Raw genomic sequence first — 115,343 nt, 5'->3', positions numbered from 1 at the left:
GGCCGCTTTGAGCCATTTTGATGGTCCAGATTAGTGTCAATCATAACCTCACTCCCTTCTTATACTCCTGCGATGACGGACGGTGTTGCGATCGTGTGCCACAAATTCGCACTTATCGCCCTTGGGCCGTCATCGTCAACGAGACCGTCGAACGTCAGTAGCTCCTCTTCTAATTCAGCTATCTGTTCCACTTTCCCTTCGACATAACTATTGATTCGATGGATAGCCGTCCTAATCCTCTGAAGCATACCTCCCATACGAAGATCAAAAACATCAAGACCAAACACCTTATTTTCCAGCTCCCATTGCACCCGATAGTCATCCATAAATCGAACGGCTAAATCTGATAGTTCTGGCAAAGTCACCTTGGTAAAATGAGCCAATTCCTCAACATTCCCTCGATGATAAGCATCACGTATGGAAATCCCAATTTCGCTCTTTATCGCAAGCAAGCGACACAAGCTGGCTTGTACAGAGAATAAGGATTGCCAAGGCGAATTCCGAGTAATCGCCTGTTCAAGCATTTTCGCACTTTGCTGATAATGCTTCGAATACACGCTAGGAATAACATGTCGATCGAACAAACCACACAAAATATCTTGATAAAGCAAGTATTTAGCCGGATTGATGGAACATCCCCCCGGTGCCGAATTACCTGGAACCAGGTTAGCCGCATCGAGTGCCATAAAGTCATCATAATGGCCTTTCACGCAGCTACTGAATCTTTCTTTGACATGATTCTCCACGAAACATCCCGTGTAGCACAGCTCCGCCCAAAGTTGAAGGGTAGGAAGAACCGAGAAGACGGAAGCTTCAGCACCATTATCTCCCCATGCGGTAATCAGCACTTCTTGAATTCCATGCTTAACACAGCTATCATGAGCCAGCAGACTGACTTTGCGGCTGAATTCATTGTTTGGAGCGAAGCCCATCCATTTCCAAGCACCACCTGCAAATCCAATATGATCATTCAGCTGCTTATGTTTGCGTAACATTCCGTCGTATTTCTCCTGCGTTTCCGAATAGTAATCCCAATAGATCAAGGTAACATCTTCAGGAATCAGCTTAACAATATCGGGGCTGATTGGACTTTCAGCATCGTAATATTCTCCGGAACTGGCCAGACGGAAAAACATGTCGCTCCACATCATCGTACGGAAACCATATTTCCTGGCGATTTCCATAACAGTACTAAAGTGTTTTAACATCAAGGAGGATCGATCTTGATACCCATGCTTGTCTAGATATTTACCAAGTCCCATCATATGCGCTTCGTCCATCCCAATATTTATGCGGCGACTGCTTACATGGGTCGCCATGAAAGCGAACATTCGATCAATTAACTCGTAAGTTCTCGGATCATCAATGAGGAGAATGTCTTGGAAATCCACTAGCGGTGCATGTGCTTGCCATTTCAATGCTTGACCCAGATGAGCCAGCGTCTGGATACAAGGAACTAATTCTATACCAAATAACGCGGCATACTGGTCCATCTCCCGAATTTGCTCCCCTGTATATCGACCTCTTAAATAACCGAAATAAGGATACCCCTCAAGTTCGTAGGTGTCTTCCGTATACAGTTGAACCGTTGAATATCCCATAAGCGCTAAGCGCCGAATCAATTCCTTATATCCTTCATGATTAAGAACAGCATTTCTTGAGCAGTCTACCATGAAACCTAGCTGTTCATAAACCGGCATTTCATTAATTTCAACTCTCTCACCACGACGTAAATTCTCTAGCAATCGGCTGAGTGCCCGGATCAACTGATGTTCCTGTTCATACTCAATAGTGGCCTGAATCTCATCGTAAGATATTCGAATGCCCTTCCCTTGTTTCTTACAATTTACTGGAATCCCTGACCGTTCTATTCGAATACTCAATATTCCCGCTACTTCTGAAACAGCTGCTAACTGTTTCTCGGTTAACCCTGTCAAGTGAATGCTATGTATCATAGACTTTACCCTCTTAATCTTATTATAAGTATGCGCTCAGTAGCGCCGCACATTCTTGGTTCTTCTTCAAATCATTAAACGGAAGATCCGGGCTGCTTCAGCCCGGATCTTCTCTATCATCGATTATTCAATACCTTGTTCTTTGGCCTTCGCATTTACTTCTTCTATCATTTTATCAAGACCTTTAGCCTTATAATCGTTCACAATGTTATTCCAATAACTCTCCACGGGTTCTTTGGAAAGCATGATCTTAAGCAGATCATCATGGTCCAGCACAGTAAATTTATCCTTTGTTGGGGTGGACAAATATGTTAACCGAATGTCGTATTCTGGAACCTTCGTATTGTTCTGAATCCAATCGATATAATCGACAGCTTCTTTGCGGATCCCTTCGTTAGCGATCGTCGGGTTATCCATGTTATAGCTATCGGAAGTTTCATAAGCCACCAAATTTTTTAGAAATCTACTAGCTGGATACTTCTCATTTAATGAACCCTTTTCAATGACAACCTTCTGCCCATTTTCGATCTTGTAATCGACACCTTCAATGCCATAAGTCAACAGGTCCTTACCTTCAGGAGACAACACATAATCATAGAGTGCCATGATGCGATCCATCTTTTTATCGTCAACCTTATTGCTGAAATAACTTTCCGACCAGTACGTTTTAAAAATAGCATGTGAGCGTTCACCATCAGGTCCAATAAGTGGCTTGAGTGCCTTTACGCTCTCCATGATATCTTTATCCGGATAAGCTGATTTCCAGCGTTTTTCATACATATCGCTATTTAAATTTATAAAACCGCCACCGCTTAGAAGAGCAGCTGCTTTACCTGCTACGAAATTGTCATAAGACTCTGCAGGCTTTACAAGCGCGATGTCTGGATCGATCAAACCTTTTTCGTACATATTCTTCATGTTTTGTAACGCCGGAAGCGCATTTTTCGAAAATACAGCAGGTATAAACTTACCGTCCTCTTTGATCCATTTAAAGTCACTGCCGCTTCCATCACTCGTGGCAACCGGGTTACCGTACAACCAGAAGAATCCGCCCAGCATCTTGGTAGTTGTCGTCGTAAGACCGGTAATATGCTTTCCTTCCGGATCCGACTTCACGATTGCATCAAGCATAGCTTCAAACTCTTCCCAGGTCTCGGGTTCTTTAGTGATTCCAGCTTTTTGAGCAAGATCCCATCGATAGAACACCATACGATCGAGTGCGCTCCAATCGACACTCGGGAACATCCGGCGAGGAACGGTATAATACTTTCCGTCTACACCTAAACCTTTAATGTCCGGCGATTCGAAGTATTTTGCAAGGTTAGGATACTTGGAAAGATCCGGAAGTGCTTTGACAACACCTTGTTCAACCCATTTACGCTGATATTGCGTACCGACAGCGTCGATCGCGAAAATATCAGGCAATTGACCGGAAGCAGCCCACATTTGAATCTTCTGGGTATAGTCATCCCAGGTCATATTGACAGGTTTTAATGTAATGTTGAATTTTTCTAATACTTGTTTGGCGATCGGGTCTTTTTCGATGTTAGCAATTTCAGCATCCGCGTCCCAGAAACCAAGAGAAATGGTCATTGGATCCTTGTAAGGGTTGTCCGTGGAATTAGAAGAATCCGGAGATACTTCACCGTTTGATGCCGCCTGCCCTTTGTCGTTATTGCCTCCACCACAAGCCGTGAGCACCGAAGCCAATAAAGTTATGCATAATGCCAGTGTCATCATTTTCTTTCTAAGCATGCTTGAAACCTCCCTTTATACTATTTTAGGATAGAATCAATCTATTTAAAATCTTTCTTATCCTTTTATCGAACCAACCATAATGCCTTTATTAAAATGCTTCTGCAGGAACGGATAAACAACAATAATCGGAATACTCGAAACTACAATTGCTGCCATTTGAAGTGCAGGTGTGTAGACCTTCCCCGTCTGCTCCTGCTCGGCCATCGTCTGTGCCATTTGACTTAGCAAGGAATTCGAAGTAATGAGTGTCTCACGTAAATAAATCTGAAGCGGGGCCTTTGAAGCGTCATTGATAAAGATCAACGCGTACCACCATTCATTCCATCTTTCCACAGCATAGAACAAAGCAAAGGTCGCCATGAATGGGGCAGAGATCGGAATAATGATTTTGTAAAGGATGTACAGATCATTTGCCCCATCCAGCTTAGCTGACTCTTCCAGACTTTCTGGAATCGTGTTGAAATAGTTTTTCATAATGATCAGGTAAAACGTATTGAGACCGGCGGGTATGATCATGACGAGTATATTGTTTACGAATCCTAGATCTTTAACGACTAGATAAAAGGGAATTAAACCGCCATTGAAAAACATAGTGAACAAGATCAAACTAAGCATTATGTTTCTTCCCGGCATGCCCCGCTTGGATAATGCGTATGCTCCCGCTACAGAGATCGCCATGCTGAACAACACGCCAACCGCCGTTACGATGACAGAATTTAAAATCGAAGTCCAAAACTTCATATCCTGAAGCAACAGCTTGTATGCCGACAGGTCAAACGAAAGCGGAAAAATATAAAAGTCGCTTTTACTAATCGCTTCGAACTTTGCAACTGAGATAATAAGAACATTATAGAAGGGAAAAAATGTTATTAGTGCTAGAAGCCCCAGAACCACGAATGCGACGATATCGAAGACACTCCATTTTTTTCTCTTTTTAACCGTTGTGTCGGTCACTTGCTTCTCCCCTTTTCCTGCAAATTAATACAGTCCTTCCTCGCCCATCTTCTTAGCGAACGTATTGGCCGCCCATAAAAGGATTAGGCTTATAATGGACTTGACGACACCCACGGCGGTCATATATCCAAAGTCGCCTCCAATCGTGAATGAAGTCCGATAAATGTATGTATCGATCGTGTCGGCAACCGAATATACCGGTGAACTATACAGATTGAATATTTGCTCGAAGCTCGAACCTTGCGTCAATAATTGTCCAACTTGAAGAATTAACAAAACTGCGACGGTACTCTTCAAGCCCGGCCATGCGATGTTTAACAGACGGCGAAACCGGTTCGCTCCGTCCACTTCCGCCGCTTCAAACAGCTCAGGATTGATCCCTGCAAGCGCCGCTAAGTAAATGATTGAATCCCAACCGAACTCTCGCCACACATGAGTGATATATAGAACAGGTCTGAATGCACTTTCATCTACAAGCGGAGAATTTGGATCCCCGCCAAACAACATGATGATCTGGTTATAAATCCCGTCCTTGCTTAAAATATTGATGATAATCCCTGACAGCACTACCCACGAAATAAAATGTGGAAACGTCAGGATCGTCTGAAAAAACCGCTTCATTTTTGTCCTGGAAAACTCATATAAAACAATCGCCAGGATAATGGGCATCGGAAAATGAGTGATCAGCTTCATCAAGCTGATAATGACCGTATTCCAAAATGCCCTGCGAAAATCGGGATCGGTCAACAGCGTTTGAAAATTCTCTAAGCCAATCCAGGGACTTCCCAGGATCCCCTTACTGTAATCAAATGATTTGAATGCTAACGTTACACCGTACATGGGAGCATAGCTAAAGAGGGCGTACCAGATTAACACCGGTAGAACCATGAGGTAAAAATACTTGTACTGTAAAATCGTTTTTCCTAAGCTTTGCTTAGGAGCACGAGTCTTTAAGCTTCGCTTAGGCGTACGAGCGGTTACAGAATCAGCCAATCTTCTCCCCACCTTTCTGTATGAGATTGTTTATGCTTGTAAGCGATTTATATGGTAAATTATATCGGGAGTGTAAATTATCTTGTATAGAGGATACAACTCCGGTCATGTGGATTTTTCACACCTTTGTGGGTGACCTTCCTGTGACACGTAATATCGGACATAGTGAGCGTAAGATAGTCCATACCCCCCTTGATCCACAATCGCTAGGATAAATCTAAGAGCTCCATATAGAAAGGGGGATTCACTTATGCGTTCAGTGATTATTGCAGATGATGAGAAGTGGATTGTAGAGGGAATTAAAGCAGGAGTGAATTGGAAGAAATACGGCTTTGAAGTGATCGACGATGCCGAAAACGGGCAAGAAGCCCTGCAATTAATTCAATCGCTTCGCCCCACCCTTGTTCTAACAGATATTAAAATGCCTGTAATGAATGGGCTAGAGCTCATTCAACGTGGTAAAGCCATCGCACCTGATACAATTTTCATCGTACTCAGCGGACATGCAGAGTTCGCTTATGCACAAAAAGCGATGAATTATGGCACGTTCGGATACTGCCTGAAACCTTTTGAAATCGAAGAAATCGAAGGAATGCTTAACCGAATAGCCCAGCAACACGAATCGAAGGTGGTTAAAGAAAGCCCTGTCCATGACTTCGAACTATATGAAGCGGTTTGTTCCGGAGATCTTGAACGAATCAGCTTACGGTTGGACGAGAAGCGAATACCCTTGTCGGAAGATCGCCCTCATATCCCCATTGTTATCCAAGGGTTAAGTTCGCCCGCAGATGTCGGGCAATTCTCTTCCTTGGTCTTCCCGATGAGTCGCCGACGTCATGGTTACTTATTGGAAGAGTGCCAATACGAAGTCTTCCTTCGGGGTCTTGAACATACAGAGGTTGTGCAAGAATGCGGGGTCGGGATCGGTCCTCCTATTTCGGATATACATCAACTGGATGCGGCTTTAGAATCCGCTTCTCATGCTGCTTTCAGTATGTTTGCAACGGGGATGCCTGGATGTTATCGCGTGAATCCACAACAGGAAATACCGATCGACGAAAAGCTCAAAGAGATCTCCCGGATTCTTCATAATAAAGACCGGCTCGGTTTTATAGCAGCCATGGAATCGATAAAGAAATTATTCAAAGAGGGAACGTTCACCATTAAAGAAGCCTATTTGCTCTACACATCGATCCTCTACTTATTTCCTCGGGAAGGGACTCGGGTTAACGGCCGTTTTTTTGAAGGATATGAACAGCTCTATTATCGATACGGTACGGCTGAAGCTATGATCGATGATTTGATTCTTATGACGCTTGATATTTTTATGAACAGAAACGAAACTGATATTTCACGAATTTCAAACCACAAAGTCAAAGAAATCATGTTGTACATCCGCAACCACTTCAATCAAGAAATCTCGATTCAACATTTAGCCAATCAGTTTTTCTTAAGTCCAAATTACTTATGCCAATTATTCAAGAAAGAAGTCGGCGAGACCATCATCGAACATATCAGTCGATTAAGAATTGAATACGCTTGTAAAATGCTGGTCGAGACCGACCTTTCCATTTACCAAATCGGTGAGAAATGCGGTTTTCAGGATTATTTCTACTTCACACGAATTTTTAAACGGCATCTCAAAATGACACCTACGCAATATAGGGAACAAAGCAATGAAGACATTTAAGAGATTATCCATCCGTACTCAGGTTCTGTTATTTGGTTTATTTATTGTTGCCATTATCCCAATCATCGTTTCACGAGTCTACCAACTATCAAGCGAGACCATCATTAATCAAAATACGCAATACAATACGGAGCTGGTCTCCCTTCTCAAGCAACGGATTTCTAACAACTATGCCAACGTTTCTTCCATGATGATGAATGTAGGATACGATTCGACCGTCCAAAAGTTCCTAGTCGAGAATGATAAGCTTCGAGGCTACGACCTATCCCAAAAGGTAGAGGGGCTATTGAGTATCGCGCGAAATATGAATACGGACATTTTAGATATTATTGTTATCGGTAGCTCTAACACTCGTATTTCCTTAGCGGGAAGAACCAAATATGCTGTCGATCTTATGAAGACGGCTGGGGATGATGGAATCGTTCATTATCGCGGATACAGTCCTCCAGACAAGGTCATCGACAAGAGAAAATTACTGTTCGGGATGAACATCTTTGCTTCAGGTGACACGTCCCTATATGGCGAAAAAATTGGCTACATCGCAGTTATTGTGGATATGAAGGCTATTCAAACTGAAATTTCAGAGTACCCTCGATTAGTCGGAACCAGCTTTTTTATGATGGATGATAAAGGGCTGATCTACTCAAATAGTGATGAGCTGGAGGACATGCTCCAGCAGTTTCAAACTCGGGCAACTGGAAGGGATGGAGAGTCAATCGTCGAAACAGTTAACGGAAAGAAATATGCAATTCAGTCCTTTATCTTACCGGAGATCTCTGGAAAAATTATAACCGCTGTTCCTGTCCATAATTTAATGAAAGAACTGGAGAAATTAAAGAAGGTCAGCTATGCTCTTCTAGCATTAATCTTATTGGTCGTCTCTATTCCCTACTCTGTACTCATGATGAATCTCTTAAGACCGTTGTCTAGGCTTATGCGCTATATGAATCAATTAAAAGGCGGAAGTCTAGGAATATTGAACAACAAGGTCGATTTAAAAGGCTATGCTGAAATTGAAATCATCTCTCGACAGTTCAATGATATGACAACGCGGATTCACCATTTGACGGACCAATTAATCGATGCAAACACCCAGCTTTACCAGACAGATCTGGAAAAGCAACGTGCCGAATACTCGTATTTGCAAAGTCAAATTAATCCCCATTTCTTAAGCAATACTTTAGATACAATCAAAGGCGTTGCGATCGTAAAAGGAAATCGGGAAATCTACGAAATGACTACCGCCTTAAGCACAATGCTCAAGTACAGCATCAAAGGCAAGGAGGAGGTAACTCTTGGGGAAGAGCTGAAAATCGCAGAATCTTGTGTGAGGATTTACCAAGGCCGTTTCCCTGACAAATTCAGTTACAAGCTGTTCTGTCCACAGGAATGGTTACACATTCCCGTACCTAAAATGATCCTTCAACCTATTGTCGAAAATGCGCTTGGTCATGGACTTGAGGCTCAAGGTCAGGGAGTCTTGCTGATCACAGTAGAGAAAAGCGAAGCGGGACTGCTTGAAATCGCTGTAGAAGATAATGGTGTAGGCATCGTTGCTGCGAGACTGGAACAGCTAACCGAGCTGCTGGCTGGTAAGAACATAGAATCCGGTGATCATATCGGGCTCCTAAACGTCAACAACCGTCTAAATCTTAAGTACGGTGATCCCTGCGGCGTTCTGCTGTACAGTAAGGAAGGTAGCGGGACGAAAACCGTTTTGAGGCTTCCCGGGGCTTTAATTGATCAGCAAGAAGCCAGAAAATAAAAAAGGAGGTTGCCCTTTCAGGGGCAGCCTCCTTCTCAGTTGTCTTTCTTTCCTCATTCAAAGGGACAACGCTAAGCATCCTGTGAGGATGAGCTCGCATACTCTTTCGCATGATAGGGTCCACCTTCCATAAGTACCGTCCATAATGGATCGATATCACAGTCCATGGAGCTCATCATGTTGTCATGCCATTCATTCAACAGATAGACAGCCTTCATACAAATGTCTTTACGCACTTCGGCGAGATTATGTTGTTCGTAAGGATCATGCTTCAAATCAAACAACATTTCTTTCGGAAATCCATGGTGTCCGTCATGATAGGTGCGTATATATAACCAATCCTCAAATCGGATGCTGCGTTGACACACATGCGCGCATTGTGAGATTACGAGATACTCACGCCCTCCTGATTGTCCCTCCAGAATGGTATCAGCATAACTTTCACCATCCCAAGAAGGAGCCCCTTTCAAATTCAGAAGGCTTGCTAATGTCGGTCCGAGATCAAGGTGATAATGTAGCCCATCCTCCACTATTCCCTTCTTGCCGCCTGGCCAGCGAATAATCATCGGAATGTGGCAAGTCGCCTCGTCTGCCGTGCCGTGCTCGGAGTAAATCCCTAGCTCGCCCAGGCTCTCTCCGTGATCCGCTGAGATCAAGATAGCCGTATCTTCCATCACGCCAAGTTCTCTGAGCTTAGAAAATACTTTCCCGAGATGCTCGTCCAGATACTTAACTCCAGCATCATAGTTGTCAAAGATAACTCGCAGGTCATCACGATTCTCTATCTCCAGATGATGCCTAAAATGCTGATGATAATGCGATTTCGCGAGTGCATTCATATCTTCAATACTATGCTGCCCCTTTTTACTCCGGTGAAGCTCAAACACGTCTTCCGTGATCCAATCAGGTAAAGGCTCCTTCTCGAACGGATTACCGTAGCTCTCGGGTGTACGATAAGGCGTATGCGGATCCCAGAAATTCAGGTGCAGAAACCAATTTTCGGACTCCCCATTATCCTCAAGCCATTTAAGTGCCACAGGAAGTACCTGCTCTGCCGTCTCATGCCCCCTTCCACCAACATTGAACACTTCTTGAAAACCGGCATTAAAGGTCCAGGCCGAGTGCCGTTCGGCGAAGGTGCTAATCGACGCGGTTTTCATGGCTGCTTGCCTTAATATAGCGGGAAGACTCTCCATTCCCAGCCGGTCATTAAATTCGCGTTTCGCCCCTTCTCTACGCATATCAGCAGCGGTCCCGCCATGTCCTACAATCCCATTATGAATGCCAAATCGTCCCGACATTAAAGCAGAACGGGACGGTAGACACGGCGCATCTGAACAATAGTAGTTGGTAAAGGTGACACCTTCTTTAGCGATTGAATCGATATTCGGGGAGGTATTCCGATGATAGCCATAACATCCCAGATGGTCCGGGCGAAGCGAATCCAAATCCAAATACAAGATTCTCATGAGTTATAACCTGCCTTTCCTTTTAATCGAAATGGTTACGCATCGATTCGGGCAGTTCAGAATGATCTGCTCATGCTTATAGAGTAAATGAATATGGAAAGCTCCGCTATGGAGTAGCGATGTTTGTTTTTGTATATTCGATACTTTTTCGGTACTCTGCCGGACCCCTGCCGTATTCGCCACGAAATACCTTACTGAAATGCGAAGCATCATAATAACCACATCTCTGGGAGATATGCTCGATGGTATAATCCGTATACTCCAACATTTGTTTAGCTTGCTGCAGCCGTAATTTTCGTAACATTTGCATAGGTGTCAATTTATATATTTTCTGAAACGCCCGGCTAAAATAAACAGGATTCATATGATATAGCTTGGAAAGCTCTTCTCTACTAATCTCCTGATCAAGTCTCTCCTCCATATATTTCAACGCCTCGTTAAAGCGGTCCGTGACATAGGGATCTCGTGATGAGCGGCGCCCGCCAAGCTTGGTGCTCTCCATAATTTCATAAAGGAGAAAAAATGCCAATGAACCGACCTGAACATTTCTGAAATCTTCCTCCTCCTGCAACCACAGGCTTCGCAGCTCGTCAAACCTTCGCTCATATTCGCTTTGATCCCGAATCCGAATCACCTTGCCTAGCGGGAATAACTTGAAGAAGTCATCTCCGTCTCGCACCTTTGCGTTAATATTAAACAGATAATGTACGCCTTCCATTTTGGAGATCACATTAAAAGGCTCGTTAGGACGGTGGATCATCACGTCTCCGGCAGAAGCAACATATTCTCCCTCGGAGGATGTCGTCAATACCTCACCTTTTTGGATATAAGAGACGGTATAACAAGACTGGACGTAATCGAATAAGACCCGCTTCTGATATTGAATTTTTATGACGTCCAGCACGGTGATATCAAACTGACTATGAATGATAGAGGACAAAGAAGTTCCTCCTTCTAATGTAGTAGTCTTTATGTATTCTCAACCGGTATAATCCGCCGCACATCGAAAGCCAATATTTCCTGCAGAGCTGTCTGGTGTATTTTTGCTCCTGGCCGCCACCCGATAACGGTTACAATAAGATTTATGGCACAAATACGATCCTCCGCGCATCGACCTTGCTACACCACGTACCAGGCCTCTCGGATTCTCGGATTCGGAAGTTAAATGATAAGCCTTAGTAAACCAATCCTCGCACCATTCCCACACGTTTCCTGACATATTATAAAGACCATATCCGTTAGGGAGATAGGATTTCACAGGTGCCGTACCTGCATAACCGTCGCTGGCATGATTTTTATCAGGGAACTTTCCTTGCCAAATATTGCAGCGATGCTCACCGCCCGGTTTTAATTCGTCCCCCCAAGGATATCGTTTCTGAACTAGACCCCCTCGTGCGGCATACTCCCACTCTGCTTCCGTAGGCAGACGTTTGCCGGCCCAGCTGCAATATGCATCAGCATCATGCCAAGATATGTGGATCACCGGATGATCAAGGCGTTCGTCTATATGAGAATCCTGACCTTCCGGATGACACCAATTCGCGCCCTCTACTACCCACCACCAGGGAGTTTGAGTAGCTACTTGGATCACCTTTTTCCCTGTCTCCATGGAAACAAAAGAATGAAACACATAAGACCAACCGAAACGCTCCGCATCTGTAACGTAGTTTGTTTCCTTGATAAAAGCAGCAAACTGCTTATTCGTAACTGCCGTTGCATCAATCAAAAAGGGAGATAAGGTAACATTCCTAGCGGGACCTTCTCCGTCTGCGGGGAACCCTTCTTTGTCATCCGTCCCCATAAGAAAAGTGCCTCCAGGAATAAGGATCATGTCCGAGAAATCCTTATCCCCTTCTGGTCTTTGGATAGTTGTGTTCTCCTTACAAACATCGATGGAACCTTGTTTCTCGACTTGATTTCGACTAGCTGAACAGCAAGCCCGTATATTCTCTGACATGTACTTACCTCCAATCTGGGATCGTCCCGGCTCTGTCTAAAAAAAGGCTACACCAAGAATGCCCGAGGCAACGATAATGGTGAGTGGATGCAGCTTATATTTCATTAAACCATAAAGTGCAGCGAATACAATGATCAACGTGCCAATGGTCTGCCAACTAATGAAAGCGTGTTCCATGCTATTTAATCCAAATCGAATCGCAGCATAGGCAATCAAGCCTGTAATCACTGGTCGCAAACCATAAAATAACGTTTTAATCCATTGACTGTCCCTCACCCGATAAAAAAAGATGGAAATAACAATGATGATGATTAATGAAGGCAGAACCATGCCTAATGTGGACACAATCGCTCCTTCTATTCCGGCTACACGATATCCAATCAAGGTTGCACTGTTCGTTGCAACAGGGCCCGGTGACATCCCTGCGATGGAAACTACCTCTTGAAATTCCCTTTCAAATAACCAACCACCAGCCATAGCTTCATGCTGAATCATCGGAATGATGGCGTACCCTCCTCCAAAGGAGAGCAGTCCAATTTTTATAAAGATAAAAAATAAATTCCAAATCACATCGCTTCCCCCTAGATGTAATACTCCGGATAGTTCGATTCTTCATCAGAAGCTTTCAAGGAATCCTTCTCTGTCCGAACTTGGAGCCCTAAGAGCTGTTTGATTGGCATATATACAAAACCGATAATCAATCCAACTGCGATCACGTAAATGGGATTGATTCCGGAAACTAATAAAACAATCGGTATAAGCAACACCGTAACAGCCGTAGTCTTGTCAAATATAGCGTTCTTGGCCATTCGATATGCTGCTACTAGGATCAAGGCAATAACAGCACCATGAATCCCCTTCATGGCGGCAATAACTTTTGGTTGGTCGGCCAGTTGTGAGTAAACGGCGCTAAGCAAACAAACAATGATAAAGGTTGGAATCGTAATCCCAGCGATTGCAGCAATCGCACCCTTCACTCCAGCAAGACGATAACCAATGAATGCCGCCGCATTTACACCTACCCCACCTGGTGCTGCGCCAGCTAAAGATAGAATTTCATCCATCTCCTCTTCAGCCAGCCATTTCCGTTTAGTGGAAATTTCCCGTTCGATCATAGGGATCATCGCATAACCTCCCCCGAAAGTTACGGGACCGATTCGAACAAATACCCAAAACAACTGGAACAATAGACTTATCCTTAGGTCTGTATTCGTCGTCGCATTTGTTTTCATAGTTGTTCTCATGGATTCCACCCTTATATTTTCTGTCGTAATTTCATTATATCACTTTTTCCCAAAATGGAATTAAGTTTTTTGAACGGTAAAATACAATCTATGGTTTATGCGTTATACTATATTAATGTTAATAAATACAAACTTTATAAAAAACGATCTTACTAGTTCATCCTATATATAGCTTGGAGGTTTATCGTGGAAAAGCGCTCGACACACATTCCATCCCCAAAGAAACTCCTATACGACCGAATCGCCGAACAAGGCACAGTTTCCAAGTTAGATCTTCTACAAACATTTTCACTTACCAAAAGCACAATGACCCGAATATTAGATGAAATGACGGAAGAAGGCTTGCTGATAGAATGCGGATTCGGGGAATCTAGCGGAGGCAGAAGACCTATTTTATACCAGATCAATCCTTCCTACGGCTACATCATCGGTTTAGAAATTTCCAGGCTGTATTCTTCCCTTGGTTTATTTGATATGCAAATGAACCCAAAATCAATTGTTCACTGGCGAATGGATCAGGCATTCACACCTGAAAGATTTATGGATCACATAAGTAATCAAATACGCGCTTTCCTTAGAGACCATCAGCTGAAGGACAGTCAAATTATCGGGATAGGAATAGGAGCCGTGGGACCGCTTGACCGGGAAAATGGTTTAATCTTAAAACCGCTACACTTCCCTGCTTCAGGCTGGAACAATCTCCCTATTTGCAAACTGGTGGAGGAACGAACGGGCTTCAAAGCTTTACTCGACAACGGTGCCAATTCCGCACTCCTTGGAGAACGATGGTCCATCCGTCACGCTAACATTCAACATATGCTCTATGTTCATGCTGGAGCAGGACTCCGCTATGCGATGATGTCGCATGGAAGTATTGTTCATGGCACGATGGATATGGAAGATGCCATTGGTCAAATGATTATCCAGACAGATGGACCCCGATTAAATAATGAAGGGAACTACGGAGCTCTGGAAGCATTCGTATCTGTGCAGGCGCTAGAACAAAGTGCGCGCTCAGAGGCGAAAATAGACAACGATCTGATCTTCCAAAGATATAAAGTGGCGCCTGAGAAACTAACTTATGATGTATTGGTACAAGCCTTTAGAGACGGTAATCCACATGCGCGTGAATTATTTACTCAAGCCGCCATTCACTTCGGTATTGGCCTCGCCAACGTTATCAACCTGTTTCATCCTGGGACCATCATTCTAGGTGGTGCGCTCATCCACTCTCACGAGTTGTTTTTCCAAACGGCGGTTGAAGTGGCACAGCGAAACACTTACCGTTATCCTGAATACCAACCTCACTTCTCCCTAGGTACATTAAAAGAAGAAGCTGTGGTGACTGGTGCGGCTATTATGGTGAGAAATCAAATGGTTCTTTAACATAATAAAAAGGTTGTCCCACAACCATTTGCATGATTGTTGGGACAGCCTTTTTTTAATTTGAGCTATAGTGGTTGACAGCAACTCTTAAATTTTTTCCCGCTTCCGCAGAGACATGGATCATTTCTACCTGGAAGTGGTTTGGCACTTTTCCTGAACTCCAGCATCTGCTCCGATTTAAGTCGGTTTGCTAGCAGTATCATCCGTTCATAGGCATATGAGTAGAACATTTTATAACTACGGCAGAAATAATCAACCTCAGTACGATCATGAACATCAAGCCAATTCCGGTTGCGCGGACATCCCCCATTGCAAAAGCTAAGGTACTCACACTTATAGCATGATTCATTCATATTGGGTTTCATTAACAAAAAGTCATCATATATGGGGCTGGTTAGCAGTGTTTCCAGGTCAGTTTGGCCGATATTTCCTAGCCTATGCTCTTCATCAATAAAGAAATCGCAAGGGTAGGCATCCCCGTTCGTTTCAAGCACCATCATCTTCGGGCAACATGAGTTGTGAACGCATAACTCTGCCTCACGATGCATGAATACAAGAAGCATATTCTCAAAAATACGAATAGGAAGCTCTGGATACCCACCGTTGTACCAAAGGTCAAATGTACGGCATAAAAAGACTCCGTATTGTTCAGGTGTAATTCGGAAACGTCCCGCTACATCACTTTTCTGAGAAACAAAATCCATGCAGGGGATAAACTGAATATTCGGAAAGGTATGTTCTAGATAAAATGCCATCAACTCATCTGGTTTCGTCACGTTATCTTCATGAATCACCGTCAGAATACTATAGTCCACACCCTCATTCTGTAAATGACGAATCCCACGCATAACTAGATCATAACTACCTTTCCCCGAACCCGTTATACGATGTGCATCATGAATAGTCTCAGGACCGTCCACACTAATCCCAACCAAATAGTTGTACCGTTTAAAAAATTTCGCCCATTTCTCATGAATTAGCGTTCCGTTGGTCTGCAGCGCATTACTGATCATCGTATGAGGTGGAGCGTACTTAGCTTGGAGTGAAATCACGCGTTCAAAATATGGAAGTCCGGCTAATAGCGGCTCCCCTCCCTGCCAAGAGAAAGTCGCTATACCAGATGATCTTTTCATGTACTGAGCGATAAACCGCTCCAGAAGAACCGTATCCATCACTCGGATCGGATGATGAGGATGTCCCCCGGCAGTACTGTAATAGCAATAATCACAGGCTAGATTACAATCCTCTGAGACGGTTTTCCACATGACATGAAGAGTCTCAGGCCTCGAGGTCTGTATGCAAGTTGTCATACGATTCTGCCCCTCCTATATAAATACAACCTTTATGAAACCTAATTCCTATTTCTTCAATTAAATCATAGGTATGTGCATCAACGATGAGTAAAACATCATAGTTAATCGAATTTCTGGAGATAAAAAAATACACTCCCCATTGTCTGTTAAAACAATGGGGAGTGTATTTTCTTTGAAGATAAATAGAGCATTACCAGACACTTTTTTTTAATTACGGACGTATTCCTTATTCGCTGTTTCCAACATTGATTTCCAATCCGCAAATTTAGTTTCTCTAACTACATGACGATCAAAAAGTTCATCAGGTATGTCAGCAACATCTTCTTCTGTCTTTACTTGAAAGTTTCCTTTGGTTACAAACTCATCGAAACTTTTGTAATTGGAATACTTACTCATAAACGCTTCATTAAACAATTTCTCGAAAGAGATGTGATTGGGATCTTCTTGATACGTTTTCTGTCCTTGTAACTCATTCATCAATTCTTCCATGGTCATTGGTTTTTGTCTTCTCAAATTACCACTCCTAATTTTCTGTTATAGTTGTAGAATATCATGTTAATCCATAAATCACACGAATCCTAAGCTTACCATAATTTTCGCTATTTCACCTTTCAAATTTCACTTAATATGCAAATGATCCGCCTCTATACTTAAAATACAACAAAAAACCTCCCTTATTCATAAGGAAGGCTCTTATTTTTAAGACAATTTCACCAAGCTGTAGTTTTTCTTACCCTTACGGATAATGATAAACCGGCCGCCGATAGCTTCGCTAGCTGTAACTTCCAGTGCTACGTCGCTAACTTTCTCACCATTCATGGAGATTGCTCCTTTGGTGATATCCTCACGTGCTTGACGCTTAGACGGCTCGATACCGAGATCAACCAACCACTCTACGATATTTTTAGATTCCAGTGTAGTTTCGTAGGTCGGCATTTCCTTGAAGCCTTGCTCGATCTCATCAGCAGTTAGGGATTTGATATCTCCACTGAACAGAGCAGCAGTAATACGTTTAGCCTGCTCCAGCAATTCTTCACCATGCACGAATCTGGTCATTTCTTCAGCAAGTGTTTTTTGTGCTTCGCGTTTATGCGGTTCAGTCTGTACTTTTTCCGCAAGTGCATCAATTTGCTCTTTTGATAGGAATGTAAAGTACTTCAAGTATTTCACAACATCACGGTCATCAGTGTTCGCCCAGAACTGGTAGAACTCAAACGCAGTCGTTTTGTTTGGATCGAGCCAGATTGCTCCTCCAGCTGATTTACCGAATTTTGTTCCATCAGCTTTCAACATAAGCGGGATCGTTAGACCGAATGCTTTTGCTTCAGGTCCTTCTTTTCTACGGATCAGATCCAGACCGCTTGTAATGTTGCCCCATTGATCGGAGCCACCAATTTGCAGCTGCACATCTTCATGCTGGTACAGATGCAGGTAATCTAGGGATTGCAGGATTTGGTAGGAGAATTCTGTAAAGGAAATTCCGCTGTCCAATCTGCTCGCTACAACATCTTTGGCAAGCATCGAATTGATGCTGAAGTTCTTACCATAGTCACGCAAAAATTCGATCACATTGATTTTATGCGTCCAATCGTAGTTATTCACCATACGAATTTGATTGTCGCCATCAGTAACGAACAGTTTTTTCATTTGTGCGGTAAGGGCATCTACGTTAGCTTGGATTTGCTCCAGCGTCTGCAATGAACGCTCGGATTGACGTCCACTTGGATCACCGATCGTACCTGTAGCACCGCCAATTAGCATAACCGGACGATGTCCTGCAAGCTGGAATCTTTTGAGTACCATGAACGGAATCAAGTGACCAATATGCATACTGTCACCCGTCGGGTCTACACCGCAGTACACCGAAACGGATTTCTGGTTGGTCAATTCTCTAAGCCCTTCGGCATCGGTTTGTTGATTGATGGCATCGCGCCATTCTAGTTCATCGATAATATTCATTGCCTAACACCCCTTAAATTAGTAGATATCCTATAACGAATCATCAGTCCGCCAAGCGAATATAAGGATAGTTGATGAAGAGAAACTTATAAATCCTTATATTTAAAACAAAAAAATCGTCCCCTTGTCTATTGTAGACATAGGGACGATTGAATAACCGTGTTACCACCCAGATTGCACCAATGAAACGCTAATGCTAAAACACAGCATTGATGCCACTCGTGACGAGATATCGTTCGCCATTCCGCTCGGTGTTAGCCGAGATACTCCAAAGTGTAATTCGTACTCTTAGTGTGTACCGGGTTTCATCAACCCCCGGCTTTCTGAAACAGGGACTAAGCTACTACTGGGCTTCTTCAACGTATATCGTATATAAGATTACAGCCAGTATAGTGAAATAATTCTTCAATGTCAACATCTTAAGCTAAGAATGCTGAGACACACTCCTGCTGTGACGCACTACTAGGCATTGCCTATTTTTTTCTGTTACAATTACAAAAAAAGAGGTGAACGACTCCGTATGCTTGATCCAATCGATAATCATATTTTAGAACGCCTAACTCAAAACAGCAGAATTTCCTACACCGATCTAGCTAAAGAAGTTAATTTATCAAGTGTCGCGGTTAAGGATCGTATTGATCGGCTCGTCAATCAAGGAATTATTGAACAATTCTCAATCGTCATCAACGCAGAAAAATTAGGAAAGAAAATTTCGGCGTATCTAGAGCTTGAAGTGGAGCCTGCCCATTTAAATCATATTGTTAGAGTCCTAAAAGAAAATGAATGCGTAGCCGTACTTTATGAAATGACAGGGCCGTGCATTCTTCACATTCACATTCTAGTTGAGAACCTTGAAGAGATGGAACGGTTTATGCATGAATCCATCTACTGTCTGGATGGTCTAGTCCGTGTAGAAAACCAAATCTTATTAAAACGCCACAAAAATCAGGATGGTCTAAATATATAAAAAAAAGAACCGACTTTAAGACGGTTCTTCGCTGGTTTGGATCTTATTATGTTTATGAAATGATTGCTAATTCGACCTACTCTGTTTTAGATAACTTAGCTTTATAAAATTTCGCGAAATATTCGCTGACCTGAACCTTCTCTTTTACAACTTCTATTGGAGCAACGAGCTTAACGATCTCTCCATTGTACATTCCTCTCGTCGCCCCGACTTTCATCTCTAGAACATTATTATTGTAGCTTATAGTTACTGTCTGAGTAGTCGGCTTCCAGCTCACCTTCGCACCAAAGCTTTCAAAGCTGCTACGTAATCCCACTGCCTTGCGCTCCGAATCACCGAATTGGCCTTTATCGATCAAAGCATGCACACCCCAGTTTCCATCCACTACCTGTGTAATTCCAAAATCCGCGGACACAGACATCAGTGAGTACGCTTCATCCTCGCTCAATTCCATTCCAGCCATTAAAAAATCTTTTGTTTTGTGAGCGGCATCCTTCATTGCTTTGTCGATGGACGAGTTTTTGAAAATATCCGTCTGAGCACTAGCCCCCAGCTCCTCCAAATAATTGGCGTAGCTGAAGCCATGCACAACCCATTCGTATTCATTTTCAAGTAAAGGGAAACTTAACCCACTCAGTTTTTGGTTAAGCGTTCCTTTTTTATGAAGAATGACTTGTATATCACCAGTAACTGATGTCTCGATCGCAGTTCCGTTAATCTCGGAATCCCCTTGGCCGGCATGCGGGTCACCAATTGACAGTAGCGCACCCGGTACGGATACAGGATAATACATCGTTGCACCTTCAGTAATCCGCCAATCATCAACGTTGCCACCATTGTATGAAGGAGGTACTGAATCTACAATATCCGCTTCTTTAGGCGCCACACCCATCGTGCCGAAGTGGAGACGTACTGGAATCTTTATACCTTTCAATACATCAAAGTTCTTATCAATCGTATTATGGTCTACAATTACACCTGGGTAGTCGATTGTCGGGTGCACTTGACCATCCGGATCGGTTTGCACTGTCCATTTGTAGTTATAAACAGCTGTTGCATAATCCGTCCCACCTTCAGTATCCATCTCATAGATGGTGACCACTTCACGTTTTTTCGGCTCCTCCACCATATCTCCGTATAGATAACCCCAGTTCGCCGCGGCATTCACGCCATAGGTTTTGCCTGCATATTTGTCATTTCCATTAGGTCTCAGCTTCATGTCCAGAATCTTCACTTCCAGAACATCCCCTGGCTCAGCGCCTTCTACTGCGATAGGTCCCGTCAAAATATGTACGCCTGGTCCACGAAGCGCTTCGTTCTTCTCCCCTTCTATCCAGTGAAAAATATCTTCAACACCCGCATCCCCTTTAATCATCCGATCGTAATCATCACCGGAATGATGCGTAATGGCCTCGACCGTCACAATATCTCCCGATTGTACTGTTAAAGCTGGATCACCTTTACCAATATTCCCCCAGCGAACGGTCTCCGAATTCGCTTTTAGAACATGCGTTTTCGGTTTATACGCGCTTTCCATCGTGTCAGTAAAAATAACATCTGTTGACGATCCCGCTAGCAAAACCGCTGATAAAATGACACCAACCTTCAGAAACGTTTGTCTTTTCATAGTCAAATCCTCCTCAACTCAATTCAATGTTAGATTTTATAACATTTTGTGTTTTTGAGTATAACAGATGGATTCCAGATTAACAATATAAACATTTATACGCTTCTAGGTTTAAATAATAAATCAGAACTATTAGATATCTTTAATTATCCAAGCCTCCTTCTTCGGTACAATAAAAAAACGCCAACACTTATTAGCTAATTAGCCATAGTGTTTGACGTTTATCATCCATTCTAAAACGATACTTCATTTTCAACGTAGATCAGTAATACTCCTTGTTGCCCGTTTTACAATCCGTTTCGTTTCCTTGGAATCCGAAGAAATTAACCACTTCTCACTAAGCTGTTGCACCCAGTCTGGATTGCTTTTACTCGCATCGTTCAACCAATTACTTACAGAATCCTGAACGTATTTTGCCGGATCTGACTTAAGTGGTTCTAATAATGGAAGTGCTATTGCTGGGTTTTCTTTTAGCGCAGTAATATGCTTCGCCCATACCCCATGTGGCCGCGTCAATTCGATTGCATATCTCCTTATGTTCGTATCTTGATCATGAACCCAGCTCTCTAAGAACTTAATGGATTCATCCAATTCTGCAATGACCGATTCCCTTAAAGCCATCCATGAAATCTCACGTACCCCAAAATGATCATCCGCTGCAAAGGGACGGATATCCATTAGCTTTTGCGATAGACTTAAAGATTGATTTAGACCGATCATATAGGCAGCCCAACAGCGGACACTATCGGAACGATGCTGTGCTAATGCTGAGAATACTCGGACTTGTTCCACCTCTGATTTGCACTCCAATACCTGTTGCCACTCCCGCGCGATAGCCGGTATGAGTTTCATGATTTTCTTTTCCGATGAATCGCGAAGCCTTTGTAAAATTGGTTCGGATTCCTGTCCAAAACCTAGCTCGTCCAGTACATTTTCTATCAAGACCATATGGTCCACAGCAAGCCATTCCGTTAGATTTACAGTCTGTAATTGTCCTTTATGCAATAGTCCAACAACATCAGCAGGAATATCGCTAACTTTTCGAGCTCCCTTCCTATGCTCCATATAAATCTTCCCTTCACCTATGATTTTAAAGGCTTGGATAACCTTCTTCTTATATCTAGGATACGGGTATTTCTAACCATAAAGATGTAATCTCATTTACAACTCATAATCTTTATAAATTTCTTTCCAAAATCTTATCATGATGGATACGTATAGTTTTGAACCCAGTCTGAAGCACCTCAGCTTTTACCAATTCTTGCAATGCCACAGTAACCGCTTCTCTGCTCGCACCAATCAAATTGGCGATTTCTTGATGTGACAGTGGAACATTGATTTTATAATAATTATCCTCACTTTTAACGCCTAGTTGATCCGATAGCTTTAAAAGAACGCACAATATTTTATCATGCAGATTTCCGATGGCTAGGTTTTGAGTTAACTGACTCATACTTTTTATACGATCACTCAATACTTGCATTAATGACATCAAAAATCTAGGTCGAGTAGCTACGAATTCTTCAAATCTTACAGGATCAATTGTACAGATATGACACTCTTCCATGGCTTCAATGTAATGATCTTTGGTTCCAAACGAAATCACGTTCATTTCACCAAAAACATTACCCTCACTCAGAATATCCGAAGTAAACTGCTTCCCATCCGCATTCAATCGGTATAAACGCACCTTTCCTTTTTTCACAAAAAATAATCCTTCAGAGAAGGTTGTCGGTGTCTGGATATATGTATTTTTCGGAACTACTGTTATTCGAGTTAACTCTTCCATTTCCATTAGATCTTCCAACGCTAACGATTGAAGCAAATTGAATTGAGATAAATAATGAATAGTCTCCATTGCCCCTCCCTTATATAACGTTATTCGTTATTTTAGTATACCGCACAAAAAAAGCCACGTCCTAAGGACGCAGCTTATTCGTTAACGATTACTTGCTTCCCAGCGCGCTACTTCTTCACGAACACGAGGAGCTACTTCCGTTCCCAGCAGTCTAATCGCCTGCATAACATCCTCATGAGGCATTGTACCGTGGGGCATATGTAAAAAGAATCGCGTAATTCCCACATGCTTGCGAAGATGAATGATTTTGTTCGCAACGGTTTCTGGATCACCTACGTACAGAGCGCCATCAAAGCTGCATGCTGCATCGTAATCGGAACGATGGTATGGGGGTGTCCCTTTTTCCTTCGCCCGCACATTGGTCCGAGCATGCGTTGAAGGGAAAAATTTCTCCAGTGCTAACTCATTAGTCTCAGCAATAAACCCGTGTGAGTGCGAGGCAATAGGCAGGCTTGAAAGATCATATCCGGCTTCAGCCGCTGCTTTTTTGTAGAGCTGCACATGCTTCGCATAATCAAGCGGTTGAACATTTCCAATAATAGCTAATACAAAAGGTAAACCTAATGCTCCAGTGCGGATCGCAGACTCTGGACTACCTGCACTCCCAATCCAAATCGGTAACGGATCTTGAACCGGACGCGGGTAAATCCCCAGATTGTTTATGGCTGCTCGATGTTTGCCACTCCAGGTTACTTTTTCTGACTTTTGGATGGCTAATAACAATTCCAGCTTCTCATTAAAGAGTTCCTCATAATCTTTCAGATCATAGCCGAATAATGGAAAAGACTCTGTAAACGAGCCGCGGCCGATCATAATTTCTGCACGCCCATTCGAAATGCCATCTAGCGTTGCAAAATCTTGAAATACACGTACGGGATCTGCTGAAGACAGGATCATTACGGCACTGGTCAAACGAATTTTTGAAGTCAACGATGCAGCTGCCGCTAACACAACCGCAGGTGATGAAGCCGCATAATCATTACGATGATGCTCGCCCACTCCGTATACATCTAGTCCCACCTCTTCGGCAAGTACAATTTCCTCCACTACTTCACGTAGTCGTTCCGCATGACTTATTGTCTCACCCGTTTGGACATCGGGCGTTGTCTCGACAAAGGTACTTATTCCAAGTTCCACTCTCGTTTCCTCCTAAAGTTCTGCACGATGCATTATTCTCTGGATGTAAATGTTTGAATATTCATAATTACATTTAATCAAGAAACCCATTATAATAGGATTCACCGATAATTCCAACTATTTCAGATCCCCTCGATTATTGATCGGTCTGAGGAGCCCTTATTTTAATGGTTTTGGCCATTTTGTGAGATTATCGGACTCAGATGCTGCTTTTTGCCCAAACCCACTACCAAAATGTGTGTTTTTATGGAAATAAGAACTATACGGTCCGAAACTAGTGCGATGTAAGAGCCAAGACAATATTAAAAGACCACTAATCACATGAAAAACGGAAGTTTAGTGGTCAATTTCTAGCTAGTTCATGTTCCCTATACTAGAGTTTATGGGCTTATCCAGCGGTTTCGGGGGTTTTCTCTGATTGATTCCAATCCCCACTCGACCGAACACAAAGGCTCCGCCTGGAATACGATTCGCTATGTTCATGATGATCGCCGATCCAACCACACATCCGACAAATTGGAGAAGCACACTGAATAGTCCAAGGTTTTGCAACCCGAACGAAGAAGGAAGTTTGACGAATAAAGCCAACAACAACGGGTGAAGCAAATATATGCCGAAGGAGTATCTACTGCTCCACTCCAGCACACGCGGCACTTTTTTCAATGAGGAAGCCACTGTGAAGAGTAGTAGAATCATGCTCATGGCGAAAAGTAACATATCAATTCTCTTGGAACTATGTGCCGTAATCCAGCCTTGCCCATTCACGAATAGCACAAACGCGCCTGTTACAACTGGAAGCACGTAGACAGCTAAACGGAACTGTTTTAATTTTTCCCGGAACCAAGCCTCATTTCGCCCCAAGTAATAAGCCACAGTAAAGTAGAAAATCCACCCCGGAGAGAAAACCCAATACAATTTATCCCAAATATATTGAGCAGCTACCGTATCTACGGGTTTGGTGAAATTGAAAAAACCTAAGTAAGCCACATTAATAACGAATGTCGCAATCAGTATAGAGCGTGGAGTGAATTTTTTGGCATGCTTTTGAAATAAGAGGAACAAGGCATAAAACTGAAAGATAATTAGGATAAAGTAGCCATGAAAATCGCCAAGTAACCAATGACGCCAGAGAAAGTACCAAAAAGCTTGAAGAAGCGGAATCCCCTCACTGCCCGCCATATCCAATCCTTTTAACCCTGCGTACAAAGCTCCGAAAAAAAAGTAAGGAAGCAAAATATACTTGATCCGTTTCTCCCAAAATTTCGCGGGAATTCCGCCCGGGTATGCAAAAGACAATACGAATTGCGAGATAAATACGAATACCGGTGTGCCAAATGTAAGCAGTAGACCCACTGACTCTACCCAAGGCGTGTTCCCATCGTCATAGACTCGATATAAAGCATGTAACAGCGCTATACTTAAGCAGGCAATACTTCGTAGAACAAACATTTCCGAATTTAATTTTCGTTCCATGGGGATAACCCCTTTCGATATTTGCGATTAATGGTCCACAGCACTGCCTACAGTCAATCGGGCTGCAATTGTCTTCTTGAGTCCCTGGTGAAGATCATGGTGAGGTGACCAGGACATCAACTCGTTTGCTTTACTATTGTTTAAGTAGCTGTGAAGAATATCTCCCGGTCGAGCCTGTTCATAGGTTGTCTGGGATTCCCGACCTGTAATACCGCCTATCATCTCTACAATCGTATTAATGGAGGTCGCCACCCCGCAGCTAATATTTATGATCTGATTATCCGCATTCTCATCTGTACAAGCCGCATTTACAAACGCCTGTGCAACATCCTCAACATAGACAAAATCCCTGGTCTGTTCTCCATCCCCATAAATCACAAGCTCCTTGCCTTGCTTTATGCGATCCAGAAAAATCGAAACGACACCAGCTTCACCATGCGAGCTTTGTCGAGGTCCATATACATTCGCAAGACGAAGAATGGTGTACTTCAGCCCATGCATGCTGGCAAACATCCGAATATAAGACTCAGGAACACTTTTTGATACCCCATAACAAGATTCAGGATTTAAGGGATGTTTCTCGTCAATGCTCAAATATTCAGGATTACCGTATACAGCGGCCGACGAGGCGTACACGATCTTTTCAACCTGATGGGCCTCACACATCCGCAGGACGTTAAGTGTGCCAACAATATTCACATTCGCATCAAACAATGGATTGCGCTGAGATTCTCTTACGTCAATCTGTGCAGCCAGATGAATGACCACATCCGGTTTCTCACGGATAAAGACTTCACCCAGAGTCTCGTCCCGAATGTCGTACGGATATAAAACAGCGGAAGGATTTCTATAGAATGAGCCGGAAGCACCCGATACATTATCTACAATTACAGTTTCGATCCCCTCTCTTATAAGCCGGTCAACAACATGTGACCCAATAAAACCAAGCCCCCCAGTTACTAATACCTTCAAATAAAAAACTCCTTTCGCCCTGTAAAGTGCTCTTTGTACCATGCATCTGTAGAAAAGTTCACATAAAATACTTAAGAAGAAACGATGTTGTCATTCTTTATGGACGACAACCGTTACTCGTAGAAATATAAGGATGATTTATAACGTGAAACTTAGCCTTATATTTCAAATCAAAAAATAAAGGAGTGAAGTATATGGCAACTGCACCTATTCCAGATAATTCTGTAACAACGTCCGTTATTGCGGACGGAGCAGTCACTTCTATTAAATTAGATCCTGAAACTAACGGTTACGTGAATGTTCGATCTTATGGAGCTACAGGGAATGGTACCAAAGATGACACCGTCGCGATTCAAAATGCAATTAATGCTGGAAATGCCAAACGCAAGGTTGTTATTTTTCCGCCTGGTGTATATAAAGTCTCTTCCGGCCACATGCGTAACCCTTCAGTCCTAGATTGGTGGTGTCTTCGTATTCCAACCGGAACTAACCTAAGCTTTGAAGCCGGCTCAAAATTGGTGCTTGCCCCTAACCCACCATCGGATACTCGAGTTCTTGTTATGTTAAATGCCGCAAACATCACGATATCCGGCAGCCTCGAAATAGACGGAAGTGCTTCGACTGTTAAAACAGCCGTCAACGATCAACTTCATGGCTTGTTCATTTCTTCTTCGCAAAATATAACGATCGAATCGGTGTACTCTCATGATTGTTATGGTGATAATATTTTCATTGGAGGGACAGAAGATATCCCATCCGTTAATGTGCATATCGGATATGCGTACTGTGAAACGGCTGGTCGAAAGAACTTTGTAGTTCATTTTGTAGACCAGCTTCATGTCAACAGAGCGGTATTAAATAACAGTCGAGGTGGTGCACCTGGGTTTAATGGCGCCAATTCACTCGACGTAGAACCCGACATCTTCAAGGGAACGCGTAGCTTTTATCAACGATTCGACTCTTTGACAACAACTGGTTTCGGCAATGATATGACAACTGGACTTTCAGATGAGATAACGAGACTCTGGACTCTCGACATCGGTTCACTAGATATGCGTGTAAGTGGATCAATAAGTCCAGCATTGCTGTCCTATGGATTGACGCTAAAAATCAACCATTTGTCTATTCGCTCGACGGATCATAAAGCTAATTACGGTCTACAAACGATCTATTCACAATTTATTGATATCGGAAGCGCAAAGTTCGATGGAATTGGCGGCCCTGCGATCTACGCTGCGTTTAATGCTGCTGGAGGAAAACCAAGATTGCATATCGGCTCGTTAGGGATGTACGGCTCGGGTTCCACCTTAGCAAGCGGAGTCCGAATCGACGGAGGAGATCTTTATGTGGGGACGATAGATGCACAGGACTTAACGGGCAGTACCTTACAATTATTCACAACAGAGTCTGACGCGATGGTTACTGTCGACAATATGATTGTCCGTAACAGCGGGACCAATCAAGTCGTGCTAGCGTCATCTTATGGTGCAGCTAAGTCCTTCCTGCACCTGAACAATGTAGCAGTGTTTGATACCCGTTCTGTAAAGGTAAAACGCATTCTAGAATTCGAAACATTGGTTGCCATGCAGGGTACTTCTCTTGGTACCTTGTATAATCCGTATGCTTTAACTGAATGGTTCTCTACCTATGGCAACTTCAAACGGGCAGTCCGACTCGTTGGTGGAACATTACTTCCTGCAGTATTTATTGTGGAAGGATCGCCTGAGGGAACGATTACCGCTCCGATTGGCAGTCTGGCTATGCGAACAGATGGTGTAGCGAAAGCCACTTTTTATGTGAAGGAAAGCGGCACTGGTGCTAACGGATGGATTGCTAAGTAATTTTTCAGCGGTTCTGAATACAAGACTCTATCGCATCCATTACGCGTACCAGATCATCATCCGATAAAGAGCTACCAGAAGGTAGACATACACCTTTTGTGAACAATTGATCAGATACACTATGTCCCTCCATGTATGGATAATAGAAGGCGTTCTCGAACAGAGGTTGCAAATGTAGTGGTTTCCATACAGGTCTAGCTTCTATATTGTTGAATTCCAGGCACTTTAAGAGTTGATTAGCGGAGAAGCCTGCGATTTCTTCATCAATCGTTAGCGCACTTAACCAGCGTGTACTGCGACAATTTGGCGCTTCCGGCATGAAATGAAGACCCGGAATGTATCCCAATCGATCTGAGTACACTTGAGAAATATATCTACGTCGTTCGACCTTTTCCTCAAGTAGCTCCAGTTGCCCTCGTCCTATGGCTGCCAACAGGTTACTTAGCCGGTAGTTATAACCCATTTCGGAATGCTGATAGTGTGGAGCAGTGTCACGTGCTTGGGTAGACCAGAAACGGGCTTGATCTAATGCATCGGTATCATCCGATACAAGCATACCTCCACCTGAGGTTGTAATAATTTTATTCCCGTTGAAAGAATAGATTCCGAAGCGGCCCCAAGTACCACTGGCCTTTCCGTGATAAAAGGCACCGAGGGATTCCGCAGCATCTTCTATTAAAACAATACCGTAATGATTCGCGATTTCTACAATTGGCTCCATGTCTGCGCTCTGCCCGTACAAATTGACAATAACAGCTGCTTTAGGCAGTATCCCTCTATCATTCAAATCCTGGCAGGCCCGCTGAAAGGCTAGTGGACACATATTCCATGTTTCTGGTTCTGAGTCTACGAATACAGGTGTAGCCCCCAAATATAAAATAGGATTGGCACTAGCTACGAACGTAAGCGTCGAACAAATCACGTAATCTCCTTGAGAAACGCCAGCTAGACGTAGTGCAAGATGAATTGCTGCTGTTCCAGAGCTTAATGCAAGTGCACCCTTTGAACCTGTATAGTCGGCCATCTCCCGCTCGAAAGCATCGACTTGTGGTCCGATAGGAGCGATCCAGCCAGAATGAATTGCATCCTCCAAATAAGCCTGTTCACGTCCACTTACATGCGGTGGGGATAACAAGATTCGTGGTAGAATGCGTGGTTGACGAATACTCATGCCTTGCTCCTTTCTCCATTTGGATGCTTTAATCCAAATGGAATACATATCTTATTGACTTACTTCAGAGCGTGGTCCATGATATTTTGATTCAAAAGAGATGGATGCCGGTAGAGCGGAAAGTAATTCCCCGCAACTCCAGTGTCACAGAGTACAATCATTCGTTCATACACCTCGGGGAAAAATATTCGCTTACCTAAGCAATAGTCTAGTGGTTCTAGTTGAGTAGCGAATCTTAGCTTGAACTGAAACAACTCGTCATTCCCCTTATATCCCCCACCGAGATGGAATTTTTCATATCCATTCTCCATCCCCCATACGGCTGCTGCGTGGATGAGAAATTTGGTAGGTGACCACTGCAGATAAGCTCGGTCCCAACCGCATAAGTGATAATGCATCCATGGTCGATCAAGAAGTATAATACTTGCCCCTACACTCCTCTCCCCATCCATCGCCTCAAACAGCACTACCCGTCCGTCTGGCAAAAGGCTTGTATCTTCTATAAATTTTCGAGGGAAATAATAAAAGGGATCTGCTTGTAAATCATTTAACGTCCCGTAATATAACTCGATGAAAGGCTCGATCCGATCCTTAAGATCCGACTTTCGAATGGTGAATGGAGCTGACTTTAATTTACGGATATTTCTTTTATGATTGCTGCCATAGTTCTGAATTAGCACTGACTCTGAGCCAACTGTCAAATCCATGTAAGCTGTATTCCGATTGAGCTCCGTAGTAAGCCCTTTTTGGTATTCAGTGGCATTGCCTATAAAAGGATGGAATCTTACAAACTCGGTCATGATCTTTTTCTCTCTGCAGTAATCTGTGAACGTTTCACTGAATTTTCGGTACAACTCTGTTCGTTCCGCTCCTATTGGCACATTAGATATCGGCCCCCCGTATCCATAAGGTGTGCTGATGTCATACCATTCTCCTTCAAGTCCCAGCTGGATGACTGCTGGAAGATGGCTAATGGAGCGAAGTAAGTAAGGATAAATGATGAGCTTCTCACCCTGCTTAAAAACAAACAGTTCTGCCTGTTGATGATCATCATCCTCAAACAGCCGAAAAAAATCTGCAGAAAAATAGATATCCTTACAATCCATCTGATTCAAATAAGCATCCCATTCTTCAGAATGCGCGCTATTAAGCACAATGAAATCACTCATACGTCACCACCTAAAAGTTATGTTAACGACGCTTCCTTGAGGTACTTCGACAAAACTGACTTCGGAAGCATTCGCTGCTAATCCAATATCTTGATCATACGTATACTTTCAGTGCTTAAGCTTAGCGCTTGGTCTCTCTCTCGTAAGAATGCATCGGATGAAAGCAATAACAGCTTTCTCTCCCGGTCAAGGTCGAGTAACACATCGGTTAGTGGATACCCACCGTCCCACTCTCCACTTTGCAGTTGGATGCGAAAATACTGCTCGCCGAGCCGACCCACAACTGAAGTCTTCTGCTTCGTTCTAATCCTAAATGAAGAAAATCCGTATTTTAGATGATGTGCCTCTGCCATTGGGTAATCATCAATAATGTAATTCACTTCTTCATCATCTATATCCGCTCCAGCAGCAATAACATCTGCGCTAGCCGTTAATGAACGATCCAGATCCCTCACATACCAATAAGTACGTCCTTCTTCTACAAAGCCAAGGCGAAGGTACCAAGCATGAGCCTGTTCATTCCATGAGAACACATCCAGTACCAACTTCTTAATATCGTCCCTCTTGGCTAATTTCTCTCCATACGCCATGAGCATTCCGCCAATACCGTCCTTGCGAAACGCCGCATCCACGTTTAAATTATTCAGAACCAATATTTGTTCCATTCTTCGCCATTCTGCGAATCCAATGAGCACTTCTCCAAGATAGGCTCCAATCAACAACGTGGCCGAATGACCTCCACACTTACAAGCCGCTTGTAGATATGCTGGATAACCCGTACAAGCAAATATCGTTTGATTGTACACATGCTCCGGTAAATTGCTCTTCAAGAGCCGGCATGCATGATGTATATCGTCTTCATGCAGCGGTCTAAACTGCACACTCATGCCTGGCCCTCCTTTTTATTCAGCCTATACTCATCCAGAGGCAGGCTATGCCGACCTGGATTGGCTACAACATCATCTTGGCGAATCACCTTCAAGACGGTCTTGCATAATATCAGCGCATCAAGTCTGAAACTTAAACTCTCGACATAGGTGACATCATACGAAAGCCGGTCTTTCCACGACGAAGTATTGCGTCCTGAAACCTGTGCTAATCCCGTAATTCCTGGTCTTACTGAGAAACGCAACCTCTCCTGTTCGGAATAGTATGGGCTATAACGCATGAGTAAGGGTCTTGGACCAATCAGACTCATTTCTCCCTTCACAACATTCACCAATTGTGGTAGTTCATCCAGACTTAGCTTCCGGATGATTCCGCCAAATTTGATATATCGTCGCTCATCTGGTAACGGCTGACCCTGCGTGTCATACAGTTCAGCCATGGTCCGAAATTTGTAGATAAAGAAGGGTTTCTCTCCCCGCCCTGGTCGTTGCTGCTTGAACAAGATTGGGCTTCCAAGCTTCATTCGAATCAACAACGCCACCACAGCCATGACTGGACTAAATATACACAACATAACGATCGCTCCCACAAGATCGAAGCCTCGTTTCATATGGCGATACATGTTAGTACTCCTCCCGCCTTTCTCTTAATCCGTAAAAAGACGTTCCTTCAGTGAGTTCACCTGTTTTAAATCAGCACTCCAGTAGTACACCTTAGTTCTGACTAGCGGATCAGAACCAAAACTGTTGTTGCCTGGAATCTGCTCGTACTTAAAGTCCTCGGAAGTTATTCCCTTGAATAACCAAGCTAAGCTGAGCAAATCACTGTCACTGAAGCTTGTATCGATAATGTCTTTCTTTTCATGGAGCAATAATCCCGCCAGATCCGGAAGATGCTCAGTGCTCAACAGCTTATTCGCCACAGCTCTAACGATATTGAATTGCTCCTCTTGACGACTAAAGTCACCGTTCGGAGTAGAGTAACGCGCCCTAGCAAGGTAGAGAGCATGCACACCATCCAAATGCTGTTCGCCTTTTTTGATGGTAATCTCTGGGGTTATTGTGACATCCTGATCGATTACCATGTCGATCCCACCGATTGAATCGATGAAATCACGCACTCCAGAGAAATTCGTCTTGATGTAATGATGAATGGGAATATTCATAAAGTCGCTCACCGCTTGAATGAGCGTCAACGTTCCTTGCTCATTCCCACCTTTGGACTCACCAACAATATGAGCATGATTAATTTTGGTGTATCCAACATTTTGTACATACACCCTTGTATCGCGCGGTACAGAGACGATGTTCACCTTCCGCTGTTCCGGCATTACATGCACAACCATGATCGTGTCTGCACGCGAGATTTCCCCACCCCACGTATCTGTTCCAATTAATACAACATTAAAGGATGAAGTTTTTTTATCAGTTGCTTCTGGCGATGCTGCTGGTTCAGTCGATGGTAGTACCACGCCATCCGAATTTGCTGGACTTTTCGTAGTCCCATCCGACTGCGCCTTCCCCACAGGTACTGCAGAAATTTTAGAGTTAGGTATCGTCAATGGATTAAGGACAGCCTTTTGAAATCGCTGCTCAGCATTTAATACCCCTCTAATCCAAATGCCACCAATTACAATCACAATCAGAAAACCAATCAGGGCGAATCTTCCAATTCGCCGCATGACTATTTGCTTTCTTGTGAATTTCTTGTCACTCTTGCCACGCAAACGCAATTTCTTGTTCCATCTACTCATAAACGACTTCATCACTTAGATCCCCGCATGAACTTCGGATTTGATCCGTTCAAGCTCATGAGTAGCCACCTGTGGTTCTTCCTGAAAGCCCGAATAGCTTGGAATAAGCTGCTTTAATAATTTCTTAATCTGATAACTGCTTGGCACAAATTCGTACCGTTTGCACAAATTCTCCAGCACACCAAGGACCAAATTCAATTCGGATCTGGAAACACTTTGAGGCCGACTGATCATGATGCGATAGTTATTGGTGACCATCAATCCTTCCTCTTCTGTCAGGAGTTCCTCAAATAATTTCTCTCCAGGACGAATGCCCGTGACCACGATAGGGATATCTTTATCGGGTTCTAAGCCCGACAGACGTATTAAATCTCTTGCTAGATCGTATATCCGAACCGGCTTACCCATATCAAGCACGAACACCTCGCCACCTTGTGCCAGTACGCTCGCCTGGATAACCAATTGCACTGCTTCCGGGATCGTCATGAAATACCGCACCATATCCATATGGGTAACCGTAACCGGGCCACCACTCTCGATCTGTCTTTTGAATAACGGAATAACACTCCCCCGACTACCGAGAACATTACCGAAACGGACAGCAGCAAAAACCGTCTTGCTAGATGAATTCTGATCATTAATAATCATTTCTGCCGCTCGCTTTGTAGCTCCCATGACACTTGTTGGATTAACCGCTTTGTCCGAAGAGATCAGAATGAACCGCTTAGCACCATATTTGGCACTCGCTTCCGCTACATTCCTTGTTCCGATAACGTTGTTCTTTACCGCCTCCACCGGATTCATCTCCATAAGGGGCACATGTTTATGCGCAGCGGCGTGATACACAATCGTAGGTCGGAAATTCTGAAAAACACTATCGATCCGCGACACATCCTGAATATCAGCTATGATCGGTTGAATCTTCTGATCGGGATATAATTGGCGTAGCTCTTGTTCAATCAGGTAAATGCTGTTCTCACCATGACCAAGCAGCAACATTTCCTTCGGACGATACGCAGCTAGCTGACGGCACAGTTCTGAGCCAATGGAGCCTCCTGCACCCGTGATGAGAATACACTCACTCCCTAAATTCTCACGAATCTCTTCAGTATTAATCTCAACAGGAGTTCTACCCAGCAAATCATTTACGGACACTTCACGAATTCGATTGACTGCCATTTTCCCGTCCAAAATTTCTGTCATACTAGGCATTACCTTAATCTGTGCTTTTGTTGATTTGCAGATCTCAATAATCTCCATTAAGTCGTTATGTGGCGCTGTCGGGAGGGCAATAATAATGAACGCAATGTCCAGCTGTTTCACGGCCTCGGGAATGAAATTTCGGTTACCCACAATCGGCAGCCCCATTACTTCCAGCTTTTGTTTGGATGCATCATCATCAATGAAAGCGACCGGATGCATAAATTTGAACCTTGAATGCTTGATATCTTTCGTAACGAGGATTCCTGCTTTACCAGCCCCAACGATTAGAAGATTACCTTCGAAGGCATCCTTCACACCCGTTGTCTCAAATCCATCATTTAGAAGACGTTTAACCATTCGTAATCCAACTATGCCCAGAAACACATAACCCGCTGCAAAATAGATAGAAATCGGTAGTCGATAGGAAGGAATTACTGCATGGGTGGATAGGTTGACAGCAATCACTCCAACGAGGGTTAATACACTCACTTTTAGAAGCTGCAGTAACTCTCTCATTCCGGTGTATCGCCAGATATTGTTATACACTTTGAATCCAAATGAGAAGGCCGCATACACCGCAATGTGAATCAATATTGCCCACGGAAGCATCCACACGTACATCTCAGGGATTTGAAAATCAAACCGAAGTAAAAACACAAGCCACACTGAAGCCGCAATAATCCCTGCATCCAACATGACCAAACGGACGATCCGCATTTTCATCACTTCTTTCTCCCTAATTAACTAAAAATTCATTTACTCGCCTTTTAAGTGAGAGTGAATATTCAATCCCCCGATAGGCTGGCATGCATTTCAGACGGAACCCGCTTTCTTTCCTCCTTGTTTAGCGCTTCTATATAGATCGAGTCCATTTCACGGAGCACCGCAGGCAACCCGTAACGAATGATCCTCTCCTTGTTTGCTTCTCCCATTGCCGTAGTTAATGCTGGATCATCACGTAATTGAGTAAAAGCCTTAGCGGTAGCGGTAATATCACCAACAGGAACCAACATGCCTGTTGACTCATGTTCGATCAAATCATGAATCCCCCGAATATGCGTACCTATAACGGGTTTTCCTACTGCCATCGCCTCCATAATCGCCCGAGGTAGCCCCTCGCGATAAGACACAAGTGCAGCAACATCACATGCTCTGAGTAGATCCGGAATATCTCTACGGTACCCAAGCATATGCACCCGATCGCTGACACCCAGCCGATTAGCAAGTTCCAATAGAGTCTGCTCGAACGGTCCTGTACCCGCAAAAGCCAGATGGATGTTGCCTGCTTGAGACCCCAACTGACCCAGCGCTTCGATCAACTGCTTCTGGTTCTTGTTGGCGTTTAATTCAGCAACGCATAGGATGACGAAGGGAGGTTCATCATGCTCACGCTTCGGCAGATCAAACAGTTGGCGTCGCCTATCTGCCTTCTCCGACGCAGTTTCAGGCTGATCCTGTTCACTGCCGTAAACCTGGAGATCAAGTCCTACACCACTCACATAAGTCACCTTTTTCCGTATAGAAAATTTCTGGGCGCGTTCATAATCTTCTCTATTTATGGTGATTAGCACATCTGTCCAGCGGGCCATTAACCTCTCGAGCGGATAATATAGCATCCAGTTCAGAAAAGGAGCTCCCTTGAAAAAATGAAAACCATGCGCTGTATACAATGTGCAAGGTACACCTGCTTTATGGGCCGCAATCCGTCCGAGAATCGAAGCGACTGGCGTATGTACATGGATGAACTGGAACCCCTCCTCCTTGAAGCTTTCCGTTAATATCCCTAGCGCTGCCCAGTTCTGCATCTGTAAAGGGCTACGCTGAATGGGCACATCATGACACACGATCCCCTTCTCTTCTAACCGTAATCTCGCTTCCCCGGGCTGCGCGTAAGCATGCACTTCACAACCTTTTTGCTGCAATAACGCCATGTAAGGTAGATGAAAACTCTCAAAATGCCCAAAAATGGAGGCTACAAAAGCAACTCTTACCGGCCCACAGTCTTCAGCAGGTATGCTCCCTAACCTCTTGTTATTGCGCTTGTTGCGCTTGTTGCGCTTGTTCTGTTTGTTGTCGTAGGTTACGACCCGTTGACTTTTCAGTGCCCTTGGTTCGATATCGCTTCACTCCTTTCCATCCCGTATTCGTTAATCGGATGCAAGCTGCATTCATAGCCATCATGAACCACCAATACCGCTGAAATAAGGCTTCAATACCCATCGAAAGTCCAATCATCGCTGCGTGAGACAGCAATAATGCCATAATGATCGGTCTGTTCACCCTATCTGCCGCGCGATAAGAACGTATCCCAACGATGAAGAACCAGATCATGAATCCGCCGTACACAATCAAGCCCAACAAGCCAAATTCTGTCATAAACCAGATCGGAGTATTATGGATAATAATCCGCAGTTCATAGTTATAGCTACCGAGTCCAATCCCTAATAATGGACTTTGAGCGATCCACTCCACAGCCTTCCCAATGATGTCTAGACGCGACTGAATCTGCGAGGGTCTGCTGGCCATATTCCCAAGCACATCCAGATAAGCTGTACCTTTATACAACAGCAATGCTCCAAACGCGACGCTAAACCCCATGCCGATCTTGAGAAGTCGAGAAGGATTAGTCAGCAGTAATGTAAGTAGGACAAGGAACAAACCTATCCATGACGAACGCGAAAAAGTCATTATTATGCCCCCGGCTAAGGAGATCGTCGCTAGCGTGCTCACCCATCCCCTAAGCAGCTTGACCCCGTCCCCACTCGTCATGATATGAATAGCAAAAGCCGTAACTAGTAATCCGCCGTATGCATTCGGATCAATTAGCATCCCGGAGAGGCGACCGTCTTGCACCATAAACGGAACCTTCACTCCACTAAAAAAATCGAACAAAGCGACGCCATTGAAGATCAGCACACTGATCAAAAAAGCTCGTAGCATTTTATATAACCGATCCCAGCTGTCTACAGCCTGAACAAGCATGATGTAAGTCAGCAGTAGGAGTATAAACCCAAAATCTTTTTGCAATAGAGCGTATTGCGTAATGAATCCATTGCGCCATATGGATACAAATGAAGCGAGGACGAAAATAAACAACATCCCCCAATGCCATGAACTGAACTGCCTCGGGTCCAATTTGAGGTGTAAACCTGCTGCAAACAAACCAAGCATTAAGAAAAGGTCAGAGGGTGCGATTCGAAATGCGCCACCGAAATCAATTTGAGCCGGAAGGCAGATGATGTAACCCATAACCGCAAACAGAAATAAATTACGCATGGTGTAGGGTTTCCCTACAACGAGTACAGATGTCATACAAGCCCCTACTTTCCTATGAGAAATTGTCTCTATGCGGCCAATTCCCGTTGTACCTGTTTCCTTGCCTGACGGATTACCAAGAAAAGTACAATCACACTACCTATCATCTGAACGAATAAGGCCAAGCTAGCCCCCACCGCAGCACCTATCACCCCGAAAATAGGCACGAATATTAGACAAGAAAGCCCATTAGTGATCACGGAACACAGAAACAAGGGAATCTGCGCTTTGTACTTCCCGGTAGCCGTTATGGCATACCACAGGTAAGACGTTACAAATACCAATAGGGTAGAAACGAGCAACCAATGAAATAAACCTATCTCAGCAGCCACATCTGGACTGAATAGAAGAGTTAGTAGCTGATGACCAAAGATCCACCCGATCAAACAAGCGATCGCACTAATTCCTATACCCATTGCAATCATTCGACTGAGTAAAGAGATGAACTCCTTATGTCGTCCGCTAGCGTGCCAACGGGCAAGACGTGGTGTTATCGCTTCACCGAGTGCAGTCACAACAACATTGCAGGCAACGATCATGTATGAGAGCGTAGCGTATATGCCTAAGTCATGTTCTCCTTTAAAATATGAAATCGCGTATAGTGGGATATTTGTATTTAGTGACATCAACGCCAGCACCACGCCAAGGGGTGAGCTTACGAGCAGCAAGCCCCATAATCGTCTTTTGTTAAAAAGTGGTCTGAGCGACGTATGCACTCTCGCTTTGCGAGCATCATATCCAATGGTTATTGCTAACCATCCGATAATCATGACTAATAACGCTAGAATGAGACTCTGAGTAGGGATAAATACGAGGGCGAAGACAAGTATGGAGAACAATCCTTTAGCAGCTCTCGAGAAAGAGATTTGATCTAGCCTTTCCTGCTTCTGAACGATACCCAATAAAATATCGCTGACCGACTCAACAATTCTATACAATCCTATGAAAAATATGACTAAAGCTGTATTCCAATCAGCACCACTAAGGATGCAACAACCTGCTGTAACCGTGAATGCAACTGCGGTTGTCACGAGACGAAGGCCAAAAAAATCTCCAAAAAGATATTTTCCAGATGTATCAACGATCAAGACCGAACGCAGATGCAGATGCGACAGCATGAAGATGGGAGCAGTCACCGCAAGCCCTAACGAATATTGCCCAACGATTTCGGATGAGCCAAATTTATTAAGCAAAATTACAATCACGAATTGAGCGCCTGCGTATGTGATATTTCCGAATAAATAACGAAGAGAAGCAAGTGTCATAATGCGTTAGACCAACCCTGAAGTTGAGGCCCAATCGGCAAAATCTTCACCGCGAATCTTGTAACGTTTGCTACTTTTTCGATAATTCAAAACCGCCCCCAAAATATGTGCTCCTTGCTGCTCAAGAATCTGTTTTGCAGAGTTGGTATGCTTCAAGAGCACTTTCCCGGATTTTACGACTAACAGTACCCCCTCGGTCATCTTTGCCAAGATAAGGGCATCCGAAAAAGGCATTAACACCGAAGAAGAGTCGATGACAATCGTATCAAATCTCTCACTAAGCTCTGCAAATAACCTTTTCATTCCTGTTGATCCTAGTAAGTCAGCTGGATTGGGGGAGATCGGACCCGATGTCATTACAGAAAGTCCTTCTGATCCCTCAATAGGGAAAATACAATCATCCACACGGGTTTGATCCACTAGGATACTACTTAATCCGATCCAATTGGGTAGATCAAATGCCTTATGCACCGTTGGTGTACGCAAATCCCCATCGATCAGCAGCACAGTTCTTCCCGTTTCTGCCATCGCTATGGCCAAGTTCATCGCCACTGTTGATTTACCTTCATTCGGAAGTGAGCTTGTAACTAATAAAGATCGAATTTCTCCACCAACTCGGGTATAACGAATATTAGATCGTATCGTTCGGAATTGGTCACCATTAGATGATTTCGGTTGTTCCAGGCAATACAATCTTGGCGTTTTCTTCTTCATGTCTGCTGGCTCCTTCTACTGAATTGGATTTCGTCTTCTCCCGCCGTTTCCGCGGCTTCAATTTTCCCACCGTTCCCAGAAGAGGAAGCTGCAAATCCAACTGAATATTCTTGGCGCTTTTCACAGGTTTCTCCGCCAATTCCCGTAGAATGGAAAATGCGATCCCAGCAATCAATGCAAGTCCGAAAGCAACGACCATATTGAATACTGGCTTGGGTGAGATCGCCTCGAAAGGAACCTTGGCTCGGTCAAGAAGCACAACATTCTCTACCCCCATAATTGCTTGGATGTTCTCATTAAAGGCCTCACCAAAGCCATTCGCGATATTCGTTGCCCGCTGAGCATTAGAATCCGATACAATTACCGTCGTCACGAGTGACTCGCTACTTGTTCTTGTTTTCACTTTTTCTAATAGTTTTTCAGGGGTCATGTTTAATTGCAGTCTTCTAACGACCTCTTCAGCGATTCTACTGCTTCGGATAATTTCTCCGTAAGTGGTTACTAGTTTTTGCCCAGCCATAATGTCATTGATTGCTTTCTGTTGCCTATCCCCTTGAATAAGAATAGAAGCCGTCGCCTCGTATTTCGGTTTTAAGACATAGTAGCTAACGAAGCTAGCAATTCCGACCGCAACAATACATAATACAATGATGAACAGCAGCCTACGTTTCACTAGTTTCAAAATGCTGCCTAGTTCGAATTCCATCGTTCATTTCTCCTAACCGTTAATGTATTTTCCTCTTCTTCAACAAGTGTTTTATTGTATAGTTATATTCTCGTTAGCCCAATATATGTCCAAAAAAAGTTGGGAATTTATAAGTCTTCTTTTAAAAAAATCCACCCGACTCTCTATTAAATCCCAACAGAAATAGGCCGTTTACTAGTAAGATTCTACTGGTAGACAGCCTTATATATTCACTTTTTACTACTACCTAATAATACGTCGTGCTAGTTGGCGCGCTTATGTAGGGCGTTTATGTAGCACTTTGTTGATAACCTTTCTATAATCCAATTATATGGTTTATCTTCGTATTGAATCTTAATGAAATCTTAACGGATAAATGAGATTTATTATGCATTCAAATCCGCCATTGCTGGAATATGAATTTCTTTGACACAGGAAGCACTAGAGAGGTTAACGATACATTTCACAATGGAGACAATGTCCTGAACAGGAATTCTTGTGCCGCTATATTCTGCAATCGCTTTTTCCGCGCCATCCTCATAAGGAATTTCTGCTGCCAGCTCACCCGGATTCACACAAGTTACTGCAATGCCATCCTTACGTACATGCTCACGCAATGCATGTGTAATACCACGCAGACCGAACTTGGAAGCTACAAATGATACCTGGGCGTTATTGGTATGATCCAGTCCTGCTGTGGAGCCAATTAGAATAATTTTTCCTGCTTCCGATTGACGAAGATTAGGTAATACAGCCTGTATGCAGGTAATTGTTGAAGTTATATTCACATTTATAATGTTGGCAATGTCACTCGTCTCATCCTTGTCAAAAGTATAGTGATCCTCAAAACCTTCTTTCTCCCAAATACCCACGTTATAAACTAGAACATCAATCTTCTCCGTTTGAATTCCCTTTGATAAGACTTGTGCGGCATCTGGCTGCGATAGATCTACTGCAATCCATACCCGCTGTATTCCATCATTAAGATCCAGACTGCCCGGTCTGCTTCTGGAGACGATCCACACTCGATCACCATACTCAGGTAAACCTTTCACAAATGCATCTCCCAAACCTTTACTTGCCCCCAAAATTAGATAGTTTCTCATACTGTCGTCCTTTCTATATGCATCATTCTATTTTTATATCATAGTACCATCGAAGGACATGAAGAAGTAGGGTTAGAATTCGGAGTTAGGCAATTAACTTTTGAAAAAAGCCGCTATCATGGAGTAATCCATAGATAATGGCTCTTTATTTTACATCATCGAAGCAAAATGTTGACTTATTAATTTCTAGTACGGAGCATACGTCCTACAAAATAAAGCATTTGTTTACGTGTGAAAAAACGTGACATTTGAGCTGAAATATAGTTTGTTAATCCTGGGACAGCAAATACTTTTCTAGCTTGAAGCGACCGAAGAGCGACTTGAACCACATTTTCTGGAGTATCTCGCTTCCCTACAGAAGCTTCATCAGCTCCCACAACATTAAAAAATTCTGTTTCCGTAGACCCCGGACATAACGCAAGAAATTGTACGCCCCGTTTTCTATTTTCCTCCCATAGCGCTTGTGTAAATGATAATACAAAAGCTTTTGTCGCTCCATATACAGCCATATTGGGAAGAGGTTGAAATGCTGCTGTTGAAGCAACGTTTATAATCACACCACTTTTTCTTTTTAACATACCTGGCAAAAATAAATGGGTCAGATCTACAACCGCCAAAACATTTAGCATCACCTCTTCATGTTGTCTTGGACCAGACAGTTGTTCAAAAAGCCCATACGTAGCAAAACCTGCATTATTAATAAGAATATCAACGTTCAGACCACGTTCCATACATTGTTGATAGAGCCTGCTAGGAGAACCTTCTTGCGATAAATCAGCAACGATAACCTCCGCTTGAATATGAAATTCTCTTTGTAATTTTTCCGCTAAAGCAATCAATTTATCTTCGGATCGGGCGACTAATATCAAATGACTTCCTTTGGCTGCAAGTTCTCGAGCAAACGCTTCACCTATTCCTGAAGAAGCACCTGTAATCAACGTCCATTTATTTTGAATTGTAATCATTGCTATTATCTCTCCCTTTAATGACCATCTAGAAACAGTGTTTCAATATGAATCATTGTATCTGAGTGAGGTTACGTTGTCAAATAAAGTTCTACATTTAAATATTGGCTATTTCTCCTCTACATCAGTAAAATAAGGTTTAGAAATAACGGCTATTTGAAAAAGCTAAAGTAAAGTTCTAAGGAAGTGAAACTACATGCAAAAATCGTCCAAAATATCTTCTATAGATGCTCAATCCGTTACAACCTACCCAAAAGCAAAACTACAGCATGCAGAAATATTAAGACTGAATATTATCGAAGCCGCTGCGGCCATTATGCATGAATCCGGACCTGAAGGTGTAACCATTCGCAAGGTTGCTGAAAAAATGGAATGTCCCACAAAAATCATTTATAACTTGTTTGGAAACAAGGAAGGTTTAGCGAAGGAGCTTTTTCTGCAAGGGTGTAAATTGTTGGCCGCTGCCTTTCAAGCGGTTCCAAAACAAGACAATCTAAATTTATATCTTCGCGATCTTGGACAAGCTTATTGGGATTTCTCACGGAATCATACCAGCTATTATATGGTTATGTTTGGAGGGGCTTTTAGCGAGTTCAAACCGGAGGAAGAAAGTTTACATGCTATCTTCACGGCACTTCAACAAGTAATAGCCCTTATTACAGAAGCCATCGAACAAGGGTTTATTGAGGAGAAAGATCCCCTCCTTGTTGTGAATCTGGTGTGGGCATCGTTGCATGGCCTCATTCATCTGCATTTGGGGGGACATATTCAAAATGAGGAAGCTGCTAAAACATTGTATGATAGATCAGTATCCAATTTAATACATACGTTCTTTAGAAGCGATAATTAAAAAAGAAGCTTTTTTGCGGCTAATACAAAAAAACGGCATTTCTGCCGTTTTTTCTTTTCATATTATGTCCGGCGCATATAAGCACGAACTGTAATTGGTGCAAAAATCGCAACGATGACAGCTGCTCCGATCAGAGAGATTACGAAATCCCAGCCTACGGTACCATTGTTAGTAAGCTCCCGCACCGCGGTCACCAAATGTGAGATCGGATTGACTTTAACAAACCATTGAAGCCAGCTAGGCATTGTATCTACCGGTACGAATGCGTTAGACAGAAACGTAAGCGGGAACAGCACAATCATCGAGATCCCTTGTACACTTGAGGCTGTTCTTGCAATGACACCAAAGAAAGCAAAGATCCAGCTAATCGACCAAGCACAGACAATAACAAGAAGTGCCGCTATAGCAACATGCCCCAGCCCTCCCTCGGGCCGTAATCCCATAATATAACCCATGGTGAAAGTGAGCACAGTCGCTATCGTATACCGAATCGTATCTGCTAATAGAGCACCTGCTAACGGAGCTATCCTTGCAATTGGCAGTGATTTAAATCGGTCAAACACACCTTTATCCATATCCTCACGTAATTGAACTCCAGTAACGATCGAAGTAGTAATTACGGTCTGAACGAGAATACCAGGAATGATAACAGGCAAATAGCTAGCAATGTCACCAGAGATGGCTCCACCAAAAATATAGGTAAACATCAGAGTAAAAATAATAGGCTGAAGCGTAACATCGAATAATTGCTCAGGTGTTCGCCGTATTTTTAGTATACCTCTATACGCCATTGTGAATGAATTTCGTATACTCTGTCTGAGACTCGTATGGTTTTTCAATTGTCTTGTAGTTCCTGAGTTTATTGCAGAAGTTCTTGTACTCATACTCTTACTGCCTCCTTCTTGTTTGACTGCCCAGACGCATTTGAAGCGTTATCTGTTACACCCTGACCCGTGATTGTTAAGAATACTTCATCAAGTGTTGGTTTCTGCACACTCACCTCTGCAAGTGGAATGCCTGCTTCGCGAAGAGCAATAAGTAGATCAGTCACTAAATCCGCGTTCGCCATCGGTGCAGAAATCTGCCCTTCCTCTAACGAAGACACATTGGATTGGACATGCAGAACATGTTCTACAAGCTGACGAGCTTGTTTAAAATTCTTTAGCTCTCGGACCTTCAATAGTAAAGATGTGGTACCCACGGATGATTTCAGCTCATCCACAGTGCCCTCGGCGACGACTTGCCCACGGTCAATAACTGCCACCCGGTCTGCTAGTTGATCTGCTTCTTCAAGGTACTGCGTCGTTAAAAGAACTGTTGATCCTGTATTCACCAATCGGCGAATCGTATCCCACATCTGTGAGCGTGTACGCGGGTCAAGCCCTGTAGTTGGCTCATCCAAGAAAATCAACGGTGGCTGAGCAATTAGGCTTGCTGCCAGATCCAGACGACGACGCATACCACCAGAGAAATTTCTTAGTGGACGCTTAGCCGCCTCTGTCAAACCAAACTCTTCAAGCAGTTCAGCAGCTTTTTGTCGTGCCTCCGCGCGGCCAAGTCCTAACAAACGCGAGAAGATGATCAAATTTTCCGTAGCACTAAGTGACTCATCTACCGAGGCGTATTGTCCTGTCACACCAATTAATTGCCGCACTATCTGCGATTCCTTCACTACATCATGTCCGAAGATTCGCGCTGAACCTGCATCAGGGCGAAGTAAGGTCGCCAGCATCCGTATGACGGTAGTTTTTCCGGCTCCATTTGGACCAAGAACTCCATAGATCGTACCTGCTTTTACGTTTAAATTCACCCCATCCACAGCGCGATTGTCACCAAATGTTTTGACGAGTCCACGCGCCTCGACGGCCCAATCTCCAGGGTTGTGCTCAATTATTTTTTTGCGTTCATTAACCATTACAATTCCTCCAACGTTTTAGTTTGTATTGTGATGCTAACTCCCTTTTATAAACTGAATTTAAACGAAGGTTTAAACTGAGTTTATAAATGAGATATGCTTTCCGTTGAAAGCTATCCTGTAAATGCAGAAATAACGGTGTAGCTCAATGCTACGCCGTTTATTCTTTCAAAAATGCTTCTGCCTTGTCCTTATGTTCATCTGGAATGCTAACGGACTCCATGGAGCTTTATCGGACTGAAAGTACACAATATTGCCCCTGATAATGATGATTAACGTCTCTCTAGTCCGCAACTCGCCCCAAATGCCTCAAAATGAGCAAATAGCAGTTCATATGTATATACGAATCCATTATATCTGTTTCATTTAAATATTTTTGCACAATGCATCAAAAAAACCGAGAAGCGCGATCTCACGCCTCTCGGTTTATCATTAATTGTTATGATCTGCTTCAACATATTCTTTAAGCGCAAACAGTTTATTAGCCCAGTATTGTTCAAAAAAGGTAAGCCAATCTTGAAGCTCCAGTAGAGGCTCTGGCTGAAGCTTGTACCTAGTCTCCCGACCGACTTTCTGACTGCTAACAAGCTGTGCATCGGACAATACTTGTAAATGCTTATTAACAGCGGTTCGGCTGATCGGGTAGCAGTCCGAGATGGATGCTATGGACATTTCCTTATTAGCAAGCAGCTTTAGCAGACTGCGGCGGGTAGGATCTGCTATCGCTTGAAATACATCATGTCCAGATTCAGCGACTGGCATCTTAAGCCTCGATATAAGCAGGAAGTTTTTCTTGGACGATTTTCTCCCAGCCGCCGTTCATAAAGCCACGAACGATTGGATGCGGTTGACCAAATTCAGTTACCTTTTCAGGGTCCCATCCAGAATGAATCACGGTGAACTCCGTTTTCCCATTAATCTCTTTCAATTCAAAAGCAAGATGCCAATCCTTCCCCCAATTAAAACCGACACGATTCGGTTCATCAATCTCTGTAACTTTACATGGGGAATCCCCGAATTGTCCAGCATGTAGAATGAACTCATGACCTACCACTGGCTCGAATGTACTTGGCATCCACCAGGCAGCTATTCCTTCAGCAGTGGAAACAGCTTTCCATACTTTTTCAATGGGCGCATTGAGTGTAATTGTTTGACGAATATCTTGTAGTGGTCCTTGAGTTTGCATAAATTTCCTCCAAAATTCATTTTAATGTAACACCTTCTGGTTTCATTTTTATTATAACACCATTTGGTGTTATGTCAATTTGCAGAAACCTTAAGGGAATAGCGGAGGAAAGCCTTAACTAGATCCAAGTATCATTGGCTGCTGTTAATTCGGACTCAGTACCGCCAGTGTTTACTACGCTTCTAGGCTCCACCAACATGATATGGCATTCCTTTTCGGCGGAAGGCTTCATCTCGACTCCCTTTGGGAGAATAAACATCTCACCCTTGGAGATTTTAACCTGACCATCACGGAAATCAATGATCATCTCCCCTTCGAGCGTGAAAAATACCTTATCGGTATCTTGATGAACATGCCATTCAAAATCCCCAGTGATCTTAATAAGTTTAAATTGATAGTCATTCATTTCACCAATGACTTTCGGAGACCAAAGGTCGTTAAATTTAGATAACTTATCGTTCAGATTAATAGCTTGATAATGGATAGTAATCACTCCTTATTTTCCTCAACTTATTAGAGCTTAAGCAAGGCTGATAATATATTTTGTAAAGCGTAATCAATAGCTAATGGTCCACCAGTAATAGCGGAATTATCCATTAAATAGACATTGCCTTTCTTTACGGCATTCATAGCATTCCACACATTACTTTGTTTTAAGTTATTCATTAATTCCTCCTTTTTTGTAATGTCACCTATAAGGAAAATATGGTCTGCTTGAACAGTTGATATTCCTTCAAACGAAGTAAATTCATTATTATTACCTGCATATGTATCATCCGGTGTAAGCCCCAGTCCCTTTTTTTTATCAAAAGCAAGTTTATAGACCGGATTCCCTTCACCTAGAACATTAAAAGTTTTTCCATCCCAAGACAATATAAGCGATACTGTCTCTCTTTCCATCGACTTTAATGTTTCACGCCCAGTTGTAATATCTTTCATCATTTTATCAATTACTTTTTCCGCTTCGTCTTCTTTGCCAATAATCATGGCTACTGTACGGAGTCCATATTGCCAATCTTCATAGATGTCCTTGTATTTTAATGTAATGACTGGTGCAATTTTATCTAGTGAATCATACACTGCTTCATGATGCTCTGTTGCTAAAATATAATCAGGATTAATCGATAGAATTTTCTCAATGCTTGGAGACACTTTATCTCCTAGTTCTTCAGCTGAATCCAGCTTTCCTTTTAAATAAGATAAAGAAGATAGATAATCTTTTTCTGTAGATGCAACAGGTGGCTCACCTAATGCAACTAATATTTCAGGATAAAAATACCATAGCGAGGCTATTTTTTCCGGTTTTTTCTCGATAACAATTTCTTTACCTAAGGCATCCTTAAATGTTCTTGGCCAATCAGCTGCATCTACATTAACTGCTGTTGAAGATACGCCTTCTTTAGTTGATTCTTTATTTTCAGCAGGTGTTTCAGTACAACCCGCTAGTATACCTGCTAATAATAGTGTTGCGACTAGCAGTCCTCTAATCTTTTTCATTCGAAATTCCTCCAACATAATGGTTTCATTGCTTAACCATTATTATAGTAGAGCACTTTTTAGATAAGAATGGATGCAGGTTGAATTCACCATGGATTATTGATGAACTTCTCTCGATATTCGGTAGGTGAAATGCCACATTGTTTTTTGAAAACTCTACTAAAATAAAAGGGGTCAGCCATTCCAACGGTTTGCGCAATTTGTTGTACAGGCGCATCACTTGTAAATAGCATTTCTTGCGCTATATTTATACGATATTTTAATAAATATTCTGCTGGTCCCATACCGGCATGTGTTCTAAATACGTAAGAAAGTCGATTTCGATTAACATTATTTTGTTCTGCAAGCGAAGCTATTGTAAAACTTTGATAATAGTTTTGATGAATATAATTAGATACCCGTTCGAATAAAGTATGTGAGTCACAGCTATCTTCCCTATTAATAACGCATAATAAGGCCTCATTCAGCACTTCGCGAAACAGCATTTCAGTCTGAAACATCGAAATGCCTCCACGCTGATTATACACATGCCAAAGACGCATAATTAATTCAATAAGACGAGGAGATTGACCTGTTAATAATTCAAAATGCTGATGAGAAAAGCTTGACTCTTTTAGTTCTGAGTTACATATCCGATATTGAACAAGAATATATTCCCAATTGGTTCTACCTAACATTTTTTGATCTAGTTTCATTTTTGCACCCCCATGCACAACTTTTCCAGGCGAAAAGATATAAGGCGTGCCATTAAATTTAAATTTAATCTTTCCTGTAAGTGGAAACACAAATCCAGGAAAAGAATCTGTATAGTCAGCGTACGGCACACCTGGATTTTCAGCATATCGATATACTCCTTCTACTTGAAAAGGAGTGTGTGCAAAATGCTCTGCTAACTGATTAACGTCTATCTTCACAATGCATACCTCATTTCAATAGTAGTCTCTTATATGGATAATCATCAACAAAACTCAATCATAGTGCACCAGCTCAGAGGCATTGGCGTCAGTAAGGTGAGCATAAGGATTCACGCCTGTTTACACATTAATAATAATGATTATCATTGTCAATCAATATAGATAATAAAAATGTCGCACCTGGCTAATACTCAAGCCATCAGGTATCCATAAAAAAACGCTTGGAATCCCAAGCGTGTCAGTTTGTAAGCCAATTTTAAAGTCAATCCAATGCTCTAAACCTCAAAAGGTTTGGATCGCAATTTGAATAACATACTTATCCGGATCCCCTACAGCTAAATAACTAAGCAATTCATACTCATAAGCGTTTCCGGTTATGTGTAAATCATTTTCAGCAATATAAGACTTTAGCTTCTCATAGGACGCAGGTAAGGTTTCATAAGATCCCTTGTGATTCATGATCAAATATTTACCCTTTGGCTTAATATAAAGTAATTCACCGTTATGCTTTTCATTGATTTTATTACAATAATAATCCGGGTCATAGTCGCCTTCTTCCAAACTGCTTTTACAAATAATCGAACCTATCGGAAAGTCATATTCAAGATGATGTTCATCGCAATAATCGAAGATTCGATATACTTTTCGTACATGATCCTTCTCACCCTTCTCCTTCGAGAGTCTAACCGCAATAAAATACTCTTCATCACATTCCTCGACCCAGGGTTCTCCACAATTAACATGGAGCGCACGATTCGTATTATCTATAGCCCCTTGTAAAAGCCTCTGCATTCGCTCTAACTTTTTTTGTTCATCAACCAACTGCAGCTGTTTTTGCTTAAGCATGGATAAAAAATGCAATGTGTTTTGATCTTGTATATATTCTTTGATCTCATTCAACGGCGTTCCTGTCCCTTTTAGTACGGCAATAATATCGAAGGTATAAAACTGCTTATAGGAATAATAACGATATCCGTTTTCCTTCACGATCTCCGGTTTTAATATACCAATGTCATCATAATGGAATAACGTATGCTTTGTTACCCCACATACCTTTGCGAACTCGCTCGTCGTAAAGTATTGATCATAATCAATAGACATTCAAATCACTCCTCTTGACTATCGGGTTACCCTATACCTCAAAGTACAATAACGGAACACCATTACCTTGTCAAGGTAACGTTATTAGCTACTATCATCTTAGGAGGATTACCCATGTTTTCATCAAATCTATCTAAATTTCAACGCTGGATCGTGCTGGCGATTGTGTCCAGCGCACTCTTTATGATCGTCATCGACATGACCGTACTTTATTCGGTTCTACCACGACTTACGCATGATCTTGCTGCTTCTGCATCGGAAAAACTATGGATCGTAAATATTTATCCACTTGTAATGGCAGGATTATTACTCGGTCTTGGCACACTAGGCGATCGTCTTGGGCATAAAAAACTCTTCGTTATGGGACTTACTATCTTTGGGTTGGCTTCATTAATCGCTGCCTACGCGCCGACACCTCTCGTTCTTATTGCTGCGCGTACCCTACTAGCTATTGGTGCAGCCATGATGATGCCCGCAACACTCTCCATTATTCGAACTACCTTTTCGGATGAGCGTGAGCGTTCACTAGCCGTAGGTATTTGGGCATCTGTCTCCTCTGTGGGAGCAGGAATGGGTCCACTCGTTGGTGGTTTTTTACTGGAGCATTTCTGGTGGGGATCGGTGTTCCTCATCAATATTCCTATAGTTATTCTTGCACTGATCTTGGCCATCTTACTAATCCCAAATCTTAATGGGAATAAGAATAAGAAATGGGATTTCATTGGTTCCGTTCAAATTATGATTGGTCTGGTTGCCCTTGTTTATGCAGTTAAGGAGATCAGCAGACGTGAAGGTTCAATTTCCATCGCTGTGTTATCTGCCGTGATTGGTGTCGTAGCTATGATCATATTTATGCGCCATCAATGTAAGAGCCAGAATCCATTAATAGATTTTGCACTATTTAGAGACTCCCACTTTACTACTGGAGTGGCTACAGCTCTATTGTCTTGTTTTGCACTTATTGGAATGGAATTGATCGTGACTCAACGGCTCCAGCTTGTTCTTGGATATACACCGTTGGAAGCAGGCTTGTACGTTGTATTCACTTCGATAGCGTCCTTCATCTCAGGGATACTCATCGGACTTGTGTTGCATCGAGTGGACAAAGTAAAAGTACAGTGGGTCTGTCTGTTAGTGTCAGGTATAGGAATGGGCACCCTTCTACTCTTCCATGACGGAAATATATTGTTACAATTCGCAGCCTTAATGATTCTGGGTGCAGGTCTTGGGGGAGCCATGACTGCCGCCTCAAATTCAATCATGCTAAATGTCCCCGTCGAAAAAGCTGGCATGGCCGCATCTATAGAGGAAGTATCGTTCGAACTCGGCAGCGCCCTAAGTATTACACTTCTGGGCAGTCTTTCGTCATTCATCTATACAGCATCATTAGTTCTCCCTGATGAACTAACAGTCCCGCCGATCGTTCGCGACAGCCTTGACGAGGCTCTTCTAGCCGCAGAAAATATGCCTACTGCTGCTGGATCCGCGCTCGTTGAAGCCGCACAATCAGCTTTTGATAAGTCTTTTATTGTTGTCCTTGCCACTGCCACAATCCTTCTGTTAGCTTCTGCGTTTATTATCCGTGCTGCGTCAAAACGTAAATCCTCAATCATAGAACACTAATATTAGAAAAGATGAAGCTATTGCTTCACCAAACAAGGGTGTCTCAACAGCTATGCGATAGCTGCTGGGACACCCTCGTTTATACCAAGCCTATATTATGTTCCTTTTCGTTTCCTTGATGAATACTTCCTCACCCACACTGCCAATTCTAACCTGTGCGTATACACAAGGATCACAAAACTTCCAAACCATACCCACAAGATAGGAGCAGACCATTTACTAATGTACAAAAAAACGGAAAGAAGCAGCATTCCGCTAACCACTTGCACACCATCCGATACAGGTGAATTCCCTCTGCTTTTGAACCAACTGCTGAGCATTTTCAGCACTGCTAAAATGACTGCTAGCGCTAAAGAAGCTTTGAATCCTGTCAATGCACTCCATACCCCAAAGGTTACTGCAATTGCCTTCCCACCTTTTCCTTTAAGAAAGGGAGAGAAGGCATGACCCGCAATGGGAGCTAAGGCTAACGGAATAATGAAATACCCCTGACTATAATGACTTCCCATTACCCATAGAAGAGGTAGATACCCTTTTAAAAAATCCAATATAATCCCCAAAATGCCGAATTTATAGCCTGACGACTTCCATAGATTCAAAGCCCCCGGATTACCGTCGCCAATGTTTTTCAGGTTCTTTTTACGCGCTAGACCAAGCCAATAGGAAAACATAAGAGATCCCGACAAAAATAAACCCGCGACCCACAATATGATCATTAGTCCCTATGGCCTCCCACCTGGATATGCCTTCCTTTCCAGCTTACATGCCTCAGAAAAACAACCTGATAAATCGAATACAGCATGATCAAGATAAAGAAAACAGTTGCTACCACGTGAAATACAGGAATAACGATGCCAAATACACCTACATATTTTATAAAATAAAAGAGCTGGAACATATAAAGGAGATAACCGATCAATAAAGGCATAAACCATGAAGTATTCGCAAAAATAAACACGGTTTCTGAGATGATGAGTCCGATCACCCAAAGCGCGATTGGAATAATTGTTCGCGGACTTATCGTTGAAGTGCTTAAGACAGCCCCTTTACTGAACCCTTCAATTTCACTTTTGATTCCCTTCGGATACATGCGAAACGATACTAAGCCATACCCGATATAATTGGTGATCGGAACACCTGCCGCAATAAATTTTTCTCCTAAAGACAAATCATCCAGCACTTCAGATCTAATGCTTTGATGGCCATTAACTTTTTCATAATCCTGCCTTAATGCTAGAATACACGAGCCGTACAGCCCTTTTTTCGCGTTATTCCTTTCAAAGATCGAGGTGAACGTGAAGATCCCCAGCATATTCATGATTAGGGCGAGCTTCTCAAACAGCTTTTCTGTATGATGAAAAGGAACTACCGAAATGACGCCTTTCGATAGCTCCCTTGCTTTTAATAATGAAGCCAAGGCGTTAGGCTTTAATCGGATATCCGCATCCAAAAAAGCAAAAATATCGCCCGAGGCCTGTAAATATCCATTCCATACTGCCCAGCTCTTACCCGTCCACCCCTCAGGGAGACTGCTGTTCACAATAACCTTAACCCCATAGCTTTCGGCAATTTCTTTGGTCCGATCCTCTGAGAAGTCATCCACCACAATAATTTCATAGGGTGTAAGGGTCTGAGACTGAAGTGAATCGAGCAGATAACGCAAATTATATTCTTCATTCCTTGCAGGAATGATAATGGACAATTTCTCCGGTCCTTGATTAGGCTCGTGATAAGTGCTCAAGGTATTTTTTCTGAACAAAATAAAACCGGAGAGACATCCAACGCCTATAACCATTAACAACCACATTACGGTTCCCCCCCTTCTACATCTATATATATGAGGGGTTAGTCCGTAATATATTCATTTCAAATTTAACCTACATTTACTTTAGCTGAGTATTTATTAAGCTTTTCTGTACATAAAAGCATGACGATAGCGAAAAAAACGATCATCGCAGGAAAAATACCCAACGTAAAATTCGAGGCCAGTAAACCGATAAATGGCGGTACCAGCGTGGTACCGGTATAAGCTGTTGCCATCTGAAAGCCCATAATTGACTGAGCATGCTTCTTCCCGAATCGTACAGGGGTTTCATGTAGCATACATGGGAAAATAGGGGCTAAACCCAGACCGATAATCATAAACCCTACCAGCGAAACTATCGTTGGAAGCGGTAATACTAAGAGCACTGTACCGATTAAAGCAATGAGCTGGCCATATCGTATTAGCTGCTTATTACTCATTCTAAACGTAATGAAGCCCGTCACCATTCTGCCGAAGGTAATCCCTAGATAAAATACCGATACCCATGTCGCTGCAGTGGATGCATGGATGTCTTTGATATTTACTAGAAAGCTGCTCCCCCATAACCCCATACTCGTTTCGATGGCAGAATAAAATAAGAAGGTTAACATCGCAAGCTTAACCCCTCTTAGTTTCCAAGGTTTTGTGTTCTCAGCAGCTTGCTCTAGCTCCGGATGATTGAGCTCATGTTCGCTATCAGCGTTCAGGTTGCTATTGTTTCCAGCCACTCTATCCCATAAAGGCAGCGTAACGAAGAGAATTACAACTAAGCTCAATTGAATATAAGCAACCGTAAGATAACCTTCTCGCCAAAGACCTTCACCAGAGATAAAAGAACCCATAATAATCGGACCCAGCGTCGCGCCCACTCCCCAGAAACAATGTAACCAGCTCATATGATGGGCTTTATAGTGCGTAGCAACATAACTGTTTAATCCGGCATCTACAGATCCCGCACCTAAACCGAGTGGAATCGCAGCAACAATTAGCCATACTAACGAAGGTGACCATGCAAAACCAAATAAAGCTACAGCCGTCATAATACAGCTTACAAGGGTCACTTTCCCCGTACCAAAACGTTTAAGGATTGTACCACTCATCAAACTGGAGACAATTGTGCCTACTGCAATAACCATCGAAAGGATACCAGCAGTACCTAATGAGGCATTTAGATCTAATCTCATTACCGGCCATGCGGATCCAAGCAATGAATCTGGTAGTCCTAAACTAATAAATGCTAAATAAATAATAATAAGAAAAAAAGTAGCCATCGTTATCTCCTTAAGGGTTCTAATCTATTTGTTGTGAAACTAATAAACCTAATCCAAGACTTTGTAATCCATTCAGATAATCACGCTTCAAGTCACTTACCGCTAATTCCGGAAGATGTTCCTTAGGAACGTATGTAGCAGTTCGATCGGCGATTTGATTAAGCATAGCTGGAGCTAATTCATCCTCACAAAAAATAATATAATGCGGATTCAAAATAGAGGTCATAGTAGCCACTAACCGACTAATCGCATCTACTTTATGATCCGGCTGCATGCTTGATCCACCCTGATCTCCAGTTAATGCTTCTATGAAATTTCTATTGTCATACTGGGGCATGTATTGAACTTCCCCTGAAAAAAACGTCTTTCCCCGAACAATTTCACCATTAACGGCTATCCCAGCTCCCGGTCCGTTTTTCCCTAAATACAGATACATCAAAGAAATATTCTCCTTCAAATTTTTTTGCGCCATATAACCGATTACAGCGGCATTCATATCATTTTCCACGATTGTCGGGATAAAGAGCTGATCTTCTATACATCTTTTCAAATCTAGATTCTGATATTTCGCATAACCTGGGATCAGAAAAATCTTCCCCTGTTTCACCGCGCCTGGAACACCAATCGCTACAGATTGAATCTTAGGATTAGCCTTTTTTTCACCTTCGATAAGCGAGACCAGTGTACTAACGTCTTCCTCAAGAATACTAGGTAAATTCCCTTCTTTTACAACATCGCCAATGCAATTATAGATCGTATAGTTTGTTTCATTTTTTTCTAAAAAAATAGCCATCCCTAATCGGTAATTCGGATTATAGGCGTATCTTATTGCCCTTCTTCCGCCACTAGACTCATCAAGGCCAATGATCGTTACTTCCCCAGTCTCTTCCATCTGCATTAGAAATTTACTGATCGTTGGAAAACTGTATTGTAATCTTTGACTTAACTCCGCCTTCGTAGCCCTTCCTAATTCTAATAATGCTGTTCGAATATTTCGAATAATTTCAGATTTGAGTTGCTGTGAAGGAAGTCTTTTATCACTTGACATGGCTCTCCCACCTATAGTCATACTGACTTATTAAATGCATTTAATAAGTCAGTATGACTATAGCAGGAATACTTCTTAACGACAACATAATTTTTGGATGCGGCCCCTTCTGAAACTCCAGCATGAATAAAGGGGCATGAAGCCCCCCTAATTATCAACAAATTCAAAGCCTTTGCAGGATTCGTTCCCATCTTCCAGGATGGCTTTCATCCAAGTACACAGGCTGAAATCCTAATTTCAAATAAATGCGGATGGCAGGCAGTCTGAAATCATCGGTTTCTAAACATGCCGCCGTTCCCCCTGAATCTCTTATTTTGTGCAAGACAGCTAGACTCACAGCATATCCGAGACCTTTACCTGAATAATCTGGAAGCACTCCAACCATATGCAAGTACCAGTTCTTATTGTCCTCACTACCCGACTCCCAGGCCGTAGCAGTAGCTACAGGTTGATCCCCGCGGCAAATGAACAACAAGCGATCCGAATACAAGGGTACATGATCACTGATTTTATGAGCAAATTTAACTTCCCTTGTAAAAGAATGGCGTATAAGCTCTTCCCAGTTCCGTTCATCATCCGGCTCGAAATGACGAATTAGATACCCGGTAGGACAGTGAAAAACAGGCAAGTCGGACAGCATTTCTTTTTTCATCACAAGTTTGGAAAGGGCCTGATCCACCGTCAATTCCTCACTCTCGTTCTAAAATCAGGAAAGGCTATTGCTTTTCCACCATTCTCTACAGATTCCATAGACAATGTAAACACAGAGCTCCAAGTAACGGCATCATATACGTCCACCGAAGGGGTTCGATCCTCCTGAATGGCAGAAATAAATTCTTCAAGCACCATAAAATCGCCTCCGCCATGTTTCGTCCCAGCTGCATATTCGCCCCATTTCATCCATGTCGGGTGATCATAGAGTGGTTGATAACTGCTTAAAGGCTCCCACATTTCCTCTCCATCCGCTATATTTTTGGGCGAGAGATTCTTGAACCAGATCAAATCCTCTTCGTACTGATGGCGGCCCGTAATATACGCTCCCTCAGTTCCTTGCAGTAAATAATGAGTTTTATTATGCGGTCTAACGGAGGACCAGTCTACACGCAGTTCAATCAGTACACCCTTTTCCGTTTGAATGACCGCAACCGCGCTATCCCCTTGCCGCCAGAATCCCTCCCGTGCTGCTGGGTGATCTTTTCCATAATGCTCTACGAAATAATATTGTAAGGATCTAGATTTGGAAACAAAAGACGAGACGCTTTTTAATCGATCACCCTCAGGCTTATTGAGGTTAATCCATTGCGCAACTGGACCAATAGAATGTGTTGGATAATTGATCCCGTTATACTGCTGATGTAATTGCCCCCGCCAAGTCAGAGAACCATCCGGATGATGAGTCAAATGACGTAAATCATGGATATATCCGCCTTCCAGATAAGTAATTTCACCGAACATGCCTTGATCCGCCATATGTTTAATCGTCAGATTTGAGCGCGAGAAGCAGTAATTTTCAGACATCATATATTTAAGTCCAGTTTGTTCAACAGTTTCGATAAGCTCCCAAGCTTCCTCTAAAGATTGGATCGAAATCACTTCGCTTAGGACATGCTTACCCGCTTTTAAAGCATCAATAGATTGTCTGGCATGCAAATGCATGGGGCTTAAGATAAACACCGCATCTATCGCCGAATCTTTTAACATTTCATGATAATCCCGATACGTTCGGATTTCTGGGAATTTCTCTTTCCATTGGTTAAGCACCCACTCATTCAAGTCACAAGTGGCGGTCAGATGTATCCGATCCGATAGAGAGTACAGTGCATTCATAAAACTGGCTCCGCGATTTCCACCTACGATCGCTAATCTTACTGGCTGACGATTCATTGCTGGTCCACCTGCTTTCTATCCATCTGAAATCGATTGATGATTAGCTCCTGATCTCTTGTCTCCCCTTCAGCCTGCGGATATTTTTCATAATCAAAAATGCTGAAGGTAAATAATGAAGACCATTTACTCAATTGCTCGCTTGCCAGATTCACCATCTCTAACCTGATTTCATCTTCAAGCACAGTAAGGATTCGAGCAGCAGGAATATCCAGGATGGAGGCTGTTTGAATGAAATTCCAGTTTTCTTTTCTGACGATAGAATGCACATGATTATGCCCGTTGAAATAGAAACCCACACCTTGCCATTGCTTCAATATCGGCCAAATATCTAAGCTGGGATCCAGTGACATCATTGGCTCAGTTGATCTGGCCGTCGTATTATACAAGGGATGATGACCGAAGACGAATAAAGGCTTTTCCGATTTCCGCTTCATTTGTGCTTCGAGCCAAGTCAGCTGTTCATCATCAAGTGTTCCGCTCCAATCGTCACGATTTTCCCGTGCGGTATCCAGCAAAATAATGATTGCATTCGTCTCTTCAATCACACTGTATCGCTGCTGCCGGGTGACGGAAAGGATTTCTTCCTTAGGATAAGTGTACGTATCATGATTACCAAGTACATGTAGAAAACGTCTAGAATGCTTGCTGTCCTTAATCTTACCCATGATATAATTAAATTCGCTAAATTCTCCTGCATGCACCATATCTCCCACGGAAATATGATAATCGGCTGGGATGGACAAGAATAGATTCATAAATTGCTCGTAAAAAGCATCTCGTGCCTCTTTAATCAAAACCTTGTTGTTTAACAATTCGTCCGGATAATGTAAGTCCCCAATAATCGCCAGCCTCATAAATGCCTCCTCTTAACCTTTAATGCCAGAGCTCATAAAACTACCTATCACTTGCCGCTGGAACAATAAAAATCCAATCATTAAGGGTGCCGACACAATCAATGTAGCCGCACAAACATCGGACCATTGTGCACCCGACTCTGTGGCTTTTGCGAACATCGCCAAGCCTACAGTTAATAAGCGATTCTCCTCAGAATTGGTTACAATAAGGGGCCACAAGAAATCATTCCAATGAAAGCTGACCGACACGATCGCAAAGGACACATAAATCGGGCGTGACAGTGGGACATAGATTCTTGAAAGAATATGCAGGCGTGAGGCGCCTTCCACCCGGGCAGCTTCATCCAGCTCATAGGGTAATTGCTTGAAGGATTGCCTTAACAGAAACACTCCAAAGGAGGAGGCAAAGTAAGGTAGCATAATCCCCAGCTTGGTATCCAACAGACCCATTTCGTTCAACACCTGATAGTTGGAAAAGATAAGTACATCTGGCGGCACCATAATTTGCACCAAAAATAACATGAATAACAGATCTTTCAAGGCGAATCGTACCCGTGCAAACGCATAAGCAGCCATCGTCATTGTAACGAGTTGCACAGCAAGCACAACACCGCACACAAGCAATGTATTCATTAAAAATCGTCCAAAAGGCGCTCCATTCCAGACATGAATCAAATTCTCAAACGTGAACTCCCAAGACCATCCCGCATCAATAGCGACGTCTTTGGGTAGAAAAGCCGTTCTGACCACCCATAGGAAGGGAATGATCCAGGCCGCGGCAAACGTAAATCCAACCGCATGCCACAGTATTTGCTGGATTCGGCGCTTCGTTCTTTCGGAGTTCAGTATGCGCTCCTCTTCTAAAGCTTTGCGTGTATTCTGCCTTAATACTAAGGGTAGCTTTAGTGGATTATCCTCCATGGATTCCACCTCCTATTCATAATGGATTTTCCGATCCCAGCCAAAAAACTGCAAAGAGGAAATCAGGAGCAGCAGCACGATCATGACCACCGTCATCGATGCGGCCATCCCTTGATCGTAGAAATTAAAGGTGGACTCGTAGATATAATAAAGTAGCAGATTACTTGCATTATTCGGACCGCCCTTTGTCATAATCCAGAGATGGTCTACCAGCTTAAAAGAATTGGTTATCGCCACAACAGCCACGAACAACGTGGTCGGCATCGTGAGCGGAATTGTGATTCTGCGGATGGAAGTGAATGTACCGACTCCACTTACTGCAGCCGCTTCATATAAATCCTTGGGAATCTGCTGCATTCCTGCTAAATAAAAAATCATAAAATATCCGGCTTCTTTCCAAATCATCATGATGACTAATGCGCCCATCACCGTATCAGGTGTTCCCAGCAAATTCACAGGCTGATCCGCGATCCATGAAGCCAGTCTGGCAAAGAGCCCAAAATGAGGGGTATACAGAAACAACCAGATGTTCGCCACAGCGATCATCGGGATCATATTCGGATAGAAAAATGAAAGACGTGCCAGTCCCCGCCCTTTTATCGCCTTGTCGGCAAACAGTGCCATCAAGAAAGCCAAAGCTAATGAAGTGGGTACTGTGCCAATGGCGAACCATATATTGTTACTGAACACCTTCATAAAGACATTGTCGTGCAATAGATTAGCGTAATTGTCAAAACCGACGAACAGAGGCTCAGGAGTCGCCAAATTTTTCTCATAAAAGCTAAGCCAGAACGATTTAAACATAGGGTAATAAGTAAACAAGCAAAGAAAGAGCAGCGAAGGCAACACTAGTCCCCAGCCGAATCCGTTTCGTCTAAGCCTCTCACTCCATCCGGCATTCATACCATTCAATCCTTCCATGATTAAGGTTTCTACGATTAATGAATAAAGTAATGACGCCAGAACAAGCTATCGAGCCGTCCTGGCGTATTCCATACCTCAAAGCTTACTTATTGAAGGGAGCAAGTGCCTGTTCTGCTTCTGCTTGGGCCTTTTTAAGTGCACCTGCTGCATCGATCTCTCCTGCCAATGCCGCTTGAATCTGGTTCGTAATTGCCGTCGATACTTTACCATGATTATGAGTGGACAATTCCCGAAACGCATATTCCAATTGATCTCTCGCTACCAATGCTTGCGGGAAATCCGCCGTATACTTCTTCATAGCATCTGTATCGTATGCAGATTTTCTTACGCCAACATAACCGGATGAGCTGCTAAAGAGGGCAGCTTGTTCTGAAGCCGTCATGTATTTGGCAAATTCCCAAGCTGCAGCTTGTTTTTCAGGAGATGTGTCCTTGAAAATATACAGGTTACCTCCCCCAGTAGGTGATCCAAATTGCTTTTGTGCGGGTGGGAACGCCACGCCGAATTCGAACTTCGCGTTATTTTTTACATTGGTTAAGTTGCCGCTTGTATGCATCATCATGGCTGTTTTGCCTTGAATGAAATCTGTCGGAACGGTTGCCCAATCAATAACACCTTCCGGCATCGCCTTGTATTTATGGGACAAATCTAACCAGAATTGCAATGCCTCCACATTCTCCGGCGTATCGAACATCGCTTTTTTGCCATCGGAGGACATTATGTTTTGCTTCGGATCGGAAGCATTTTGCCGTGCAAGCATTTGAAACATCCAATACGAATCATCATTGCCCGGAATTTCCAGCCCCACGTGACCGTCTTTGTTCAGCTTCTTAGCATAGGTTACAAGCTCATCCCATGTAGTGGGTGGTTTCTCTGGATCAAGTCCTGCGGCTTTGAACATTTCTTTGTTGTAGTACATAACAATCGTGCTCCGCTGAAAAGGCAGGCTGTACGTTTTACCTTCAGACTGTGTATCCTCTACAAAGGCGGGATAAAAATCAGCCATCTGAATATCCGTGTCTTTCGCAATAAAATCATCAAGCGGAATGATTGCATTCATATCGAGCATACTGTACAGCTCTGTTGACATCATGACCGCGACATCCGGTGGCTGTTTGGCCTGTACACCCGCTTGAATTTTCACGGTATTGTCACCGTAATTACCTGTGTACACGGGATTAACCTTAATTTCCGGGTGCTGCTCCATGAATGCACTAGCCATCCCATCGATTACTTTTGTAAGAGGACCACCAACATTAACCGGATAATAAAATGTAATCTCCACCGGCTTAGTGACTGGAGTCTCTGTGGATTCCGGAGTTGCAGCGATTGCTGTGGGTTGAGCGGTATTTTCTTTGGCTTCAGCCGTACTGTTATTAGATTGTCCGCAGCCCGCTACTGCCAGCATTGAGACGGATAGCAGTGTTAGAATAGTTTTGGTTTGCTTTAGCATTTCTGTTAGCCCCTTTTTTCACTTGGATTTGAATTAAAATGCATAATGGCGAAAGTTCACACTAATGCGATTCGAGCCTACATCAAGAATATGGAGCTGTGCACCATCAGCGGTAGGCAATACAGCAATTCCTTGGGCTTCAGTACCACTATGCAGATTGCGATCAAAGGCAACAGATACGTTTCCAGTCTCCGGATCAATCTGATAAACCGTTTGGGTTGCGTTATCCGTAGAAGCATACAGAACACCGTTGTACATTTCGGCACCTTGAATTCGATCAATACTTTGGGAAAGTGGAATGGTTGTGATCACATGCATATCATCAAGACTTAGTACATTCAAGACGCTTGCATTACTCCACTGAGCTGTGTAGACCTGACCGCGAGCAGCATCAACGGCTACCCAAGGCACACCGCCAATATGCAGATTCAACGGTAAAGCATAGGATGTACCCGTATATTTCAAAGTGTTCACATCATAGAGGGCGATGTAAGGATGCTGATAGTTTTTGCCGTCTTCAATAGGAGCGTATATTTTACCGTTATAGTAGGAAATATCACCGATATGGTCTCCACCTTGGGAGGCTATCTCCAGTGGAATAGCCAATTCATTCCGTGCTTTTACGGATTTTCCATCAAGTCCAGTCCGTAAGAGCCCATACGAGGAATTAAAGATCCATGAATTCCCGTCTGTAGCCACCCCTTGTCCCCGTTCCAGGGCATCAAGTAACCAGAAGGTTTGCTTAGATACTTCATGCCAAGTTCCAGCAGTTGTAGCTGAAGTCGAAGTCGACTCTGCACTGATTTCTACCTCAGTGTTTACTAGGTTATCCGGTCCGACTGGTGTGGCAGATGCTACTAAAGATAAAGAACTGGTCGTAAGTACCCCCGCGCAAATCAGACTGAATAATCTCTTTAATCTCATGTTTTCTCTCCTCCTAATAAGGTTGTAGTTCGGCATTTGTGCGCCTTACTTCAACCTTATTATAGGAGCTGGCAACAGCTCTCTAATTGAACAAAACACTTCTTTCCTTGAACAAAACTCTCATTTGCAAAAATAAAATCAATAAATCATATGATTAGGTTTGGAGGAGCTTTGATTCGCATACAGCTTTGGGGTTAGGCCGGTTTCTCGTTTGAATAATCTAGTAAAATGACCTTGATCGGCAAAACCAACCTGAGATGCAATTTCCTTCAAACCAATTTTTCCGGAACGAATAAGAAATTTAGAACGTTCGATTCTCAGGCGAATTAAATAATTATGGGGAGTATATCCTGTCTGTTGTTTAAAAATCCGAATAAAATGCGACTGGCTCATATTAGCCATGCCAGCGAGATCAGTCAGTTGAATCTCATCTTCTAAACGCTCACGCATAAATTGAATGACCTGAAATATTTCTTGATTGGCTGGCGTTTTTCGGTTTGAATGCTGGGGAATCACTGAAGAATAGTGTTGTAACAAGTGAATAATTAACATGTTGGATAAAGAGTCGCTATATATTTTCCCTTTGGCACCGCCATTCTGTAATTCCTCCAGCATCCAAAGCCCTAATTGCAGTAGCTTGGAATCCTTGACATGAAATTTGCGGTCCAACTGGATATGGCCTTCCTTTAGATAACCAGATTCACGAGCAATCTCTTCGAGTACCGCTGGCGTAATTTCTATTTTCAAAAAATAGAGCGAGGTTCTGCCCCAAGGGCAAAGAAGGCTCTCATTACAGGGGGTAATATGAATGGTGTAGTAATTTTCGTAGTAGGCTGTGCAGTGAATTCCTATTAAATATTTAGACTCCGAGGATGGGGTGAAAGCTTGCTGCGGGCTATACCATTGCGAAACCTGAAGCTTATCCCAACCAAAAGTATCACTTGCAAGGACAGGCTGAGCAGCTGCAAAGGACGACTCTTCCATTTCTTTCATATTCATCCCCCTTTTCCCTTCAATATAGCAAGCCAGTATACGCTCCGCGTTAATGAGCTGTAAAAGCTATATTAATTTCCCCTTAGTATTCAAAAGGTTATTTACGTCAGAACAGCAAAAAAGAGGGGTTACTCCCCCTCTTTAATATTTTACATATTCTATTTCTGTAACTCTAAGTCTGAGTATCTATTCCAATTTAAACTGATTTACTAAAGCACGCATCTCATTTGAACCCTCTTGGAGCTTGCGAGCAGATGCGGCAATTTCCTCCATAGATGCAAGCTGCTCCAGAGTGGCAGCAGATACTGTCTGTGCAGCCGAAGCTGAGTGCAATGAAACCTGCTCGACCTCCATCACCGCAGCAGATATTTGTTCGGAGCCCGTGTACATCTGTTGTGCAGCGGTCGAGGATTGCTCCACCTGATCTACAATGGTCCGGGTGGCCTGCAAAATGCGTTCAAATGCTTTACCCGTATCATCAATCGCTTGAACTCCTGCTGCGACTTCATTTTGGCCTTTACTCATCGAATGATGGGCATGACCTATACTCGTAATAATTTCTTCAACCATGACTGAAACCCTTTCAGCTGCTTCACTTGTTTGTCCTGCCAGCTTACGGACTTCACTAGCTACCACTGCAAATCCCCTGCCTTGTTCTCCTGATCGAGCAGCTTCAATTGCCGCATTAAGCGCTAATAGATTCGTTTGCTCAGATATTCCTTTAATAGTACTGACGATGGTGCCTATTTGTTGAGACTGGTCATTTAAACTAGTAACGGTGATCCCTAAATCATCAACAGTATTACTTACTGCGTTCATTTGCTCGGAAGAGTTAATGATAAGGCTGTTTCCTTTATCAGCCTCTTCCAGTGTTTGCATCGACAGCTGATAGGCATGTGTAGAGGCTTCAGCTACTCGCTGAATCTCTTTTACCATCTCCTCCATCGATTGGGAAGTCTCCTGCGTTGAGGAAGCTTGTTTCTCACTATTGTTCGCCACTTCAGTCATTGAGGATGAAGTCTGAACAAGTGCCGCTGTGGTTTCACCTAACGTTGAAGACAACTGTTTGGAGGAAGAAGCTAATAACTCCGAGCTTATGGTTAAATTCCCAACCAATTGCCGAATATTACCCGATAATTGATTAAAGCTGATTCCGAGCTGTCCGATCTCATCCCGATTGCGCACAGTCAATGCTTTACCGCTTAGATCCCCTTGAGCGATCCGTTCAGCTTCACGTGCTATGCGTACAATCGGTCTTGAAATATGTTGTGCAAATATGTATATTACAGCGATTCCGATGACAACGCATACAATCAATGTAGTAATAATTCCCTTTAGAATGGTTTGTTGCCCGGTATTATAGTCTTGCATATAAGAGCCTGCTGCTACGACCCAGCCCCAAGAGGGCGATAGTTTAGCATAAGATATTTTCAACGCTTCTTCTCCTACAGCGTTTCCAGTACCATCCGATTTAGGTAGCGGCCATTTATAGTAAGTAGCTCCACCACCGTTCTGTGCTGCTTTAATCAAATCCTGTATGTAAAAAGTACCGTTTGAGGTTTGTTTATCCCAAATATTATCTCCCTCTAGTTTGGGATGAGCAAGCAGTTCCCCCTTGTTATCTAATATAAAGAAATAGCCGTTTGGTCCCAAATCAATTGATTGATTAATAGGCCGAGTACCATCCTCATTTTTGTTTCCAAGTAGTAAGGTCCGTACTTGCTCTTGGGCTTCCACTTCAGTCAACTGTCCCGATTGAACGGAATTTTCCAAATTCTCAATTAAGGCGACAGCCAGGTTTACGCTTGAACTCAGTTTACTCTCAATGAGCTGATTCGTTTCTTTGACTGAAATCTGATAAATAACTGCTCCTAATATTCCAATGGGAAGAATTAGTAGTGTGAGTGACATCATGAGCAGTTTTTTCCGAATTGTTAGTCGCAACCTTGTACGTGTATCTTTTACCATATACACCGCTCCGCATCCTATTAGAATTAATTACAAATTAATACTATAGTACTAGTTTTGGGAATATAAATCAAAAAAAGAAATTCATAATTTAACAAAAAAAGCAAACGCCCCCCTAATAAGAGGTCCGTTTGCCATTTATTCAATGAAACTCCAAATCCCTACTTCTCATCCAACCACAATATCGCTGTTACTCCACGAGGATAATATTTACTGCCTGTAATCTCCCCGGAAATAATTTGATCACTCCAGCTGAAGATCGATAATTCTGAATGGGTAAGCCATGCCACGTGAGCGCGATCTGCTGCCGCTCCTCGTTCATCCCATTCCAGTCCCAGAATGTTGCGGGCGATGAACTGCGAGAGATAGATTTTGCTAAGCCAGCTGTTATTGCTAGTGGATGAGATTTTCCAACCGCCGTCTTCAAATAAGCAAACGCCCGGCTTCAACACCGCATGAAGATGTTTGTCGAGTGCGCAGATATATGCGGCGAACCGTCCATTGCGATCAAGAGCTTCCTTACAACCCGTATAGTATGGGAATACAAGACCCTCGATAGCCGGAATGATCTTGGAGTCATTACCTTCTCCAATAACAGCCGGGATATATCCATCTGCTGTAACGCTTGCCACCATCGTTGCGGCGCATTTCTCTGCCCCTGCCCCTGCTGTTTTGGACAGCTCCGCACGCTCATACTCTGCAAATATTTTCTCCATAGCTAAGTAAGCCGCCCAGCATTTTCCTGCCAAGTAAATATTGTTGCGAGCCTGACCTAAAGAGACATCCAGGCTATCATAGGTAGTAATCTCTGCTCCACCCATCGTACGTGAGCTATCTAGTGCCATAACACCGTTTCTTTGCTCAGGATCTGGATGATCCCGATTTAACATACTATCCAAGCACTTCTCCAAGATACTCAGATTACGTTCCATCCAGCTCCGATCACCTGTGTGCTCAAAATAAGTTGCCGCACTCAGCACCCAGTTCACCAATTGTTCATGTGTCATATATGAGAAGCAACCATCAATGCCATATAACTCATAGGAGGAATAGCCCGGACGTGAAACTACGTTGGCTACACCCATATCATGTGTGAAGCTAATCCCACCTGGATACTCTGTATCATCCCCAGGGAAACGCACCGTATCTTCATAGCTGAATCTTTCTACGAACATATCCAGCTCATTACGAACCGTCCAAGGATTCAGACGCAGCTCGTAGAATAACTGATCGACGGTCAGATCAAAGGTATTCATCATCCGGTATTCGCCTTCGTTGACGATCCAGAATGGCTTATTCTTATTATCCAGTAATTGTGTGGAACCATAATAACTACGAATCGCATGCGCTAGCATAAAGGTTTGGTCTTCGGATAGGTTTGCATGATTAAACATCTCGTTAGCTTTCTCCGCTGCTTGTTTAAGAACATCGAATTTAGCTAATGCATATTCGGCTACTGTCTCAACATTGTTGAAATAGCGATTATAGTAATAGGAAGCATCCATACCAGAGGTAACATAACCCGAACGGTGAAAACAAATCGCAAACCGGTACGTTTCTTTTACTCCGGCTGGAACATCCATGATTAAAGCACCCACGCGACCCAGTCCAAAGGTCCAATTTTCCTGAAGCTCCTCACTTAGAATATCCTCCATCGTGAAATGAAGTGCGGACTTTGTAGTGCCTTTCTCGGCAGCAATCGCAATAAATCTTCCTTGTCCAACGCCTGTAATTTCAGATGACACATCATCCAGTCTTCTCATTCCGCTATACACATCTGTTCCCTGAAAACCAAAGAACGCGCGACGTGAGGTAGCTGATGAGGTGTTATCCACTTCGAGCTCAACCAGTACTGCTGGCAGCAACACTTCCTTCATTTCTTCCACAGACGCAGTTTCAGGATCTGGTACTGATCGAACTGGCGAGAGAATCCGGAAGGTCAGATCCCCCGCACTCCAGCTGTCTGTAGCTACTTGAAAATCTCTTGAAATCTCACGATCTTGAAAAGGGAATAGAATATTCTCCTTGTCTGGATTGGGGTCTGGATTCTCGATGTCATAGCGTTTGCTCTCGTCATCTCCGCCAATCTCGTGAAATGGTAGTGTGTCATACCCTTTCCCATCAGTGCGTTCTAATCCTATGAATATATTCTGTCTAGGAGGTTTGGCCATCTCCAAATCGAAACCACCACTAGCTCCTTTAAATCCTAAGGTAAAACTCGCAAATGCACCGATCGGTGAATGATGAGCATTAAAAAATTTATTATGTAACATAAATAAATGCACTCCCTCCAACATGATCCCGGATACCTCCGGGCTATATATACATGTTATCGATATTTCTGGAAGTGCAAAAGGGCTAAAGCCTTCTATTATTTGGGCAAATCAAACATCGATAACAACCTATGATATAATTAAGCCAAATTTTATTGTAAAAGAGGATTGAAATGATCTCGAATGATCCCGCCTTCCATAATTCTATTGACGGTCAGATGTCACCAGACATTCAAGCAGCCTTTCATATCTTCGCCGCACATTGGAGAAAAGTAAATTCGGATTGGCAATATCCTGTACACACTCATCCGATGTTTGAGATTAATATTGTCCTTCAAGGTGAGCAACAAATGACGGTAGGCAATAAGTCTTTTATACAGAAAAGCGGCGATATTTTATTCATTCGTCCCGGTGTTGAGCATAGTAGTATGGGTTCAAATGCTGACTGTGACATGACTTATTACTGCCTGCATTTTGATATTGATGACCTGATTTTGCGGCGTGCCTTACTTACAGCAGATGCTGTTAGTCTCAGCGGGAACACCCCCGAACTGCTGGCCATCCGTTCCGCGCTAGATGTAATCATTAACTCTTCCATCTTGTCAGAGTCTAAAGACACACATAGAAATCGCTTGGTCACACTGCATGCTTCACTGCAGCTTCTGACCGCGCTCAGCGGTTGGGTGCTTTCGGAAATGCCTCTCCCAGCAGCAGAAGCTACAGAAAATACAGTTGCCCTGGCTAACGCTATTGAAGGACTATTGCAGGAATCCGTCTCCACCGCTGCCAGCACAGGCGAAAGAGGTGACGGTATTGAGGACATTGCTGCCAAGCTCGGTTATAGCACTACTCACTGTAATCGTGCTTTTCATCAAATCTATGGGATGTCACCAAGGCAATATTTATCACGCTTAATCATTCGACACGCCAAACTGCTGCTGATGGATAATAGTCTATCTGTCGAATCGGTTGCTCAACGACTGGGGTACCGTGATGTGTCCCATTTCAGCAAACAATTCAAACGCTGGACAGGTCTCCCGCCAATGGGCTATCGCCGTTTAACTGCGAATCCAAGCACACTTTAAAGATCTTTACGCCTACGAAAAAAGGGGTGTATTCCGCTGTCCACTAAGTGGTTACAGGATACATCCCTCTTATGAATTACCCCTTCGTCGCTCCCGACGCAATTCCCTTCACAAAATACTTCTGCAAAGCGATAAACACAATCAACACAGGCACCACCGACATCGCTGTTCCCGCAAAAATCATATCCCAACGGGAAGAGAATTCTCCGATATAACGGTAAATTTCCACAACCATCGTCTTAGCCTGTCCTGAAGGTAATACCAGCATCGGCATCAGGAAATCATTCCAGATTCCAAGTCCGTTCAAGACAACCATACTTGCCGTAACAGGCCCTAATAGAGGGAAAACAATTCTCCAAAATATCCCGTACCGAGAACAGCCATCAATCTCTGCCGCTTCTTCAATTTCTCTAGGTATTCCTTTGACAAAACTGGTATACATTAGACATCCGAAACCTACCGCACCGGCTACATAAATAAGAATGGGTCCCGCAAGGCTACCGTACAATCCTAGCATTCTAAGCTCTTTAAACAAAGGAATCATATACGCCTGAAAAGGAATCATCATTCCGGCCAAAAAATATACGAACATAAATCGAGTCCATCTAGTATTTCTACGTTCAATGGCATACCCTGCCATGGGAATGATCAAGACCTGTGCGGAGATAGACACCGCTGTCAGAATCAGACTGTTCAAAATCGCTCGTGGAAACTCTGTTTCTGTTAACAGGTATTTAAAGCTGTCCAGATAAAGGGTTTTCGGAAAAGCAATGGCATCCTTCATGATCTCTGCATTACTCTTAAAGGCCGACATCAAATTAAAGAAAATAGGAAAGAAAAATAGAATAGCCACTACTAAGGTAACCAAAAAAAGTGCGATTTGCCCAATTGGAAGACTGTAATGATCAGTATGATTAAGAACAAGACCATGGCCAGCGCCGTACCAAAACCTTGTCTTAATTCACCAAACCCAACTTTATAAATAATATAAGTTAACAATATGGCATACAGACTCCTCCAAAATTGAGTTATTTATAATATTCTTACACTAAAGAAGAATCTACATTGCTTTATCAAGCAAACCAGATCTCCGTTTCCGTTTCGTTTTGATTTATACTAATATATTATATATATAAAGCACGTTTGTTCTCTATTCTTGTTTCCTGAGTTAAACTAACCTACCCGATCAATGAAGCATCTTCAGTCTACAACTTTATTTCCTTTTGACAGCATTTAGACTGAATGTCTTTATTCCACGAGGCTTTTCGAACTATCATACCATCAGAATCCATAAAAATAAGTTTTAGACTGACCCTAGAAATTGAAACAGCGACAGCAAAGGACGATAAAATCCTCGACTGTCGCTGGTTCATTTAACTAACGTTTCCCGTTAGTTGAAGAAGCGGCCTTTCTACGTAGGTTCTATAACCTCGTGACATTCATTCCATTTGAATCATCGAGGGTAACTTCACAGACATCAGTCTTTATTGTTAGTTTATATGGATACGATTCTTTGTCTGACATAAACCAGACCCTACCTTCCTTTACAACAATAAGCAACCCTTGCTCGTCACCGACAGCAGCAAATTTGCTATGATATTCCCGCCAAGGAAAGATCCTTGCATGTGATAGTTTGAGTACTGCATTTTCAACATTGGGTACAGGCAAACCGATTTCACTTACACATAATAAACTCGCTTGAGAAAATAATTGATCGGTTGAATTGTTCAAATTATGCCGTGCAATCAATTCTACAAGATTGCCTGCGGGATCACAGAAATAAATAGAATGGGCATTCCAGTCCTTGAAGTGCACTACTTGCTTGTCTTGATCGAGTATTATAGGGACCTTAGGAGTTATCCATCGCACCGCCTCGTCCATTTTGTTTTCAGGTATATTAAAAGCAAAATGATACATAGGTTTTACGCTTTGTTCAGACTCTTTAAAGGATAGGCTAGACTCCCCAACTTTTACACTAAATGAAGTTTGATTTTCTTTAATTAAAGTTAGCCCAAGAGAATCCACATAAAACTCCTTCAATTCTTTAATGGAATGAGCAAGCATCTCTACTTCTCTTATCATTCATTTTCACCTCAGCATTTCTAATAAATATTTCACTTCCAATAATTTACTTAGTTAGAAATTCGGGATCATCGCTACATCATCCTGTCAGTTAGCTGAACAGGCACTAGTGAACGATGTGACGATTTCTTCGATAAATATATCTTGCTTAACTCCACTTCAACTTCCCAAAGCTGGCCCATGATAGATTGCGTTATTTGTCTGTCGATTTTTCTCTCTCGTGCACCGAACAATCGAGTTTATCGATCCCATAAGTTAAGAGGGAAAGAATGAGTCCCGTTGAAAGACCTGCTATTACAGGTGCATGGAAGTTCGCTATCGGTGCTATCCACACCTGGGCCATGAGAAACTTTTCGATTACTTCCTCCAGCAAAATACCGCCCGATGTGACGAGGATAGACATCCCCAACTTCATACACTGGTGATGGACCTCTTCCGGTAACATCTCCTCCGGTGGATTAAGAAGGAAGCGAATCATAAGTACGGTTGGAATAGCCCCACCATCGAAAGACCTCACCATGTTAAGGGAAATCCCGAAGGGACCTATAAGACTTTGTAGCCCCACCTTTGGTTGGACTTTAACCAACTAGATAATGCTTGCCTCTGGGCACGCTATAATAGAAAAAGACAGCCGATCTACCGGCTGTCTCTATTGTTTTTTTATCTCGTGTCCTGTTCCGTGCTTATAAATCAAATCTTCTGCATCTTCGGTTCAGATATGTTCTTTACAGTACCAGCTGTGCGTGGCGAAACAATGAGGGGTTCTTCGGTGTCGTGCCGACTCCTGATCCCCACTGCAAGAAACCATCGCGGGAATCGCCACTGGATCCCCGGTCATCGTCATTCACCAGGAACGAGATTCCAATGGTCTGCATCGGCGGTCCGCTAAACCCTAGCGAGGTCCACGGGACAGAGATGACGTAGTGCATGTTACTTCCGTCTTGAACGATGTTCGCTTTAGCACCAGGGGTTGGTCCCGACTGCTGGCCGGCCGGCGCCGCGAAGGTGTAAACTGACGGTCCGCTGTCGAGAAGTGCAGCCCCGATTTCAACACGCTGTCCGCCAGCGTGTCCTGGCACTCGGTCATAGATACTGAACTGGATGGAATCGGTCTGCCATAGTGTGCTTGGAGTGCGCGCGCCGAAATGTTTATCGTCTGTGACCATGGCGTCAATCACAAGTGCGTCGCTGTTGTAGTTGATGCGCAGATGCCCACTGAGATCGCTGTTGCCGCTTCGTGACCCGGAAATCGATACCCATGTCGCTTGCGTCGCCAAGTCGATTGCGGGCAACGATTGGTGGTCTGTGGGCTCGATGGGAGCGTAGGAAATCGATCCGGATAAAGTGTCCGAACCGTTCTCGCTATCGACGGTCACGCTATACCTCAGGGAATCGAACAACGGAATGTCGGAGAGCGGGAACCGCATCGATGCAGTTCCATTCGCAGAGACATTGGCCACATCCGGCACCTCCCCAGATGCCGGCCCAACTTGGTAGGTAACTTGGGTCGCCGTGAAGGCGCTGGTTCGATTATTCTTCAGATCGATGTCGAGAAAATAGCTTCGGGACGTCGCATCTGAGGTGATTGTTGGCTGGACGCTGATCTCGAACGGCTTGACGACATTTGTCGTTACCCTCAAGCCGGCAACAAGACTCGGCTCGTGCTTATTGTTGCCCCCTTTCCCCGGCTTCGCTTTCGTTACATCTACGGCTATAGTTCGCTGGCCAAGGAGCATGGTTGCAGGAACGCTGATAGTGGCGCTCGTTACCTTGCCTGGGGAAGTTCGAAGCTTTATAGGTTGTGCCCCGTTCGCAATGATCGTCAACTCATTGGGAAGATCCGTCTTGCGGTCCGAGCGATCTGCAGTCACCGTTACAAGAACCGCCTCTCCTTTGATCGACTGGTCGGCAACTTTCATCGTGATCGCTGACTGCGCTAAGCCTAAGCTGTCAACATTGCCTGTGACGTAGATCGGGCTGCCGTTGAGCGTCAGAATGACCGCGCCGTCTGTCGGATTCACCGTCTGAGCCGAGCCATATTCATCAGTGACGATCAGAGGCTGGGTAGTATGCAAAGCAATGTCCTCGGAGCCCGTGGACCACATCACCCGAGTCGTCGAACCTCCTCCTGTGTACGGATACGAGTAGGCGGTAGCGGAGCCGAGGCTGTCGCGGGCACCAAGAGTCTTTCCGGTCACCGCGCGAATGAGCACAGCGTTTGCGACAGCTCCCGGTTTCGGAGCTACGCCGACTACGCCATCGACGGGTTGCCCGAACAGTCCAAAGTGATGTTCCCTATTATTGGGGTCCGTACCGTCATCCATAGCCGAGTACCAACTGAAGACATCCACGCCTGCTGCCTTTGCCAGCACCTGAGCACGCACCAGATTATCCGCTTGCTGGAGCTCCGTAGAGCCAGGGGCATACGTGGGCCAACCGTTCTCCGTAATCCACACGGGGACATGCCGATTTCCAGCCGCCTGCCTCACCTGCTGCACCAACGCAGGAAGCTTCGATACCAATAGGGTTTGCTCGGGCGGGGTGTTTGCCCCCTTGAGAGCGTAACCGTAGACATTCGTCGCGAACGTATCAATGTAGTTGATGCCGCCGGCAGCGAAAAAGGCATTATTCCAGTTATCGTCAATGGTAGATGGAATCGGGCCTATGACATTCGCGTCGGGGTTTCCTTCGTGAATGGGGCCGTACATAGCCTGAAGCATCTGTACATAGCAGGCTGCAGTAGTACCGCAAGCACCGTTGTTGAAGCCGGTGCCATTGAACTCGTTGTAGATGTTGAAATCGCTGACCTTCCCTTTGTAGTGCTCGGCGGCAGCTTTTCCGAACTGACCAAACGCGGCTAGGCCAGCCGCGGAGCTCGGCGTTTTCCCGTTGTCATAATTTGCATTGTTGTAGGCCAGAACACCCTGGGGAGTCATGCCGAGTTCAAGAGACTGTTGTGATTTGGCTTCAAAACCATACCCAGCCCAGTTGTACACGCCTGGCTGCTTTTCAATTAATGACCAGTTAATATCGCTGCGAATGTGGCCATAGCCGATTGTCGCCAGAGAATTCATGAGTCCGTCTTCAAGGGATTTGTAGTGACCAAAGTGTGTGTCGATCCCGAAGAAGGAATCAGGGCTTAAGGCGCCGGCTGGCGTCGGGGTCACAATGCCAAACGTTGTGGTGCGCGTTACCGTCTGGTCATCAATCAGGCTTGAGAAAGTGAGGTTGTAGAATCCCGGACCGAGGTCCTGCACCGATAGCGAAGCATGTCCGTCAGCTCCTACGGGTACAGATCCCGTGCGAAGACTCACGCCCTGATCATCCGTAATTTCATATGAAACCAAGTCACCCACTGTGCCAAAATCCAGGTTTGCGGAATTGGTTGTGAAGAGCAGACTCGGGTTCATCACGGATAGCGCTGGGGTCGTTGCAAAAGTCACCTGGACTCGCGCGAAACAGATTTCCGGCATGACGCCATTGATACTGTGAACGCGCAGACGGAAATCTGCACCGTTTGTACCATTTGCGAACCTAATTCCGTTCAGTTCAAAAATCTGATTCTTCCAAGTCTGACTGCCGCTTGTAGGCATCCAAGGGGTGGCCTGGTATGCGTTGTTTTGACCGTCATACTCGATGGCCATGGTCGTCGCCGCTGCGTCAAAGTAGTCAACGGACACGATTGCGTACGTCGCGCCATCAGGTTTCGCGGAGCTCCCTACATCAATGTAGAGAAAGGGATTTAGGGGATCTTGTGACGTCGTCCAGCACGCCCTGCCGTTCCTGGACGTCGCAGCGTGTGTCGGGTCTTTGTCTGCGTCACCAGGCCAAGCCTTGTTAACACCGCTGTATATTGGGGGTGAGCTCAAAATTACGTCGACCTGGGGCTGGGCAGCGACGGTATGGGGTGCTACCGCCCCAATAACACTGACTGACACAAGCAAGACAAGTACCAAACGGATCATCAACTTTTTCACGAACATGACGTTCACTCCCTTATCTTGAACTGGAACTCAATCACAAATGACTCTGTAAGCGTTATCAAAGATAATTAGAGTATTTCCGTATTAATTTATCTCTTCCGCCCATGCAGAGCTTGCTGGCATTGGAATCCGCTCCACCTCTCCTTCTATAAATTGACCACGCAGCTGGAGAAGGAACCGGATGTGGGAAGTTTGAACCTTCCGGACATTCTGTAGCCCCTGGAATACATAGAGCGCAGCAGCTGTACCCGATGCTTCCCCGATGGCGCTTACCGAGGCCATGATCCGGTAGGAGCTGTGAGCTTCGTGGGTGCCGCTGATGCATCGGGAGCTGAGTAATAGATTGGTGCAGCCCTTGGGGATAAGCGAACGGTATGGAATATGGTAGTAGCCTGGCTCAGGGATGCTCTCAAGCCTACTGGCGCCTCCATCCGGACTATGAATATCCAAGGAATAAGCGCATGCTGCCACCATATCATCAAAGCGCCTGCTCTGCAGGCAGTCCTCTGCAGTCAGTTCGTATTCTCCGACAATTCGCCGCCCCTCTCGGATACCCAGCTTAGGGGCGATGTATTCCAGCTGGGCATGATGGAAAGCGGGATGCTGCTTAATAGCCTCAAACAACTCCTGCGCCTGCCGAATACCTTCTCCTTTCCCTCTAATAACTGTTTCCGGCCGGGTGGGGTCTACATCCAGCACCGAAGTAGAGTTGAACAGCAGGGCTTTTTCATCTGGATAAGGAAAACAAGTAATGCTCTGCCGGGTGTTGCCGGTGAGGCCTGCCGCTTTCATGTCGAGGTAATAAGGCAACAGCTCCCTTCGCAACGAATGAATGGCTGACCACTGCCGAATATCCGGCTCCTTCAGCCGGGAGCAGTCTATACCGCTGACCTTGAAGGTGGCAGTGGCGGACTGCAGCTTACCGTCGCCTTCTCTGCCCAGTTTGTACTCCAATCCCGCCAACGCGGAAAGATTGCCGTCGGCAGTGGCGTCGAGGTATATCTTAGCGGTAACCGCAGTTGTTCGGCTGCCCTGAATATGCAGACGGACAATTCGTCCATTCTTCATATCAACTTGAAAGACCTTACAGTCGGTCCACAGCGTAAGGGTCGGTTCGGAAGCCAATAGCCCCTCATATGCAGCCTTCAACTCCTGCTCATCATAGGTAGGAACGAGCTTCTCATTGTAATGCGTGTATGCGGCGGGGAACAACTCCCGGTGAATGCCGCTGGTAATCGGTTTTCCCCGTGAATCCCGGAAGTTGCATATTAAGGATACACTCGAGAATACACCTGTTCCCCCCACTTCCCCGGCTTGTTCGATCAGTAGCACCCTCATCTGCAATCTTGCAGCAGCAAGCGCCGCGCTAATACCTCCGACACCCGCACCCGCGATGATAATATCAAAATCAAAAGACTCTTTGTTCATATCGTTAGACCCCCTAAATCCGTAACTTCTCTCTCCTCTGCGGAAAAACGACCTACCCATACTCGTTGCGGAGCACCGCTATAAACGATGCTGCCATTGCATGAAATCTCGCAATATCCGGGGTTCATGCTGACGTCAATGCTTTGTCCCCTGAATAGGAAACCGGAAACGCGTACCGTACCTTCCTCCGGCGGGTTCGGACGTATCCATAAGCTGCCGTCCAATCCTGGTTCGATACCCGCCATACCGAACAGTAGAGCTTCCATCCCCGATAACCCCGCCACCACATTGGCCCGTTTATGTGCAGGTACAGCAGGCCTGTCACAATAATGCTCTTGCGGATAATAGGGCAGATGCCTTCCCATCCACAGTAAACGCTTCAGTACATTCCAAGCTGGTCCACTTTGGCCATTTTCCCATAAAGTCAAAGCCAGCATCGGTCCGTCTCCCGTGTATGATCCACTGCCGGACCAGTCCGGATCATTCAGTTCATAATGAAGTTCATCCCTGGCGGATACACTGCTTACTCCGTAAGCTCCGAGGAATGCATCGTCTGTTACCTGTCTGAGCATTCCGGCCATCATGATCTCAGTACAAGCGCCAAAGCGCAAAGCGTCATAATATTGGATCGAGTAGATTATTTCCTCGTGGCCCCCGGGATAGAGTGCCTTGAACCAGCCAGCCTCATCATCCCACAGATGCTCCCGGATTGACTTTCGAATCCGCTCCGCCTTTTCCCGCCACTCCTTAACCGGCTCATGGTCTGCTCCTAAATGCAATGCCAACTCCGCCAGACGGTCGTAGCTCCAGGCCCGCTCGGCATTAGGGCTGGCTACAATGTGCTCATAGCCCGCCCCGCGCATTTCGAGCAAATTATGCTGCAAACCGTAATCCAGCAAATCATTCCATTCGGTAAGGCGCTGGTCATCATACAGTGTTAGCAGTCTCATCGCCGGGAACAGATCGCTCCCTTCCCCATGGAGCACAATAGCGGACCAAGCAAAATGGATAAAGGACCACAGGCTATAGGAGTAAGGGACGTCCGCTCCTCTGCCGGTTGGGGCAAACCGAGAGTGGCGGTCAATTCCACTTGCCACCATCAGTCTGGCCAACTCCAGGCTCTTCTCCTTGCCAAGCAGAAGAACCATCGTTTTGGCTGCGTAGCCGCCAACATCCCACGGATAGCAGCATATGCCCGCCCCCTCCATACCAGATACCGCAGGAAACGGCGTCATGACGAACTCAGGGTTTTCCCATAAACATACGAGACCGCTAATAAGCGAACGTTTATAATAATCCTCCAGCCCAGGAATATCGGATTGCAAGTAAGGCAGACGTTTGCCGGCATCCTCCAATCGCTTCTCCCAACCTACTGTCGTCCGCTGCTCCAGCTCTGCCAGCGTCTCATCCGGGCAAAATGGATTTCCAGACTCGGTCATGATGATGCCAAGACGTACCTCCAGATCTTCCCCGTCGGCCAGCTCCGCTTCCCAAACTCCTTCCCGCAGCAGAGTTACTCGGACCTGTTCATTCTCCCAAACACCGGACACTGCAAAGGTCAAGCCCCCAGATTCGCGTTCGCACAAGCCAGGCTCCAATTCCTGAGCAGGCGCTGCTGCCGCCTCTGGCCAGCCATAGTCCCACAAGTCATAAGCTACATAAGCCGGGCTGCCCGGTGTTACTCGGGGACGCAACACAACTGGCACCGGGCTGCCGCTGCGGTTGCGGATGGTCACCTTCAGAACAAATCCATGGAGGTTCAATAATGGAACCAGCTCACTGCAAACGCTTAAGGAAATCAGCCTTTCTCCGATAAAATGATGGTATGTGCCACGGCGGAAAATTCGATCGGGGCGCCAGCGCTCTTCGGCGTAAAGTACTCCGCAGTCTCCCTTGCCCAAGTTTCCTGTATCCTCAATATCGTGGTCGTTCACGATCATGTGAATCCCAGCATGCAGATCCTTAGCGGCAAAAGGGGGCGAGTAGCACCCCTTAACTCCCATTACCATATTTCGTTCCGGAGCTACGGTGCTATAACCGCTACATACCCAAATATGCTCCTTAGGCGCAAGACAAGCCCGCAGATCAAATGCAAAGTCCTCCAGCAAATAACTCATAACGCACCTCATTTTCTTTAAATAGCCACATTATTTCTTAGCCTGCTTAGCATACAGCTCCGTATAATCCTTGATCATCTGGTCCCCGCCCTGAGAGCGCCACTTCTCCACTTCTTTATTGAAGCCGTCTTCATCAAGAGTTCCCATAATAAATTTGACACGGGCGTCAGTTATGATCTTGTTCAGCTCCGTGCCCTTTTCCACAGCGGTCTGAGAGATCAGGGGCTCCACCGGGTTGGATACGGCAATGGCCTCGTTTTCTTTCATCATGGTACGGAATTTATTGTCCGTCTCCCCCTTCCCTTTCCAGATCATCAGCGCACCATCATAGGTAGGCAGTTGCTTTAGTGGAGATACCTCGTTGGCATACGCTGTTTGGTCAGTGATTTTCGGTTCTCCGTCCTCTCCTTTGGTGTAATGGACCCCCTCGATACCCCACGTCCAGGTATACAACATTTGGTCATCGACGATTTTGTCAAAGAAACCAAGAAGTTGTTTCAGCTCCGCCTCCGACTTGACTGTAGCCTTTGGGAACACGAACATTCCGTTATATCCAGTGGTCGCAAATACCTGTTCCCCCTTTGGTCCTTGAATTCTGCTGACAATATCAATTTTGGCGTCAGGATTGGCCTTCTTCAGCTCGTTTCCTCCTGTGATCACGAAGTCAAGGGTGGTGAACAGCATCCCGGCCTTACCTTGGAAGAATTGCTCTTGCTGTTTGTTGACTTTGGTAGCCGCAAAATCCTGATTAATCAGCTTTTCCTCATACAGCTTCCTATAGAACTTCATGGCTTCCATATTTTCTTTAGTCATAGACTCGGGAACTGCTTTGCCATCCTGAATATCCCATTGGTTGGGCGCTCCGAAGAAGGACGCGATGGTCTGGAATCCAAGGAGACCTGTGGACCCTGCGCCGCCGGAATCCTCGGCTTCCACCAGCCCGAATGTATCGTTTTTTCCATTTTTGTCCGGATCGTCTAGGGCAAATGCGCGGATAACATTATAGAGATCATCGATGGTCTTGGGTTGCTGCAAGCCTAGATTATCTAACCAATCTTGCCTGAAGGTTATGCCTTGGCGGGCCAAAGCTCTGGCGCGGTACAAACCGTAAACCTTGCTATCTACCGATATATTCTTCAGTACCTGTTCATTGGTGTTGTACTTGCTCAGATTAGGATAGTCCTTGATATAAGGTCCGATCTCCCAGAACATACCCGACCGCTCCGCATTGATGATAGATGAGGACTTGGTATCCCCAATCATCAGTACCTGGGGTAGATCATTGGAGGCGATAGAGACGTTGACCTTGTCATTGTAAGCAGACGCCGGAACCCAAGTGACATTGATTTTGGTATTCGTATACTCTTCGATTTGCTTGATAATCGAATTGTCGGCTTTGGGCGGCTCAGTCGAGGAATACTGGTTCATCATTGTAAATGAAAATTGTCCACCTGCCTGCGGGCTCTTCCCTTCCTGTTTGCTTCCACACGCCGACAAACTTGCGGCTGTCAGAATGACTAAGAGACCTGTCAGGAACATTTTGTAGCTTAACTGTTTCATGTCTTACTCCCCCTCATTATATTGAAGATATTGTACTAAAAGATGAATAGGGTCATCCTTTAACCGAACCTAGCAGCACTCCTTTGGCAAAGTGCTTTTGCAAAAATGGATAAATTGACAGAATCGGGACGGTGGAGAACACAATAACCGCCATATTGATAATCTTGGACGGCGGCGGAGGGGCCTCGCTCATATCAGACAACCCCTTCTCCGAGAGAATCACAATCTGTCTTAGCAGGACCTGGATCGGCCATTTATTCGAACCGTTGATATACAAAATAGCGCTCAGAAAGGTATTCCAATGAGTTACTGCGTAAAACAGTGAAAAGGTTGCCAGCGCAGGCAGAGATAGTGGGATGACTATACGGAATAAAATCCCAAGGTCATTGCAACCGTCAATCTTGGCCGATTCCTCTAGGCCGTCAGGCAACTGCTGGAAGAAATTTTTGATGATGATCATATTAAAAGCACTGATCGCGCTGGGAATAATAAGCGCCCAGTAGGTATTGGTAAGGTGCAGCTCTTTGACAATCAAAAAAGTAGGTACAATACCGGCGTTGAATAGCATTGTGAAGATAACCATGAGCATGACAACGCGCCGTCCGTAAAGATCTTTGCGGGCAAGTGGATACGCCATCAGCACAGTCAGCAGCAGGTTCACCAATGTCCCGATCACAGTCACCCCAATGGTAACTGCCAGGCTGCGCAGCAATATTGGAGTAGAGAAGATATATCGGTAGCCCTCTAACGAGAATTTCGTTGGAAATACGAGGAAGCTCTTGGACAGCACCTCCTGCTCTGTAGCGAAGGAAATCAATATGATGTAAATAAACGGGATGATCATCACAGCCGATACCAATAGCAGGATTGCGACATTGATCCCGTCAAACATACGGGTGCTCCAGCTTCGGTTTTGTTGATTCATAGATTAATACACTCCTTCCTCGCCGAATCTTTTGGCCAACCAGTTGGAACCGATGACCAGTACAAATCCAACCAGCGACTTAAAAAGGCCAACAGCGGTACTGAAACTGAACTGCCCTTGCGTAATCCCCGCCGTATATACATAAGTATCAAACACTTCTCCGACCTCACGGTTAATCGGATTTAGCATCAGGAAAATTTGCTCAAAGCCCGTATCCAAAAAGCTTCCCAACCGGAGGATGAAAAGAATAATAATGGTGGAGCGAATGGCCGGAAGTGTCACATGCCATAATTGTCGCAACCTTCCTGCACCATCCATTTTTGCCGCTTCATATATCTGGGGATCAACTCCTGCCAAGGCTGCAAGAAATATAATGGTTCCCCATCCCGTCTCCTTCCAAATCACCTCCAATGTAACCATGGTTCTAAACCAGCCTGAACTGGCGAGAAAATTGATCTTATCTCCACCCATTGCCATAATGGCTTCATTCACCAGTCCGCCGTCGATTGTAAAGAAGGTATAGGCGATGCCGACTACCACGACCCATGAGACAAAATGCGGGATGTAGATGACGGTCTGTATGGTTCTTTTTAATTTCTCACGGCGCACTTCATTAATCATAAGAGAGAGCAGGAACGGTGCAGGAAAGAAGAATAGAATATTGTATCCGGCCAGTACCAGGGTATTCCTCAGAAGCATCCAGAACGCGGGATCATGGAATAGCCGCTCGAAGTGTTTCATGCCAACCCACTGACTGCCGAAAAAGCCCAAGAAAGGCTGATAATCCTTGAAAGCCAAGAGAAGTCCCCACATCGGGGCGTATTTGAATAATAGGAAGTAAAGGACCCCGGGGGCCAGCATCCCGTACAACCATTTGTTTCTCCGTATCTGCCCCCAGAAATAGGGTCTCTTTCTCAACGGGGCAGATATTTCAATCGCAAGATTTCCTTTGGGTTGATTCATCTTCGACTCCACCTTCGTGTTATTTGTGCGTACCTTCAAGATAAGCGTCCGACAAGCCGACGTCTATAATCAAGGGATAATCATCAAGGAAGGTATTTGCCACTATTTAGGTTATAATCATGATCACGTGCGGAACAATCATGAGGATACGATCAGGAGTAACTTCTTGTTACTCTGTAACATCATAATGAAAAGACCCCCAACGACAGGCTGTGGACCTATCGCAGGGAGTCTTCGGCTGAAGCGTTCATTTTTTCTGATGGCAGTGCAAATCCCGGTATTGTCCGGGCGTCATGTTCTCCATCTTGCGAAAAAAGCGAATGAAGTTCTGGGGATTGGTGTAGGTTAATCGATCCGCAATATCTCCGATCTTCATATCAGTCTCTACCAGCCATTGCTTCGCCATCTGTAAACGGTAGTTTTGCAGGTACTCGCTGAAGCTGATCCCCTTTTCCCTGCTGAACAGCGGCCCCAAATGGTTGGGGTGATAATTCAATTGCTTTGCGCATGCTTCAAGCGTAAGCTCGGTGTCGAAGTTCTGATGGATCATATCAGTTAGCTGGTCCGATATTTTCTTGACATGAGACTTTCTCTGGTGCTCCAGCCTGCGCATGATTGGAGTAATGACTGTCTCACTAAACCAAAATCGGATTTCCTCCTGGGATTTTAGATCAAGCAATCTGTCAAAAAGCTGTTTTTCCTGATCGGGTGGAAATTCCGCGTCTGTATTCTTCTTTGTATCTGCTGTTATCTCGGACTGTCCAAGCTCGGTCAGTATCGTGTACAGCCTGACCAATGCCATCCGATATTGGCGCCAGTCGGCTTGCTCTTCAAAGATCAATCCAATGCAGCGCTCCAACAGTTCGTCAGCCCTTGTCCGCTCCGCTAGCTTAACTGCATCGTAGAGCTCTTTGGCTGCACGGTGCGGGAACACGCTGGATACCAAGTCTTCAGGCTGGACATCATCGATAAACAGAACTGATTCCGCGCCGAAACGGATCCTATAGCGAAGCGCCTCCAGTGCTTGCTTGGCAGAGATAGAAATATCGACGAGCTGATTTTGGGGACGGCTGATGCCGATGCTAATATGCAGCTTCAGGTATTGCAGTACTGTTCTCTGGATCAGTTCTGCTACAGCAAACAACCGGTTCTTGTACTCCACATCCGTAGTTACGGCACCTCCGACAACCGTGATCTGGGATTGTTCCAGCAACACAGAATCTAGCCGTTCCTCGGCGGGGATCAGCTCGCCGACGATATTGGCGATCGCGAAGAGCAGCAGATCACGGTCGTTTTCGCTATACCGGGACCGCTCCAGAAAATCGATCTGAATGGCGAGTACGGCATACCAGTTCCAATCGGCGTGATAGCCATATTCTTTCAATCTGGCCGGTAACTGAGATTCTTTCTCCTCGCCGCGAATCAGCTTCATGACAAAAAATTGCTTCAGTTCCCGTACTTGTCCTGTCAGCTGAGCCAGGAGGCGGGATTCCGTCTGCAGCATGGATTGCAACCGACAGCCGATCATGGTGAATTCGTCGGTACGGGCTTCATCTGGCGGATCTCCGAATCTGCTGGCAATCGTTGCGGCCAATTTCCGAACTGGCCGGTAGAAATTACGAGAACCAAGTAGTGCGAGTCCGCCGGTTATCAGAACCATGAGCAGGCATACAAACAGAGTAACCCAGCCTATAGAGCGGGAATCTCGGGTAATATCCTTGATGAATATGGCGGAAACATAAATCCAGTCATTATAACTTGACTTACGAACGATAACGGTTGTATTGTCCCCATCAAGCTCAACGTTGAATTGTCCTTCCGTTTCATTTCGCCTTTGCATCTCGGCAACAAGTTGCTCAAAACCGGATTGCTGTATTTTCCGATCGCTTCGGGACAAAAGCCGGTAATCTTTATCCATTACCATAATGCTACCGATTTGGTTGTCGGCCGCCAGAAGGCTCGCCAGCTGCGATTCGGCGATGGTCACGATGGCCAGTCCGTTGGCTTTCAGCGAATTCAACGGGATTTTCTTCACGAGACTAATACTTGGCGAGCTTTTGTCCTCGTCCGTTACCCAAAGAGAAAATGAAGGCAGCTTCTCATACCGGAGAAGATGATCCAGATTCCTTACATCGTCAAATGTAAAAATATTGTTGTTGTCGACGCCCCATTTACCTTTTAAATTTACTACAGTCATATTGTTTATCGTCAGCTCGAAGGTTTGGCTGCGCACCATGTTCTGGTACATCTCATTATAAACCTGATAATGGGCTGCAGAATAAGGGAGCGACATCGCATTCACCACAAGGGGCGAGCTAATATACTGCGTAACCGAATGATCGATCGTCTTGAGGGTTTGCTCCACACGAAGTTGGGTCTGCTGAAGTGTCGCCATGCTGCTCTGGTTTACCTTGTCCTGCACGATTGAGGAAGCTTTGAAATATGAGATGATTCCAACGATGATCACTGGAATAGAGCCAATCAGCAGACTGTACATTAAGAGACGGGTGAAATAGTTGCTGGAACGAATTTTCATGGCAACTCCCTTGTGAACGTTTTCAATAATGTTTCACCTATTATAGAGATGAGATTAAAGGAAGTCCATAATCAGGACATAATCATTAGAACGGATTATCTGGTTTGATTCGTTATCAGCTTAGCATAATGTTGAATACACTTTTTTTGACATCAAGCGTGATCTTATATTCAACGGCATGAACATGAAGAGAAACGTACTTTTAGGCTTTTAGGGGACTATTTGGGGATTCAGTTATATTTTGATTTTTTACCTGATTAGGCTTTTTAATTAAGACAAATCGACCATCTACATGCTACCCTTTTCGGATAATCAAACTTAATAGACTATCGCATTGGCTAGGGTAGAGAACCTCGCTCGTCTTGATTCATCAGGTATGACAGACATTCTGTAACCTCCTAGAGTTCACATTAGTTTGGCTGCATTTCTTTAGTCATAATGCTAAGACTGCGTCTTTCAAGGGAATTCGGCGATTGTTGCGCTATCCTGCCCGTTGAGAATAAGACAGCTGATCTCCCGGCTGCCTCCCCAACTGTTTTTTTATCTCTCGTGTCCCTTCAAATATTAGACATACATCTAATCAGCTATGATTCAAAGTTCTTGTTCATTTCGGCTAACGATGTAAGTTCTTGTACTCAGCTCGGGACAAGAACTTGGTTAGTCTGAAGTTGAATTTCGGGGTTAGCGAGCACCGAAAGTAACTGGCGGTCGACTTGGCGTTTAGCTTTAACATCTAGAGTTCAGAGGGTGAGTTCCGGTCTGGATGCACGAGCGGGCTGTTGCCGTTGGCATTTGCAGCTCAGACCCCCCCACTCTCTGCTTATTCCTCCAACTCCCATTAACAACAAAAAAACTGCATTTCCGCCTTTTCTTCTGGATGGACTCTCAGGGACTCGAACCCTGGACCAATTGATTAAGTGTCAACGGCTCTACCAACTGAGCTAAGAGTCCATGTATAAAATTGTTAGTGGAGCCAAGGGGGATCAAACCCCTGACCTCATCGCTGCAACGATGCGCTCTGGCGTGGTGGTCAGGGGCACTGCCCTATACTTCACCTCACAAAGCAATGATCAATTTCCAACTGTTTCATTTCCAAAAAAGAAAACCCGTCTCACGATGGACCCCTTTCATACTTTTGACTAGGGGTAAGCCGCTTGCCAAATCCCTTATAAACGCCCCACGATTCCTCATCCTCCCCGGTTTCAGTGCAAAATGGCGTATAATGAACAAAATATAAATTCACATAAGGGGATATTAAAGTCATGAAATTGAGCCTGAATTGGATTACACTAAGGGTGCGCGATCTGGAGGCATCCCTTAATTTTTATCACAGGATTCTGGGACTTCCGATAGACCGCAGATTTGAGAGCAGAGGAAAACAGATTGTTTATGTTAGGCACGGAGGGACAGCCCAAGATCAAGCTTATACAGGGAACCGACCGGCTCTGAAGCCGGAATGCGGCGCTTCCGTTGGGTTCGAGGTGGAGTCACTGGATGAGGCAATAGATCATTTGAAAAATCAGGGCATCCCGGTAGCGCGCAGGCCGATCACGCCGAATCCCCGCTTGCGGTTCTTTTATGTTCTGGACCCGGACGGCTTTGAGGTACAGATAGCTTAGCACAGCTAGGCCAGTGTTTTTCAAATTAGCCTCTTGCTTCACTTACCAAACAGCACAAAAAACGGCGGAGACGCCGTTGGATCAGAGCATATCTCCCCCAGCGAAAATGCACGCTTTCCTTGTTACCGAATGTTCTCGGCAAATAGCACAATGTTTTGAAATCAATGATAAAAGCGTACCCATTTAACCTCATCGATCCGTCAGGCCTCCTAAGAATAAGAACGTCATCTTTACGGCTGCAGCCGCCTCAAAGTAGATTCGTCTGCCTTGGCCCGTACTTTTGCCTCCAACTTCCTTCAGATTCACCTCGCGGTAGATACCCTTGCCCTTCGCTAAAGGTAAACTTGCCAGCCCCCGTGGGAGACTTTCACCCTAGAGATGACGCCCATGCTGGGCATACATCTCTAAATCATTATCCAATTTTAAGAGTCTAGTCGAAATTTCAGTTTTTGGAGGATCAGGCATTACAGCGGTGTTTAATCTGCGCTGTAATTCTTCAATTCCGTATTCCTTATTCTTAAAACGTTCGACTAAGATTTCGTAATGATGAATGACTATTGAAATCCAATTTATCGGTACATGGCTTGAGTTTTCTGCGCAATCTTTAGCTTCCTGCAATGAATCGTGCAGAGTGCAGAGTGCCACCAATAACATTCCACTGTAGGTCACATGAGAATAGATAGTAACCTCTGGCACCGTCATATTTAGCTACCGCGAAAGCAGTGATAACCTCTTTTTTGTTTTCACCCTCGAACAAAACATATCCGTTATTATTGAAATGCTCGTTTGCTGTATAAATCAAAACATTTGCTCCATCCAGCAATGGTGGCACTGTCAAGTTATTCACCTGCTTTCGAAATTCTTAATTCCGAAATCCCTCGGGCAGACCGAGAGGCGATAGCCCCAACGCTTGATATGGTGTTATCTGATGGATTCGCCTACTAGGAAGCACTAACATTTCTTTTACTTAATTTCTTAAATACCGAGTATTCCTTATTGGACTTAATAAAACTTAATATCTTTTCGGCACATTCTTTTGGATTCATCTCTTCAGTATTTACTTCGAGGTCATATTCATCAAAGCAATATACTTTGCTAAACTGTGAAGCTGCCAGTCCGATTTTTCTATCTCCTCTTGCTTGCTCTCTTCTTATGAGTTCTTCTTTCGAGCATATTACACCTATAAATAACGTAGGCTGATCGAAAAATTGATCAAGAAACTCATTAAACCTCTTGTCATTGTCGATTACGGTATCAACTATTACATTAAAACCCATTTCTGATAACAATTTAATTGTCGAATGGTACACTGAGAATATGGAATCATCAAGTATTTGTGAGACAACTTGATGATCTATTTCTCTTGGAGGTTCATCTGGAAATTTATTATTAATAAAATCATTGTAATTATTAAAAAAATCATCAATTGATAAATGATAAAAAGGAATCTCTTTCTGATTTAGAAGTTCAGTCGATATGGAGGTCTTTCCAGAACTTGAAGTTCCATTTAGATAAACTAACATCCCTTGCTTCAATTTAATCATCCCTTCAAAAACGTATTTTACAGATAACGTTATAATCACAAAGTCCATAAAATTATCCAACTCATAAAATATTCGAGAAACGATTGAACTATCCTGCCCGTTAGCTCAATCACTAATCGGATTCATTTACTTTAAAAGAAGTGATTCAATAAATACCTCTATGTCAAATGGTTCAGTCGTAGTTTCGTATCTACCATATATATGGCCGTTTCGATCGATTAAAAACTTTGAGAAATTCCACTTGATCCCGTCACCGGCATATATGTCCGGATACTTTTCCAGCAGAAAATCCTGCATCCATTGACCGCCTGATGTCTCAGTATCGAACCCTTGAAATGGTGCTTGCTGTGTTAAATATTGAAATAACGGATGAGCAGACGGTCCCCTAACCTCAACTTTCTCGAATAAAGGAAACTTAACTCCAAAGTTGCTCTCACAATATTCATGTACTTCCGAGTTACTCTCTGGCTCTTTCTCGTTGAATTGGTTACAAGGAAAACCTAGTATTTCAAACCCTTGCTCATGGTGTATTTCGTAAAGCCTTTGAAGATCAGGTAATTGGCGAGAATAGCTGCATCTACTAGCAGTGTTCAGAATAAGCAGAACTTTTCCACGATAAATTGACAATTCAACAGGCTCACCATTAATTGACTTCGCTTGAAAATCATAAATAGACATCAGACCACCATTCCTCCGCGTTATTATTATAAATAACATAATATCGCTACAGGCTTTTATTGGTCTAATATATAAAAGGAATAATCTTTATAGAATGAACCTATAATCCAATATTACCTTAGTATATTGCCCATTTAATTTACTAGAAAAGAGGAGCTACCATATAGGAAGCTCCTCTACTTATTTCCCCCCAACAAAATCCGTTTCTAAATTCATCATGAAAATAGTACATCCTCTCAGCTCTGGGGCTTATCCTAACTCGCTGGAGAACTTTTTTTTATTACCTATAGCCAATTGAACGATAATCTGAAGCACGATGATTACAGCCAAACCATAGAATGCTTGGACGAAGCTGCCCGTTGTATCGTGGAGCCAGCCAATGGCTAGCGGCCCAAGCGCTCCGAGAATGTAGCCACCTGATTGGGTCATTGCGGACCAGCTACTGGCTTCCTGAGCATTGCTTGTTTCATCAATGGGCAACATCAGTGCAATCGGGAACAGTCCACCTGCTCCAATACCGAGTGGAATCGCCGCGAGCCAGGGGCTTACGGATATGTTTAGCATCAGGACACCCATCAACTCTAATAACGCACACCCGACAAGCCAGAATACACGTCTTTGGTAACGGTGTACAAGCATGGGAATGAACAACGTAGAGGGCAGAGATATCAATGTAAATAAGGTTTGGATGTTGCCGGCCGTCTCTTGACTATACCCCTTGCTTTGGATTGCTGGCGCAAGCCAAGCGGTCAACGAGTAGAAGATCGCTGCCATCAGCCCGAAGAATAATGTCAGCATCCAGGCACGCTTGTTGTTCACCGGAAGTGGTGCATTAAGTACACTCGAGATTTTACCGGATTGTCGATCTATGCGCGCAGACCAGGCTAATCTCAACCAGATCGGCAATGCAATGGCTGCGAGAAATGCCCATACAGCCAACGAGCCCCTCCACGAACCACCCAGCGTATGCTGAAGCGGAACCGATAATCCCACACTAATGCTGGCCCCCAACACCATCGCTGTAGAGTAGATACCCACCATAGCTGCCACTCGGTCAGGGAAGTACTGCTTAATGAAGCTGGATAATAGCGGCCCTGCCAATGCTATTCCTATTCCGGACAGAAAAGAAGTGAACATCATCAATGGAGTTGTACCAACAAACCATCGTAATCCCGTACCTAACCCAATGAGGATTAAAGCCAGAACAATTGCGCCCTCATTTCCCCACTTTCTACTTAATCTTACGGAGAACGGAGCAAATATCCCCATACATAATACCGGAAGTGTGGTTAACAGACTGGCGGTAATCCCGCTTATACCCAGATCATTCTGTACGGTGCTCATTAGAGGTGAAATGGATGTAATGGGTGGTCGTAAATTCAGCGAAGCCAGGATAAGCGCCAGGACGATATAAAAAAGTTTCATTATGAATCACCTCATGGTAGTAGTATCGTTACATCACCCATCATCCTATTTGTTAACGACAGATCGTTGGGTGGTGCACGATTAAGTATAGAATCATTAGAATGATTGAACAATACTATAGTTTCTATTAAAATGATTACTAAAACCAATGATAAGAGGGAGATTCATATGGAGATTCGTCAGATGGAAAACTTCATTACGGTGTGTGAGGAGCTTCATTTTACACGAGCAGCTGAGAAACTCGGCATATCTCAACCTACGTTGAGCCAACAAATACGCGCGCTCGAGGATGAACTCGGTGTTCCCTTATTTGACCGAGTCGGCAAAAAGATTGTGATGACCCAGGCAGGAAATCTGTTTCTGGAGCACTGTGTACAGATGATTCGGCATTTACAGAATACCCAGGATGCGTTAGCTGAACTCCGCAATGATCAACGAGGTCGCTTGGTAATTGGTGTTCTTCCTTCCGATCTGGACTATCGGCTCACTCCATTGCTCGTGAATTTTCATGCACGATTCCCCAAGGTACAACTGAAGGTTATCTCTTCGATCTATGTCTTGAATCAAGTACTGGATAATGAAGTAGACATCGGCATCGAGATCACGTCTGCTCCTGATGATCGGCTTGTACGCATTCCTTTGTGCAGTGAAGAATATGTTCTCGTCGTTTCCGAGAATCATGATTGGGCTGAACGAAGCACGATTGGAATCCAGGAACTGCGAAATATCCAAACTGTGATGTTCCCCGAAGGATTTACAGGCAGAGAACTGGTTGATGGCTATTGCCGTAAATATGGCTTCAGTTTAAATACGATCATGGAGACCAGTTCGGCTACTTCCATTATTAGCTTGGTTAAAGCCAACGTCGGAGGAACATTGCTGCCTTATCGTTTGATCCAAGCGATGAATGAACCAACTCTACGCTGCATCCGAATTACAGACGATCCGCCATACCGTCACTTTGAGATCATTCATAGGTCCGACCGTTTTCTGACAAAATCGGCCAAGGCATTTATTGAGAAAACTATCGAGTATTTCAATTAAGAGTGAGTTGCGATTTAGAGAAGAGAAGTTACTAAGGAAACCGCATAATGCATGACAGAAATGTCATTACGGATTCTTTTGTAAGATTCGCTTCTGCTGCCAGAACTAGAGTATAGTAGGAGTTGTTAAAAATATATTCAGGAGGCTATAGCCATGCCACAGGAGATCTGGATTAACCTGCCGGTCAAAGATGTTGAGAGGTCAACTGCCTTTTTCAATGAGATTGGATTCCATGCAGTGAGCGTTGGTAACGAGAGAGCCAAGCTTGACATAGGCCAAACAACGATTCTGCTGTTCCCGGATGCATCGTTTGAGAAATTCACAGGTTCTAAAACCGCAGATACTTCCCATAGCGCAGAAGTAATATTCTCCATTGGCGCTGAAAGCAGAGAAGAAGTAGATGCCTTTATTCAAAAAGCAGAGTCTGCCGGAGGAAACATCTTTGGCAAGCCGAGTGAAACTGACGGCTGGATGTACGGCGCAGGATTTGCCGACCTGGACGGTCACCGCTGGAACCTGCTGTACATGGATGAGAGCAAAATGCCTAAAAGCTAATATGAAGACGCCAGTCACCTGCTTAAGGTGACTGGCGTTTTTTCACACCCACTATAATCTCATATCTGTAATTCAAATCATCTGGGTTAGCCTATCGTTTCTTTGACCAATAAAGAAGCATATCCTTTTTTTCTTAAATATAAAGGGGTAGCAATTGAACCAATCCCCTTTACAACTTGGTCATCAGAAAGATTTAGTTCATATACGATGAGGGAGCTTAATAGCTGCTTTGTATCTGTTGCTTCAAGAACGTACCACTTTCCCTTTTTATACTTTTTGGAAGCCTGGCACATAGTTATATATTCTTCATATGGCAGATTATCTCCCAAACATCATAGCCCATCTTATAAATTTCGATCATTTCCTCTTTTGTTGCTTCCCTAATTTTTTTCAAAGTACCTCTCCTTTTGTTTTATGCGGTTATAGATTCTTTTCGACTTTAAGCTTATCATGATCTCTATTCTTCTGAAGCTAAACTGCTCCCAAAGTGATCTGGGCTAACGTTCTCCGTTCGTTGAACAAACTACTCCCAGTAAGGAGTACCACTAAAGAGAAATTCTTCTTTATTTACATATCGCTTAAATTCCCGACTTGCTAATTTACTAATGTGACTGGGTAACCACTCATTAGATTCAGGCAGCCCAAGCCAAAAATTCATTGTTTCGAGTTGGGCTGCTACAAAGAAACCTTCTAAACGTTGAACATAGTTATGAGGCAGGTCGAATTGTTTTGCGTATGATTCTAGCAACTGGTTTCTGAATGCTGGGTGGATATAAGAAAGTGTCCAACCTAAATCGAATAAATAATATCCGAACCCACAAGCTCCAAAATCAATAGCTCTAGCTTCTTGTTCATGAAACACAAAATTACTTGGAATCAAATCTGCGTGAATTATCCCCCAATTGCCTGGTGTTCTTTCTATGTCGTTCATCATTAAAATTGCACACTCTCCGGCCAATTGCAGAATTTCCACATCATTTTTATCGAGCTCACCAGCGTTAGCAAGCTGTTTTAGCTTTTCTAATGATTGTGAAATTCTAGAATTATCAAATGACGGTCGAGTAAATGATGACGGAATTTTCCAAAAGGATGATTGTTTATGAAGCTTTCCGATCAATTCGCCTACGCACTCGGCATCATTGACTGTTGGAACAAATTGTTTTTGTTCACCATCTACCCATTTTAACAATGTACAGTTTATGTCAGCTATCTTAGTAACATATTCACCAATGTTATTTTTTATAGGTGATGGCAACACCAGATTTGTATCATTTGTTAATGATTCCAGCCAAATTATTTCTGAATGGATGACTTTTTCCTCAGACCAAATACTTTCCATCGAATCATTTTTTGATAGATGTATTCGCAAACTATAACAGTTACTTTCCTTATCTGTCACTTTATAGATGGTGTTTGCATTTTGTCCAATATGAGCTATTGATTGATAAGTAATTGGATAACAAGTTAATGCTTCTATAGCAATATCCTGAGTATTCAGCACGGTATCTTCCCTCCCCTTGAAACAACCGAATAAGGACATCGTACCATAATATTTTCCAATAGTTTGAGAGAGAACACTTATATTTATTTTTTATCCATCACTTAGTTGATTAAGGTAACCTGCTCATCAATATGTATTATTCAACTATCGTGTCCCGTTAGCTCAACGGAACTTCGATATTATTGTTATTATCTGATTTAGGATGAAGTCGATTTTCTATTACAAAAAAATGATTGAAAATACCTACTACTCGTATTTTATTATCTGCCTCTCCAAAAATTTTTGTTTCTGCTGTCATAAAAATAATCTGATGTGTGAGACTTGATGATTTCAAGTCATTAATAGTATGAAAGCAATTTGAGCTTTCAGAACTGTCACATTTAAGACCGTGAACCTTATGGAGGTAATTATCATAATCTTGACTACTTGGTTTTGTATAAGCCATTACAAATAATAATATGGAAACTATTAGGAAAGCATATTTCTTCTTGATAAAGACACCTCATCTCTTATGGATAATCGTACCCTATAATACCGCATTTAACTGCCTAATAGTTCAACAAGGCAACACCACGCTCTATTGCCCGTTAGTTGAACAAATAAAAAACGGCTGCCGAAGCAACCGCTATTCCACTAACGTTCCCCGTTAGTTCAATAGAATTAACAGTTTCAGTCCGATGGTATCCTCTTGTCTATGATTCAAGCCACCACTTTCAATCCTATGATTAAATACTTATAAATCCCACTATAGCCAAACGGCCAAATGCGGATATAATCTTACTCTAAATTACTGGAGGTAGCGCTCCGTACTCGGCCCACTGCTCTTTTGTCGGGCCGTAAAGATCCGGCACACGAAGGCCTGCCTGACGCATCAGGACTGTCATCTGACCACGATGATGAATCTCATGCTTTACGAGAATATCCAGCATTAAGCCGTTTGGCCATTGATCACCATACATATCGCTCATGATAAGCAGATTCTCATCTTTCCAACTGGACTGTATAGCATTAAGGAGCGCTTGTGAGGTCCTCTTATAGACTGATGCGATGTCTGCTGCCGAAGCTGGCACCGGCATATCTTCGCTCGGTCCTTCGAAAGACAGTCCCGTCCGAGATGGCATTTCGTGCAACGTCTGTACAAGGTGCCATGCAACACGTCCAAGCGTTCTATGATCGCTTGTTATCTGTTGGCCAAGAGACTCGTCGGTCAGGATCTCCAGTGTCCGCATTGTTGCTTCCGTTTCATTCTGCCAAGTTGCGGCAAAATCTTTAATGTGTTTATACATATCCAACATCTCCTTTTTGTAATGGAATCAAGTTTATTATACCGAACACTAGTTCGTAAGTAAATATTTACATTTACTTAAACTACCCCCGTTAACCAAACGAAGCTGCCGAAAATCATTGCGCTAATCCCGAAATGTAATTAACTACGTATGGTTAATACTTTTGATCATTTTGTTTACGCTAGCCTGCCCGTTAGCTTAATGAAAAGAGCAGGATACCGAAGCACCTGCTCATCAATGTATATTGTTTAATTGTCGTTTCCCGTTACATTAAAACCTAAATCGAACTGAATGCAAACATTATTTCAGATTCGCATACCAATTCATTATTTACCGTGGCGACTCCCTTTCCTTTGACGATTTGTCCCTTGATTCGAATTACATCAAATACAAGAAGGAGTTGGTCTCCTGGTTTTACTTGTCGTTTGAAACGACAATTATCAATACCAGTCAGTAAGCCTATTTTATGATTGTTGCTTTCAACGTTAGACATAGCGACTCCACCGACCTGTGCCAGTGCTTCTACAATTAAGACTCCAGGCATTACGGGATAGTCAGGGAAATGACCGAGAAAATAAGGTTCATTAATGGTTACATTTTTAATCCCAACAGCTCTCTTCCCCTCATTAATCTCCAATATTCTATCGACCAAGAGAAATGGATTCCGATGAGGAATAATCTCTTTAATTCTTTCAATATCAATCATGGATTTGCCTCCCTAATCGGTTTATTACCATTTTATCGCCTTTGGGTTAAACTGGCCCGAAAAAACTCAACATAACTCTTATTAAACTATCCTATCCGTTAGCGTAATAACTGCTCGAAATCAATAACCAAAGGGTACATACTCTCCATTGAAATGATAACGGTAGCCGTTATCTATTCGGACATATCCGAGTATACAATGATCTCTACCCCTGAATGAGACACTAGAGTAGTTTTTATTGTCTTTATTACCTTCAGCAATCAAAATTTCATTGTCTTCACAAGCTAAAACAATTCCGATATGATCGTGAGAATTATCGGAGAGAAGCTTATCGAAAATAACAATATCACCACGTGCCGGAATAAATTCTTCTTGTTTAGCGTCATAGAAAAATCTAGTTTCGTGCAGCTGAGCCCAATCCAACCACGCACCAACCCCAGCTAGACGATACATTCGGTTAGGATATCGAATTGGAAGAAGTATTCCAACCTGCATACAGCAGTAATATACAAATGCAGCACACCAGTTACCTTCTAGTAATTTATAGATATCAGAGTCCGGCCAATACTTGCAAATTTCCCGATAACGTTCATCTTCCGGTACCCCGATTATGTTTTGCTCTGCGAGCTTTTCCGCAAAATCAGCCAGCATAAGTCGTCTGTCTTTAGTTTCTCTATTTAATGCTTCCACATCTACGTTTAATTCTGTATCTACATTTCCCTACTTAATCCTTAGGACTGGAGCTAATACGTACTCTATAATAATCAAACCATAATTTACAAAAACAGGTTTCTCTATACTACCCGATTAGGTGAACAAATAAAACGGCTGCCGAAGCAACCGCTATTCCACTATCGTTCTCCGTTAGCTTAGTTTCTAAAATACAAATTCTGTCTCGTTGTTTTCATTATCAAGATATATAACCCTACAGGAATCTTTCCAACTATCCCAATTTAATACGCTATCAACATCCACACGGAATAATTCATTATATGGTACATTCATAGGATTAGAAAAATCATAAAAAACAAGTTCATAGGGGCATGCCCAATAGCATCCATCAATCACTATTAGTTTTTTTTGTTGAAAATATATTATTTCCCCCCAGCAAAATCCATGCCCTTTATAAGCCTCTTCGGGAACATAATGATTGGTTTCTTTATTTGATAAATTAACAATTGAATACCCCTGATAATCTAACCCACACAACAGATATTCTGTGCCATTTACCTCCAACCAACTGAATAAGAATGGGTCATAATTTCTATATATTATGTCGATGATTTTATGCTCACTATCCGTAACAATCCCTTTTGTGTAATTATGTCTGATAAAACCTTCAACATGGTTATAGTGATGGATTTCAAGTTTGAACTTTCCTGAAGTTGAATGAATAATTTCAGTTTTCTCAGAGATGTAAAATTCATCTTGAAAATAGTACATCATCTCAGCTCTTTCACTGAGAAACTGTGAGTCCTCAACAATATTCCTCAAATTCTTTCACCTCGCTTTAGTATTACAAATTGTACCATATTTTCAGACAGGCTATTACGCTATCTTGCCGTCTAGTTGAATAAAGGCGGACTCTAAGGGGGAATCTGCTAGGATCACCAAAAATCCCCTCGACCTGAGGGGATTTTTCCTATTGCAATGCATTACGTCTCTCCTAACATTTCCTACAAACGCTAATAATAGATGAAGATGACGGAGAGAACGGCTTTTTATCCCAGTCAGCATATTGATGTTCGACGTGAAAGCCGTGACGGATTAATAAAGATTGCAGCGTAGCCTGATCTGTGAATCGACAAGCAATTCGGGAAGTCGTTCGTTTATCTCCCCAATCACGAATCGTGACCCAATGCATGATATGCTGGCTAGCATCGTAACATTGTGTGCCTGATACCTTGACGTTTTGCCCATCCTTATCAATAAAGGACCCCCATCCTGTCTCCTCTTGATCGGATAAATCCGTTCCCTCCGGATTACGGGTCTCGAATGCAAAGATTCCATGGGGTTGTAAATGTTTGTGAACGGTAGTAAGTAAATCGCTTTGATCTTGATCACTTAAGAATGCCTGAAATGCATTGCCAGTCAAATAGATCATCGAAAATCGCTTGTCCGATTCGAAGGTACGGGCATCGCCTTCCATAAAAGTAACAGTCAACCCTTCCGCCTTCAGCCGCGCATATGCGAGCATCTCCGAAGAGATATCTACACCAGTCATCGTTATGCCGGCTTTCGACAGGGGTATCGTTGTTAAGCCTGTACCACAAGCAAGTTCTAACACTTCGCCAGGACTCGATCTTGCAAGCTCAAGATAGAACTGATATTTGTTCATTTCACCGTCAAATTCAAGATCATAATTTACCGGATCCAGATATTCTTCAAGATTGCTATGTTCAATCAACGCCATGCCTCCTCTTTCATTTCAATGTTACATTGGAGAAAAAATAATTTTCATTAGGAAAAACTGTACTTATATAGACTCAGAAAGGATAATCAAAATAAAAGCCCTCTCGATAACCCTCGTACTTAACAGTATTATTTTACTATTTATTCGATAAACCGTTTGGTAATTCATTATTATAATCAATTTTTATCGAACCTTACATAACTACTTTTTAAGTCGATAATCACTAATTTATCCTGACCGCGATAGAATAATTAGAGGCCGACCCACAAAATGGTCATCTTTTTTTCGTATTCGGTATAGCATCTTTCTTTATTCGATACAGGTGATCGAGTAAACGATATCTCGTTCCCATCTTCAAGCCGAAACTGGTTCGCGGACAGCGTGTCGGAACAAAACCGAGCCAGATGACGCAAAATTATTTCGACTGCGGTCCATTCCGTTAACCTGCTGTTAGCTTAAATGAAAAAGAAGAGCTACCATAAAGGAAGCTCCTCCACTAACGTTCTCCGTAAGCTCAATGACTTAACTAAAATCGGAGTAAAACGCTGCTAACGATACAAATATTAGAATAGGTGGGCTCCGCCTCTACCGGAAATTTTCTACACACTCATGTAGAAAGGCGTCTAGCGTGCGTGGCTCTCTGCCAAGCAAGCCCTTTACAGTGTTATTTGGACTTTCTGGCACCATCCTAGACATGGTTTGAATTTCTACAACGTGGTTCGCGAGCCAATGAGGCAGATTCCCGTGCTCGATAAGATTACGGAGTAGTACTTGGGGTTCCAAGTTGATGTAACTTATCGGCCGATTAAGCAGGGCAGATAATCGACTCGCGATCTGGGGATAACTGAAAATCTCCGAACCAGTAAGCGTATATATATGGCCTGATACCTTGTGGTTGGTCAGAACTTCTGCGGCAACGTCTGCAATATCGCGACAGTCTATAAAGTTACACGGTGAAACGCCCATGGAGCCGAAGAAAACATTTTGGGTTGTAATCGTTGGTGCAAAGCGCATTAAATTTTGCATGAACGCATAGGGGCGCAATACGGTGTGGGTGAGACCCGATTCTCTCAGCGTTTTCTCAATTTCTTGATGCCAGCCCGCTACTGCCACTGGAGAGCTATGCTCAAAGGCTGGACTGGATATTTTTACGATGTGTTTGATTCCAGATTCGGCGGCAATCTGAATGATAGAGGTTTCCAATTCGATTTGTCTTGGACTGTTGGACATGGCAAGGAAGAGCTGGCTAGCATCTGTAAACGCGCGGCGCATCGATGTGGGGTCAGAAGCATCGACAAAAGCGACCTCGATAATTGATCGGCCTTTTTCTCCGATCTGATCACGTAACTTCTCTGGCTCTCTGCTTAGCGCCCTGACAGGTACGCCAAGATCAACCAAACGTTCCAAAAGCGCACTACCTATCGTACCTGTTGCTCCCATAATAACTATCATTTTTTATCTTCTCCTTTTAGATGAAAAATTAGTTGTGACGGCAAGTCGCCACCGCCATGTCACTATCGTGCTTGCTATGAATCCAGACAACGGGAAATCGATCCATACACGATTTACCCAGGCCAAGTGATTACTCGGAATCATAATTTCTACTAAAACAGATGTCACCCATGCAGCGTATAGTCCAAATGAGGACCCGGCCATTGCGAATACCCCTACCACAACCAAGTGAGGTGCACCGACGACCCATCGCAAATGGCCCACTCGGCTGTGCAACAATAGCCCAATCATCAAGGCCATCAAGGCCGATGCACCGCCAATTGTGGTCAATGCCGCTATTTGAAGCCCCCTATCTGCAGTAACCAATCCCCCGATACCTGCCATAATGGCAGGAGCAGCATAGGCCATTACAACTTCACGCCATAGTACAAAAGTCTTTTTCTTGGAACCAACAGCCTTGATGCCGTAAACATCATCTGTCTGATTAGAGTATTTCATCTGGTTCATTTACTTGCTCCTTTCTTCTTTGAAGTAGTTCAATGATTGCGTTCAGCTAGATATAATTAGGTGCCTAACTATATAAGAGTAAAAATAGGCTAGCTTCACTAGCCCATTCTACTCATTACTGATGTTTCCCTTTGGTTTCGAGCCTAATTCGCCCGTAAGTGCTGAGATGCCTTGTGTAACTCGACCTAGCAAGTCGAGAAATACGCTGCGTTCTTCGATGTTGAGCAAGCCCACCATTGCTTCCAACCGAGCGAAATGCTCAGGAGCCATTTCACGGAGCTTCTTCGCTCCTTCTTCCGTTAAGACGACTGATTTCTGACGGCCATCGTCTGAGCTTGATCGCCGAGACACTAGCCCATCTCGTTCAAGAATGTCGATAAGACCAGTCACTGTAGCACGTGTAACGCCTAGATGCTCCGCTAATTGCGAAGGCAACTCTTCTCCTTCGTTATCTTCAAGATCTGCCAATAAACGATAACGCCCTGTTGATAAACCGAATCTAGAGAAATGAATCTCTGAGGCGTGTCCAAGCATGGCTCCCGCTGCCATTAGCCTAGACGCGACGAGTATAGCCTGTGCGTCTATGTCTAGGTTATAGCGATCAATCTGACGCTTGGATTGTACAAGCGAGGGAATAGCCTCAATGTCATTTATTTTTTTATTATTGTTGTTCATATATGTAGTATGGTCCCTAACTACTTTTGTGTCAACTCATTTTTATTGCACAGCTCTTTATTTCTCCCAAAGCTCGATCAGTCGACCTTCAGGATCTTCAATCCAAACAAACTTTCCAAATTCACTAATTTCTTCTTTCTTTGCAAGTGGTATACCAATATGCTCAAGATGCTTAATAGTCTCGTCTAGATTATGTACTTGGAAATTTAACATCACTTGTTGTTCTGTTGGAAAATAACTGTCATCCTCGGTAAAGAAAGAAAAGATAGTCTCATTTCCTGATTGGGGCTTTATCACAGTCCCATTCCAATGATCTATTTCAATCTTCAAGACCTCACTGTACCATTTTTTTATAACTTCAAGATTCTTAGTTCTCCAAAAGATTCCTCCGAAACCTTTTATCATCGTATTTATCTCCTGTCAGTCATCAATTTTTTAGCTATCCGTTCTCAATAAATATTCGAGATTTAAATTTAAGTTCCTTTTTTAACTATCTTGCCCATGAATTGAACAATTAAAAAACTACTGCCATAGCAACCGATATTCCACTATCGTGTCCCGTTAGCGCAATGAGTCTACTAGATCCAATGGATGCAGTATGGAAGATTTTAGGTAGATGTATTCATAGAAAAATGGTACATTATTTTGGAATCAATAGCGCGCAAGTCAGGATATACATTTAGACTAATATTTTTATATTGGGGGATGGTACTGGCATGGACAAGAATTCTGTTTATAGAACAAATATTATAGGCGCTGGCGAGGTTGGTAGCGCTATCTCGGTCGATATGGACAAGAATGTTATTCATGAAACTAACAGCTTATTTTGGGATACAAAAGGAAATGATATTTTAGGAGCAACCGCACTTCCTTTATATGGAGCATTTGTCTCAGAAGAAAAATGCCAGCTTTTTGGCGATATTTCAGGAAAAAAGATGTTGGAGATAGGCTGTGGAAGCGGTCAATCCTTGCAATATCTCGGGGAACGTAAAGCATCTGAACTATGGGGTATGGATATATCAGAAAACCAAATCGAAAAAACAAGAGAATACTTATCAGATCACGGACTTTCAGCAAAATTAATCTGTTCACCCATGGAAGAAAAATGTGGACTACCTGAGGATTATTTTGACTTTGTTTATTCGATTTATGCTATAGGCTGGACAACCGATCTTGAGGGTACTTTTAGCAGGATTGCTTCTTACCTAAAAAAAGACGGCGTTTTTATTTTCAGTTGGTCTCACCCTATACACAAATGTGTTGTTGCAGAAAATGATATGCTTGTTTTTAAAAAATGTTACTTCGATGAATCTTGGTATTCGGTAACTCTTGACGAAAGTACGCTAACATTAGCTGACCGTAAACTATCAACCTATGTGAATGCGCTCTCAAAAGCGGGATTTGTTATTGAAGAAATGATTGAGCAATCTGATGATGAAATTATTCAATTGCGGGACGATAACGACGATTTTGCAAAAAAAGCAAAAATGCTCCCTGTAACTTTTGTAATCAAAGCAAGAAAACTATAATTAGTAGTTGAAGATAAATGCCGTTAATTGAATAAAGGCAGCCGATCATGTTGACTGATTGGCTGCCTTATCGCGTTTATTGAACTATCGTCTCCGGTTAGCTTAATTATGATTCCCGAAAGTCCATACATTCATCAAGTACGTCTCGATTCCTTCATTCCTCTAATATTTGCACATTCTTAGCTGTCCTGCGCTGAGAATCAACTATATTCGGAAACTCGAATAGGTCGAATTCAACTTTTTGACCCTCTTTAAGGAACCGAAAGCCGTTCGGTAACCTAATAGGGTCTGGTAGTATTTCGCTGAAGTGTACAAAAACATGGTAACCTTCCTGGCCGTCTAGCATTATCCGTCCGTAACCTTTATCTTCTTTGTACCATTTGACAACACCCCATCTTCTTTCCGCCACCTAAGCACCTCCTCTGTAACTTTATGGTACAACTCATTATGTGCTCACATCGCGTTGAATGAGTTATCTCATTTGATTTTTTTCGGAAACCCATATACAAAAAGTATCATACCGAGAAACGCAAGGATTGGCACAAAGATATTATCGAAGAAGCTTGTAATATGAGTTTCAGGTAGGGCGTTGAACATATTTGCTTCGTACAACGCTGCAATTTCATGGCTGCGAGCTATCAAAGAGCCTACTCGTTCGATTGCATAGATTACTCCAGCGGAAATTAGAAAGGATGCACCTAGTTTTCTGTAAAAGTCGTTGCCCATGAAATATTTGTCTCCTCCTCTATTTTTTATTAAGTACTTCTCCCACGATCCCACTTTACCACATTGTTCCAATTTTCTGGGTATCAGAATATCATTACATAACCTAATGCTAATAATGTGACGCTATAGCGCCACAAATTGTAAGTATTCTGCCGGGTAATTGAACAATAAAAAACAGCTGCCGAAGCAGCCGCTATTCTACTGTCGTTCTCCGTTAGCTTAATGATTTACTTTGCTTCGGACGAATCCTATTGCTCTTTATTGAGAACTTCATGGATTATATTTGTTATGTCGTTAATTTTGCGGGAACAATATTTTAAAATAGGGTTAGCCCAATATTCGGGTCCAGTTTCATCATCACCAATTTTCACTAAATTCAATGTATACACACCCTCTGAACGCATAGCTGGATAGCATCCTAAATCAAAAATCAAACCTGTCTTTTCATTTCTTAAATAGAATATATCCTCATGTAGCTCCCATACATAAGGAAATGAGTCGTCATGAAAGTCATCGGGATTAATTTCATAAAAATGATTCCATAAGACAGTCCAATCTGACGGAATATTTAATGGCACCAATTGTAGACTCATGTTAATAACACATCCCTTAACAATCTTCATATTCAAATCACCGTGATTGTCCAAGTTATCCTGCCCGTTACTTCAATGAAAAAAGCAGGCTACCGTAGCGCCTGCTCATTAGTGTGTATCATTCAACTAAAGTTCTCCGTTAGTTCAATAGTCTTATGTTTTAATTAGAGTCGCTGCTTATAGTTGTAAGGCTTGCCGAACACCTAATGCAGTGACGTCCCGACGGGCTTAGGGGGCTGGATGTGGTCACTCGCTTCTGAGAGTGACCCGGAGCGTCAATATGGTGTTAGCCGAAGGAAGTTCTGGAAGCAGCCATTGCATTTAAGGCGTTCTCAAAATAGCTATATACTTCATCTGCAATTCCCAGAAACTCTTCAACAAGTACATTACTATCCAAGTAACAAGCATACAGATAATCAACTAAAGCGGGGTCAATCTCACAATAGTTTAATATGGCATTCTTCATCTTAATAATGTCATCTTGCCATACACCTGTATCTTCTAAAACCAAAGAGTATAATGCACGAATTAATCTCTTAGAGTAACCTTTAATATATCTAGTTTTCATTGTGTTATCATTAGCATTAGAAAGTAAACTATGTATATGATCTACTTCCTCCTTGGTCTCTGTATTTAAGTCTAAAATGAACTCTGGAGAAATAATTATCGGTGGTACTTTTTCACCAACGTCATGACCATATATGCAAACACAAATTATCTTTACCCAAAAACCCCACTCATTTGGTTTACTTAATACATCGTCAATCGAGCAAATTATCGTATCAATCTTAGTTACTACTGGATATTCTTCCAAAAGCCTGTCTTTAATATTTGACAATCTTTCGTAATCAATATCTTTGGGATTTACACATACAATAGTAAAGTCTGCATCTGACTTAAAAGGTTTAGCAGTTCCTTTTGGAATCGAGCCACACATATAAATGCTATGAATCTTACCTTTAAATTCGGTAAGTATATTTTCTATATACTTATCAACAAAATCCTTATATTCACTTTGTATTACAATTCTATTTATAACTTTTTCTAATATCATATAGACTCCTCCTAAACTAAGAACTTCTTTCGGCTAACGTCTTTTTTGCGAACTTCGTAAATTCGTCATGACTTAAGTTATTCGCGAAATCATTCAACTATCCTGCCCGTTAGCTCAACGGCATCCACGATTTGACGCCTACTTCAATAAAAAAGAGAACAGGGCAAGAAAGGCATCGACAAAAACCAAGCAGACACCTATTATTTTAACGTGGAACAGTGCAAGCGTTGTCCGTTTAAAGAGGGTTGTTATAAAGAAGGATCGAAGAGCAAACCTACTCTGTAACGATTAAATCTGAAGAACATTCGGAACAGATTGCGTTGCGTTCCAGGAAACAGAGTACTTTAAAGAAAAATCTAAGGAACGCTACAAAATTGAAGCGAAGAATAGCGAACTTAAACATGGGCACGGGTATGATGTAGCTACATCCTCGGGTCTGATTGGTATGGAATTACAAGGTGCGATGAAGATATTCGCCGTGAACTTAAAGTTTTTTGCAATGGTATGGAGCCGAGCTTAACCAGTTGAGAACCCTGCAGATCCCTTCGGATCGTCAGTTGATTTCTATGGTCAGGGAGCTTGTGAAATTCGCCCCCGGCTCCAGGGTGATTATTCCCTCTTTAGCTTGAAGTTCACCTTCGAAGACGTCCATATCCGCTACTCCTTGCCAAGGCTCGATGCATATGAAGGGAGCGTTCAAAGGCTGCCAGATGCCGAGGTCGGGAAAACCCTTATAGCTGACAACTACGCTTTTGGAGGAGTGCTTGCTTCTAAGCGAAATCTGCCGAGAGCTCACATTTCGGAAAATCAATGCGCCTTCGGCGAACATTTCATGGGATAAAGGCAGGATGGTCTCTTGTTTCAGAACGGGCTCCGATTTGCCGCTGATCAGCAGGCCGTCCGAATTCAAGAACAACCTTTCAAGGTTTTCCGATTCAGCGAACTCCAGATAGTAATCGTTCAGGCTACCGTTGTCATCAAGCGGACAATTGAACGCCGGGTGGGTTCCGAGCTGGAAGAAGATATCCTGTTCATCGCTATTTTCCACCCGGTAACTAAGTTCCAGTGTGCTTGCATTCAGTTTATATGTAATATATAGGTTGAATTTAAAAGGATAACTGGCCAGGGTTTTCTCATCATAAGAGAGGCGGTAAACCGCGTGGGTGTCGCTTTCTTGGACCAGCGTAAATTCGCTGCGTCTGGCGAATCCGTGATTGCCGATCTTATAGGCTTTGCAGTCCACCTTAATCTCTCCGTTCCGGGCCGCACCAATAATGGGAAACAGCACCGGAGAACGGCCTGTCCAATACGTGGCGTCACCGCTCCAGATGTATTCAGCTTCCGGATCCAGCTTTCTGAAGCTGATCAGTTCCGCCCCAAGGGTATTAATCTCAGCTTCCGCCGAGCTGCTGCGCAAAATTTTATTCATTGTTGTACTCCCTTTCATACTTATAGTCCAGATACACATATTATATCAAAGTTCTTGAGGGAGTTGAGAAAAAGACAGCCAATTCATCAGCTGCCGTTTCTTCGTGCTTATTGAGCTATCGTGTCCCGTTAGCTTAATGGCATCTTATTATGCCGGTGTGCCTTCCTGAATTACGTCCAATATTGCTCTTCAATCTTTAGATCCTTATGTCTCTTATCTACGTACTCATTCTCACTAATTATTTCTATTTCATTAGAATCAAAAAAACTAAGCAATCTCAATCCTTCATTTAACAATTCATCTTTATATTGTCGGGAAAACTCTGACCTTTTAACTGGGTCTGCAAGTTGATCATCGTAATCAAATACAATATATTTAAGGGCTATCATCCTAAAAAAGGAATATCCATTACAATACTCCCTGTAAATGTGTGAACAAGAACTAATGAATTCCTCCTCAATATAAACAAATCGATTTAATAGATCTCTGATCTTAAACCTTCAACTGACCTATAATTAAGAATTTTTGTAAGTTGCCCTTCTAATTCATCCATCACATATTTAGAATTATAATTTAGATTAATCAATCTAAAATAGACATCTTTACCTATTGATTCTTCAAGTATCTCTTTTTTGTCATAAAGCCACTGTTCAAATTCCTTTGTTGAAAGTTTATTCCTCAAGACTGAGTGAAACCATTCTATAATTTCTTCATTGATCGGATCCATGATTTCAATCCTTTCCTTGCACCGCGGTTTCATATAACGCCTTATTTACGAACTTCGTGAATTTTCTTATGTATGAAGTATTCGTCGAAATGCTTACGCTCTACTGCCCGTTAGTTGAATAAAAGCAGCTGATCGTTCTGACTCGAATACTTGCGTGCCTTTATTGCACTATCCTATCCCGACTCTAGCTTAGGCGGTAAATGATCAGTTTTTATTCTTAATTATAAATGGCTTTTTGGCATCCACAATAATCGAAACCATCTTAAGTTCCTCGATAGAATTCCTTGAATCAAACCGAAAAGATCTTCCTATTCTCCCATCCACTTCATTCCAGTATGTATAATGAAAATCTCCGTTCTCGTCACAATACTCTAACAGCGTTACTTCAAACCCTGCCATTTCAAATACTGATACGAAAGTTTTAGCATTATAAACTATTTTATGAGTTGCAGCAGGATGATCCGCTGGTCCTGGACCACCGACTTGAACCATCTGTTGATACCAATCGTTACTGAAGTTTTTATCAGGAACGGCACAACGAATGTACCCACCAGGTTTTAAAAATTTATAACAATGCTTCGCAGCCATAATCCCTTCCTCATAGGTTAAATGTTCCCACACGTGTTCAGCCAAGAGCGCATCAATACTCTCTGGTTCAGATAATTTATTCCAACTTTCTAAAGATAGTAAATTCAACTCATCTACCTGCGTACTGAGCCAACCATCATACTTTGTCTGTCCTGCTCCAATGACCACTTTCATATAAATACCACCATCCAATCTTGTTCTTGAACAATATAACTAAGTAAATATTCTTTAGGCTTAGGTTATTTCCTCTATTTGTAACTAACCTGCCCGTTAGTTGAATAAAGGTAGCCGATCGTGTTTGAGCTAACGTTCCTCGTTAGCTTCACAATCCATCCACGTGTTCCTCAGCCGCCGAATGAATATCTCAGGTTCATTTGGGTCAAACACCTCAATCCCGTCATCTTTTATAAGCTGTCTTTTAATCAAATCGTCAATGAGCAGATCGGTTACATCGTGATAATGGTCCAATACATTTTCCTCTTCAATAAAACTAATTTGATCGCCTATATTACTCAAAAGGTACCAGGTCGTCATAGCTGCTGTTACGGGATTTCCGGTTAATTCCTTTGCTTTACTTGCTGGGAGATGGGCAAAGCTTATTATTTCTCCTTTGCTTTTATTGACTAAAATATATCCTTGTCCCATTTAAAATATCTCCTCATTTTCTTAGTTCACTGAACTAACGTGTCCCGTTAGCTTAACCAAACGACGAACCTTAATCATCGCTTGTTTCTATACAAGAGTCCCAAACAAATAAACTGCAAACACAGTAATACTAAGAACCAACATAACTCCTCCCACCCTATAACAGAAAGTAGTTCCAAAATTATTTGGATATTTTTTCGAAATTATCACTGCTGGTAACCAAAATACGATAGCAGCCATAAATGGAATGTGATACCCCTCGGTTTCATTCGTATATATATTCCAATTGAATAACTTAAAAAGATAATGGCTCAACATGAAGTCGTTTTGAAATTTAAAATTAAATAAAAAACCTAAAATAAGAACAACTATTGCAAATGACCCAGTACCAAATGATCTTTTTATTGTCACTTCATTTCGCTCCCCTGCAAATTGTTGCCCCTTGGCTACAATTCTCATAGAGTTGGTTTTCCAATTATATCCTATACGTAGGAACAGTAAATTTGTTGCGTTATCCTGCCCGTTAGCTGAACAAAGGCAGCCGATCCACTGATCGATTGCCTTTGTGTCGTTATTGAGCTATCGTGTCCCGTTAGCTTAATGACTCGGAACCATCTTTGTCGCAAACTACAAATAGCATTGTGCCTAGCCAAGCTAAGCGTGATGGGGAGCATTTGAAGCTTACTTAAATAAGATATTAGTAAAGTAGTGGAGATTCATTTATTAATTGGAATTTCTTTGTCAAAGAAAACGATAGACGCGATTTCCTTATCATTTATAACATTTTCAAACGTTTTAATTGTAACCATTTGGTTACTCATGTAATTGCTTCTAGATAATCCGGTAAAAATGCTGGTAATTTCTGAGGTGCCATCTTTATAGTTTATCGTGATAGGGAAGTCATCCAAATATTCATTTGGACCAATTTCCTTAAATCTGCTGGCAGCATTAATCTCCTTCAATGATCCGCTATTAATCTTCAAAGTAATTGAAATTGGCGAGACAGAGATCGTTTTTAATATTGCCGTATAACCAAACATCGTAAAGCTTTGATCGATCTGATAAAGGGTCGAATACTCCTTAAATTCTAGTTTAAAACTGGTTTCCCAAGGACCAGGAATGATGGTTTTAAAATTGCCGGGAAACAGATCTGCAGCTTGTAAATCATAGAGTTTTAAATTAACCGTTTGATCTGCTAAGGAACTGTCGGTCATAATATTCATGATCAAGCTAATTTTATTGTCATTAGGATTTCCATCGTTGAGCACCTCAAATCCTGTACTGTGAAAGCTTTGATTTGTCGTAATCGAAGTATCAAAACGGTATCGCGCTGCATTTAGAACAGTGCCTTCTGGAGCAGTAAAGTCCATTAAAATATAGGTTAGATTGCCGTCGCCGATCACTTGCTTAAAAGTAAGCGATCCATACTCATTTTCCACGGTTTTGCCCACTACATAAGCGCCATTGGATAAATATTCCGTTTGCTCGTTATTTGCTGGTTTAAGAAATTTTATAAATGCTTCATCTAATCCCATATATGCCGCTGCGAATGCCGTTGTCGTTAAACAAACCATCAGCACGGTAGCCAGCACGGCATATCTTACAGGTTTAATAGGAGGAATTCTTCTTTGCCTTTTATGTTCAAACTGGGTTTGCATTAAAATGTTATGAAACATTTTTTCTTTTTGTTCGGTTCTTGGCGTAAGAGCTTCAAAAATTCGATTAATATTTTTGTTACTCAATATAATTCCCTCCCAAATCCATCTTGAGGCGTTTGCGGCCTCTGAATAGTTGCGTTTGGATCGTGCTTTCTTTGCGTCCTAACATTTCTGCTATTTCTTTTACCGTGTACTCCTCGAAATAGTATAGATATAATACAGTTTTGTATTTTTCGGGAAGTGAGAGCAGTTTTGCAACCATCTTGCCGGATGGCTCATCACCATTCCAAGAAGCAACTTCCGGCAAAGCGTCTAATGCCACACGACGGGTTGTCCACCAATTTTTAAGAACGTCTTTACAGTAATTTCGAGTGGTTACCATCAGCCATGCTTTTTCATGCTCGTGGTCATTGAAAAGCATTGGAGATTTAATTAGTTTTAGAAATACAGATTGAACAGCATCTTCAACATCAACGGGATTTTTCAAGTATATAAAGCAAAGTCTGTAGACTAGATCTGCACGCCGTTGATATAGTTCAGCCAATTCTTTATCCGTACGTAATAAAGAATTGCATTCCATTTTTTCGCCTCCTACATTCAACACGATTGATGATTCCAAAATATCTCATTACCCGGTTTTATTTTTTTACATGAGACAGATTATGCACACTTGGACGATTTCCTTGTGTTTTTAAATTTCAAGACAAAGGACCCACCAAGGCGGATCCTTCTGCTGTTTTATTAAGCTAGCGTTTCCGTAATCGTAATGACTAATAGGTCGTTGCTTACAATTACGCCTACGCATAACTGCCCGTTAGTTGAACAAAGGGCTACCTCTCGGTAGCCCTCTCATTATTGAACTATAGTGTCCCGTTAGCTTAACGGTTGATTACTCGTCAATCCGCTCACCAGTGAGATTAAATAAATGTCCATATCTACTTTTAGCAACGGGTCCCATACCGACATCCTCCGTCTAATCATATAAAATCAACCCGTCAAAAAAACTACTATAGTCGACATACTCATCGCCCATGATGTACCAGACTTCCTTACCAGTGCTAGTCTGAAGCATGATATGGCCGCGTTTGTCGTCACCCAGGAATTTCACGTTGTCTCCAGGCTCCAGCGAAAAGGCTTCGTCCGTGCCATCTTTATAAAACTGCACAGCAATTTCCTTTTTGATCGTTAAAAGCGTCGGTGGTTCCATCGGATAAAAATCCTGTTGCTCTTCATGAAGGGAATGTTCGGCATCCAGACGGAATACCGAATCTCGGAACCAGGTTTGAAAATCGTCGCTTTCTTTTGCGCTGATCACTCTCCCGTGTCCGTCATACATCGAACTGTGTGCCGATAAATCGGGAAGCTCACCTATTTGCTTGAGGGTTTCGCCGTCATAAGAATAGAAAGATGTTGATCGTAAAAAGACCATTTGCGAATCCATTTGAAGTGCAATCTCGAAATATGGATCGTCAATATCCAGATCGACAATATCCAGATAAGGAAGCAGCTCACTGCCCACCTCCATTGTGATGTTATTCACCTTCAGGTTGAAGGCTCCTAATTCCGTTACCGGCGGTATTAACTGAATCTCTTCTTCACGACCATCTCCGTTCAGATCCACGTTCATCTTCTTCTGTTTAAAGGCCGAATCGCCTGTATAATCCCGTAAATGGACATCATCTGTATGAGATGGTTCGAGCTTATAGTCAGCGTATTTGAGTTCGTAGTCACTTAGTAGCGCCACGTTCTGTTTCTCCGTCGGGCTAAGATGCTCCTTGTAGGCAGAGTCAGCATGATACCAAGGCTTGGCGGCAAAGTAGTTTTGCAAATCCTTCTGTTTAAATACATACCCATGCCTTGCAAATATCTCGTTGCGCGCAAGCTTCAGAATTCGGTCGTCCAGACTGCCGATCTTTTCCGGGGAAAGTACCGTATTCGAGCTGTCTTTCAAAATATACTCTCGTATTGCAGCTGCAACAGTAGAAGGAGCAGCAGTTGTCTCACTTGCCGCAACTAGATTACCGACCGTTCCTTTAGCGGCTTTCTCTTTTTCCGCATAAGTACATCCGGAAACGATTAATGACAGGGCAATCCCCCCATATATAAGCCGAAACTTCCGAAAATCCATTTTGTTGACACCCGCTTCGTCATATGAATTCGATTTGATAATCGTGTATAAATGTACCATAAAGTGGAATCTAGCGTATAGAAAAAGCGAGTCTTCCACTTCTGAATGAGCCGCTACAGTTTATATCTCCTTTTTGATTTGAATGTTCACTAACCTGCCCGTGAGCTTAATGATCACTTGAATTATTTGTGACTAAAAAAATACATTCAAACCGCTCTACTCCTGGGTATTTTTCTCCCAAACTTGTTATCGAGAAACCATTTTTTTTATAGAAGCCAACAGTATCTTTATCGGTTTCTGCCTTTATTCTCACAATCTTTTTAGTTTTAATGAACTCATTTACCATTTCGCTGCCTATACCTTTACCACGATAATTGGGTTTAATTGCAATATGCTTAAGTTCTATTTCATTTGTTGATTCGTATATGACTCCAATTAATCCTACTAGCTCATCATTATTTAAACTCCCTACTAATTCCCGCGAATCATTGTCTATGTATGTTTTAAGTTCATTATCAATTCTTTCATCATTAGCCCACATACACTCAGCCATTAAAAGCTTCAATTCACCTAAGTCTTCATAATCTTTTAAACAAATCATAAGAAGCACCACTCCTTATTTAGATGATCTTACAGATGTTACGTATTCTTGACACATGTTAAGCTATCTTGCCTGTTGAATACAGGCAGCCGATCGAGTTGACTTGACAGGCTGCCATATCGTGTTTGAGCTAACGTTCCCAGTTAGCGCAAAGATACTATTGAACCTGATTAGCTAAATCAATTAGGTCGGACTCATCTAATTTATAATTGTTTAACTGATTAAGGTTCCCGTTAATATAATAAACAAATCGAGCCAAAAATCCTTTTTCACTTTCCCGCCAAATTGATTGACTGGTTTCGTCCTCTTCGTAATATGCTTGTTTCCCATTTTCAAGTTCAAAGGGTTGCTTGCCTTGCGAGGATATTTTCTCTGGTTCATCAATAACCTTGCTCAAGATATACCTTAATTCTTGCGTGGTCTGCTTGTTTTTATAATGAAAAATATACTGTTGAAGTACATCAGGATTATCAATTGCTATTTCCGTGCGAACTTCATTAACTTCAAATGGAAATCTATATGGTTCATTGAAATCATAGAGCATTGATTTACTTCTTTCTTCGGTTGGATTGCTGCTACTACATCCACTTATTAAAAAAATCATTACTAGAAAAGAAAAAGAAATATTCCTCATTGTTTCACTCCTTATTACTTTAACGAAAAAGGAAATATTTAGTTGCGCTAAACTGCCCGTTAGTTGAACAAGCACGCTTTCTTTTATTACACAATATCTTCGTACTGTGCATCATCTAAAGGAACCATTTCTGTCAAAGAAAAAAAGTATTAGACTGAGGAAATAAATTACTAGACTGCCGAGGGCATTAAGAAAAACGGGCAGGATAGTTTTAACAACACGACGAAGTACTTTAGGCATTGGTAGTTCCACGAATAATCTGGAAGAAAGAGGTGTTTACAATCCGAATCCATATAATCGGCGGCTCAGGAAGCGGTAAATCCTATATCGCGGCGTTATTGAGCGATAAGCTCGGGATTCCGCATTACGATCTAGATGATATTTTCTGGGATCAGCAATCAAGCGAATATGGCGTAAAGACACCGGAGAATGAGCGTGATCGTCAGCTCACAGAAATCATCGGTCTCGATTCATGGATCGCAGAAGGGGTATACAGGTCATGGGTAGGGCCTAGTTTTGCCGCTGCAGATAAGATCGTCGTACTGATGACGCCGTTGTCCGTTCAAGAGGAACGAATCTGGAAGCGCTATGAAGAGCGCATTGTGAACATTGCCCCAAACAAGAAGCGTGAGACGCTCGAAGGAATCCATAACTTGTTGGCATGGAATAAAGATTACAATCTGACGAAGTTGCCTAACTTAGTCGACCATTGGGACTATAAGGATAAAATGATCCTCGTAAGCGATAATATAGATCTTCTTGAACTTCAATTAATGTGACTTCTTTTTCTTGTTAAGCTCCCATGGAAGAACGTAATTACTTCCATAATCTGTGGTGTCGCTTGAGCGACATGGATGGCTAACGGGAACGTTAGTTCAATAAACCAACAGTAGTCTAGGACTTTATTTCTCAGTTTAAGACAGGTGTTGGTTTTTATATTGGAGCCCTCAAAACGAGCTCTTTTGGAATTTACTAGTGAGTAGTATGCGTCAAATGCGACATAAAACCTCCACTTATCTCGTTCTAAACTGCTTGAGCTAAAGTGTCCCGTTAGTTGAACGAGCACGCTTTCTTTTATTACACAATATCTTCGTACTGTGCATCATCAAACGGAACCCTTTCTGTCAAAAGAAAATAAAGTTATAATCTGTCGAGGGAATTAAACCGAGCAGGATAGTTTAATTCATTTCACGAATATCTAATCGCTAAATAAAACGTTATGTGAGACACAGAAAACTAGATTAGGAGACCAACATGGAAAAGGCAGTAAAAACTATTCTTCTAGCCATGATCCCGAGTATACTAGCCATATTTTTATTAATCGAATATTTTCCTTATACTGGTCTTGGAAGAATTTTGAGTATTCCGATAACATTGTTTTTTAATATTATTATTTTGTTAATTTCTCTACTTATCACTCGAAAAATAAAGTCAAGAGTATACAAAAGCTTTTATTGGATTACAGTTATCTCAATAAGCGTGCTAGTAGCAATTATTATGCACCCACAAGAAAACTCACCTAGCGTTTTAAGTCAAATAAGAGAACTGATATTTCCCCATACTTTCAAATGAATACTTCCGAATTTTCACCTTTCCTTATGTCGCAATTTGCGTCAAATGTGACATAAAACCTCCACTTATTTTGTTCAACTAAACTGCCCGTTAGTTCAATGAAAAAAGCAGGATACCTTAGCTCCTGCTCTTCAATTTGTATTATTCAACTATCGTGTCCCGTTAGTTCAATAACAAAAAATAACCTCGAACTCTATTTTGAATTACAATTGAATGACACTGATCATATTTCCGTTATTATCAGTAAGATCAAAACGTTTAGGTTCACCGTTCCTTACCTCTGAAACGGCTACTCCATTTTTCTCGAGTCTAGCCCTCACTTCTTCTACATCCTTCACAACAAAATTGAATGGAGTGTATTTATTAATTGGGGGATTTGTCGTTTATGACGCGGAGGGAAGGTTGTGAACTTTTCAAAGGCAACGAGCAATCATTCAGTAGTACTGCCTAAAGGTGGGATGATCGTTTTTGGTGGTGCTAAGGGGGATGTATTAAAAATTAATTTGCAGAATAAATAAACTTGTAGCACATAAAGCTTATTCCATATTAGCGATGAGGCCTCTCACAACGTTTTGAAGAGGGGTAAGAATCTTATCGCGTTTACACTGGTATAGACACAGTGTGGTTGCAAAATCAGAACAGCCCGGTCACCAAATGATCGGGCTGTTTTGATATAGATAAATGTGTTTTCCTGTTCTTGAGATACGATGGTCTCCAGCACCTTTGCCCTTGTCACCAACTTGTTCAAGTCTAACTTCCTGTATTAAGGCGTATTACCTCCTGTAACATATTCATTTTGGATGCCGATATTACCGATCAGTACCGTGCCCTTTTTCGTTTTATCAAATACAAAACCGATTTTGCTCAATTGCTCAGGTTGGAAATTCGGGTTGGCCCTTTTTAAATCGGCAAGGTGGAACGCAAAGTTTTGGAACACCGGCTCCTTCGTCGGTTGCAAAGTCGTGAAAGGCCATTTTATGATGTTGCCTTCGAACATCGGTAGTAAATAAGCTTCGCTGCTAAGAGGGAGGGACGCCACGTTGCCTTCTTTGTCCTCCACATTAATGGTCAAATCTACGAGGACATCCTTGTCACGATTTGCTTTCTCGTCATTCCAGTCAGCCATCGAAAAAACGATGGAGCTCGTTTCTCGTATATCGAGACTGTCATTTGGCAAAACAACCGTGTAAGAGGGAACGCCAGGTGTCGCAGTACTGTCCCACCCCAGACGCACTGCACTGTACAAGTCGGGGGCAAATTTCATCTCCACTTTTTCCTCTTTCCACTGCTTCAGATGCTCCCCGTTCAGCCTTCCTCCAGCCAATGTCGACGTACTCAGATCGATGTCTTCGTCAAAGCTACTAATGAGCTTTGTATTCGAGTCCATATAGTTGCTGATATACATGGTGTCCGGCAG

The 115,343-nt window shown here is 43.1% G+C and carries 114 protein-coding genes, 1 tRNA gene, 1 pseudogene and 1 other annotated feature (2 of these 117 cut by a window edge); of the genes and pseudogenes, 17 read left to right on the top strand and 99 right to left on the bottom strand.

Annotated elements, in window-relative coordinates; all coding sequences use genetic code 11:
* From NSQ29_RS09500 to NSQ29_RS09480, 5 genes are all read right to left on the bottom strand, one after another.
* Positions 1-44, bottom strand: partial view of an arylsulfatase gene (locus NSQ29_RS09500; protein WP_341124891.1) — the 5' end (the start) only. The gene continues 1,456 nt to the left of window position 1, outside the view; only the first 44 of its 1,500 coding nucleotides appear in the window; it begins with the start codon at positions 42-44; the stop codon falls past the left edge of the window.
* Between the two features lie 15 nt (positions 45-59).
* The gene (locus NSQ29_RS09495; RefSeq protein ID WP_341124890.1) at positions 60-1,955 is read right to left on the bottom strand and encodes a family 20 glycosylhydrolase; all 1,896 of its coding nucleotides are present in this window, start codon (positions 1,953-1,955) and stop codon (positions 60-62) included.
* 123 nt (positions 1,956-2,078) lie between these two features.
* Positions 2,079-3,710 (bottom strand): extracellular solute-binding protein, encoded by a 1,632-nt coding sequence (locus tag NSQ29_RS09490; protein WP_339796339.1) that lies wholly within the window; start codon positions 3,708-3,710, stop codon positions 2,079-2,081.
* A 57-nt stretch (positions 3,711-3,767) separates the two neighbouring features.
* Entirely contained in the window at positions 3,768-4,667 is a 900-nt protein-coding gene (locus NSQ29_RS09485) for a carbohydrate ABC transporter permease (RefSeq protein WP_341124889.1), read from the bottom strand.
* A gap of 24 nt (positions 4,668-4,691) precedes the next feature.
* Complete coding sequence (locus NSQ29_RS09480) at positions 4,692-5,660, bottom strand: ABC transporter permease (protein WP_341124888.1); 969 nt, start codon at positions 5,658-5,660, stop codon at positions 4,692-4,694.
* Positions 5,661-5,680: 20 nt separating this feature from the next.
* Here NSQ29_RS09480 and NSQ29_RS09475 point away from each other — a divergent pair, with 20 nt between their 5' ends.
* The 3 genes from NSQ29_RS09475 to NSQ29_RS09465 are packed head-to-tail and all read left to right on the top strand — an operon-like array spanning position 5,681 to position 9,115.
* Positions 5,681-5,875, top strand: coding sequence for a hypothetical protein (locus tag NSQ29_RS09475; protein WP_341124887.1), 195 nt, complete (start codon positions 5,681-5,683; stop codon positions 5,873-5,875).
* A 35-nt stretch (positions 5,876-5,910) separates the two neighbouring features.
* Entirely contained in the window at positions 5,911-7,350 is a 1,440-nt protein-coding gene (locus NSQ29_RS09470) for a response regulator (protein WP_339265253.1), read from the top strand.
* Positions 7,337-9,115, top strand: a complete 1,779-nt coding sequence (locus NSQ29_RS09465) for a cache domain-containing sensor histidine kinase (protein ID WP_341124886.1) — start codon at positions 7,337-7,339, stop codon at positions 9,113-9,115. Before NSQ29_RS09470 ends, NSQ29_RS09465 begins: the two co-directional genes overlap by 14 nt.
* 71 nt (positions 9,116-9,186) lie before the next feature.
* Here the strand turns inward: NSQ29_RS09465 and NSQ29_RS09460 are convergent, their stop codons facing one another.
* From NSQ29_RS09460 to NSQ29_RS09440, 5 genes are all read right to left on the bottom strand, one after another.
* Complete coding sequence (locus NSQ29_RS09460) at positions 9,187-10,584, bottom strand: sulfatase (RefSeq protein ID WP_341124885.1); 1,398 nt, start codon at positions 10,582-10,584, stop codon at positions 9,187-9,189.
* Positions 10,585-10,690: 106 nt separating this feature from the next.
* On the bottom strand, positions 10,691-11,524 hold the full coding sequence (locus tag NSQ29_RS09455; protein ID WP_341124884.1) for an AraC family transcriptional regulator: 834 nt from the start codon (positions 11,522-11,524) through the stop codon (positions 10,691-10,693).
* Between the two features lie 39 nt (positions 11,525-11,563).
* Positions 11,564-12,541 (bottom strand): formylglycine-generating enzyme family protein, encoded by a 978-nt coding sequence (locus tag NSQ29_RS09450; RefSeq protein WP_341124883.1) that lies wholly within the window; start codon positions 12,539-12,541, stop codon positions 11,564-11,566.
* Between the two features lie 36 nt (positions 12,542-12,577).
* Entirely contained in the window at positions 12,578-13,111 is a 534-nt protein-coding gene (locus NSQ29_RS09445) for a chromate transporter (RefSeq protein ID WP_341124882.1), read from the bottom strand.
* A gap of 11 nt (positions 13,112-13,122) precedes the next feature.
* A complete protein-coding gene (locus tag NSQ29_RS09440; protein WP_341124881.1) occupies positions 13,123-13,785 on the bottom strand; it encodes a chromate transporter in 663 nt (220 codons plus the stop codon).
* A 186-nt stretch (positions 13,786-13,971) separates the two neighbouring features.
* Between NSQ29_RS09440 and NSQ29_RS09435 the strand changes: the two genes are divergently transcribed.
* Positions 13,972-15,171, top strand: coding sequence for an ROK family protein (locus tag NSQ29_RS09435; RefSeq protein WP_341124880.1), 1,200 nt, complete (start codon positions 13,972-13,974; stop codon positions 15,169-15,171).
* Between the two features lie 65 nt (positions 15,172-15,236).
* Here the strand turns inward: NSQ29_RS09435 and NSQ29_RS09430 are convergent, their stop codons facing one another.
* The 3 genes from NSQ29_RS09430 to tyrS all read right to left on the bottom strand — a co-directional run bounded on the left by NSQ29_RS09430 (position 15,237) and on the right by tyrS (position 18,443).
* On the bottom strand, positions 15,237-16,481 hold the full coding sequence (locus NSQ29_RS09430; protein ID WP_341124879.1) for an anaerobic sulfatase maturase: 1,245 nt from the start codon (positions 16,479-16,481) through the stop codon (positions 15,237-15,239).
* Positions 16,482-16,691: 210 nt separating this feature from the next.
* Positions 16,692-16,979: a hypothetical protein gene (locus NSQ29_RS09425; RefSeq protein WP_042189061.1), complete on the bottom strand. Its 288-nt coding sequence runs from the start codon at positions 16,977-16,979 to the stop codon at positions 16,692-16,694.
* A 204-nt stretch (positions 16,980-17,183) separates the two neighbouring features.
* The gene (gene tyrS, locus NSQ29_RS09420; RefSeq protein ID WP_060624193.1) at positions 17,184-18,443 is read right to left on the bottom strand and encodes a tyrosine--tRNA ligase; all 1,260 of its coding nucleotides are present in this window, start codon (positions 18,441-18,443) and stop codon (positions 17,184-17,186) included.
* A 138-nt stretch (positions 18,444-18,581) separates the two neighbouring features.
* Positions 18,582-18,812: a binding site (T-box leader), on the bottom strand.
* A 151-nt stretch (positions 18,813-18,963) separates the two neighbouring features.
* Between tyrS and NSQ29_RS09415 the strand changes: the two genes are divergently transcribed.
* Positions 18,964-19,410 carry an Lrp/AsnC family transcriptional regulator gene (locus NSQ29_RS09415; protein ID WP_339265270.1) on the top strand — a complete coding sequence of 149 codons (447 nt, stop codon included), beginning with the start codon at positions 18,964-18,966 and terminating at the stop codon, positions 19,408-19,410.
* Positions 19,411-19,486: 76 nt separating this feature from the next.
* Here NSQ29_RS09415 and NSQ29_RS09410 read toward each other — a convergent pair whose 3' ends face one another.
* From NSQ29_RS09410 to NSQ29_RS09385, 6 genes are all read right to left on the bottom strand, one after another.
* Positions 19,487-21,037, bottom strand: coding sequence for an acetamidase/formamidase family protein (locus NSQ29_RS09410; protein WP_341124878.1), 1,551 nt, complete (start codon positions 21,035-21,037; stop codon positions 19,487-19,489).
* Positions 21,038-21,289: 252 nt separating this feature from the next.
* Positions 21,290-22,102, bottom strand: coding sequence for a DNA alkylation repair protein (locus NSQ29_RS09405; RefSeq protein ID WP_340970559.1), 813 nt, complete (start codon positions 22,100-22,102; stop codon positions 21,290-21,292).
* A 112-nt stretch (positions 22,103-22,214) separates the two neighbouring features.
* The gene (locus tag NSQ29_RS09400) at positions 22,215-22,895 is read right to left on the bottom strand and encodes a Crp/Fnr family transcriptional regulator (RefSeq protein ID WP_076286739.1); all 681 of its coding nucleotides are present in this window, start codon (positions 22,893-22,895) and stop codon (positions 22,215-22,217) included.
* An 81-nt stretch (positions 22,896-22,976) separates the two neighbouring features.
* Positions 22,977-24,032 carry an LLM class flavin-dependent oxidoreductase gene (locus NSQ29_RS09395; protein ID WP_339796376.1) on the bottom strand — a complete coding sequence of 352 codons (1,056 nt, stop codon included), beginning with the start codon at positions 24,030-24,032 and terminating at the stop codon, positions 22,977-22,979.
* Positions 24,033-24,386: 354 nt separating this feature from the next.
* Complete coding sequence (locus NSQ29_RS09390) at positions 24,387-25,505, bottom strand: acyltransferase family protein (RefSeq protein ID WP_341124877.1); 1,119 nt, start codon at positions 25,503-25,505, stop codon at positions 24,387-24,389.
* Between the two features lie 27 nt (positions 25,506-25,532).
* Complete coding sequence (locus NSQ29_RS09385) at positions 25,533-26,477, bottom strand: NAD-dependent epimerase/dehydratase family protein (RefSeq protein WP_341124876.1); 945 nt, start codon at positions 26,475-26,477, stop codon at positions 25,533-25,535.
* Between the two features lie 194 nt (positions 26,478-26,671).
* On the opposite strand from NSQ29_RS09385, the gene NSQ29_RS09380 reads away from it, so the two are divergent.
* Complete coding sequence (locus NSQ29_RS09380) at positions 26,672-28,318, top strand: glycosyl hydrolase family 28-related protein (protein WP_341124875.1); 1,647 nt, start codon at positions 26,672-26,674, stop codon at positions 28,316-28,318.
* 4 nt (positions 28,319-28,322) lie between these two features.
* On the opposite strand, the gene NSQ29_RS09375 is transcribed toward NSQ29_RS09380, so the two are convergent.
* The 13 genes from NSQ29_RS09375 to NSQ29_RS09315 form a co-directional block, all read right to left on the bottom strand.
* Positions 28,323-29,489 carry an aminotransferase class I/II-fold pyridoxal phosphate-dependent enzyme gene (locus NSQ29_RS09375; RefSeq protein ID WP_341124874.1) on the bottom strand — a complete coding sequence of 389 codons (1,167 nt, stop codon included), beginning with the start codon at positions 29,487-29,489 and terminating at the stop codon, positions 28,323-28,325.
* 59 nt (positions 29,490-29,548) lie between these two features.
* Positions 29,549-30,658 (bottom strand): GNAT family N-acetyltransferase, encoded by a 1,110-nt coding sequence (locus tag NSQ29_RS09370; protein WP_341124873.1) that lies wholly within the window; start codon positions 30,656-30,658, stop codon positions 29,549-29,551.
* A gap of 77 nt (positions 30,659-30,735) precedes the next feature.
* Positions 30,736-31,545 carry a GNAT family N-acetyltransferase gene (locus NSQ29_RS09365; RefSeq protein ID WP_042189084.1) on the bottom strand — a complete coding sequence of 270 codons (810 nt, stop codon included), beginning with the start codon at positions 31,543-31,545 and terminating at the stop codon, positions 30,736-30,738.
* On the bottom strand, positions 31,542-32,168 hold the full coding sequence (locus NSQ29_RS09360; protein WP_156113132.1) for a sugar transferase: 627 nt from the start codon (positions 32,166-32,168) through the stop codon (positions 31,542-31,544). The genes NSQ29_RS09365 and NSQ29_RS09360 overlap by 4 nt, the downstream gene beginning before the upstream one ends.
* 24 nt (positions 32,169-32,192) lie before the next feature.
* Positions 32,193-33,299 (bottom strand): LCP family protein, encoded by a 1,107-nt coding sequence (locus NSQ29_RS09355; RefSeq protein WP_341124872.1) that lies wholly within the window; start codon positions 33,297-33,299, stop codon positions 32,193-32,195.
* 15 nt (positions 33,300-33,314) lie between these two features.
* Positions 33,315-35,225, bottom strand: coding sequence for a polysaccharide biosynthesis protein (locus tag NSQ29_RS09350; RefSeq protein WP_341124871.1), 1,911 nt, complete (start codon positions 35,223-35,225; stop codon positions 33,315-33,317).
* A gap of 62 nt (positions 35,226-35,287) precedes the next feature.
* Positions 35,288-36,469, bottom strand: a complete 1,182-nt coding sequence (locus NSQ29_RS09345; RefSeq protein WP_445739188.1) for a glycosyltransferase family 4 protein — start codon at positions 36,467-36,469, stop codon at positions 35,288-35,290.
* Between the two features lie 64 nt (positions 36,470-36,533).
* On the bottom strand, positions 36,534-37,814 hold the full coding sequence (locus NSQ29_RS09340; protein WP_341124870.1) for an O-antigen ligase family protein: 1,281 nt from the start codon (positions 37,812-37,814) through the stop codon (positions 36,534-36,536).
* A 32-nt stretch (positions 37,815-37,846) separates the two neighbouring features.
* Positions 37,847-39,082 (bottom strand): oligosaccharide flippase family protein, encoded by a 1,236-nt coding sequence (locus tag NSQ29_RS09335; protein ID WP_339241840.1) that lies wholly within the window; start codon positions 39,080-39,082, stop codon positions 37,847-37,849.
* A 6-nt stretch (positions 39,083-39,088) separates the two neighbouring features.
* A complete protein-coding gene (locus tag NSQ29_RS09330) occupies positions 39,089-39,796 on the bottom strand; it encodes a CpsD/CapB family tyrosine-protein kinase (protein ID WP_042189094.1) in 708 nt (235 codons plus the stop codon).
* Positions 39,744-40,502, bottom strand: coding sequence for a YveK family protein (locus tag NSQ29_RS09325; RefSeq protein ID WP_042189097.1), 759 nt, complete (start codon positions 40,500-40,502; stop codon positions 39,744-39,746). The genes NSQ29_RS09330 and NSQ29_RS09325 overlap by 53 nt, the downstream gene beginning before the upstream one ends.
* A 365-nt stretch (positions 40,503-40,867) precedes the next feature.
* A complete protein-coding gene (locus NSQ29_RS09320) occupies positions 40,868-41,587 on the bottom strand; it encodes an SDR family NAD(P)-dependent oxidoreductase (protein WP_076286727.1) in 720 nt (239 codons plus the stop codon).
* A gap of 179 nt (positions 41,588-41,766) precedes the next feature.
* Positions 41,767-42,552 (bottom strand): SDR family NAD(P)-dependent oxidoreductase, encoded by a 786-nt coding sequence (locus NSQ29_RS09315; RefSeq protein ID WP_341124869.1) that lies wholly within the window; start codon positions 42,550-42,552, stop codon positions 41,767-41,769.
* A gap of 196 nt (positions 42,553-42,748) precedes the next feature.
* Between NSQ29_RS09315 and NSQ29_RS09310 the strand changes: the two genes are divergently transcribed.
* Positions 42,749-43,402 (top strand): TetR/AcrR family transcriptional regulator, encoded by a 654-nt coding sequence (locus NSQ29_RS09310; RefSeq protein ID WP_341124868.1) that lies wholly within the window; start codon positions 42,749-42,751, stop codon positions 43,400-43,402.
* 62 nt (positions 43,403-43,464) lie between these two features.
* Here the strand turns inward: NSQ29_RS09310 and NSQ29_RS09305 are convergent, their stop codons facing one another.
* From NSQ29_RS09305 to NSQ29_RS09270, 8 genes are all read right to left on the bottom strand, one after another.
* Positions 43,465-44,286, bottom strand: coding sequence for an ABC transporter permease (locus NSQ29_RS09305; protein WP_076286724.1), 822 nt, complete (start codon positions 44,284-44,286; stop codon positions 43,465-43,467).
* Positions 44,283-45,317 carry an ATP-binding cassette domain-containing protein gene (locus tag NSQ29_RS09300; protein WP_340970583.1) on the bottom strand — a complete coding sequence of 345 codons (1,035 nt, stop codon included), beginning with the start codon at positions 45,315-45,317 and terminating at the stop codon, positions 44,283-44,285. Before NSQ29_RS09300 ends, NSQ29_RS09305 begins: the two co-directional genes overlap by 4 nt.
* Positions 45,318-45,749: 432 nt before the next feature.
* Entirely contained in the window at positions 45,750-46,079 is a 330-nt protein-coding gene (locus NSQ29_RS09295; RefSeq protein ID WP_341124867.1) for an ArsR/SmtB family transcription factor, read from the bottom strand.
* A gap of 1 nt (position 46,080) precedes the next feature.
* On the bottom strand, positions 46,081-46,503 hold the full coding sequence (locus tag NSQ29_RS09290) for an SRPBCC family protein (protein WP_042189115.1): 423 nt from the start codon (positions 46,501-46,503) through the stop codon (positions 46,081-46,083).
* A gap of 118 nt (positions 46,504-46,621) precedes the next feature.
* On the bottom strand, positions 46,622-46,987 hold the full coding sequence (locus NSQ29_RS09285; RefSeq protein ID WP_340974889.1) for a cupin domain-containing protein: 366 nt from the start codon (positions 46,985-46,987) through the stop codon (positions 46,622-46,624).
* Positions 46,988-47,016: 29 nt separating this feature from the next.
* Entirely contained in the window at positions 47,017-48,000 is a 984-nt protein-coding gene (locus NSQ29_RS09280; RefSeq protein ID WP_076300878.1) for an iron-siderophore ABC transporter substrate-binding protein, read from the bottom strand.
* Between the two features lie 86 nt (positions 48,001-48,086).
* Positions 48,087-48,914: a helix-turn-helix transcriptional regulator gene (locus tag NSQ29_RS09275; protein ID WP_341124866.1), complete on the bottom strand. Its 828-nt coding sequence runs from the start codon at positions 48,912-48,914 to the stop codon at positions 48,087-48,089.
* 282 nt (positions 48,915-49,196) lie between these two features.
* The gene (locus tag NSQ29_RS09270; protein WP_339265316.1) at positions 49,197-50,015 is read right to left on the bottom strand and encodes a MerR family transcriptional regulator; all 819 of its coding nucleotides are present in this window, start codon (positions 50,013-50,015) and stop codon (positions 49,197-49,199) included.
* A gap of 114 nt (positions 50,016-50,129) precedes the next feature.
* Here NSQ29_RS09270 and NSQ29_RS09265 point away from each other — a divergent pair, with 114 nt between their 5' ends.
* Positions 50,130-51,638 carry an MFS transporter gene (locus tag NSQ29_RS09265; protein ID WP_341124865.1) on the top strand — a complete coding sequence of 503 codons (1,509 nt, stop codon included), beginning with the start codon at positions 50,130-50,132 and terminating at the stop codon, positions 51,636-51,638.
* Positions 51,639-51,733: 95 nt separating this feature from the next.
* Here NSQ29_RS09265 and NSQ29_RS09260 read toward each other — a convergent pair whose 3' ends face one another.
* The 14 genes from NSQ29_RS09260 to NSQ29_RS09195 all read right to left on the bottom strand — a co-directional run bounded on the left by NSQ29_RS09260 (position 51,734) and on the right by NSQ29_RS09195 (position 67,958).
* Positions 51,734-52,354: a glycerol-3-phosphate acyltransferase gene (locus NSQ29_RS09260; RefSeq protein ID WP_341124864.1), complete on the bottom strand. Its 621-nt coding sequence runs from the start codon at positions 52,352-52,354 to the stop codon at positions 51,734-51,736.
* Positions 52,354-53,445 (bottom strand): glycosyltransferase, encoded by a 1,092-nt coding sequence (locus NSQ29_RS09255; protein WP_339241870.1) that lies wholly within the window; start codon positions 53,443-53,445, stop codon positions 52,354-52,356. Before NSQ29_RS09255 ends, NSQ29_RS09260 begins: the two co-directional genes overlap by 1 nt.
* Before the next feature lie 65 nt (positions 53,446-53,510).
* Entirely contained in the window at positions 53,511-54,713 is a 1,203-nt protein-coding gene (locus NSQ29_RS09250; RefSeq protein WP_339241871.1) for an MFS transporter, read from the bottom strand.
* Between the two features lie 19 nt (positions 54,714-54,732).
* Complete coding sequence (locus NSQ29_RS09245) at positions 54,733-55,761, bottom strand: ROK family transcriptional regulator (RefSeq protein WP_341124863.1); 1,029 nt, start codon at positions 55,759-55,761, stop codon at positions 54,733-54,735.
* 163 nt (positions 55,762-55,924) lie between these two features.
* Positions 55,925-56,413, bottom strand: a complete 489-nt coding sequence (locus NSQ29_RS09240; RefSeq protein WP_341124862.1) for a GNAT family N-acetyltransferase — start codon at positions 56,411-56,413, stop codon at positions 55,925-55,927.
* 29 nt (positions 56,414-56,442) lie between these two features.
* On the bottom strand, positions 56,443-57,645 hold the full coding sequence (locus NSQ29_RS09235; protein ID WP_341124861.1) for a Gfo/Idh/MocA family protein: 1,203 nt from the start codon (positions 57,643-57,645) through the stop codon (positions 56,443-56,445).
* Positions 57,642-58,502: a metallophosphoesterase family protein gene (locus NSQ29_RS09230; RefSeq protein ID WP_341124860.1), complete on the bottom strand. Its 861-nt coding sequence runs from the start codon at positions 58,500-58,502 to the stop codon at positions 57,642-57,644. The genes NSQ29_RS09235 and NSQ29_RS09230 overlap by 4 nt, the downstream gene beginning before the upstream one ends.
* A 12-nt stretch (positions 58,503-58,514) precedes the next feature.
* On the bottom strand, positions 58,515-59,423 hold the full coding sequence (locus NSQ29_RS09225) for a carbohydrate ABC transporter permease (RefSeq protein ID WP_341124859.1): 909 nt from the start codon (positions 59,421-59,423) through the stop codon (positions 58,515-58,517).
* 12 nt (positions 59,424-59,435) lie between these two features.
* The gene (locus NSQ29_RS09220; RefSeq protein ID WP_379423891.1) at positions 59,436-60,344 is read right to left on the bottom strand and encodes a carbohydrate ABC transporter permease; all 909 of its coding nucleotides are present in this window, start codon (positions 60,342-60,344) and stop codon (positions 59,436-59,438) included.
* A gap of 85 nt (positions 60,345-60,429) precedes the next feature.
* Positions 60,430-61,800, bottom strand: a complete 1,371-nt coding sequence (locus NSQ29_RS09215) for an ABC transporter substrate-binding protein (RefSeq protein ID WP_341124858.1) — start codon at positions 61,798-61,800, stop codon at positions 60,430-60,432.
* 33 nt (positions 61,801-61,833) lie between these two features.
* Positions 61,834-62,724 carry a DUF6923 family protein gene (locus NSQ29_RS09210; protein WP_341124857.1) on the bottom strand — a complete coding sequence of 297 codons (891 nt, stop codon included), beginning with the start codon at positions 62,722-62,724 and terminating at the stop codon, positions 61,834-61,836.
* Between the two features lie 138 nt (positions 62,725-62,862).
* Positions 62,863-63,717, bottom strand: a complete 855-nt coding sequence (locus NSQ29_RS09205) for an AraC family transcriptional regulator (protein ID WP_052404329.1) — start codon at positions 63,715-63,717, stop codon at positions 62,863-62,865.
* 186 nt (positions 63,718-63,903) lie between these two features.
* Positions 63,904-65,685 carry a methyl-accepting chemotaxis protein gene (locus tag NSQ29_RS09200; protein WP_341124856.1) on the bottom strand — a complete coding sequence of 594 codons (1,782 nt, stop codon included), beginning with the start codon at positions 65,683-65,685 and terminating at the stop codon, positions 63,904-63,906.
* Between the two features lie 161 nt (positions 65,686-65,846).
* Complete coding sequence (locus NSQ29_RS09195) at positions 65,847-67,958, bottom strand: glycoside hydrolase family 52 protein (protein WP_341124855.1); 2,112 nt, start codon at positions 67,956-67,958, stop codon at positions 65,847-65,849.
* 173 nt (positions 67,959-68,131) lie between these two features.
* Here NSQ29_RS09195 and NSQ29_RS09190 point away from each other — a divergent pair, with 173 nt between their 5' ends.
* The gene (locus NSQ29_RS09190) at positions 68,132-69,043 is read left to right on the top strand and encodes a helix-turn-helix transcriptional regulator (protein WP_340970616.1); all 912 of its coding nucleotides are present in this window, start codon (positions 68,132-68,134) and stop codon (positions 69,041-69,043) included.
* Between the two features lie 76 nt (positions 69,044-69,119).
* Here NSQ29_RS09190 and NSQ29_RS09185 read toward each other — a convergent pair whose 3' ends face one another.
* From NSQ29_RS09185 to NSQ29_RS09170, 4 genes are all read right to left on the bottom strand, one after another.
* Positions 69,120-69,896, bottom strand: a complete 777-nt coding sequence (locus NSQ29_RS09185; protein ID WP_445667673.1) for a carbohydrate ABC transporter permease — start codon at positions 69,894-69,896, stop codon at positions 69,120-69,122.
* A 569-nt stretch (positions 69,897-70,465) separates the two neighbouring features.
* Entirely contained in the window at positions 70,466-71,125 is a 660-nt protein-coding gene (locus NSQ29_RS09180) for a VOC family protein (RefSeq protein WP_341124854.1), read from the bottom strand.
* A gap of 193 nt (positions 71,126-71,318) precedes the next feature.
* Positions 71,319-71,645: a hypothetical protein gene (locus tag NSQ29_RS09175; RefSeq protein ID WP_341124853.1), complete on the bottom strand. Its 327-nt coding sequence runs from the start codon at positions 71,643-71,645 to the stop codon at positions 71,319-71,321.
* Positions 71,646-71,850: 205 nt separating this feature from the next.
* Positions 71,851-74,769 carry a hypothetical protein gene (locus NSQ29_RS09170; RefSeq protein WP_341124852.1) on the bottom strand — a complete coding sequence of 973 codons (2,919 nt, stop codon included), beginning with the start codon at positions 74,767-74,769 and terminating at the stop codon, positions 71,851-71,853.
* Between the two features lie 166 nt (positions 74,770-74,935).
* On the opposite strand from NSQ29_RS09170, the gene NSQ29_RS09165 reads away from it, so the two are divergent.
* Entirely contained in the window at positions 74,936-75,130 is a 195-nt protein-coding gene (locus NSQ29_RS09165; RefSeq protein WP_341124851.1) for a hypothetical protein, read from the top strand.
* 62 nt (positions 75,131-75,192) lie between these two features.
* Here the strand turns inward: NSQ29_RS09165 and NSQ29_RS09160 are convergent, their stop codons facing one another.
* The 7 genes from NSQ29_RS09160 to NSQ29_RS09130 form a co-directional block, all read right to left on the bottom strand.
* Positions 75,193-76,596: an FAD-dependent oxidoreductase gene (locus NSQ29_RS09160; protein ID WP_340970625.1), complete on the bottom strand. Its 1,404-nt coding sequence runs from the start codon at positions 76,594-76,596 to the stop codon at positions 75,193-75,195.
* Positions 76,533-78,653, bottom strand: a complete 2,121-nt coding sequence (locus NSQ29_RS09155) for an MGH1-like glycoside hydrolase domain-containing protein (protein ID WP_341124850.1) — start codon at positions 78,651-78,653, stop codon at positions 76,533-76,535. Before NSQ29_RS09155 ends, NSQ29_RS09160 begins: the two co-directional genes overlap by 64 nt.
* Before the next feature lie 30 nt (positions 78,654-78,683).
* Positions 78,684-80,213, bottom strand: coding sequence for an extracellular solute-binding protein (locus tag NSQ29_RS09150; protein ID WP_076286700.1), 1,530 nt, complete (start codon positions 80,211-80,213; stop codon positions 78,684-78,686).
* A 52-nt stretch (positions 80,214-80,265) separates the two neighbouring features.
* On the bottom strand, positions 80,266-81,138 hold the full coding sequence (locus NSQ29_RS09145) for a carbohydrate ABC transporter permease (RefSeq protein WP_341124849.1): 873 nt from the start codon (positions 81,136-81,138) through the stop codon (positions 80,266-80,268).
* A 3-nt stretch (positions 81,139-81,141) separates the two neighbouring features.
* Positions 81,142-82,101 carry an ABC transporter permease gene (locus tag NSQ29_RS09140; protein ID WP_076286698.1) on the bottom strand — a complete coding sequence of 320 codons (960 nt, stop codon included), beginning with the start codon at positions 82,099-82,101 and terminating at the stop codon, positions 81,142-81,144.
* A gap of 247 nt (positions 82,102-82,348) precedes the next feature.
* On the bottom strand, positions 82,349-84,637 hold the full coding sequence (locus NSQ29_RS09135; protein ID WP_076286697.1) for a helix-turn-helix domain-containing protein: 2,289 nt from the start codon (positions 84,635-84,637) through the stop codon (positions 82,349-82,351).
* A gap of 878 nt (positions 84,638-85,515) precedes the next feature.
* Positions 85,516-85,588: transfer RNA gene (locus tag NSQ29_RS09130), tRNA-Lys, on the bottom strand.
* Positions 85,589-85,899: 311 nt separating this feature from the next.
* Between NSQ29_RS09130 and NSQ29_RS09125 the strand changes: the two genes are divergently transcribed.
* Entirely contained in the window at positions 85,900-86,256 is a 357-nt protein-coding gene (locus NSQ29_RS09125; protein WP_341061100.1) for a VOC family protein, read from the top strand.
* Between the two features lie 372 nt (positions 86,257-86,628).
* On the opposite strand, the gene NSQ29_RS09120 is transcribed toward NSQ29_RS09125, so the two are convergent.
* From NSQ29_RS09120 to NSQ29_RS09100, 5 genes are all read right to left on the bottom strand, one after another.
* A complete protein-coding gene (locus NSQ29_RS09120; RefSeq protein WP_341124848.1) occupies positions 86,629-86,874 on the bottom strand; it encodes a hypothetical protein in 246 nt (81 codons plus the stop codon).
* A complete protein-coding gene (locus NSQ29_RS09115; RefSeq protein ID WP_341124847.1) occupies positions 86,861-87,094 on the bottom strand; it encodes a hypothetical protein in 234 nt (77 codons plus the stop codon). Before NSQ29_RS09115 ends, NSQ29_RS09120 begins: the two co-directional genes overlap by 14 nt.
* Before the next feature lie 103 nt (positions 87,095-87,197).
* Positions 87,198-87,791, bottom strand: a complete 594-nt coding sequence (locus NSQ29_RS09110; protein ID WP_076300891.1) for a chloramphenicol phosphotransferase CPT family protein — start codon at positions 87,789-87,791, stop codon at positions 87,198-87,200.
* A gap of 135 nt (positions 87,792-87,926) precedes the next feature.
* Positions 87,927-88,478, bottom strand: a complete 552-nt coding sequence (locus tag NSQ29_RS09105) for a glutathione peroxidase (protein ID WP_076286695.1) — start codon at positions 88,476-88,478, stop codon at positions 87,927-87,929.
* 249 nt (positions 88,479-88,727) lie between these two features.
* Positions 88,728-89,903, bottom strand: a complete 1,176-nt coding sequence (locus NSQ29_RS09100) for an MFS transporter (protein ID WP_341124846.1) — start codon at positions 89,901-89,903, stop codon at positions 88,728-88,730.
* Positions 89,904-90,071: 168 nt separating this feature from the next.
* Here NSQ29_RS09100 and NSQ29_RS09095 point away from each other — a divergent pair, with 168 nt between their 5' ends.
* Together NSQ29_RS09095 and NSQ29_RS09090 are read left to right on the top strand one after the other, a co-directional pair.
* Entirely contained in the window at positions 90,072-90,947 is an 876-nt protein-coding gene (locus NSQ29_RS09095) for a LysR family transcriptional regulator (RefSeq protein ID WP_076300862.1), read from the top strand.
* A 153-nt stretch (positions 90,948-91,100) separates the two neighbouring features.
* Positions 91,101-91,502 (top strand): VOC family protein, encoded by a 402-nt coding sequence (locus NSQ29_RS09090; protein ID WP_076286692.1) that lies wholly within the window; start codon positions 91,101-91,103, stop codon positions 91,500-91,502.
* Between the two features lie 86 nt (positions 91,503-91,588).
* On the opposite strand, the gene NSQ29_RS09085 is transcribed toward NSQ29_RS09090, so the two are convergent.
* The 12 genes from NSQ29_RS09085 to NSQ29_RS09030 all read right to left on the bottom strand — a co-directional run bounded on the left by NSQ29_RS09085 (position 91,589) and on the right by NSQ29_RS09030 (position 100,447).
* Positions 91,589-91,831, bottom strand: coding sequence for a hypothetical protein (locus NSQ29_RS09085; RefSeq protein ID WP_341124845.1), 243 nt, complete (start codon positions 91,829-91,831; stop codon positions 91,589-91,591).
* Positions 91,832-92,025: 194 nt separating this feature from the next.
* Entirely contained in the window at positions 92,026-93,003 is a 978-nt protein-coding gene (locus tag NSQ29_RS09080) for a phosphotransferase enzyme family protein (protein ID WP_341124844.1), read from the bottom strand.
* Between the two features lie 157 nt (positions 93,004-93,160).
* Complete coding sequence (locus NSQ29_RS09075; RefSeq protein ID WP_341124843.1) at positions 93,161-93,448, bottom strand: hypothetical protein; 288 nt, start codon at positions 93,446-93,448, stop codon at positions 93,161-93,163.
* A gap of 337 nt (positions 93,449-93,785) precedes the next feature.
* Positions 93,786-94,289, bottom strand: coding sequence for a DinB family protein (locus NSQ29_RS09070; protein WP_341044335.1), 504 nt, complete (start codon positions 94,287-94,289; stop codon positions 93,786-93,788).
* Positions 94,290-94,566: 277 nt separating this feature from the next.
* A complete protein-coding gene (gene fabZ, locus NSQ29_RS09065) occupies positions 94,567-94,995 on the bottom strand; it encodes a 3-hydroxyacyl-ACP dehydratase FabZ (protein WP_076287072.1) in 429 nt (142 codons plus the stop codon).
* Between the two features lie 120 nt (positions 94,996-95,115).
* Entirely contained in the window at positions 95,116-95,685 is a 570-nt protein-coding gene (locus tag NSQ29_RS09060; protein WP_256716447.1) for a CHAP domain-containing protein, read from the bottom strand.
* A 186-nt stretch (positions 95,686-95,871) separates the two neighbouring features.
* A complete protein-coding gene (locus NSQ29_RS09055; protein ID WP_341124842.1) occupies positions 95,872-96,489 on the bottom strand; it encodes a hypothetical protein in 618 nt (205 codons plus the stop codon).
* 172 nt (positions 96,490-96,661) lie between these two features.
* Positions 96,662-97,408, bottom strand: coding sequence for a class I SAM-dependent DNA methyltransferase (locus NSQ29_RS09050; RefSeq protein WP_341124841.1), 747 nt, complete (start codon positions 97,406-97,408; stop codon positions 96,662-96,664).
* Positions 97,409-97,993: 585 nt separating this feature from the next.
* Positions 97,994-98,860, bottom strand: a complete 867-nt coding sequence (locus tag NSQ29_RS09045) for an SDR family oxidoreductase (protein WP_341124840.1) — start codon at positions 98,858-98,860, stop codon at positions 97,994-97,996.
* A gap of 3 nt (positions 98,861-98,863) precedes the next feature.
* Entirely contained in the window at positions 98,864-99,367 is a 504-nt protein-coding gene (locus NSQ29_RS09040; RefSeq protein ID WP_341124839.1) for a hypothetical protein, read from the bottom strand.
* A gap of 108 nt (positions 99,368-99,475) precedes the next feature.
* Positions 99,476-100,042 (bottom strand): MarR family winged helix-turn-helix transcriptional regulator, encoded by a 567-nt coding sequence (locus tag NSQ29_RS09035; RefSeq protein WP_042189233.1) that lies wholly within the window; start codon positions 100,040-100,042, stop codon positions 99,476-99,478.
* 57 nt (positions 100,043-100,099) lie between these two features.
* Positions 100,100-100,447, bottom strand: coding sequence for a VOC family protein (locus NSQ29_RS09030; RefSeq protein WP_339287005.1), 348 nt, complete (start codon positions 100,445-100,447; stop codon positions 100,100-100,102).
* A gap of 311 nt (positions 100,448-100,758) precedes the next feature.
* On the opposite strand from NSQ29_RS09030, the gene NSQ29_RS09025 reads away from it, so the two are divergent.
* Positions 100,759-101,571: a class I SAM-dependent methyltransferase gene (locus tag NSQ29_RS09025; protein WP_076301145.1), complete on the top strand. Its 813-nt coding sequence runs from the start codon at positions 100,759-100,761 to the stop codon at positions 101,569-101,571.
* Between the two features lie 154 nt (positions 101,572-101,725).
* Here the strand turns inward: NSQ29_RS09025 and NSQ29_RS09020 are convergent, their stop codons facing one another.
* The 4 genes from NSQ29_RS09020 to NSQ29_RS09005 form a co-directional block, all read right to left on the bottom strand.
* Entirely contained in the window at positions 101,726-101,980 is a 255-nt protein-coding gene (locus NSQ29_RS09020) for a cold-shock protein (protein ID WP_076301144.1), read from the bottom strand.
* 68 nt (positions 101,981-102,048) lie between these two features.
* Entirely contained in the window at positions 102,049-102,297 is a 249-nt protein-coding gene (locus NSQ29_RS09015; RefSeq protein WP_076287095.1) for a hypothetical protein, read from the bottom strand.
* A gap of 248 nt (positions 102,298-102,545) precedes the next feature.
* A complete protein-coding gene (locus NSQ29_RS09010; protein ID WP_179086757.1) occupies positions 102,546-102,890 on the bottom strand; it encodes a hypothetical protein in 345 nt (114 codons plus the stop codon).
* Between the two features lie 286 nt (positions 102,891-103,176).
* Positions 103,177-103,944 (bottom strand): nucleotidyltransferase domain-containing protein, encoded by a 768-nt coding sequence (locus tag NSQ29_RS09005; RefSeq protein ID WP_339796512.1) that lies wholly within the window; start codon positions 103,942-103,944, stop codon positions 103,177-103,179.
* Positions 103,945-104,094: 150 nt separating this feature from the next.
* On the opposite strand from NSQ29_RS09005, the pseudogene NSQ29_RS09000 reads away from it, so the two are divergent.
* Positions 104,095-104,464: pseudogene (locus tag NSQ29_RS09000) on the top strand (transposase); the annotation flags it as partial.
* Between the two features lie 33 nt (positions 104,465-104,497).
* On the opposite strand, the gene NSQ29_RS08995 reads toward NSQ29_RS09000, so the two are convergent.
* From NSQ29_RS08995 to NSQ29_RS08950, 10 genes are all read right to left on the bottom strand, one after another.
* Positions 104,498-105,373, bottom strand: coding sequence for an aldose 1-epimerase family protein (locus NSQ29_RS08995; protein ID WP_076286184.1), 876 nt, complete (start codon positions 105,371-105,373; stop codon positions 104,498-104,500).
* Positions 105,374-105,848: 475 nt separating this feature from the next.
* Positions 105,849-106,100 carry a hypothetical protein gene (locus NSQ29_RS08990; RefSeq protein ID WP_076300646.1) on the bottom strand — a complete coding sequence of 84 codons (252 nt, stop codon included), beginning with the start codon at positions 106,098-106,100 and terminating at the stop codon, positions 105,849-105,851.
* Between the two features lie 204 nt (positions 106,101-106,304).
* Entirely contained in the window at positions 106,305-106,862 is a 558-nt protein-coding gene (locus tag NSQ29_RS08985; RefSeq protein WP_076300645.1) for a class I SAM-dependent methyltransferase, read from the bottom strand.
* 129 nt (positions 106,863-106,991) lie between these two features.
* Complete coding sequence (locus tag NSQ29_RS08980; RefSeq protein WP_076300644.1) at positions 106,992-107,333, bottom strand: hypothetical protein; 342 nt, start codon at positions 107,331-107,333, stop codon at positions 106,992-106,994.
* 87 nt (positions 107,334-107,420) lie between these two features.
* Positions 107,421-107,792, bottom strand: coding sequence for a hypothetical protein (locus NSQ29_RS08975; RefSeq protein WP_076300643.1), 372 nt, complete (start codon positions 107,790-107,792; stop codon positions 107,421-107,423).
* 257 nt (positions 107,793-108,049) lie between these two features.
* Positions 108,050-109,075: a DUF4179 domain-containing protein gene (locus NSQ29_RS08970; protein WP_076300642.1), complete on the bottom strand. Its 1,026-nt coding sequence runs from the start codon at positions 109,073-109,075 to the stop codon at positions 108,050-108,052.
* Positions 109,068-109,571 carry an RNA polymerase sigma factor gene (locus NSQ29_RS08965; RefSeq protein WP_076300641.1) on the bottom strand — a complete coding sequence of 168 codons (504 nt, stop codon included), beginning with the start codon at positions 109,569-109,571 and terminating at the stop codon, positions 109,068-109,070. Before NSQ29_RS08965 ends, NSQ29_RS08970 begins: the two co-directional genes overlap by 8 nt.
* A gap of 393 nt (positions 109,572-109,964) precedes the next feature.
* On the bottom strand, positions 109,965-111,179 hold the full coding sequence (locus NSQ29_RS08960) for a YARHG domain-containing protein (RefSeq protein WP_076300640.1): 1,215 nt from the start codon (positions 111,177-111,179) through the stop codon (positions 109,965-109,967).
* Positions 111,180-111,285: 106 nt separating this feature from the next.
* Positions 111,286-111,720 carry a GNAT family N-acetyltransferase gene (locus NSQ29_RS08955; RefSeq protein ID WP_076300639.1) on the bottom strand — a complete coding sequence of 145 codons (435 nt, stop codon included), beginning with the start codon at positions 111,718-111,720 and terminating at the stop codon, positions 111,286-111,288.
* 157 nt (positions 111,721-111,877) lie between these two features.
* The gene (locus NSQ29_RS08950) at positions 111,878-112,324 is read right to left on the bottom strand and encodes a hypothetical protein (RefSeq protein ID WP_341124838.1); all 447 of its coding nucleotides are present in this window, start codon (positions 112,322-112,324) and stop codon (positions 111,878-111,880) included.
* Positions 112,325-112,626: 302 nt separating this feature from the next.
* Here NSQ29_RS08950 and NSQ29_RS08945 point away from each other — a divergent pair, with 302 nt between their 5' ends.
* Together NSQ29_RS08945 and NSQ29_RS08940 are read left to right on the top strand one after the other, a co-directional pair.
* Positions 112,627-113,133 (top strand): hypothetical protein, encoded by a 507-nt coding sequence (locus tag NSQ29_RS08945; RefSeq protein WP_081383050.1) that lies wholly within the window; start codon positions 112,627-112,629, stop codon positions 113,131-113,133.
* Positions 113,134-113,608: 475 nt separating this feature from the next.
* Positions 113,609-113,926 (top strand): hypothetical protein, encoded by a 318-nt coding sequence (locus NSQ29_RS08940; RefSeq protein WP_076300637.1) that lies wholly within the window; start codon positions 113,609-113,611, stop codon positions 113,924-113,926.
* Between the two features lie 203 nt (positions 113,927-114,129).
* Here the strand turns inward: NSQ29_RS08940 and NSQ29_RS08935 are convergent, their stop codons facing one another.
* From NSQ29_RS08935 to NSQ29_RS08925, 3 genes are all read right to left on the bottom strand, one after another.
* On the bottom strand, positions 114,130-114,264 hold the full coding sequence (locus tag NSQ29_RS08935; protein WP_262495784.1) for a VOC family protein: 135 nt from the start codon (positions 114,262-114,264) through the stop codon (positions 114,130-114,132).
* Positions 114,265-114,488: 224 nt separating this feature from the next.
* Complete coding sequence (locus tag NSQ29_RS08930) at positions 114,489-114,674, bottom strand: hypothetical protein (protein ID WP_143759563.1); 186 nt, start codon at positions 114,672-114,674, stop codon at positions 114,489-114,491.
* Positions 114,675-114,689: 15 nt separating this feature from the next.
* A protein-coding gene (locus tag NSQ29_RS08925; protein WP_076300636.1) for an alpha/beta hydrolase crosses the window boundary here: on the bottom strand, positions 114,690-115,343 show its end. 1,620 nt of this gene lie beyond the right edge of the window; 654 of the gene's 2,274 nt are visible here — the last part of the coding sequence; its start codon lies off the right edge, out of view — the gene reads right to left on this strand; the stop codon is at positions 114,690-114,692.

The sequence above is a fragment of the Paenibacillus sp. FSL F4-0236 genome (assembly GCF_038000135.1).
GTDB lineage: Bacteria > Bacillota > Bacilli > Paenibacillales > Paenibacillaceae > Paenibacillus_AQ.
This window is presented reverse-complemented; position numbering and strand designations above follow the sequence as displayed.

Coding starts and splice junctions, on each gene's coding strand:
- NSQ29_RS09045 (WP_341124840.1), bottom strand. CDS start 98,860: ATGATAGTTATTATGGGAGCAACAGGTACGATAGGTAGTGCGCTTTTG.
- NSQ29_RS09390 (WP_341124877.1), bottom strand. CDS start 25,505: ATGGAACGAAAATTAAATTCGGAAATGTTTGTTCTACGAAGTATTGCC.
- tyrS (WP_060624193.1), bottom strand. CDS start 18,443: ATGAATATTATCGATGAACTAGAATGGCGCGATGCCATCAATCAACAA.
- NSQ29_RS09150 (WP_076286700.1), bottom strand. CDS start 80,213: ATGAAACAGTTAAGCTACAAAATGTTCCTGACAGGTCTCTTAGTCATT.
- NSQ29_RS09090 (WP_076286692.1), top strand. CDS start 91,101: ATGCCACAGGAGATCTGGATTAACCTGCCGGTCAAAGATGTTGAGAGG.
- NSQ29_RS09325 (WP_042189097.1), bottom strand. CDS start 40,502: ATGGAATTCGAACTAGGCAGCATTTTGAAACTAGTGAAACGTAGGCTG.
- NSQ29_RS09025 (WP_076301145.1), top strand. CDS start 100,759: ATGGACAAGAATTCTGTTTATAGAACAAATATTATAGGCGCTGGCGAG.
- NSQ29_RS09195 (WP_341124855.1), bottom strand. CDS start 67,958: ATGTTACATAATAAATTTTTTAATGCTCATCATTCACCGATCGGTGCA.
- NSQ29_RS09005 (WP_339796512.1), bottom strand. CDS start 103,944: ATGATATTAGAAAAAGTTATAAATAGAATTGTAATACAAAGTGAATAT.
- NSQ29_RS09205 (WP_052404329.1), bottom strand. CDS start 63,717: ATGAAAGAAATGGAAGAGTCGTCCTTTGCAGCTGCTCAGCCTGTCCTT.
- NSQ29_RS09270 (WP_339265316.1), bottom strand. CDS start 50,015: ATGTCTATTGATTATGATCAATACTTTACGACGAGCGAGTTCGCAAAG.
- NSQ29_RS09405 (WP_340970559.1), bottom strand. CDS start 22,102: ATGGAGCATAGGAAGGGAGCTCGAAAAGTTAGCGATATTCCTGCTGAT.
- NSQ29_RS09450 (WP_341124883.1), bottom strand. CDS start 12,541: ATGTCAGAGAATATACGGGCTTGCTGTTCAGCTAGTCGAAATCAAGTC.
- NSQ29_RS09245 (WP_341124863.1), bottom strand. CDS start 55,761: ATGTCAAGTGATAAAAGACTTCCTTCACAGCAACTCAAATCTGAAATT.
- NSQ29_RS09265 (WP_341124865.1), top strand. CDS start 50,130: ATGTTTTCATCAAATCTATCTAAATTTCAACGCTGGATCGTGCTGGCG.
- NSQ29_RS09075 (WP_341124843.1), bottom strand. CDS start 93,448: ATGGCTTATACAAAACCAAGTAGTCAAGATTATGATAATTACCTCCAT.
- NSQ29_RS08960 (WP_076300640.1), bottom strand. CDS start 111,179: ATGGTACATTTATACACGATTATCAAATCGAATTCATATGACGAAGCG.
- NSQ29_RS09290 (WP_042189115.1), bottom strand. CDS start 46,503: ATGCAAACTCAAGGACCACTACAAGATATTCGTCAAACAATTACACTC.
- NSQ29_RS09495 (WP_341124890.1), bottom strand. CDS start 1,955: ATGATACATAGCATTCACTTGACAGGGTTAACCGAGAAACAGTTAGCA.
- NSQ29_RS09030 (WP_339287005.1), bottom strand. CDS start 100,447: ATGATAAAAGGTTTCGGAGGAATCTTTTGGAGAACTAAGAATCTTGAA.
- NSQ29_RS09370 (WP_341124873.1), bottom strand. CDS start 30,658: ATGAGTGATTTCATTGTGCTTAATAGCGCGCATTCTGAAGAATGGGAT.
- NSQ29_RS09140 (WP_076286698.1), bottom strand. CDS start 82,101: ATGAATCAACCCAAAGGAAATCTTGCGATTGAAATATCTGCCCCGTTG.
- NSQ29_RS09100 (WP_341124846.1), bottom strand. CDS start 89,903: ATGAAACTTTTTTATATCGTCCTGGCGCTTATCCTGGCTTCGCTGAAT.
- NSQ29_RS09410 (WP_341124878.1), bottom strand. CDS start 21,037: ATGAAAAGACAAACGTTTCTGAAGGTTGGTGTCATTTTATCAGCGGTT.
- NSQ29_RS09430 (WP_341124879.1), bottom strand. CDS start 16,481: ATGACAACTTGCATACAGACCTCGAGGCCTGAGACTCTTCATGTCATG.
- NSQ29_RS09220 (WP_379423891.1), bottom strand. CDS start 60,344: ATGGAAGGATTGAATGGTATGAATGCCGGATGGAGTGAGAGGCTTAGA.
- NSQ29_RS09360 (WP_156113132.1), bottom strand. CDS start 32,168: ATGTATCGCCATATGAAACGAGGCTTCGATCTTGTGGGAGCGATCGTT.
- NSQ29_RS08950 (WP_341124838.1), bottom strand. CDS start 112,324: ATGATTTTTTTAATAAGTGGATGTAGTAGCAGCAATCCAACCGAAGAA.
- NSQ29_RS09225 (WP_341124859.1), bottom strand. CDS start 59,423: ATGGAGGATAATCCACTAAAGCTACCCTTAGTATTAAGGCAGAATACA.
- NSQ29_RS09305 (WP_076286724.1), bottom strand. CDS start 44,286: ATGAGTACAAGAACTTCTGCAATAAACTCAGGAACTACAAGACAATTG.
- NSQ29_RS09465 (WP_341124886.1), top strand. CDS start 7,337: ATGAAGACATTTAAGAGATTATCCATCCGTACTCAGGTTCTGTTATTT.
- NSQ29_RS09310 (WP_341124868.1), top strand. CDS start 42,749: ATGCAAAAATCGTCCAAAATATCTTCTATAGATGCTCAATCCGTTACA.
- NSQ29_RS09175 (WP_341124853.1), bottom strand. CDS start 71,645: ATGGTGAGGTCTTTCGATGGTGGGGCTATTCCAACCGTACTTATGATT.
- NSQ29_RS09105 (WP_076286695.1), bottom strand. CDS start 88,478: ATGTCTATTTATGATTTTCAAGCGAAGTCAATTAATGGTGAGCCTGTT.
- NSQ29_RS09215 (WP_341124858.1), bottom strand. CDS start 61,800: ATGCTAAAGCAAACCAAAACTATTCTAACACTGCTATCCGTCTCAATG.
- NSQ29_RS09040 (WP_341124839.1), bottom strand. CDS start 99,367: ATGAACCAGATGAAATACTCTAATCAGACAGATGATGTTTACGGCATC.
- NSQ29_RS09200 (WP_341124856.1), bottom strand. CDS start 65,685: ATGGTAAAAGATACACGTACAAGGTTGCGACTAACAATTCGGAAAAAA.
- NSQ29_RS09170 (WP_341124852.1), bottom strand. CDS start 74,769: ATGGCCATCGAGTATGACGGTCAAAACAACGCATACCAGGCCACCCCT.
- NSQ29_RS09375 (WP_341124874.1), bottom strand. CDS start 29,489: ATGAGTATTCGTCAACCACGCATTCTACCACGAATCTTGTTATCCCCA.
- NSQ29_RS09475 (WP_341124887.1), top strand. CDS start 5,681: ATGAGATTGTTTATGCTTGTAAGCGATTTATATGGTAAATTATATCGG.
- NSQ29_RS08975 (WP_076300643.1), bottom strand. CDS start 107,792: ATGAGAATTGTAGCCAAGGGGCAACAATTTGCAGGGGAGCGAAATGAA.
- NSQ29_RS08990 (WP_076300646.1), bottom strand. CDS start 106,100: ATGGATCCGATCAATGAAGAAATTATAGAATGGTTTCACTCAGTCTTG.
- NSQ29_RS09365 (WP_042189084.1), bottom strand. CDS start 31,545: ATGAGTGTGCAGTTTAGACCGCTGCATGAAGACGATATACATCATGCA.
- NSQ29_RS09460 (WP_341124885.1), bottom strand. CDS start 10,584: ATGAGAATCTTGTATTTGGATTTGGATTCGCTTCGCCCGGACCATCTG.
- NSQ29_RS09180 (WP_341124854.1), bottom strand. CDS start 71,125: ATGATAAGAGAAGTAGAGATGCTTGCTCATTCCATTAAAGAATTGAAG.
- NSQ29_RS09280 (WP_076300878.1), bottom strand. CDS start 48,000: ATGAAAAAGATTAGAGGACTGCTAGTCGCAACACTATTATTAGCAGGT.
- NSQ29_RS09350 (WP_341124871.1), bottom strand. CDS start 35,225: ATGAAAATGCGGATCGTCCGTTTGGTCATGTTGGATGCAGGGATTATT.
- NSQ29_RS08980 (WP_076300644.1), bottom strand. CDS start 107,333: ATGGGACAAGGATATATTTTAGTCAATAAAAGCAAAGGAGAAATAATA.
- NSQ29_RS09155 (WP_341124850.1), bottom strand. CDS start 78,653: ATGAGTTATTTGCTGGAGGACTTTGCATTTGATCTGCGGGCTTGTCTT.
- NSQ29_RS09355 (WP_341124872.1), bottom strand. CDS start 33,299: ATGAGTAGATGGAACAAGAAATTGCGTTTGCGTGGCAAGAGTGACAAG.
- NSQ29_RS09160 (WP_340970625.1), bottom strand. CDS start 76,596: ATGGGTAGGTCGTTTTTCCGCAGAGGAGAGAGAAGTTACGGATTTAGG.
- NSQ29_RS09125 (WP_341061100.1), top strand. CDS start 85,900: ATGAAATTGAGCCTGAATTGGATTACACTAAGGGTGCGCGATCTGGAG.
- NSQ29_RS09095 (WP_076300862.1), top strand. CDS start 90,072: ATGGAGATTCGTCAGATGGAAAACTTCATTACGGTGTGTGAGGAGCTT.
- NSQ29_RS09010 (WP_179086757.1), bottom strand. CDS start 102,890: ATGAGTCTACAATTGGTGCCATTAAATATTCCGTCAGATTGGACTGTC.
- NSQ29_RS09300 (WP_340970583.1), bottom strand. CDS start 45,317: ATGGTTAATGAACGCAAAAAAATAATTGAGCACAACCCTGGAGATTGG.
- NSQ29_RS08965 (WP_076300641.1), bottom strand. CDS start 109,571: ATGGAATGCAATTCTTTATTACGTACGGATAAAGAATTGGCTGAACTA.
- NSQ29_RS08940 (WP_076300637.1), top strand. CDS start 113,609: ATGGAAAAGGCAGTAAAAACTATTCTTCTAGCCATGATCCCGAGTATA.
- NSQ29_RS09050 (WP_341124841.1), bottom strand. CDS start 97,408: ATGGCGTTGATTGAACATAGCAATCTTGAAGAATATCTGGATCCGGTA.
- NSQ29_RS09490 (WP_339796339.1), bottom strand. CDS start 3,710: ATGCTTAGAAAGAAAATGATGACACTGGCATTATGCATAACTTTATTG.
- NSQ29_RS09190 (WP_340970616.1), top strand. CDS start 68,132: ATGATCTCGAATGATCCCGCCTTCCATAATTCTATTGACGGTCAGATG.
- fabZ (WP_076287072.1), bottom strand. CDS start 94,995: ATGATTGATATTGAAAGAATTAAAGAGATTATTCCTCATCGGAATCCA.
- NSQ29_RS09425 (WP_042189061.1), bottom strand. CDS start 16,979: ATGACCATGGAAGAATTGATGAATGAGTTACAAGGACAGAAAACGTAT.
- NSQ29_RS08985 (WP_076300645.1), bottom strand. CDS start 106,862: ATGAAAGTGGTCATTGGAGCAGGACAGACAAAGTATGATGGTTGGCTC.
- NSQ29_RS09250 (WP_339241871.1), bottom strand. CDS start 54,713: ATGGCTACTTTTTTTCTTATTATTATTTATTTAGCATTTATTAGTTTA.
- NSQ29_RS09255 (WP_339241870.1), bottom strand. CDS start 53,445: ATGTGGTTGTTAATGGTTATAGGCGTTGGATGTCTCTCCGGTTTTATT.
- NSQ29_RS09340 (WP_341124870.1), bottom strand. CDS start 37,814: ATGACATCTGTACTCGTTGTAGGGAAACCCTACACCATGCGTAATTTA.
- NSQ29_RS09400 (WP_076286739.1), bottom strand. CDS start 22,895: ATGGAGACTATTCATTATTTATCTCAATTCAATTTGCTTCAATCGTTA.
- NSQ29_RS09015 (WP_076287095.1), bottom strand. CDS start 102,297: ATGGGCAACGACTTTTACAGAAAACTAGGTGCATCCTTTCTAATTTCC.
- NSQ29_RS09035 (WP_042189233.1), bottom strand. CDS start 100,042: ATGAACAACAATAATAAAAAAATAAATGACATTGAGGCTATTCCCTCG.
- NSQ29_RS08955 (WP_076300639.1), bottom strand. CDS start 111,720: ATGATTTGTTTAAAAGATTATGAAGACTTAGGTGAATTGAAGCTTTTA.
- NSQ29_RS09210 (WP_341124857.1), bottom strand. CDS start 62,724: ATGAGATTAAAGAGATTATTCAGTCTGATTTGCGCGGGGGTACTTACG.
- NSQ29_RS09240 (WP_341124862.1), bottom strand. CDS start 56,413: ATGAAAAAAGAAATGCTGTCCGACTTGCCTGTTTTTCACTGTCCTACC.
- NSQ29_RS09440 (WP_341124881.1), bottom strand. CDS start 13,785: ATGAGAACAACTATGAAAACAAATGCGACGACGAATACAGACCTAAGG.
- NSQ29_RS09470 (WP_339265253.1), top strand. CDS start 5,911: ATGCGTTCAGTGATTATTGCAGATGATGAGAAGTGGATTGTAGAGGGA.
- NSQ29_RS08995 (WP_076286184.1), bottom strand. CDS start 105,373: ATGAATAAAATTTTGCGCAGCAGCTCGGCGGAAGCTGAGATTAATACC.
- NSQ29_RS09235 (WP_341124861.1), bottom strand. CDS start 57,645: ATGAATCGTCAGCCAGTAAGATTAGCGATCGTAGGTGGAAATCGCGGA.
- NSQ29_RS09145 (WP_341124849.1), bottom strand. CDS start 81,138: ATGAATCAACAAAACCGAAGCTGGAGCACCCGTATGTTTGACGGGATC.
- NSQ29_RS09330 (WP_042189094.1), bottom strand. CDS start 39,796: ATGAAGAAGAAAACGCCAAGATTGTATTGCCTGGAACAACCGAAATCA.
- NSQ29_RS09380 (WP_341124875.1), top strand. CDS start 26,672: ATGGCAACTGCACCTATTCCAGATAATTCTGTAACAACGTCCGTTATT.
- NSQ29_RS09315 (WP_341124869.1), bottom strand. CDS start 42,552: ATGATTACAATTCAAAATAAATGGACGTTGATTACAGGTGCTTCTTCA.
- NSQ29_RS09260 (WP_341124864.1), bottom strand. CDS start 52,354: ATGATCATATTGTGGGTCGCGGGTTTATTTTTGTCGGGATCTCTTATG.
- NSQ29_RS09295 (WP_341124867.1), bottom strand. CDS start 46,079: ATGCCAGTCGCTGAATCTGGACATGATGTATTTCAAGCGATAGCAGAT.
- NSQ29_RS09320 (WP_076286727.1), bottom strand. CDS start 41,587: ATGAGAAACTATCTAATTTTGGGGGCAAGTAAAGGTTTGGGAGATGCA.
- NSQ29_RS09135 (WP_076286697.1), bottom strand. CDS start 84,637: ATGAAAATTCGTTCCAGCAACTATTTCACCCGTCTCTTAATGTACAGT.
- NSQ29_RS09070 (WP_341044335.1), bottom strand. CDS start 94,289: ATGTATAAACACATTAAAGATTTTGCCGCAACTTGGCAGAATGAAACG.
- NSQ29_RS09230 (WP_341124860.1), bottom strand. CDS start 58,502: ATGAGGCTGGCGATTATTGGGGACTTACATTATCCGGACGAATTGTTA.
- NSQ29_RS09335 (WP_339241840.1), bottom strand. CDS start 39,082: ATGACACTTGCTTCTCTTCGTTATTTATTCGGAAATATCACATACGCA.
- NSQ29_RS09415 (WP_339265270.1), top strand. CDS start 18,964: ATGCTTGATCCAATCGATAATCATATTTTAGAACGCCTAACTCAAAAC.